This window comes from Pseudomonas sp. Pdm06 (assembly GCF_014851795.1).
In the GTDB taxonomy this organism is placed as follows: Bacteria; Pseudomonadota; Gammaproteobacteria; order Pseudomonadales; family Pseudomonadaceae; genus Aquipseudomonas; species Aquipseudomonas fluorescens_AA.
The window spans coordinates 341,671-456,373 of record NZ_JACVAH010000004.1 but is presented as its reverse complement, the minus strand read 5'-3'; the positions used below and the strand labels follow the sequence as shown (position 1 = coordinate 456,373).

Genomic DNA, 114,703 nt, shown 5'->3' with positions numbered 1-114,703 from the left:
CACCCGAGCAGCAGCGCTTGTTGCAGGTGCTGGTGGACAAGCTGACTCAGGCGCCCCATGCCGGTAGCTACCTGCCCTCCTCGGATGATCCACTGCTGGGCCCCGTATTGCGGGCCCTGGAGGCGAATCCCAGCGATCCGCGCTCCTTGCCGCAACTGGCCCGCGCCGCCAACACCACCGAACGCACGCTGATGCGCCGGGCCCAACGGGACCTGGGCATGTCTCTGGTGGAATGGCGCCAGCGCCTGAAAGTCATCGAGGCCCTGGCCCTGCTCGAACGTGGCCAGAGCGTGGAAACCATTGGCCTGGACCTGGGCTACAGCAGCGCCTCGGCGTTCATCAGCATGTTTCGCAAAATGATGGGCACCACGCCGGATGAATATCGACGCAGGCATATGGCTTGATGATGGGGGTGATGCTGAGATGGCTATCGCGAGCAAGCTCGCTCCCACAGGGTTTGTCGGTGGGTATCAACCTTGTGTTCGGCGCTGGCCCACTGTGGGAGAGAGCTTGTTCGCGATAGCGCCAGTGGGTTTGCCGTCGATTTCGACACTGACCCCAAACCGCCGCGCCAGCTCCCGGCGCCCACTGGCCGTCAACCCCAGGGCCCGGCTATCCAGGTCCTGGACCAGCCATTTGCGCTTGATCGCCAACTGCAGCAACGCCGCCCCCAGTGCACCGCCCAGGTGCGAACGGCGCATGCTCCAGTCCAGGCACGGGCAGGCGAATCGACGCCGTCGCGTGGCGAGTGATTGGACGTCTATGCCAAAGCCCACGAACAACGCCTCGCCGGACTCACTCAGCCGATAGTCCTGGCCTTGCACCACCTCCAACCATCCGGCCTCGATCAGGCGATCATGCAGCCGCACCGCCAGGGTGCCAGCCATGTGGTCGTAGCAGGTGCGAGCGAATTGCAGGCGATCCGGTGTGCGTGGCGTGAAGGTCGGCGCGGCGTTCTGGCCGATCACCATCAGTGCTTCGAGGGCCTGGGCGACGCGTGGGTCCGCCAGGCTGTAATAGCGATGCCGGCCCTGGACATGCAGGCGCACCAAGGCCAGGTCCTTGAGTTTCGCCAGGTGGGCGCTGGCGGTCGAGGCGCTGACCTCGGCAATGCTCGCCAATTCGGTGCTGGTGCGGGCATGGCCATCCATCAAGGCGCAGAGCATTCGGGTACGGGCCGGCTCGGCAATCGCTGCGGCCACTTGGGACACGCCTACGTCATGACGTTCTGCGTTCATACTTCACTCCTCAATGGAACAAGCGCACCGAGCGGTTTCTGCCCTCAATCGTCCCGGGTCAGCACTTCCAGCAACTCGATTTCAAAGATCAGGTTGGCGTTGGGCTTGATGTGTGCGCCCATGGACCGTTCACCGTAGGCCAGGTGGGCCGGCACCAGCAACTTGCGCTTGCCACCGACTTGCATGCCCATCAGGCCCAGGTCCCAGCCCTTGATGACACGACCGGTGCCGATCACGCATTGGAAGGGTTTGCCGCGACTGTAGGACGAATCGAATTCGGTGCCGTCTTCGAGGGTGCCGCGGTATTGGGTGGTGATCAGCGCACCTTTGACTACGCTTTTGCCGTCGCCCTGTTGCAGGTCGATGATTTGCAGTTCTTCATTCATGGCGTATCCCTCGTGTGATCCAGGCGCGAGGTTTTCGCAGAAATCAGGACGCATGGCAAACGTTGTCTGCCCTGCATCAGGGAACCGCAACGGCCTATTCGGTTCACATGGGTATCGACCCTGCATTTCAGATAAGGACTTTCTGATGATCGACTCTCGTCCGCTCCACGGCTTCATTCCGCCGTACATCCTCAACCGCATCATCGCCCACGGTTCCGAACAGCAACGTTCCAGCGCCCTCGGCACCTTGACCCACGTGCGCAACCTGCGGCACAACCCTGGCCCGCCCAGCACCCCGCCCGTCGCGGCGGCGCTGCCCAAGCCCGGCAAGGCCGGACACCCGCAACGCAGCGTGCACGACGCCCAGAACAGTATGGAACTGCCCGGCCAGCCGGTACGCCTGGAAGGCCAGCGGGCCAGTGGCGACCCGGCCGTGGACGAGGCCTACGATGCATTGGGCGCCACCTATGATTTTTTCTGGAAGGTCCTGGGGCGCGATTCCATCGACAACAAAGGCTTCGCCCTGGTGGGCAGCGTGCATTACGGCCAGGGCTATGAGAACGCCTTCTGGAACGGCGCACAGATGGTATTCGGCGACGGCGACGGCGAAATCTTCCAGCGCTTCACCCGCTCCCTGGACGTGGTGGCTCACGAACTGGCCCATGGCGTCACCGAAAGCGAAGCCGGGTTGATCTACGCCAACCAGTCCGGTGCGTTGAACGAGTCCATCTCCGACGTGTTCGGTGTGCTGGTCAAGCAGTTCGTGCTCGAACAGACCGCCGACCAGGCCGACTGGCTGATCGGCGCCGACCTGCTCACCGACAAGATCAACGGCGACGGCCTGCGCAGCATGTCCAACCCCGGCAGCGCCTACGATGACCCGCTGCTGGGCAAGGACCCGCAACCGGCGCACATGCGCGAATTCGTGATTACCCGTGAAGACAACGGTGGCGTGCACATCAATTCCGGCATTCCCAACCGGGCCTTTTATCTGGTGGCGACCACGCTGGGCGGATTTGCCTGGGAAAAGGCCGGCCGGATCTGGTATGAAACCTTGTGCGACCGAAGACTGGCCAATGACGCGTCCTTCAGCGCCTTCGCCCGCCTGACCGTCGAGCATGCCCGCCAGCGCTTCGGCACGCGGGAAGTGCAAGCGGTGCAGAACGGCTGGGCCCAGGTCGGCGTCGACCTGACACAGGAGAGCTGATGAAAACCCTTCCAGACCTCGACGACAAAGCCGTGGTACGGCTGTCGCGCCAGGGCGGCGTGGCCGCCATCCATGCGTTGACCCGACCACGGGAAATCGAGTTCGCCCAGTGCGACCTCGACCAGCGCACACGCATCTGTTCGGTCCTGGAGGGCTGCCTGCCGCTGACCTCCTCCACGCCCGGGCGCGGCGACCAGCGGTTTTTCCAGATCGAGGTGCGTTATCGCGCCAACGACCAGGACGACGAGATGGTGCTGCAGGTGCCCGAGGACCGGGCACCCGGCGAGCTGGTTCACCTATGGGACAAAGGCGAAGTGCTCTGAAGATTTAACGTGTGGCCGGCACGATCTTGACGATCGCGCCGGACACGGTTTCGATCAGCAGGTACTTGTCGTCGATCTGCACCCATTGCTGCTCGCTTGTCGGCTGTTCCAGCTTCTTCTGTTTCCAGTCTTTCATGCCCCTGTCCGCGCGCTGGTAGTCCGCCGGTACCCGGTCGTTCTCCACCAGCCTGCGGCCATTGCTCGGCGAATGCTCCAGGGCGTCTCCAGTTTTCTCGACCGCTTGCGCAACAGGCCCAAGGGCTCCAAGGCCGGCAATCAGGACCAGGCTGGCGATCAGGGTGGGTTTGCGCATAGAAAAAACTCCAGTTATTCGAGGGACTGAATCTGGGACTTCGCGGGCGGCAAATCATTCCTTTTACCGTAGAAGCTCGTAGGAATTCGCAGGAACTCGTAGGAGCTGTCGAGTGCAACGAGGCTGCGATCTTTCCCAAGACACTTGAATCCCAAGCGAAAGATCAAAAGATCGCAGCCTTCGGCAGCTCCTACAACGCAGCCGAGCGGGAGCAAGCTCCCTCGCCACGGGATATAGTGACAAGCCCTGCACGACGGACCCTGCCATGACGACCCCGACCACTGCCTCCCCTGCCCTCAAGGAAATCTTCAACAACGCCCGCCTGGAACACATCGCCAGCGAAATGCGCGCGGTGTATCCGACCTTCGACGCCAAGGCATTCTTGCGCATGGCCAACGACGGGCTGGCCGAGTTATCGGTGATGCAGCGCATGGCCCGGGTCAGCGAGTGCCTGCACGCGGTGCTGCCTCTCGATTATGAAGCGTCGCTGGAGGTGCTGCGCGCCCTGGCCCCGCGCCTGAACAGCATGTTTGTCAGCATGTTCCTGCCGCACTACGTGGCGTCTTACGGCCGCAATCACTTCGACGTGTCGTTGGACGCGCTGCAGTATTTCACTCGGTTCGGCTCGTCGGAATTCGCCGTGCGGCACTTCTTGCGGGACGACCTGGAACGCACCCTCAAGGTCATGCACGGCTGGGCACTGGACGCCAACGAACACGTGCGCCGCCTGGCCAGCGAAGGCAGCCGGCCAAGCCTGCCGTGGTCGTTTCACCTGGAGCCGATCCAGGCCAACCCCGACCTGGCCGCCGCGATCCTCGACACGCTCAAGGCCGACGACAGCCTTTATGTGCGCAAATCCGTGGCCAACCACCTCAACGACGTCACCAAGCAGCATCCCGACTGGGTGCTGGACCAGATCGAAGGCTGGCCCTTGCAAGACCGCCACACCGCGTGGATTGCCCGGCATGCGCTGCGTAGCTTGATCAAACAAGGCAACCCCAGGGCGCTGGGGGTCATCGGCGCCGGCGGCAAGGCGCAGGTCCAAGTGCTGGATTTGCAGGTGACGCCGGCGGTGATTCGCTTGGGCGAACAGGTCACGCTGTCCTTCACGGTGCAATCAACCCTCGGGCAGAGCCAGCGTCTGGTGATCGACTACGCCGTCGACTACGTGAAAGCCTCGGGCGGCACCTCGGCCAAGGTCTTCAAACTCAAGACCTTCGATTTGCCCGCCCAGGGGCGCGTCAACCTCAGCCGTTCGCAATATATTCGCGAGCTGACCACCCGCAAACACTACGCGGGCCGGCATGCCGTGCACCTGCTGGTCAACGGCGAGCGGCTGGGCAGCACGGCGTTCGAGATCGTCTGAGGGGCGTCAGGCTATCGCCACGGTTTTCGCCTGGCGGATTTCCTGCAGGAAACGCTCGGCCGGCAGCGGATGGCCCAACAGATAGCCCTGCAGCGAATCGCAGCCCAACTGGGTCAGGAAGTCTTGTTGCACATCGGTCTCCACGCCTTCGGCGACGATCCGCAGGCCCAGGGCCTGGCCGAGGGCGACGATGGCCGAGACGATGGCCGCGTCATCGCTGTCGTGCTCCAGGTCCCGCACGAAGCCGCGATCGATCTTCAGCTCGTTGGCCGGCAGGCGCTTGAGGTACATCAGGCTCGAATAGCCAGTGCCGAAGTCGTCGATGGACAAATCCACGCCCATGTCCGAGAGCAGTTGCAACACCGTCATGCTTGCGTCCGCATCGCTCATGGCGGTGGTTTCGGTGATTTCCAGGGTCAGGCTGTTGGCCGGCAACTTATGCGTTTCCAACGCCTTGGCCACGCTCTGCACCAGACCGGTGTGGCAGAACTGCAAGGCCGAGAGGTTCACCGCGATGCGCCAGTCGGTATAACCGAGCACGTACCATTCGCGCATCTGCCGGCAGGCTTCGTTCAACACCCATTCGCCGATGGGGATGATCAACCCGGTCTTTTCCGCCAGGTCGATGAACGTGTCGGGCATCAACAGGCCTTGGGTCGGGTGGGTCCAGCGCAACAAGGCTTCGGCCCCGACCGGACGGCCATTGGCCGCATCGAACTTGGGCTGGTAATGCAGGCTGAACTGCCGCTGTTCGACGGCCATGCGCAAGTCTTGCAACAGCTGCAATTGCTTGCGGGCGTTGCTGTTCATCGAGGCGTCGAAAAAACTGTAGCCGTTTTTGCCGGCGCCCTTGGCGTGGTACATCGCCGCGTCGGCGTTCATCAGCAGCTCTTCAGCGCTTTGGCCGTTGCCGGGGTAAAGGGCGATGCCAACGCTGGCGGAGATCTGCAAGTCATGTTCAGACACCCGGAACGTGCGCCCGATCAAGCCGACCTGGCGTGCCGCCAGTCGCAGGGCATCGTCGGGTTCGGCCAGTTGCACCAGCAGCACGAACTCATCACCGCCGATCCGCGCCAGGGTGTCCTGGCTGCGCAGGTCTTCGCGCAAGCGCAGGGCCACGTCCCGTAGCAACAAATCGCCCATGTGGTGACCAAAGGCATCGTTGACCGGCTTGAAACCATCGAGGTCGATGAACATCAAGGCGAAGCAGCCGCCCTGCTCCTGCACCCGATGCATGGCCTGGTCGATCCGATCGGCCAGCAACACACGGTTGGGCAGTTCGGTGAGGGGGTCGTGCAGGGCCAACTGAGTCAGTTCCCGGTTGGCCCGGGTCAGGGACTGGGCCAGCTCGGCGGTGCGGGCTTCCAGGCGCGCATCGAGAATCGATGTCAGCAAGGCAATGGCCAACACCGCCAGGGTGGTGATCAACACCAGATTGTCCAGGCCCTTGCCGCTCAAGCCGTCCAGGGAACCACAAAAGCTGCCCTCGCTGAACCGCGCCCCGGCCATGCCGGTGTAGTGCATGCCGACAATGGCGATGCCCATGACCACCGCGGCGCCCGCGCGAGCCAGACGCACGTGAGGGGTGTTCTGGCGCAGGCGGAAGGCAATCCACAGCGCCGCCGCCGACGCGCCGACAGCAATCACCAGCGAAGCCCCGAACAGCGTCGGATCGTAATCGATGCCCGGCTGCATCCGCAGCGCGGCCATGCCGGTGTAATGCATGGCGCTGATCCCGGCGCCCATGATCAGCGCACCGAAGGCCAACTGCCAAGCCGGCAATCGCGGCTGGCTAACCAGCCACAGGGCAAAACCGCTGGAAAGAATGGCGGTCAGCAGTGACAGCGCGGTGATCGAAATATCGTAGCCAAGCTCAACCGGCAAGGTGAACGCCAGCATGCCGATGAAGTGCATGGACCAGATACCCACCCCCATCGCCAGCGCGCCCCCAGTCATCCACCAATGCGCGGCGCGCCCCTGGGCGGTCGCGATACGCCCGGCCAGATCCAGCGCGGTGTAGGAAGCCAGCACGGCAACAAACAAGGAGATCGAAACGAGGGCGGGGGAATAACTGCCGATGAGCATGGTTTTTTCTCGTAACTGGAGAACCGGACTGCTTCCATGCCCGGTTGGAGGCCGGCGATTGTACTGAATCGTGACAGGGACGCACGAACCAAATGTCAAAAAGCCATCAAACCTGGAATATTTTCGACGAAAGACACGACCCCGCGCAGGGAGATTTTTTCTGCAAGCCATCCATCATGCGTTCACCGCAGTTCCATTGTGGGATTTGGGCCGGGCACAGGTTTTGGATTCACTGGAGATCCAGTGTGGGAGCGAGCTTGCTCGCGATAGCTGTGGATCAGTCTGCACACCGGCCCCCGGGGCGTTCAGCTACTCTCGAAGAACCACTTCAAGGAGGATTCCACTCATGAGCGTTCCAGCCAACCGAGCCTTGACCACTGCACTCGTGGTGATCGATGTACAGAACGACTTCATCCCCGGCGGCCAACTGGCCGTGCCAGGAGGTGATGAGATCGTGCCGTTGATCAACCAGCTCGGCCAATCATTCAGGCACGTCGTCCTCGCGCAAGACTGGCACCCGGCCGGGCACGCCTCGTTTGCCTCCAGTCACCCGGGCAAGCAACCTTTCGACACCGTCCAATTGCCCTACGGCGAGCAGACACTCTGGCCCGACCACTGCCTACAGGGCAGCCACGGTGCCGCGCTGCACCCGGCACTCAGGCTTAACCATGCCAAGCTGATCATTCGCAAAGGCTGCAACCCGGACATCGACAGCTACTCGGCCTTCATGGAAGCGGACCACCAGACCCCGACCGGTTTGACCGGCTACCTCAAGGAACGCGGCATCGACACCGTCTACCTGGTGGGCCTGGCCCTGGATTTCTGCGTGATGTTTTCGGCACTGGATGCCCGGCTGGCCGGGTTCAACGCGTTTGTGGTGCTGGACGCCTGCCGGGGCATCGACAGGGAGGGCTCGATGGAGGCGGCGATCCGGCGGATGCAGGAAGCGGGCGTGCAATTGATCGAATCCAGCGCGATAGACGGTCGCCCCTTCGCTTGATGGCCCATACTAGGCGCCTCTTTTCCGGACAGTGAGCCTCCATGCCCTTCCTCGCCCGCACTCACCCGCGCCTTTCCAGCGCCACGGTCCTTGGCCTGGCGGTGGGTATCCTGGCTCCCGTGGACTCGATCATCAGCAAGATCCTGATCGGCTGGAATGCCGGGGTCTGGACCTACCTGGTGCTGATGTTCTGGCTGACCGTGCGGGCCAAGGCGCCCGATGTGAAACGCATCGCCGAAATCGAAGATGAAAATGCCGGGCTGGTGCTGCTGACGGTCTGCGTCGCGGCCTTGGCCAGCCTGGCGACCATCACCTTCGAGCTGGCCGGCAGCCGCGACCTGCAGGCCGCTGGCAAGCTGTTGCACTACGGCTTCACGGCAATGACCGTGATCGGCTCATGGTTGCTGATCGGGGTGATTTTCAGCGTTCACTACGCACGGCTGTATTACACCTGGGAGGGCAAGGAGCCGGCACTGCGCTTTGCCGAAGGGCTGACCACGCCCAACTATTGGGATTTCCTGTATTTCTCTTTCACCATCGGCGTAGCGGTGCAGACGTCCGACGTGGGGGTCGCCACCCGGCAACTGCGCAAGATCGTATTGGCGCAGTCGTTGATCGGGTTTGTGTTCAACACGGCGATCCTGGGGTTTTCGATCAATATTGCGGCGGGGTTGTTTGGGTAAGGGGCCATTGGGACCGCTTCGCGCTCCAGCGGGAGCAAGCTCCCTCGCCACAGGATTCAGGGCGGTGTTGGCAGCCACAGCCTGAAACGTGCCCCACCCAAAGGCGAGGCCTCGACGGTGAGTGTGCCGCCCTGGGCCTCCAGGGCCCGGCGGCTGATGGCCAGGCCGAGACCGAAGCCGCCCGTGGCGCGATCGCGGCTGCGGTCCAGGCGGTAGAACGGCTCGAACACCCGCTCGCGTTCGCCGTCGGGAATGCCGATGCCGTCGTCGTCGACCCAGATCTCACAGCCTTGATCACCCACCAGCACGCCGATCTGGATGTGCTTTTCGCAATAACGCATGGCATTGCGCAGCAGATTCTGCAACGCCCGTGCGGTCAGCCGTGGGTCCAGCACAAAACGCTCCAGCGTCCCATGCAACAACACGTCGATCACCACGTCCGGCGCCGCCAGGTCCTCGTCGACGCTGCCCAGGATGCTGTCGATGAACTCGTCCAGCGCCACTTCGACCCGTTCGGGCAAGTGTTGCGGGTTTTGCAACCGGCTGTAGGACAGCAGCTCCAGCACCAACTCATCCAGCTCGCGAATGTGCGCCACCAGCCCTTGCAGACGCTCACGACTGGGTGCCGGCAGGTCATCGGACAGCGCCAGGGCCAGGCCGAAGTCGAGCCGCGTCAGGGGCGTGCGCAGTTCGTGGGACACGGCGTTGAGCAGATCCCGCTGTTGGTTGAGCAGGTTCTCGATGTCCCCCGCCATCGTGTCGAACACATGGGCCAGGCTGCCGATGTTCGAACTGGAGGCGATGTGCGTACGCTCCCCCAGATGACCTTTGCCGAAACGCTCGGCGGTGCGCCGCAGGCGTTCCAGGTCGCGCCAGTGAGGCCGCAACCAGAGCAACAGGCAAGCCAGCATCGTCGCGCCGATCAACACGTTGATGCTCCAGTACAACCAGCTGACATCGGCCGGGTCCGGCGGCACGACCATCTTCACCGCCATGCGCTCATCCAGCGGTGCCGCCGCCAGGGTTCGCCAGGCCCAGTCGCCAAGGCGCACCACATTCTCGCCACGCTTGAGACGCGCCTGTTCCTCGGCGCTGAAACCGTTGTCATCGATGGCGGCCAGTTGAATGCGCAGCGGGTCGAATTCCTTGTCCATTTGCGCCGCCAGCGTCGGCCACTGTTCGCTGGGCACAGCGCGGAACTGCTTGACCAACAAGGTTTGCAGGCCCCGGGAATAATCGAGGTTGTAGGTCAGGAAACGCTCATGGAACAGGCGCACCACCAGTTCCGGCATCAGGTAGATCGCCGCGCTGTAGGACACGATGGTGACCAGATAGAGGCGAATCAGCAGCTTCCACATCGGCTCAGCATTCCCACTCGGAACGGCTGAACAGGTAGCCCTTGCCCCACACAGTCTTGATCTTGCGGGCTTCGTCGGCGTTGTCGTCGAACTTGCGCCGCAACTTGGAAATCGCCACGTCCACCGAACGGTCGGTGCCGTTGAATTCGATACCCCGCAGGCGTTGCAGAATCTGGTCGCGGCTCAGCACTTCGCCGGAATGCCGGGCCAGCACCACCAGCAGATTGTATTCGCCGCTGGACAATTCCACCGCCTGCCCGCGCCAGGTCACCGTGCGCTCGGACAAGTCGATGCACAGGTTGCCCACCAGGATGCGGTCGTTGGCCGTCTGCGGCTCGATGAGGCTGCTGCGCCGTAACAAGGTGCGCACCCGCGCCAGCAACACCCGAGGCTCACACGGTTTGGTGACGTAGTCGTCAGCGCCCATCTCCAGGCCCAGGACCTGGTCGTGGCTGTCATCCCGGGCGGTGAGCATCAGGATCGGCAAGGTCGCCGAATCGGCCCGCAGCAAGCGGCAGACCTGCAAGCCGTCCAGCCCCGGCAACATCAGGTCGAGGATCACCAGGTCCGGCGGATCGACCCGCGCCCGCTCACGCACATGATCGCCACGGCTGAGGACGCTGACCTGATAGCCGTTGCGCTCCAGGTAACTGGCGATCAGTTCAGAAAGTGCGGTGTCGTCTTCCACCAGGAGGATGTTGGGCATGGTGTTTCCAGAAAGTGCTGTGGCGCGGCCATGCCGCTATCGCGAGCAAGCTCGCTCCCACAAGGGTCTTGGGGACGACAAAAAACCACTGTGGGAGCGAGCTTGCTCGCGATGAGGGCCTGCCAGACGCAGAGAATCTCAAGCGACCAAGGATATACGCCCTCACCCACCCAGAGCCAAACCCCTTACACAATTTCACACACTGTCTACAAAGCTTTACCGGATTACCCCCTGAGAGATACTGAAATCGATAGCCCGCCAGAGAGCACCGCTCGCGCACGGTGTTCTCCAGAGGGGCTATGGTCCATGGGGTGTATCGGCTAGGTGGATCAACGTTGGTCAGTGTCCGGTTGCGAGTCTGGAATACTCGCCAGCACCTGGCCCGCGTTGTAGGGGATCCGACAGTAGGCGCCCAGATAATCCTGAATCGCCTGCGTTCCGATCTCCCCCGTGTAGGGGTTCGCCCAGAGTGGCCACAGGGGATTGCCATTCTCGAACGCGCCGGTCCAGTGCCTGTAGTTGAACCCCGTGGGCACCACGTAATAAGTACGAATGGCTTCCATGGTGCCGCCGTCCGGACGTGGGGGCTGGGCAAATGAGTTCGCGGCCCCTTGGGAGTTTGCCCAGTTGGCCGCCTCCCCCCCTGTGATGGTGCTGATCATTGTCATCTGCCAGGCGTTCGAGCGGATCACCGAATAAGACGCTGTTTGCCCCGAAGCATCGGCTACCGTGATCGTCGCCTGTCCGTTGGCCCACCCTTCGACCGTACCGTAGCCATCCACGCGGGCGACATTACCGTTCGACGTGTAGTAAGCGTATCCAGGGTTCCCCGATAGAGGGGTACGATTGAATGTTGTGCCGGCTGGCATGGGGGTGCCGTTTCGCGGCTGTCCGATGTACAGGAAAAACCCGCTGAGGTACACGGGGCCGGTATCGACCACCAACTGCTTGGCTACATTGAATCCCCGATAATCAGACTCTGGTTGATTGCTGTACAGCGCCTTGGCGTTGACGATATGGGGCCCCTCGGCGAGCCCGCTCAGCGGCAGGCTCCAGTCACCATAACCGTCGACATCGGCGATGCCCTTCAGGTCGGCACCCTCAAAGATCTGTACTTGCATACCCAGGGAGGCCCGACCGTGCAAAGTGACGCTGGTGGAGAGGGTATAACCGCCGTTGGGAATGTCAGCATTGTTGGGATCCTTGATCGCTGTAATCGTCGGCTGCGCGACGGCAACCACATTAATCCCCCAGGCATCGGATATTGGATTGTTACCGTAGAGCGCCTTCGCGGTGAAGATATGAGGCGCCACGCTGAGCCCGCTGACTGTCAGGCTCCAGACGCCATCGCCGTTGACGTCGGCGGTGCCCTTCAAGTCGTCGCCTTCGTGAACCTCCACCTTCTGGCCCTTCGTCGCCCTGCCGCCCAGGGTGACGCTGGTTTCGACGGTATACCCACCGTTGGTGATTGGCGCCTGATGCGGGTCCTTGGCGGAGTCGATGGTCGGCCTGATCAGTTCAAGGGTTTTGACCGTATAGGTGCGCAACGGAAAGGTCAGCGCCTCACTCTGGTTACTGCTTCGGTTGAAGGTTACCTCCAGCACAACCTTGAGCTCGGAACCATCGCGCAGTTTCTCAAGCTCGACCCGCTGGATCGCCTTCGACAGCCCGGGACCCACTTCGGTCGAGATCACCTCTGAGCCGGTGTAAAGCGTAATCGTGTGATTCGAGCCATCGCTGGCAGTGCCCTCGCAGCGCAACCAGACCCGCTGGCCGGCGGCGATCAGTGGCCAGGGCGCTGCCGTGACACGGGCATCACCAGTAAAGCTGCCCAGATTCAGTTCGCTGCCAATGCCGCCCTGTGCCGCTTCGCGAATCAGCGGCATTGCCAGGCTGGACTCGGGCATTGCCTGCACCGCCAGCGTCAGGGGCGCTGACGGCGGCTCTTCGCGGCCGTCACGGGTCACCGTGTAGGTCACCGTCACCGATCGCGCCAGGTTATAGGCGAGCACGCTGACCGGAAGATCAATCTCTCGGCTGGCAGGCAAATCGCCTGCCGGCTTGGTGTAAGAACCCCCTCCTGCAGTGCCGGCCCAGGTGACACTGACCTTATCTCCAGGCTGGACACCGTAATCAGGAATCACCACGGTCAACGCATCCTTGGCCGCGACAGGATTCAGTTGCTGGGTCGGTGAATTGCCGGTGGCCTGCTTGATGCTGGGGGCGGTCAACTCCATCCCGGCACCAATCCTCATCTGCAAGATTTCTGATGGACTTGTCCCCCCTCCAACCCGCCGGACCCAATACAACGCCCGTACCGTGCCGTCCCGGTTGCCCTCGATCAACGGGGCACCGATGGTGAACGGGATGTTTTGGGTCTCGGTGATTTCAGTGACCTTGATCGAGTCTCGATACCGACCGGTGTTCGACCCCCACCACAGGATGTGCACCCGGTCGCCAGCCTTTTGCCCACCATATTGGCGAACGATCAGGCGAGTGCCGTCCGGTTTATCCGCCGGGTCCAGCACGCCGTCGCTCTCGCCCTCCACCACCGGCACGGGTAATTCGGCCAGGGGAGTGCCGATACTGAGCGGGTCGGCGTGCAGCGATTCATCTTCGATGACTTCCCGGCTCACAGCATCGCGCAGCAGCTTGTAGTACAGATCGAGCGTGCCCCCATTAATGGCAGTGAGGTGCTCGCCGGCCACGACGATTTCGATCGGGACAGTGCCCTCCGCTTCATTCTGGCTGAGGGGATGCAGGGGCAAGTCAGGCGTATAAGGGCTGCCGGTTTCGGTGATGCCGTTCCAGATCAAGGCAATGGCGTTGCCCTCTTCCATGGCCGGGTCCAGAGGGATCTCGATGGTGGTACTGGGCAGTTGGGGATCGAGGGTGCCGGCGATTTCGTCCAGCGGGATCGGTGCCGCCAGGGGATTGGCCCGGCCCACGATCCGTGGGGAGAGTATCTTGGAGGTCAAGTCATCACTGCCATCGGCCTTGATCAGCCGATAGAAAAACGCCGCATGGGGACCGCCGGCCAGCTGTCGCACCTCGGCGCTGGGGCGTTTGAACTCGAGGATACTCGGGACACTGAGGAGTTTTTCCGACGCGAAGATGACTTCGTCGATCTTTTCCCCCTCCGCCGTGGTACCCGTCAAATGCATCTCGACCTCATCGCCCACCTTGAAGTTGGCACCCATCGCGACTATCTGAAAGGTCAGGTCCGCTTCGCCGAGTTGATCCACGTCCAGCACCAGATTGACGAGTTCCTTGATCAGCGGCGCCTCCAGACGCGAGTTGCCGGTGTCTACGATCACCCGTACTTCGGCACTCCAGTCTTCGGATTTGTTGTCCACCACGTCGTAGACTTCAAAAACCACCGCCAGTCCATTGGTATCGGTGTCCCCGGCCTTGAGAATGGTGGCTTCATCGACGGTAATGATCAGCGGCGTACTCTGCGGCGGCAGATGCTCGCTCTCTACCGTTTTCCAAATGATTTCACCGCCCCAGGACAGCTTGATCCGGTCCCCTTCGACCATGATTGGGTAAGGCTCGATAGTCACCTCGACACCTTGCTCGGCGGCTTCCTGGTCCACGAAACCGGGTGGCAGGAACTCGGTGGGGATCGTCAGTCTCAGTTCGGAGTGACCGGGCGTGTCACCATCCTGATCCTTGCCACCGGGCGGAGCGTTGGTGATCTTGACGTGGATCTTCGTCACCGCTGAAGGCCTGTAGTCGGGTTCTCCCAGTATCTTCACGTCGTAGTTCAGGTTGAAGTCCCCATCGTTCAGCCCGCCTACCGGGATATACCGCTCGACCCACTGACCCACCTCGGTCTCTTCATTGATAGAGCCCGTCAACACGGGGATATTGTTCAAGTTGATCCTGTAGGCATCCCCCCGCCCCATGCTGTCCCCCCAGGGCGGTATACACAACTTTAATCCTTTGTGGGGAAAGACCAGCATGGCAGCGGCGATGTTGATCCCTATGCTGCCGGCTGGAGCCGGCGGATGCGCCGGGTTGCCGTCGGGAATCTTCAGCTCGTCATATTCCAGGGGGGTGTTGTCGGCAGTGTCCATGGCAGGGTCCCAGTCGGATGAGGTCTGGGTTTATTCAATGCCTGGAATCGATGCGCGGCTACTGTCAGAGTTGACAGTAGCCGCACCTTTCTACCACTTGTTCATTCGGCGCGAGATCATCTCAACGTAAAATTATCGAAATGGGCTTCACCGCGTCCATGCATTAAATCAATGCGTTTGAAGGGCCTTGGTGCCGTGTATTCAACCCAACGTTTTCCACCCGTTTCAAGTGGATCAGGGACCAAGAAGCTAACGATCTGCACATCCTGCTCATCGTACAACCAGACCACAGACTGAAGCGCATAGTGATAGTGGCCGACACGGAAAAAGCTCGCAGCCCTCTCCAAATCGATTCGGACCTTTCCCCCTTCGCCGCCAATGTGGAGGGCGTGATTTACGATCTCGGGCGCTTGAGTAAAGTTTCTGATTTCCACAGGCCCCGGGTACCCCTCTTTTATAGCAGTGATCGTGGCGCGCCCTGGCAACTCTAGCGATGAACCCACCGGGATGACGCCTAGTGGAACGTCCTCGAAGTCGATAAAGACTTCGCGAATAATCGTAAAGCTGCGTGCCCATGACACCGGCTCAGGTCCATAGATGCCCTTGGCGGTAAAGCTGTGGAAACCCTCTGCCATCCCGTTCTGGTGCTGGCTCCAGTCACCATCGCGGTTGACGTCGGCAAGCCCTTTTGAGGTACCGCTGTCGAAGATTTCAATCTTCTGGTTGACCGAGGCCTTGCCGAACAGCGTGACATTGACCTGGTCAGTTACGCTGCCGTCAGGCACTTCCGTGCCCGTAGCTGTTTTCACATTCGTGATCGTTGGCGTCACGATGGCGGTCACCGTCAGGGTACGTGCGGCCGAGACAGGTTCGGTACCATAGAGACCTTTTGCGGTGAAGCTGTGGCCGCCGATGGCAAGTCCGCTGATCTCCTTGTCCCAATCGCCGCTGGCGTTGGACGACGTGGTGCCCTTCGAGGTGGTGCCGTTGTCGAAAATCTCGACCTCCTGGTTGTTCGACGCCTTGCCACTGAGGAGGATGGTCGTCGCGGTGGTCGTGGTGCCGTTGGGAATCTCGTTCTGCGGATCCTTCACCGAGGCGATGGTTGGCGTCATGGCCACTCCCACCGTGAATAACCGTACATTCGAATAAGGTGTCCCTGCGGTGTTGTAAAGCGCCTTGGCATAAAAACGATGCCCTCCTTCAGCAACCGCGATGTTCGCGAGCGACCAGATCCCCGTCACGGAGTCGGCTGTTGCGGTGCCTTTCAATACGGCACCTGAACCGCTGCCATCGTAGATCTCGACATCACGCCCTTTGCTGGCCGTTCCGTTCACTGAAACGGTCGTCGTGACCGTTTCAGTGCCCTCCGGAATTTCGGCGCCGTTGGCGTCCTTGACGTTATCGAGAGTCGGTATTGCCTGCACGCCGATGGTGATGTGCAAGGTCTCTGATGCAGAAGTCCCACCTCCGATCCGCCGAACCCAGTACATCGCCCGCACCGTGCCATCCCGATTGCCCTCGATCAACGGAGCGCCGATGGTGAACGGGATGTTTTGATTCTCGGTAATTTCAGTGACCCGAATCGAGTCCCGATACCGCCCGGTGTTCGTCCCCCACCACAGGATATGTACCCGGTCACCAGCCTTTTGCCCACCGTATTGGCGAACGATCAGGCGCGTGCCGTCCGGTTTATCCGCCGGGTCCAGCACGCCGTCGCTCTCGCCCTCCACCACCGGCACAGGTAATTCGGCCACGGGAGTGCCGATACTGAGCGGGTCGGCGTGCAGCGATTCCTCCTCAAGCACTTCCCGGCTCACCACATCGCGCAGCAGCTTGTAGTACAGGTCGAGCGTGCCCCCATTAATGGCAGTGAGGTGCTCGCCGGCCACGACGATTTCAATCGGCACGCTGCCGTCCGCTTCGTTCTGGCTGAGGGGATGCAGGGGCAAGTCCGGTGTATAAGAGCTGCCGGTCTCGGTGACACCGTTCCAGATCAAGGCAATGGCATTGCCCTCTTCCATGGCCGGGTCCAGCGGGATCTCGATGGTGGTGCTGGGCAGTTGTGGATCGAGGGTGCCAGCGATTTCGTCCAGCGGGATCGGTGCCGCCAGGGGGTTGGCCCGGCCCACGATCCGCGGGGAAAAGATCTTGGAGACCAGGTCATCACTGCCATCGGCCTTGATCAGCCGATAAAAAAAAGCCGCATGGGGACCGCCGGCCAGCTGCCGTACCTCGGCGCTGGGGCGTTTGAATTCGAGGATACTCGGGACACTGAGAATTTTTTCCGACGCGAAGATGACTTCTTCGATCTTCTCCCCCTCCGCCGTGGTGCCCGTCAAATGCATCTCGACTTCATCGTCCACCTTGAAGGAGTCGCCCACCGCGATGATCTGAAAGGTCAGGTCCGCCTCGCCGAGCTGGTCCACGTCCAGCACCAGATTGATCGTTTCCTTGATCAGCGGCGCCTCCAGGCGCGAGTTACCGGTGTCCACGATCACCCGTACTTCGGCACTCCAGTCTTCGGATTTGTTGTCCACCACGTCGTAGACTTCAAAGACCACCGCCAGCCCATTGGTATCGGTGTCCCCGGCCTTGAGAATGGTGGCTTCATCGACGGTAATGATCAACGGCGTACTCTGCGGCGGCAGGTGCTCGCTCTCTACCGTTTTCCAAATGATTTCACCGCCCCAGGACAGCTTGATCCGGTCCCCTTCGAACATGATCGGGTAAGGCTCAATGGTCACCTGCACACCTTGCTCGGCGGCTTCCTGATCCACGAAGCCGGGTGGCAGGAACTCGGTGGGGATCGTCAGTCTCAGTTCGGAGTGACCGGGCGTTGCACCGTCCAGATCCTGGCCACCGGGCGGGGCAAAATCGATCTTGACGTGGATCTTCGTCACCGCTGAGGACGTGTAGCCGGGCTCCCCGAGTATTCGCACGTCGTAGTTCAGGTTGAAGTCGCCATCGACCAGCCCGCCGACTGGGATATACCGCTCAACCCACTGGCCCACTTCAGTCTCTTCGTCGATAGAGCCCGTCACCACGGGGATATTGTTCAACTTGATCCGGAAGGCATCCCCCCGCCCCATGCGGTCCCCCCAGGGCGGTAGACGCAACCGTAACCCGTCGTGGGGGAAGACAAGCCTGGCAGCGGCGATGTTGATGCCGACGCTGTCGGCTGGAGCCGGCGGATGCGCCGGGCCGCCGTCGGGAATCTCCAGCGCGTCATATTCCAGGGGGGTGTTGTCGGCAGTGTCCATGGCAAGGTCCCAGTCGAATGAGGTCTGGGTTTATTCAATGCCTGAAAGGGGAAAGTGCCTACTGTCAGAGTTGACAGTAGGCGCACCTCGGGACCGTTCTTGAACCTTATCCCGATCTCCTCCAACCGATGCTGTTGATCGCAGACGCGAGGCCGATCCCCGCTTCACCACCATCTCCGAGGTTCCGGTACCACCACTTGCCGCTGCTATGTATTTCCTCTTCCCAGAACCAGCACGTTGCATGCGAAGGACCGTAATTGGTGATACCGACCACGTCACATACATTCGTGCCATATATTTTGAACGCATTATAGAAATTCCCCAGTTGGGGTCGGCTTGGTAACGTGAGACCTTTATTGCGCACGTGTTGGTCTGCCTGAACTTTCGTTACGCTCCAGGCTGCCTGCTCCCACTGCGTGACCCATGTAACCGAAACCTGGATGTCTGCCCAGTTTCCTCCTGAGTCGCTTACCCTGACTGTCGCAGTGCCTGCGCTGCGCCCCGGATAGACTTGCCCGTAAACGTTTACGTTGACCACCCTCACCGGATTGGATGCAACGACCTGGAAGAAATAGGGTGGCGTTCCTCCCGTTACGGGGATCGTGTAAATGTGATGGGGTAGAAGTTGGCCGACGTGCTCCCATTCAGGATGAAGGAACACGTGATAGTCCCCGTTGCCGTTAATTGGCACGTGCCCTGGACCGACAGCGAATGGCCCGGCTACGCGCAGGGTCCGTACGTTCGAGTAGGTGGTAGAGCTGTGATAGAGCGACTGGGCATACAGACGGCGATCACCTGGATCGACCGTGATCGGACGTGTCCAGGTGCCTGTCGTGGCATCCGCGGTTGCTTCTCCCTTGGACTGCGCGCCGCCCCCACTTCCCTCGAAAATCTCGACGGTCTGGTCTTTACTGGCTTGACCCGACAGTACCAATGAGGTGCTGGTGGTGGTGGTTCCGTCCGGGATTTCCCCGCCGCTGCTGTCTTTGACGCTGGCGAGGGTCGGTACAATAAGTGCCGTCACGGTGAAGGCTTTTACAGCCGAGTCGGGCACACCTGTGCCATAGAGGGCTCGGGCCTTGAGGCTGTAATTCTTGGCGGTCAGACCTGTAAGCCTGGTGCTCCAGTTCGTGCTGTTGGCGGGAACGCTGACCGGGCTACCAATGTTGCTGGAGCCGTCCATGAGTTGGATCTGTCGCCCGCTGCTGCCGGTGCCGGTGACGGTGACGCTGGTTTCGACGGTTATCCTGCCAACGACAGTGCCTTTGGAGTCTCGGATGTCAGTGAGGGTCGGTGCATCCAGGGCAACTGCTCTGACGGTATAGGTGCGCAACGGAAAGGCCAGCGCATTGGCCTCGTTGGTGGTCTGACTCAAGTCCGCCTTGAACTCCATCGTCAGGGTGCTGCCGTCCTTCAGCTCCTTCAGGTAGCTATACTCGACCGGGACGTCATAAAGCCCTTGGGAGATCCAGACTGGACTGGTCCTTGGACCACGTGGCGGCGGCGCCCAGATATTCAGGTCATAGGGAACGGTCCCGTCGGCCTTGGTGCCTTTGAGGCGCAGCCACACATCCTGATCCGGGGCAATCAACGGCCAGACAATGATCCGGCAAGTGGCATCGGCACTGATGGAATTCAGATCCAGCTCAGGGCCAATGCCGCCCTGTGCCGCCTCGCGAATCAGTGGCATTGCCAGACTGGACTCGGGCATTGCCTGCACCGCCAGCGTCAGCGGCGCTGACGGCGGCTCTTCGCGGCCGTCACGGGTCACCGTGTAGGTCACCGTCACCGATCGCGCCAGGTTATAGGCGAGCACGCTGACCGGAAGATCGATCTCCCGGCTGGCAGGCAAATCGCCTACCGGCGTGGTGTAAGAACCCGCGCCTGCAGTGCCGGCCCAGGTGACGCTGACCTTATCGCCCGGCTGAACGCCGTAATCAGGAATCACCACGGTCAAGGCATCCTTGGCCGCCACCGGGTTCAGTTGCTGGGTCGGTGAGCTGCCGGTGGCCTGCTTGACGCTGGGCGCAGTCAACTCCATCCCGGCACCGATCCTCATCTGCAAGATTTCTGACGGACTGGTCCTGCCGTCATGGCGTCGAACCCAATACATCGCCCGCACCGTGCCATCCCGGTTGCCCTCGATCAACGGAGCGCCGATGGTGAACGGGATGTTTTGAGTCTCGGTGATCTCAGTGACCCGAATCGAGTCCCGATACCGACCGGTGTTCGACCCCCACCACAAGATATGCACCCGGTCGCCGGCCTTTTGCCCGCTGTATTGGCGGACGATCAGGCGCGTGCCGTCCGGTTTATCCGCCGGGTCCAGCACGCCATCGCTCTCGCCCTCGACCACCGGCACAGGTAATTCGGCCACGGGAGTGCCGATACTGAGCGGGTCGGCGTGCAGCGATTCATCTTCGATGACTTCCCGGCTCACCGCATCGCGCAGCAGCTTGTAGTACAGATCCAGTGTCCCTTCCTCAATGGCGGTGAGGTGCTCGCCGGCCACGACGATTTCGATCGGGACAGTGCCCTCCGCTTCGTTCTGGCTGAGGGGATGCAGGGGCAAGTCCGGTGTATAAGCGCTGCCGGTTTCGGTGATGCCGTTCCAGACCAAGGCAATGACGTTGCCCTCTTCCATGGCCGGGTCCAGCGGGATCTCGATGGTGGTACTGGGCAGTTGGGGATCGAGGGTGCCGGCGATCTCGTCCAGGGGGATCGGCGCTGCCAGGGGATTGGCCCGGCCCACGATCCGTGGGGAGAGTATCTTGGAGGTCAAGTCATCACTGCCATCGGCCTTGATCAGCCGATAGAAAAACGCCGCATGGGGACCGCCGGCCAGCTGTCGCACCTCGGCGCTGGGGCGTTTGAACTCGAGGATACTCGGGACACTGAGGAGTTTTTCCGACGCGAAGATGACTTCGTCGATCTTTTCCCCCTCCGCCGTGGTACCCGTCAAATGCATCTCGACCTCATCGCCCACCTTGAAGTTGGCACCCATCGCGACTATCTGAAAGGTCAGGTCCGCCTCGCCGAGCTGGTCCACGTCCAGCACCAGATTGACGAGTTCCTTGATCAGCGGCGCCTCCAGACGCGAGTTACCGGTGTCCACAATCACCCGTACTTCGGCACTCCAGTCTTCGGATTTGTTGTCCACCACGTCGTAGACTTCAAAGACCACCGCCAGTCCATTGGTATCGGTGTCCCCGGCCTTGAGAATGGTGGCTTCATCGACGGTAATGATCAGCGGCGCACTCTGCGGCGGCAGATGCTCGCTCTCTACTGTTTTCCAAATGATTTCACCGCCCCAGGACAGCTTGATCCGGTCCCCTTCGACCATGATCGGGTAAGGCTCGATAGTCACCTCGACACCTTGCTCGGCGGCTTCCTGGTCCACGAAACCGGGTGGCAGGAACTCGGTGGGGATCGTCAGTCTCAGTTCGGAGTGACCGGGCGTGTCACCATCCTGATCCTTGCCACCGGGCGGAGCGTTGGTGATCTTGACGTGGATCTTCGTCACCGCTGAAGGTCTGTAGTCGGGTTCCCCCAGTATCTTCACGTCATAGTTCAGGTTGAAGTCGCCATCGATCAGCCCGCCGACCGGGATATACCGCTCGACCCACTGACCCACCTCGGTCTCTTCATTGATAGAGTCCGTCACCACGGGGATATCGTTCAACTTGATCCGGAAGGCATCCCCCCGACCCATGCTGTCCCCCCAGGGCGGTAGAAGCAGCCGTAACCCCTTGTGGGGAAAGACCAGCATGGCAGCGGCGATGTTGATGCCGACGCTACCGGCGGGAACCGGCGGATGCGCCGGGTTGCCGTCGGGAATCTCCAGCTCGTCATATACCAGGGGGGTGGTGTCGGCAGTGTCCATGGCAGGGTCCCAGTCGGATGAGGTCTGGGGTTATTCAATGCCTGGAATCGATGTGCGGCTACTGTCAGAGCTGACAGTAGCCGCAGGAGCGTGGCCGATGAACACGATCATAACCGACCAACGGCGACTCAACCTGTCAATCCTGACAGTTGGCAAACCCCCGACCGACCAGCAGATTAGGGTTCAGCCCCCCTCTCAATGGACACTCCTCATGACCCGGTTCATGCCCTGGCTGCTTCCTCCCCTGGACCCTTCCCAAGCACCGCTGGAACTCAGGGGATTGTTCATTGCAGGTTGGACCAGCCCGGTAAACGATGCTGACTTCGGGATCAACCGCAACATTGTCTTCGACCTCGCCATCCCGCCCCAGACCGAAGACCCACCCAAGGACGCACTCGGCGTCATCGACCCGTGGAACGATCAGAAGGAGGGCGACCATGTCGATGTCTACCTGAACGATGAAATCATCGCCCAGGAGACTGTCCCCGTCGGAGGGCTTAACAAGCGTCTGTTTTTGCCGCTGGCACACGAAAAAATCATCCCCACCTGGGGCGAGAACTTCCACTTCAAGCTGACCCGCGTAGGCGAAACCGCGCCCAGCGACGGCTCGACACCCTGGCGCTTGCGAATCAAGCTGGATCGACCGGGCGGCAGGGATAGAGAACCTCACAACCCCGGCCATTCGGAGCTAAAGGCTCCGCTGCCTCCGCAGGATGTGATCGATAACGGGGTGGACGCCGGCTCCGCAAAGGACGGTTTCGACCTTGAGATCATGCACTATCCCGGCCGTGCGGCCCACGACACCATTCAGTTGGCCTGGGGTAGTGCTTTTGTATATCGCGAGATAACCCCGCAAGAGGCGGCTACGACCGATTCGATCTTCATCAGGATCGACCAGCACACCATCCTGGCTGGCGGAGACAGCGCCCGACTGCTGGTGCACTACATGGTGTTCGATCTGGTTTGGAACTATGCCGAAAAATATTCCCTGCGCACTTATGTGTCAGTAGACGCCGGCGCCGCGCGACTGTCCGCGCCCATTATCAAGGAAGCTTCCAACGGCGTGATCGATTTGCCGACCCTGGGCAAACAGCCCGTGACGATCCAGATTTTCGCGTCCGCACCCGATTTTGCCCTAAACGACACATTGCACATGAACTGGATCGGTACGCCAGTGATCGGCCTGCCCTTGGAAAACCGTCAATCCAAAGTCATCAACAATCTACCCGCCGTCTATGAGTTCGAGATTCCCAACGCTGAAATCCGTGCCCTGGCGGGCGGATCTGGCGACGCCTTCTATACCCTGGAAAAAGCCAACGGTGATCCTCCCCTGTCGTCCAGACACGCCTTTGCCAGCGTCGAGGGGCAGCTATCCACCCTGCCCGCGCCGACACTTAGAGAACTGGTTGGGGACATACTCGAACCGGACCAGCCTTTCGCCACAGCGATCATCCATGCTTATCCGGGAATGAAGGATGGCGACCATCTCAAATTGGTCTGGTTGGGTGAAAAGGCCAACAACGCAGGCCCATACCTGCATGAAGACGAGCACATTGTCAGCAACAATGAAGTCGGCACGGACATTATGATGTTCGTCCCCGGTGAGCACATCGAGGTCCTGCGGGGAGGCAGCCTGAAACTGAGCTACTGGGTCTCCAACGACGACGCAATCGTGTACGACGTCAGGGAGTCCGACATCCTCGATGCCTTGGTCCAGGTCATCCGTGCCGAACTCCCTGCGCCCCGGGTCGTTGAAGCGCCTGATGACAAACTGGATCCAGACATTCATACCGGCAGCGTGACACTGCGTATCGGTTACCTCGGCACCGCCCAAGGCGACATTCTCACCTACTACTGGCATGGCAACCCGGGAGATGGCAGCACCAGCGACTGGGTACCGATATCCCAAGCCAGTGCCGGCAAGGAACTGGACTTTACGATCCTGCGCAAGTACATCGAACCGAACATCAGCGACATCGTCCGGATTCGTTATGTCGTCCTGGAAAAACTCACCGGCCGGTATCGCTACTCGGGCTTGCTTGAGCTGGTCATCGGCGACCTGCTGGGCGAACTGCCCGTGCCAGTGGTAATCGAAGCCTTGCCCGCAGATGAGCTCGATCCGATGAATGCACTCGCCGGCGCCACGGTAGAGGTGCGATACGCAAGCATGGATCAGCCGCACAGGGTTCATTTGAATTGGCTGGGTACCCCCGGAGCGGGTACATCCGATGATCTGGAGTTGCCCGGCAGTACCACCGGCCGCGTTCTTTTCAACGTCCCGGCCTCGGTGGTCGGAGCCAATATCAACCGTAACGTGATGCTCGGTTATGAGGTGACGCACAAAGGCTTCGTCTTTCCTTCCGACACCCTGGCGCTGAAAGTATTGGCCTTCCAGGATCCGGAACAGCAGTTGCCCAAGCCACGGATTACCCAGGCAAACGACACGACGTTGGTGCTGAACCTGGCAACCTTCAACGGAAACGCCAACGTCATCCTTGGAAAATGGCCATTCATCGCCGCCAAACAACGCATCTGGTTCCGGCTCGAGGGCAACACTGGGATGGGAATGCCCTATTCCATTGCATTGCTGGACAGCCATGAACTGAACGACAACCAGGTCGCCAATGGCCTGAGTGAAGTGGCGTTGCGAACCGAGCTGGAACGACTCGGCCACAACACACCGTTAACCGTGGTATGCAAGGTGGGCTTCAGCGCCGAAACAGAAGAGATCTATGCGCTTACCTTTCCCCTGACCCGCTACACCTTCAAGACGCATCATGACTGGGTCGTGCCAGAGATCACCAGCGTCAGGGACTCCTGGGGCGAAGTGGGTGAAGGAGAAAACACCCTCGACAACCGCGTGACATTGAGGGGCACGGCGACACCCGACTCCAGTATCCAGCTCTATGACCGCGACGCTCCAGGAGCGATCGTGCCGGTAGACATCGACGGGGCCTGGTCGCATATCATGACCTCGCTAAGCGTAAAATCTTACCGGCTCACCGCCCACGCCCTGGACGGCAGCGGCTTTGTTTCATCACCCCGGACTTTTTCCGTAGAAGCCGCCAACGCCCCTACCATTACCAGCATCAGTGACGTCTGGCGTGAGATTGCTCATGAAGGCTACACCGCTAATCGGCAAGTCACGGTGAAGGGCCAGGCCAATCCCAGACAAAATGTAAAAATCACGGGGGTTTCAACGCCGGCTCCAGAAGAGCCGACTGATGGAAACGGTGCTTGGAGCACCACCTTCAGCGCCTTGGCCCTGCAGCGTTATAGCGTGGTGGTCGAAGCGCTTTATGGCATAGGCGTCCCGCCCTCCGCACCGCGGTCATTCACGGTGACTGGTGTTGTCAATCCGATTATCAGCAGCGTTCGAGACTCCCGCGGCGAACTCAATAATGGCGCCACCACCACCGACAATCGGGTGGCCTTGAGCGGTAATGCCAGTGCCTATCAAGTCGTGCAGATACTGGGCACCACGACGACAGCCCCGGAAATCACAGCCGATGCCGGAGGTATCTGGCACCTGCCACAGTTGGCGGTGAGCCCTGGAAACTACAGCCTGACCGCCAAAGCCTTGTACGGCGAAAACGTGCCCATTTCACAACCGCGAACTTTTACCGTACGCGCACCAACACCACCATTGAACTTCAATCAAAGCCCCGTCACCTTGAGTGGAGCGGCCTACATGCTCGTCGGGAGTGCCGCGCTGCCCAACTTCGGCGCCGGCACGTCGGTACGCCATATTGCCAGCGGCGGCACACCACCCTATTGGTACAGTTCGAGCAACCAGGCAGCCGCAGTGGTCGATCAATCCGGGCTGGTAACCGTTCGCCGCAATGGCAGCACGACCATCACCGTGACCGATTCGTCCACCCCAGCGCAGGCAAAAAGCTACAGCGTTACGGTGACAGGCGTCTGGCTGTGTCACAACCTCGGAGGCGGGCATTACCAGACGATTCGCAACGTCGCCGCTTCACGGGGCTTGAGCGTTCCGGACCTCGGTACGTTGAATACAATCAGCGCCGCCTACCGGGGACGCTGGCCTTGGGGGGGCGCCTACACCTGGTCCAGCAGCGTCAAGTTTCCACTGCCGCCGGTGTATATGTATGCGCTGACCATGTCCAACGGTGCGACATGGGGGTTATGGGACCTGAACCCGATCGGCACGGGCCTGGGCATCGGGCGGTAAGGTGAGCGGCTTCAAACGCAAAGAACCCTGCACTGCGGCAGGGTTCTTTGGGTGGTTTCCAGTCGGGTCCAGGGTTTACCAGCTGTAACGCAGCCCCACATTCGCGCCGAACGGCATTTCGATATGCTTGCCATTGGCATAATCGAAATCGGCATGCAGTTGCAGACGCTCGCTGAGCTGCGCAGCTACACCCGCGCCGAGCTCACCGCGCGACCCCGAAAGATCGTTATTGAATACGTTGTTATTGACTTGCACTTCGTTGTTCTTGGCAAACTCATGGGCCATCGCCAGCCGGACATAGGGCTGCAGCACCGTGCCGTCGTCCAGCGTAAAATTACGCCCGCCGGTCATGCCGACCTTGCCGAGGAAAGAATGGGTGCGGTCGCCTTCGGCCTGCATACCATTATCCAAACCGTAATCCTGGCCCTGGATCACCACCGCGGAGAACTGGGTATAGGGTTCGATGAAATAGTCGTTGTCCAGCTTGATATGCCGTCCGAACTCCACCGAGCCGCCCAGGCCCGTGGTGTTGTAGGAGCCCTTGGCACGGCTGCTGTCACTCATCGAGACTTTCGCTTCATTATGAAAGCTGTTCAGCTTGAGCACACCGTCGAAGTAGTAGCCGGTGTCCGCGTCCAACCACGTCGTATAAGCCCCCACGTAGTAACTTTTCACAGTGCCTGAACTGCCGCGGCTCAAATCCAGGTCAGAGTTGCTGTGGCCCGCCATCGCGCCGACGAGCCATTGTCCATCGCCCACGGGCAGCGGTGCGTCGGCCCCCAGGGAGAAGCCTTGCTGAGTCTGCTTGTAACCGGTACCGGACGCCGCATCCACATTGTACTTGTTGCCATAGGTACGGCCCCACGCCCCCGCTTTGCCTCCATTGAAACGCAACTCACCCATGCGGCTGCGCAGGCTGGTCAGCTCACCCAGCCAGACTGTCGGAGCGGTATTGAACAGGGCCATGACCGTACGGGTACCGGGGCTGACCGTCGCCGTCTCAGGATCGAGGAACCAATCGGTCCCCCCTGAACCATTCGCCGCGGAAACCAATTTATACGAGTAGGTCCCGACATCCACCTGATCGCCGGCCAAGCCAAAGGTAGCGTCGCCCGCCGCCGTCTGCACCAGGGTCAGCGCCTGTGCAGACGTGGGATCGACGCCGGAACCGTTCACCAGCAACGCGTGATTCCCGCTGGCAACGCCGGTGACATTGAGCACATCGTGTTGATTGGTGGCCCAGTCGACATCCATCTTGAAGGTTCCCTCGCCCGTCAGGGTGCCCACATTCAACCGATAGAACTCATCAGCACCGCCAAAGACCACCCTTCCCCCGCTCATGGCCAAGGCGCCAACCGTATTGTCGCCCGCCATTTCCCAGTCAGAACCGCTGTTGATGGTTACGCCGGAAACGTTGGTCAGATTGCCCTTGAAGGACGAGGCGTTGGCGAGCCTCAGGGTGCCGGTACTTCCGGACTCGACAATGAAATCCCCTTCCATGCGGCCCTGATCGAACCCCAGATTGACGGTGCTGTTTCCGGAGACATCGACATTGCCTTTGAGCACGACAGCGCCGCTATTGCTCACATTCATGTTCGCCGTGACACCGTCGACAGCCTCAAGCAAATTGCCATTGCCCGCGATGAGATTCGAGCCATTGGTCAGATTGATGTTGATCGCCGTGGAGGCGGCACCGGCAGGCACGACACGGATGGCTGCACCGTTTTTTCCTTCGACGGTCGTGCCATCGAGCAATACATTGCTTTCACGGGGAAGTGGCCGATTGCCCCGCAGATCGAGTCCATTCAAGCCACCGATAATCGTGCTGTTGGTAAATGTCGCATCGGCACTGAACAACCTGACGCCGTAGCTATCGGCGCCAGTACCTTCGATATGCGAGTTGCGGATATCCAGCGTGCTCAACGCCGAAGCAAAGGCTCCGCCTTCCGATCCTCTGATAACGCTGTCGGAGACCGTCGCCGACGATCCCACACCGAGGCTTTGCAACAAATGCAGGCCAATCCCGTTGGCATTGGTCACGGTGCTGTTGCTGATCGTTCCTTGACTGGCTTCCAGTCGCACGCCAGCGATGCTTCCGGTACCCGTGGCAGTCACCGTGGCCCCCTCAAGCGTCACTCGCGAACCGTTACTGGCCCATATCTGCTGGGTCGTACTCCCTGGGCGGACATTGATGGTGGAGTTATTTGAAATGACATCCAATATGCTCGCGCCGTTCACATTGAGCGTGGAATCTTGGATGACGCTGTAGCGATCACTCGGGGTGCCAGGGGCAACGTCCCTGACTTCGCCATTTTCTACCAGGTCGGCCTGCACCGACGTACTTACCAACATCGACAAGATAAAGGAACAAGACACCGGTGCTATACCGGACAACAGCAATCGTGTGGAATTCGAGGAATACATAGTGATGGACCTGAAGTAAGAGTGAACGTGCACTTCTTCAAGACTCAGCGGCAATCAAAGTGCAAGGCGGCCGCAGGATACTCAAATAACCACCTACGGCATGTAGGAAAAATCCCAAATACAAACAGGAAAAATCCCATAAACGTACATCAACAGGAACTTCTCGATCGCTTGAATAAATAAACGGAAAGAAAAAAGCCGGCTTTTTCCTTTCCGCTTCCTCATCTTTTAGACTCAGGGAATGTCAAGGGTTTACCGGACACAAACCTGCCGCATCCTTCGAAGCGGCACGTATCTCAAGCGAGCCGGATAATGGCGACGTGCCGACCATCACCGTATAGTCGACCTTCAACGCTCCCCGGCGGCCTAGCAAATCGCCAAAATGAGTGGCCCTGGGCCCAACCGACTCTTCAAAGCCGTCGTCCACTTGTGATTGGCTCAGTGAAGGAATCGTTTTTTCCCAGCGCGTTCCCACTTCCGTGACAGGTGGAAAATCGGAATATCCCTGTACGGTGATGTCCATTCGCAGACCTTCAGACAGCATTGGATTCGGTGGAATTTTCAACCGCAAATCAGCATTTGGACCGATCCAGGACGAACAATTGATCCACCAAAGGCTCCCTACCAGTCTCGCATCAAGAAACACCGGCTCTTCCAGCCTGATAGGCACGGCCTCCTCTACATTCACTTCCGTAGGATCAGAAGGGCTAGGGTTGTTATCACCGGCTTTGCCGACCTCATACCACACATCGATAACAATACCCGGTACCTGCGCAATCTCAGTCCAAGGCACATCGAATTCAACCTCATCGTCCTCAGCTGGCACGGGCGTTACTTCATCCACATAATTGGGTCGGTCGCCCCAGTACAGTCTCGCCCAGTCAACACCGGTCAGGCCTTGAGGAACCGTGAAGGTGGCCTTTGCATTTACTCCAATGTCAGTCACCAATAACTTGTTATCTTGAGGATTTGTTCCACCTCCTCGGACAAGCACCTTCGGCAGAATGCTAGGGTCGACAACTTGGGATAAATCGACGTTGATGTTCAACGGACTTTCAGCAGGATACACGTCGAAGCCTCGTATCATCTCGTAGGTCACTGTCGTCGGTTTTTCGCCATCAGCCGCACCATAATCCGGTATGATCAAGTCAGTATCGCTTACATCAATGATGATCGGGTCTGATGGATTAGCTCCGACTCTGTGGGGATTCTGGGCCCTCTGCGTGCCCCACGTCAGGTAAATACGATCGTTCTTTCCGGGGTTCGTGTAGAGCGGCACCAATGCCCGGACACCCGTTCGTACGTCAGCCAAATCAATCAAAGTTTTAGCGTCTTCGGCCAGTGGAACTCTCAGGCGACGGTACGGACCGACAGGATCGGGATCAAGTAGCAAATGAGTTTCGAGAGGGGTCGACTCTGGACCGACATTACCCACGATATCTTTCAGCTTGAACTTGAAAGCCAGTAAACCATCGTCTTTACTCGTAAGAGTTAAAACCGGAATCCATACTATCCGATCAAGAGGAATCTCTTCGTCATATACCAATTTCGGAACAATATCCTCTTCTACTAGAACGTAAACCTCGATGGCGTCATGGGTACGTGTATCTGAGTAAGAAGGTACGATCAGAGGTACTCCTGTCGGACGAACACTATCCAGGTAGGCCTTTGTTAACCCGCGATCTTTAGCGATCTGATCCCTGAATTCCAAACGGCCGGCGGATTGATTGCCATTGGGCGGGGTCTTATCGATAACGAATTCCGCTATTTCAGAGTCCGTAGTGTCCCCAGAGGGGATCTCTACACTGTACTTCAACTCGTAAGTCCCTTCCGCTGCAAAAGCGGAAGCAGTTACTGTAGTCGGATAGGGGAAGTCATCAGGTTCAAATGGCCCGTCAATCTCATGCTTATCTGTAGGCTCTCCCCAATCGTTGCTGCCTTTGCGCCTGACATAGATCCTGAGAATATCTGTCTCGCCTGCTTCGGCTGGCTCAGGCCATCGCTCAACTTCTAGTTCAAGATCGGTTTCCTGCAGCGCCCGAGGTACATAATTTTCGTATTCCTCATACGGGAAATAGACCGGAATAATTATCGGCGCCAAGGGATCCGCCGGTTCTTCAGCCCTCTCATTCAAATACCAAGTATTGTAGGCTTGACGAGCCTCCGCAGCGGTCAACGTGTTTTTTGTCTGGTCATTCATTTTTTTCAGCTCCGGCAAATATCAGTTAGATATATCCATGAATAGCTAAAATACTGACTACCCATTTCGTTTCAACGAGCCGACATCAAACGCTCGTAGATCTTTCAATCATCACGCCTTGAAGCAGCACACAGTTCTTCCGTAACGGTTTCAACAATCTTCAAATTTTCGGGTGCCGGAGACCTGCCAAACTGTCCATCCGTTTTGGTCAGTGTGTAATAGGCACCCCACGATCCTCGCGACACCGGTTTTATGTAAGGATCGAAGGGCAGGATCCAGACATCGACAAAACCGTCACGTATATGCTCAGGTTTTATCTCTTGCGGAAACTCGCCGTAGGTTTCTGCAATGGGGTCGGTGGAATTGAATGCTCGATAGCCTTGCCAGAACACCAGGATCTGGTCGCCTGTTGCAAAATGACCGCTGTCGAATTTGATGCGGACCCTAATTCCCTCCCACGGTTTATCTTCGCAACCGATATAACCAAAGCCATCGGCATCTTCAAAAACCGGGGCAGGTAAATCATCGATAGTGGTGACCTGAACCCGCACATACGTATTTTCCGATTGCTGTTCATTCACCCCGTTACTGGTTGTGTAATAAACCGGCAACCTCGCGTTATTGGGTTCCGTATCAATCACGTCCCAAGGTACAGCGGAGAACGAAACTTCCACGCCTTCGACATCCCCTGTCTGCACGGTATAAGTGGCGACGGCGCCGCTGTATTGCCCCCAGTAGAGTTCAAGCACCTCCCCCGGATTCGGCGCCTCATACAGTTTCAGCTTCGGGATGACCGGATAGGCCCGGTCACTGGGCAACAGCACATTGGGCACGCCCGAACCGCCGACAATATCGATGAGTGGTAAAAGCGGGTTGAGCAATGCCGGTGCATTGGGATGGTCTTGCCCCGCGACCGTGAAATCGATGTTGATGTCGGCCTCTTCCGAGCGACGCGAACCACCACTACTGCGAATGAAGTTGTACCCCACCTTGACGACCGCGGGGCCTGGCCCATTGGCGATCAATGCAGTCCATGGCACCGGTATGTTCAACGGAAGCACAGCGTCACGCGGGGGCAGTGAAACCCCACCCCACACCAGTTCAATCTGGTCACCGGGTTGCAAGGGAGGGGGAATATTATTAACGATCGCCTCCACCTGCGCCCGCGCATCGGCCCGGTGCACGAGGTTATCATCGTCGTGCAGCGGCACGGTGGGCGGCGGGAGCCGGCTGGGCCAAGGTATGAGTGAAACGGTCCCGGTGGCGGGCTTGGAATAGGTCAGCGTTTCGTTTCCGGCGCGATCCCGAACTTTGTAAAACGCATGGAACGTGCCGTTCTGGTTCGGCGCACGAATGTCATCGCCCTTTAAATCCACACGAATGTCGCCGGCATCGATCTCTGTCTGAAGAACCGTTTTTGTCGTGACAAAAGTTTCTGTGGGTGGGTTCGTTGGCGACCAGAACAGCTCGATCACATCACGATCCGCCGCGCCGGTGTAAATGGGCGACGGAAGGCGAAATTCGACCTTGTCATTGTTGTTCTGAAGATACTCTTCGGTAATGACGTTCCCCGGTAAATTACTGGGAAACAGTAATGCTTCAAGTTGCTTGTCGTAACTGGGCGGCTGGCTATCAATCGTCACGAATCGATGTTCAGAAGGCGCCCCCGAACCGGCAGGAATGACAATTTCATACCAAATTTCGAAACGACCATCGGGTTGGAGATTATTTTTTGGTACTTCAAGTGGATAGGGAAACATGTCCTCTGTAATGGGGCCGGGAACTCTCTCTGTGTGCACCGGCACACCAGTCCTGTTGTTAGGACGCTCCCAGTACAATTCGATAATGTCTTCTTCACCCTCAATCGCATAGTTCTCCCATCGCTCAGGCACCCAGACAGGCAGCGATTGATTCTGCGACCCTGTGGGAAGCAACCCTTCTGGGTCACTGTCCTCAATAATCGAAGGAATCGACAGCTTCTTCAGGACAGCCAATATCGGGCTTCTTTTCCTTATGAGAGGCCTTTCTCTTTCACCCGAGTCCTTGCCCTCTTTCGATTCGCTCACTTGCCACTCCAAACTCGCGATGATTGAGACTGTCTGCGCCGCACTGAAGGATGTGTAATTCATCTCGGGTCTACACAGCAGAACCCAAGTGAAATCTATTCGACTCTCTATCCAATCGATTGAATACTGTCAGAGTTGACAGGTGCGGATACCGTTCGTCGCCTTGAACAAGCACCGAACGGCAATATCTCAGTTCTGTAAATGAAAGCGCCTTGCACGCGAACATCGCCCTTTCTGGACCAGGGACTCTTTTTGATTACGCTAAGAATGCGTGTGTTGAGCGCTGTGAAACTTCAGCGCATTTGCAAAGACTGACCGGCACACGAGGCAATCCGCCTACACGCCTCCGCCAGTTTCACCTGATCGACCACCAACCCGATCCGAATATGCCCCGCCGCACTCGGTCCGAACGCCTCGCCGGCCAGCACCGACACCCCATACCCGTCCAGCAGCCGCTCGGCAAATGCCTGGGCACCGAGGCCCGTCTGGCGCACATCGACCATCACGAACATGCCGCCGTCAGGTCGCACCGGCTTGAGGCCCGGGCAGTCATCGAGCATGGCGCAGACCAGGTCGCGGCGCTGGCGATATTCCTCGTGCATCTGCGCCACCTCAGGCAGAGCCTGCTCCAGCGCGACTTGGGCGGCGCGTTGCACGAAATCCGGCAAGCCAAACAGCATGCACAGCGACAGGTTCGCCAAGTGCCCGGCCAACGCCTGCGGCCCGATGACCCAACCGATGCGCCAGCCGGTCATGGCGTGGGATTTGGACAGGCTGTTGATCGTCGCGGTGCGCTCGGCCATGCCCGGCAGGCTGGCCGGGCTGATGTGTTCGCCTTCGTAGATCAGGTCGCTGTAGACCTCGTCACTGATCAGCCACAGGTCATGTTCGATGCACAACCGCGCCAAGGCTTGCCAGGTGGACATCGGCAGGCTGGCGCCGGACGGGTTGTTCGGGCTGTTGAGCAGCATCGCCCGGGTACGCGGGGTAATCAGGCGGGCAACGTCAGCCGGATCGACCCGAAAACCGTTCTCCGGGCGGACCGCCACCGGCACCACTTTCGCCCCGCAGGCACCGAACACCGCTTCGTAGGTGACATACATCGGCTCTGCGACGATGACTTCGTCGCCTGCGTTGAGCAGGCATTGCGCGACCGCGTACACCGCGCATTGCGCCCCCGGCAGCACAACCACATGTTCGGCGCCTACGCCTTGGCCGCAGCGCAGGCGGTGACGCCGGGCAATGCTGGAACGCAGGGTGTGCAGGCCGCGGATGTCCGAATAATGAGTGTCGCCAGCCCGCAGGCTGCCCACCGCCGCATCGACGATGGCCCGTGGCGTGTCAAAGTCCGGGTCGCCCACCGACAACAGCAACACATCCATGCCCTGTTCGCGCATGGCCAGCGCCCGGTCGTGAATATCCCAGGCAGCGGCACCGTCGCCGGTGATGCGTTGGGTCAAGGCTGAAAAGCGCATGTACGTCTCCTGGTTGCGCGATGTCCAGCCTCAACCCTATCTCAAATCACAAACCGCGCCACCATCGCATTCAAACCCACCGCCAGGCGCGACAGTTCATGGGTGGCGTCGCTGGTCTGTCTAGCACCGCTGGCCGATTGCGTAGCCAGGTCGCGGATGTTCACCAGGTTGCGGTCCACTTCGCGGGAGACCTGGGCCTGTTCTTCCGAGGCGCTGGCAATGACCAGGTTGCGTTCGTTGATCTGGTGGATCGACTGGGTGATCTGCTCCAGGGCCACGCCAGCGGCCCGGGCCATCTCCAGAGTGCTTTGGGTGCGCTGGTTGCTCTGCTGCATCGATTGCACGGCCTGGCCGGTACCGTTCTGAATGCCGGCGACCATTTTTTCGATTTCCTGGGTCGATTGGGCAGTACGATGGGCCAGGGCCCGGACTTCATCGGCCACCACCGCGAAACCACGTCCCGCCTCCCCGGCACGGGCGGCTTCGATGGCCGCGTTCAGCGCCAGCAGGTTGGTCTGTTCGGCGATGGCGCGGATCACGTCCAGCACCTTGCCAATGTCCCGGCCCTGGACCGCCAGGCCTTCGATCATCGAAGCGGTGGCTTGCACGTCGTGGGTCATGGTCTGGATCGCATCGACGGTTTCCACCACCCGCGAGCGCCCCTCCTGGGCTGCCTGGGTCGACTGGTTCGAAGCTTCGGAAGTGGACACCGCGTTGCGGGCGACCTCCTCGACGGCGGCGGTCATCTCATTGACGGCGGTGGCGGCCTGTTCGATTTCATTGTGCTGCTGTTGCAGGCCGCGGGAGGATTCCTGGGTGACCGCGCTCAGCTCTTCGGCCGCCGCTCCCAATTGGCTGGCGGAGCCGGCGATCTGCTCGATGGTCTGGCGCAGGCTGCCCTGCATCGCGGCCAAGGCCTGGAGCAAGCGACCGGGTTCATCCTTGCCATCAACCGCTATGACCTGGACCAGGTTGCCACTGGCAATGATCCGGGCGGCCTCCAAGGCCCGGTTGAGTGGCGCGACGATGCTGCGGGTCAGCAGCAAGGCCAACACGACCGTGGCCAGCGCGGCAATGAGCGAGACGACGATGATGCCGGTGATGGCGCTGTTGTAATGCTCGCCGGCCAGGGCCGATGCCTCACCGGCACTGGCTATGTTGAGGGCAATGAGCTTATTGAGCTGCTCGCCCATCAGATCGGTGCCTTCCTTGATCCGCGTATTGATGTGGGTACGCAGTTCGTCAGCCTTGTTCTGGCGCGACAACTCGAGCATTTCTTTCTGGGCTTGCAGATATTTGTCGAGGGTCGCCGAAAAGACTTTGTACAGCTCAGCCTCTTGCGGCGAGGCCGGCAACGCGGCGTAGCTGCTATTGGCCTTGTTCAGTTTTTCCACCAGCACACCGATGCGGCCCTCGGCCTCTGCCAGACTGGCCGGGTCGCGGTTGACCAGGATCCGGAACGAAAGAATGCGCATGCGCAACACGCTTTCCAAGACATTGGCCAGGTAGCCGACGCTGGGCACTTGGGTCTGCTCCATGTCCAGCGAAGCCTGGCGGATGACTGACATGCGATTGGCGGCGAATACGCCGAGGACAACGACGAGCAACGCGATGACGGTGAAGCCCAGAAAAGCCCGGGGAGCGATATTCAAGCTGCGTAGAGACATGGGAAGACCTCGCTGTGATGGGGTCGAGCATCCATGCCGCCAGCGTACGGGTTGGAATAATTGTGGGTACGCCTGAGGTCGTTATCGGCCAGGCTCCAGGCTTCTTGCAGGGGGATGTAAAAAAATATTTCACGAGACTTATGTGGCGAAGGAACTTGCTCCGTCGCCGTGGGTGTAATGCGCGACCGCTTTATCGGCGCGCCACCCGCCACAGCCGGGCGATGTCCTGGGCGCGCTCGCTCAGCAGGCGCGGGGCGTCGACGCAGGCTTCTTGCAGGGTCATCGGCCCGCTGGCCAGGGCGAAGGCGGCGTCGATACCGTGTTCGTACAGCGCCTGGTAGCCCTCCCCCAGCGTACCGGCGATGACCAGCACCGGCACGCCATGCTGGCGGGCGATGCGGGCCACGCCGAAGGGGGTCTTGCCGCGCAGGGTCTGGGCGTCGAAACGGCCTTCGCCGGTGATCACCAGGTCAGCGCCCTCGATCGCATCGGCCAGCCCGGTCAATTGGGCGACGACGTCCACGCCGGTCCGGAACTGCGCCCCCAGGAATGCCTTGGCCGCGAAACCCAGGCCACCGGCGGCACCGCTGCCCGGCTCGTCGCGCACATCCTTGTTCAATGCCTGGGCACACTGTTCGGCGAAATGCCCCAGGGCCCGGTCCAGTGCCTGCACTTGAGAGGCCGAGGCGCCCTTCTGCGGACCGAAGACGGCGGATGCGCCATGGGGTCCGCACAGCGGGTTATCGACGTCGGCGGCGATCTCGAAACTGACGTGGGCCAGGCGGGGGTCGAGTTCGCTCAGGTCGAGGCGCGCCAGGTTCGCCAAAGCCAGTCCGCCGGGAGGAAGGGGTTGGCCCTGGTCATCCAGTAATGCCACGCCCAAGGCCCGCAGCGCACCGGCGCCGGCGTCGTTGGTGGCACTGCCGCCAATCGCCAGGATCACCCGTTCGACGCCTTCATCGAGGGCCGCGCGAATCAGCTCGCCGGTGCCGTAGGTGCTGCTGGCACAGGCATCGCGCTGCCCCGGCGCTACCAATTGCAAGCCACTGGCCTCGGCCATCTCGATGATCGCGGTGCGGCTCTCGGCCAACCAGCCCCAGCGTGCCTCGACGGGAGTGCCCAAGGGACCACGAACCCGGGTGTGGCGCCACTGACCGTTGCAGGCTGCCAGCACCGACTCCACCGTCCCCTCCCCGCCGTCGGCCATCGGGCACTTGACCAACTGCGCATCCGGCCAGACCTGGACCAGCCCCTGGGCGATGGCATCGGCGACGCCCTGGGCACTGAGGCTGTCCTTGAACGAGTCGGGGGCGATGATTATTTTCATATTATTCTCCGGTTCCGATGCACAGCATGCTGCCAGTTGACCGCAGCCGTGACGCCGGTCCACCGCACAAAAGACACCGGGCATTATTGTTCAATTTCACAAATACCGGTTTTCCAGGAAGATTCAGGTTGAAGCTGCCGGCCTCATCGCGAGCAAGCTCGCTCCCACAGAAGTAGGGCCGCAGATCAAACTGTGGGAGCGAGCTTGCTCGCGATAGCGGTGTGTCAGCTTGCATAGGTATTGGATGTGCCACCGTCATCGCGAGCAATCTCGCTCCCACAGGTTATGGAGTGATCTCGGCGGCCTGCGGCAACAGTTGCACCCCCAGGTACAATGCCAGCATCCCGTCCAGGCGCAACGGATCCACGCCGCTGAGTTCGGCGATGCGTTCCATGCGGTAGCGCAGGCTGTTGCGGTGGATGCCCAGGGCTTCGGCGCAGGCTTGGCTCTGGCCGTCGTGCTCGCACCAACTGCGCAAGGTGGCGAGCAATTGGCCGTTGCTGTCCTTGGCGATGACCTTGCGCAGCGGGGTCAGCAATTCATCCAGGGCGTCGTCGCTGCGATGACGCCAGAGCATCACCGGCAAGCGATAACGGTTGAGGGTCAGCATTCGCGACTGCGGCAACACATCGCGCCCGTAGGCCAGCAGATCCCCGACTCGCCGGTAACAACGACGCAGGCCCGCGAGCCCTTCGGCCTGGCCGCCCACCGCCACGCGCAGAATGCTCCAGCCCAACCCGTCGAGCTTTGCCAGCAGCCGTTCGTTCTCCACCGAGGCGGTCACCGGCCGGCACCAGAGCAAGGAAGACTTGGACGACGTCAGGCACCAACTGTCCGGGTAGCGCGACATCAGCCGGGCGCTCAATGTCTCGACGGTCTGGCCCGGTCCATGCTCCAGGCCCAGCTCGAACAGGTACGGCACCCGCGACAATTGTGGCTTGAGCCCCATTTGCCGGGCTTCGTCCAGCAAGCGTGGCGAATCCCCGGCGTCCCCCAGCAGCAACGCCAACAAGTCATCGCAACGCTGGCGGCGCCATTGCTGCTCGGCCTGTTGGTTGCGCTGGCCCACCAGCATTTCAGCGGTCATGCGCACCAGTTCGGCATAGGTACGCAGTTGCGCAGGCTCGCCGGTGATGCCCAGGACGCCGATCAGCCGTTGATCGAGCATCAGCGGCAAGTTGATCCCCGGCTGCACGCCCTTGAGGTGCATCGCGGTGTGCTCGTCGATTTCCACCACCCGGCCATTGGCCAGGACCAGTTGCGCGCCCTCATGGCGCGTATTGACCCGCTCGCGCTCGCCACTGCCGAGGATCAGGCCCTGATTGTCCATGACATTGACGTTGTACGGCAGGATCGCCATCGCCCGGTCGACGATGTCCTGTGCCAGGTCGTGATCGAGTTCGAACATGGGCAGTGTTCCTTGCAGAGGGCATGAATTGTTGTTTCAGGCATGGGTTTGGTCAGGCGCACAGAGCCTGCATTCAAACCCTGTGCTCAAGCACAAAGACACGGGACCTTGGGCTGGCCGAGACTCAAGGGGCGGTCAACGTTACCCCCTGGCTCGCAAAAATCATAATAAAGAGAGACCTCGCCATGTCCCAGAGCGCAGCAGCCCTCCTGGCTACCCCCGACGAAAAAAATACCGTCTACAAGCGCATCACCCTGCGCTTGATCCCGTTCATTTTCATCTGCTACCTGTTCAACTACCTGGACCGGGTCAACGTTGGCTTCGCCAAGTTGCAGATGCTCGACGCCTTGAAATTCAGCGAAACCGTGTACGGCCTCGGTGCCGGGATCTTCTTCATCGGCTACGTACTGTGTGGCGTGCCAAGCAACCTGGCCCTGACCCGGTTCGGTCCCCGGCGCTGGATCGCCTTGATGATGATCACGTGGGGCACGCTGTCGACCTGCCTGCTGTTCGTCACCACCCCCACCGAGTTCTATACCTTGCGACTGTTTACCGGCGCCGCTGAAGCCGGGTTCTTTCCTGGCGTGGTGCTGTACCTCTCGCAATGGTTCCCGACGTTCCGCCGCGGTCGGATCATGGCCTTGTTCATGTCGGCCATTCCGGTGTCCGGCCTGCTGGGCAGCCCGTTTTCCGGGTGGATCCTCAACCACTTCGCCGCGGGCCAGGGCGGCCTGGCGGGTTGGCAGTGGATGTTCCTGCTGCAAGGCATCCCGACGGTGATCCTCGGCGCTCTGGCGTTCTTCCTGCTCAGCGACACCTTCGCCAACGCCAAATGGCTGACCGCCCAGGAACGCGCCGTGCTCACCGCCGACCATGCCGAAGACCTGGCCAACAAGCCAAAAAGCACCACCGACTCGTTGCTCGCGGTGTTCAAGAACCCGGCGATCTGGGCCTTCGGCCTGGTGTACTTCTGCATCCAGAGCGGCGTTTATGCGATCAACTTCTGGCTGCCGTCGATCATCAAGAACCTGGGTTTCAGCGATAACCTGGTGATTGGCTGGCTGAGTGCGATCCCTTACCTGCTGGCAGCGGTGTTCATGTTGCTGGTGGGCCGCTCGGCGGACTTGCACAAGGAGCGTCGCTGGCACTTGGTGGTGCCGATGCTGATGGGCGCCGTCGGGCTGCTGATCGCCGTCAACTTCGCCACCACCCCGGCCATCGCCATCATCGGCCTGTCCATCGCCACCATGGGTGCCCTCACCGGCCTGCCGATGTTCTGGCCGGTGCCCACCGCCCTGCTCAGCGCCGGAGCCGCCGCCGGTGGCTTGGCCTTGATCAACTCCATGGGCCAGATGGCCGGTTTCCTCAGCCCGTACCTGGTGGGTTGGGTCAAGGACGCCACCGGCTCGACCGACGCGGCGCTGTACCTGCTCGCCGGGGTGATCGTGTGTGGCAGCCTGCTGGCGCTGCGCATGACCCGCACCTTGCGCACCTGAGGCGAGCTTGTGGGAGCAAGGCTTGCCCGCGATGCAGGCACCTGGGTCTACCGTGATACCGAGGCGTCTGTATCGCGGGCAAGCCTTGCTCCCACAGAAGCTCATTCCCACAGGATTGGCAGTGTTTGAGAATTCTGTTTGATCCGTGCGGTGGTTCTGGGGTTTGATTGAGCCTTTCCCATGGATGAAAGGATCTTGTCATGAGCTACCGCACGCTAGGCCATTCCGGGTTGCAAGTCTCGACGTTGACCCTGGGCACGATGATGTTCGGCGAACAGACCAGCACCGAGGATTCGCTGCGGATCATCGACAAGGCCTGGGACCAGGGCATCAATTTCATCGACACTGCGGACGTCTATACCAACGGTCGCTCCGAGGAAATCGTCGGCGAGGCGATCGCCCGTCACCGCCATGAATGGGTGCTGGCCACCAAGGTCGGCTTCGGCCCCCCGGACGGCGTGCCCAACCGCAGCGGCCTGAGCCGCAAGCACCTGTTCAATGGCATCGAGGCCAGCCTGACGCGCCTGGGCACCGATTACCTGGACATCTATTACCTGCACCGCGAAGACCACAACACCCCGCTGCACGTCACCGTGTCGGCCATCGGCGACTTGATTCGCCAGGGCAAGATCCGCTATTGGGGCCTGTCGAACTACCGTGGCTGGCGCATCGCCGAAGTGATCCGGATCGCCGACAGCCTGGGCATCGACCGCCCAGTGATCAGCCAACCGCTGTACAACATCGTCAACCGCCAGGCGGAAACCGAGCAGATCACCGCCGCGCAGAACTACGGCCTCGGCGTGGTGCCGTTCAGCCCGCTGGCCCGCGGCGTACTCAGCGGCAAGTACGCGCCGGATGTGGCACCGGACGCCAACAGCCGTGCCGGACGCCAGGACAAACGCATCCTGGAAACCGAATGGCGGGTCGAGTCCCTGCGCATTGCCCAGCAGATCCTGCAATACACTCAGGGCCGGGGCGTGGGTATCGTCGAGTTCGCCATCGCCTGGGTGCTGAACAACAGCGCCGTGACTTCGGCCATCGTCGGGCCGCGCACCGAGGAGCAGTGGGATTCGTACATCAAGGCGCAGGCGGTGAAGATCAGCACGGAAGATGAAGCCTTCATCGATTCGCTGGTGACGCCGGGGCATGCGTCGACGCCGGGGTTCAATGATGTGAGTCATTTCGTGCCGGGGCGAGTGCCCGTGGGAGCAAGGCTTGCCCGCGATGAACGATAACGCGGTTCAACCGTTCAACCGCAGCGCGGCCATCGCGGGCAAGCCTTGCTCCCACACACTTGCTCCCCTGGATAACCTTGCCAGCCAACAGTTTGGGTTGATTGATCGCCCTCAAGAGAATCACCGTGTCCAAAGGCATCGCTCTATCGGTCTCGGCCTCTGCGCTGTTCGCCGTCATGTACTACTACACCTCATTGCTCTCACCCCTGAGCGGCGTGGAGATCTTCGGTTGGCGCATGCTGCTGACGATGCCATGCATGACCGCCTTCCTGCTGGTGACGCGGGACTGGCACCTGGTCACCGCGCTGATCCAACGCCTGGTTGCCACGCCACGGCTATTGATCGCGGCAATCGTCTCTTCGGTGCTGATGGGTGCGCAGCTGTGGCTGTTCATGTGGGCGCCGCTCAATGGCTACAGCCTGGACGTGTCGCTGGGGTACTTCCTGTTGCCGCTGTCGATGGTCCTGACCGGGCGCATCGTCTATGGCGAGCGCCTGTCCTACCTGCAGAAAGTTGCCGTGTTCTTCGCCACCCTTGGCGTGTTCAACGAGTTGTACCGGGTGGGCGGTTTTTCGTGGGCAACCTTGCTGGTGGTGATCGGCTACCCGATCTATTTCATCCTGCGCAAACGCATCAAGACCGACAACCTCGGCGGGCTCTGGCTGGACATGACCCTGATGCTGCCCGTGGCGCTGTGGTTCGTGCAAAGCGGTGAACAGGGTTTCAACGTGTTCGATCAATACCCACGGCTGTCACTGCTGATCCCGTTGCTCGGGGTGATCAGCGTCAGCGCGCTGGTATCTTATATCGTCGCCAGCCGGCTGCTGCCGTTCAGCCTGTTCGGCTTGTTGAGTTACGTCGAACCGGTCTTGCTGCTGGGCGTTGCACTGCTGTTGGGCGAAAGCATCAAGGCCGGTGAATGGCTGACCTACATCCCCATCTGGATGGCCGTGGCGGTGTTGGTGTTCGAAGGCTTCAAGCATCTGGTACGGCAACGGCGCAGGGCTTGAGGCCAACATCAGCCCCTGTGGGAGCGAGCTTGCTCGCGATGGCGTCGGATCAGCCAATATTGATACAAGCTGACCCACCGCTATCGCGAGCAAGCTCGCTCCCACAGGGGTCTGCGTCATTCAATAAAAAGCCCGCCTGGCATCACTGCCAGGCGGGCTTTTTTTTGCACTCAGGTGTTACTCGGTCGCCAGCACACCACGACGCACCTGGTCACGCTCGATGGACTCGAACAGCGCCTTGAAGTTGCCTTCGCCAAAGCCGTCGTCGCCCTTGCGCTGGATGAATTCGAAGAACACCGGCCCCATCAGGGTTTCCGAGAAGATCTGCAGCAGCAGGCGCTTATCACCCTGCTCGGAAGCACCATCGAGCAAAATGCCGCGCGATTGCAGTTCATCCACCGGTTCGCCGTGGTTCGGCAGGCGGCCTTCGAGCATTTCGTAGTAGGTGTCCGGCGGCGCGGTCATGAAGCGCATGCCGATGCTTTTCAAGTGGTCCCAGGTCTTGATCAGGTCATCGGTGAGGAAGGCCACGTGCTGGATGCCTTCGCCGTTGAACTGCATCAGGAACTCTTCGATTTGCCCGGCGCCCTTGGACGACTCTTCGTTCAACGGGATGCGGATCATGCCATCCGGGGCGGTCATGGCCTTGGAGGTCAGGCCGGTGTATTCGCCCTTGATGTCGAAGTAACGGATCTCGCGGAAGTTGAACAACTTCTCGTAGAAGCCGGCCCAGTAGGCCATGCGCCCGCGGTAGACGTTGTGGGTCAGGTGATCGATGATTTTCAGGCCCGCGCCCACCGGGTTGCGGTCCACGCCCTCGAGGAACACGAAATCGATGTCATAGATCGAGCTGCCTTCGCCAAAACGGTCGATCAGGTACAGCGGCGCGCCGCCGATGCCCTTGATGGCCGGCAGGTTCAGCTCCATCGGGCCGGTCTCGATGTGGATCGGCTGGGCGCCGAGTTCCAGGGCGCGCTTGTAGGCCAGTTGCGAATCCTTGACCCGGAACGCCATGCCGCACACCGACGGGCCGTGCTCGGCGGCAAAGTACGAGGCCACGCTGTGGGGTTCGTTGTTGAGGATCAGGTTGATCGCGCCCTGGCGATACAGGTGCACATCCTTGGAGCGATGGGTGGCCACTTTGGTGAAGCCCATGATCTCGAAGATCGGCTCCAGGGTGTTGGGGGTCGGGGATGCGAATTCAATGAATTCGAAGCCCATCAGGCCCATGGGGTTTTCGTATAGATCTGCCATGTCGGCGCCTCATCATTCTGGTCAATTAACAAAAAACGTTAGTTGCAGGCAATGCTGGAGACACGGGGCGGCGCGCAGGAAATGCCACGAACGCTGCGGGCGAGGAAATCGCCGTAGATCAGTTGAAACCCAAGTATCTTCATTGTCGACCCAAGGCTCTTGCGGGCGAGGCTTCTGCTGCCAGAAGACGTTATTCTTATATGCGTAAATCGATTCTACACAGCGTAACCTGATTTGTCCGCCTTCTGTATCAAATCGCCTTTTCCTTCGACCGCGCAAGGGGTTTGTTGCACAGGAAAATACCCACCAGGATCACGCCCCCGCCGACGCACATCAAGGCCGTGAGCCGTTCGTCCAGCAGCAGCGCCCCCAGCAGCACCGCCGTCAGGGGGTTGAGCGCGATGAATACGCCAGAGCGGGTCGCGCCGATCCGGCGAATGCCGTCATACCAGGCGATATAGGCCAGGGCCGAGCCCAGCACGCCGAGGTACAACAGGCTCAGCCATTGCTCCATGTCCAGCGCGCGCAGGGCATCGAGCCGAACCTCGCCCGCCGCCGCGCAGGTCAGCCACAACATCAGCGTGCCCAGCAGAATCGACCAGGTCACGGTCTGCAAGGGGCCGAGGCTGTCATTGAGTTTTTTCGAAAACAGCGAATAGATGCCCCAGCCCAGCACGCAGCCAAAAATCAACAGGTCGCCGATCCAGCCTTGCGCCGCGCCTTGTAGCAAGGACGGATCACGACTGACAATCACCAACCCCGCCCCGCCGATGCACAGCACGATGCCCGCCACTTTCAGGCGGCTCAGCCGCTCCTTGAATAGCCACCAGGACGCCAGCCCGATCACCGCCGGGTTCAAGGCCACGATCAGCGAAGCCCGCGACGCATTGATGTACTGCAAGCCATAGAAGAAGCACAGGTTGTAGAAAAAGATGCCGAAGAACCCCAGCGCCGCCAATTGCAGCCCCTGCTTCACAGTGGGCCTGGCCAGCGGGATCCCGGCCAGGGCGAGAAACGCCAGCAGCGCGAGACTCGCCAGCAGGAACCGCAGGCTCGCGGCAAACATCGGCGCCAGGGCATCGGCAAGGATCCGGCCGGCCACGAAGGTCCCGCCCCAGATCATGGTGACCATGGCAAGCTTCAGGTAGACGGGCAGGTCCGACGGGATCGGGACGGTTTGTTCGAGGGTTTTCATGGTTTCACCACCGCACGCTAATGAGAACAACGCAAAACCTGTGGCGGGGGGGATTAATTGTGGGAGCAAAGCTTGCTCGCGATGAAGACGGCGCGACTCAGCAGGCAAACCGAGTCATCGTTTATCGCGAGCAAGCTTTGCTCCCACAGGTTGCGACCTCGCTACAGGTGTTGTGCCGCTTCCTGATTCAAGTCAGATACCTCATTATCTGGCTCATGCTTTGTCATCGTAAAATGAGCGATCACTCATGACCCTCACCCAACTCGAAATCTTCTCCCTGGTCGCCGAGCTGCGGGGTTTCACCGCCGCGGCCACGCGCCTGGGCATTGGCCAGTCCGCGGTGTCCCACGCCATCAAATCCCTGGAACAAGAGTTGGGCGTGGAGTTGCTCAGGCGCCATCAGTCGGTGGTGGAGCTCAGCGACATTGGCCAGCAGCTACTGCTGCGGGCACGGGCCATGCTCGGGCTGGCCAACACCTTGCGTCAGGAAGCCGCCGATGCCCGGGGCATGCGCCGAGGCACCTTGCGCATCGGCTCGTTCGGGCCGACGTCATCAATGAAACTGCTGCCTGGGATCCTGCGGCGCTATCGAGCCTTGCATCCCGGGATCGAAGTGCACATCGACGAAGGGCCCGACAGGCAGGTCATCCAATGGCTGGACGAACGGCGGATCGACGTCGGCTTCGTGGTGCTGCCCGAGGAGCGTTTCGATACGTTCGCGTTGCTGGAAGATCAGATGGTCGCCCTGCTGCCCGCCTCACATCCCCTCGCCGCCCAGGCCAGCCTGAGCCTCAAGGACCTGTGCAACGACCCCTTCGTGCACACCGAGGCGGGATCGTCGGAGCTGGTCACGCGCCTGTTCAATGCCGCCCGGCTGACACCGAACGTGCGCTTTCGTTGTTCGCAGTTGCTCAGCACCCTGGATGTCGTCAGGCGTGGCGAGGCAGTGAGCGTGGTGTCCGAAGGGTCGTTGCCGGACGATGGAAATCCCGGTTACGTCGCCCGGCCCTTGTCGCCGCGGGTCCCGCGCCAGATCGGCCTGGCGGTATTGGACAGCCGCCAGGCCTCGCCCGCCACCCTGGCGTTCATCGAACTGGCCCGACAGTCATGAGCCCGGCATCAAACCTGGGGGGAGCCTGGCATTGAACCTGTGGGAGCAAAGCTTGCTCGCGATGAAGACACCTCGGTTCTCCAGACCGCATGATCGTTCATCGCGGGCAAGCCTTGCTCCCACAGACTTCGCTCCCACAGTCACGCTGCGGTCAGCAAGCTCTCGGCAAGCCATCTATCATGGTCGGCATCCGACGCTCCCCTCATCCCCCTTTTCCTCAGGTTGTGCCGATGCCCTTGACCGCCACCCGCTCGCACACCCGGCCCCGTCGCTATTTGATCACCCTGCTTTGCGGCCTGGTGCCGATCCTTTCAGGGCTGGTCATTTTGTACATGCAAGCCGAACGGACGCTGGCGCAACACACCCGGCAGACCGCCGAGGAGTCGGTCAGGCAGATCGAACTGATGCTCGACAACACCGCGTTGGCGGCCCGTGAACTATTGCCCCTGGCCGGCCAGCCCTGCGAAGCGGTAAAGCTGGCCTTGCGCGAGCAAGTGACGCGCCGGCCCTTTGTCCGCTCGACCAACCTGATCTGGGACAACAACCTCTATTGCAGCTCGCTGTTCGGGGCATTCGAGGAACGCGTCAACCCGAGCGACTATCACCAGGGCACGCTGTGGCTCCTGGACGGCAACCCGGTGACGCCGGACACCGCGTTGCTGATCTACCGACTCAATGAGGGTCGGCAAGGCGCCTTGGCCACCCTTGACGGGTATCACCTGGCCAACGTCCTGCGCTTGATCGGCCGCCAGACCCGGCTGCGGTTGCAAGTCGGGCCGAATTGGCTGGCGGCGGACGGCAAGGTCCAGCCAGCCCCCTTGCCCGGGTCGCCGGTGGCCCAGACCGAACTGAGTTCAGCGCGCTACGCCTTCAATGTAGAAGCCGGATTCGACGAGGGTGAAACCTGGCGCTACATGGCCAGGGAATATCCGCCGCTGTTCAGCCTGCTGATCTTCTTCGGCGTTGTGGCCGGGACGCTCGGACACTGGCTGCAACAGCGCGCCTCGTCTCCCAGCCGTGAATTGCAACGGGCGCTGGAAGCCGGTGAGTTCGTGCCCTACCTGCAACCGGTCGTGCACAGCGACAGCAAACGCTGGGCCGGCGTCGAGGTGCTGATGCGCTGGAACCATCCCAAGGAAGGCCTGGTCCGCCCGGATCTGTTCATTCCCTTCGCCGAACACAGTGGCGTGATCGTGCCTATGACCCGTGCGTTGATGCAGCAAACCATGCGTTTGCTGGTGCCGATTGCGCCTCGACTCGAAGCGCCGTTTCATGTCGGCATCAACATCACCGCGCGCCACTGCCAGGATCTGGCGCTGGTGGACGATTGCCGCGAGTTTCTCAATGCCTTCGCGCCGGGTGCGATGACCCTGGTGTTGGAGTTGACCGAGCGCGAGCTGATCGAACCGACACCCGTGACCCGCCAACTGTTCGACCAACTGAGGGATTTGGGCGTCAAGATCGCCCTCGACGATTTCGGCACCGGTCATTCCAGCCTGGCGTACTTGCGCCAGTTCAATGTGGACTTCCTGAAGATCGACCAGAGTTTTGTCGCGATGATCGGTGCCGACGCCCTGTCGCGCCACCTCCTCGATAGCATCATCGAACTGTCGGGCAAGTTGGGCCTGGATATGGTTGCCGAGGGCGTCGAAACCGTCGAACAAAGCGACTACCTGAGCGCCCACGGGGTGAACTTTCTACAAGGCTATCTATTTGGCCGACCGATGAGCGGGCAGGCCTTCGTCGAGACCTTGACCGGAACTAATGGCAGTTAACCGCCGTCGATCTATTGACGATGTCCTGTCAATTGATAAAAGCGTTTACTGTTGTTACATAACGAAAAAGTTACGATTTACACTTTCCGGATTAACTACTACAATTTTTCTACCTGTGCCACATAACAGGAGAGAGTCATTAACACCGAGTCGCTTCAAGGCGCTTGGCTTATAGCTTTGTTTGCGGTTGGTATCAGCCAAATATTTTGATTGGAGTAATCATTTTGTCCAGACTCGCTGAATTTCGTGCAGCCGAAAAGGCCCTTCAAGAACAGCTCAAGCAGCTGGAATCGCTGAAGAACGATGCCGGGCTCAAGAAGGAAATCGAATTCGAGGAAAAGCTCCAGGGACTGATGAAAACCTACGGCAAGAGCCTGCGCGATATCGTCGCGATCCTCGATCCGAACCCGTCCAAGGCGAGCCTGCAATCGACCAAGCCCACCAAGACACGCCGTGCGCGAGTGGTGAAGGTTTACCAGAACCCGCACACCGGCGAGTTGATCGAGACCAAGGGCGGTAATCACCGCGGCCTGAAAGCCTGGAAAGAACAGTACGGTGCGGCGACCGTCGATTCTTGGCTGCGTGGTTGACAGTGCGTGGTTGACAACCCCCAAGACGCAAAAAAGCCCTGAATACTCAGGGCTTTTTTATGGACTGGACTTTAGGATTAAACCCATTGGCGTATTACGCTAAAGGCGTCATAGTTTCAAACTGTTTCGCACCGACTGTATTTCATCCTGGCTTTCAACAAACACCTGCGCCTGCCCTGCATAGGACAGCACATAAGCCTTGCCCTCATTTAGTGCCGCGACGAGTGCCTGAGACAATACATGTCGTCCGTTTTGCGTGATCGTGCAAGTGGTTTCCAATGCAGTTACGCCGCCCAACATTGAGGCATGGACCTTAGTGCATACACTTTGGTAACCACCTTGGAAAAAATCCTTCTGGATTGACTTGCGCATTTCCAGCAATACGCCTTGCAAGTTGACCTGATGATCGGGCTCGACGGGGGTGGTGGTCAGTTCCATGACCATCACGGCGTTGCCTGCCGGATCACTTTTGGTTGCCCGTTGGCGCAGGGTTCCGGGGGGCGCCGAGGCCGACGCGTCTGCCGGCAGCGGTTCGACAACCCAGCCCTGGGGCCACAGGATCTGCGGTTCGGCGGCCTGGACACCACCGACACTCGCAACACTGGCAAACAGCAGGACAAACAGCGAAAGGAACGGTCGAATCATTGCGAGGCCACTCAAGGACGAATCGTAAAGTCTGAAGCCCGGGGCAGCACCAGGCAATAGCCACGTGTGGTTTGGCGATGCCGCGCCCCTTGCGTATCATGGGCGCACCTGCAAGGAAGCCGTCTGACGCAAGCCCAGGAACCGTCGCGACCACGCTTGCGACGCCGTTTGCCCCACTTATTTTCCGGAGGGCCCATGAGCCTGCACGAACTCAATACTTTCCCTGGCGTTACCGCACAACCTGACGCCGCCACGGCCAGATTCGTCTTCAACCACACCATGCTGCGGGTCAAGGACATCACCAAGTCCCTGGATTTCTACACCCGCGTGCTGGGTTTCTCGCTGGTGGAAAAACGCGACTTCCCGGAAGCCGAATTCAGCCTGTATTTCCTGGCGCTGGTGGACAAGAACCAGATCCCGGCGGACGCGGCGGCGCGTACCGAATGGATGAAATCGATCCCTGGCATCCTGGAACTGACCCACAACCACGGCACCGAAAGCGACCCGGCGTTCGCCTACCATAACGGCAACACCGACCCACGCGGTTTCGGCCACATCTGCATCTCGGTACCGGACGTCGTCGCAGCCTGCGAGCGCTTCGAAGCACTGGGCTGTGACTTCCAGAAGCGCCTGACCGATGGCCGCATGAAAAGCCTGGCCTTCATCAAGGACCCGGATGGCTACTGGGTCGAAATCATCCAGCCGGCGCCGCTGTAAGCTGTACTGATGCCCATTGTGGGAGCGAGCTTGCTCGCGATGAGGCAGCACATTCAGCATTGATGCAAGCTGATCCACCGCCATCGCGAGCAAGCTCGCTCCCACAGAATGATGGTCGATAAAAAACCCCATGAGCCATGGCTCATGGGGTTTTGTCTTGCCGCTTTGGGCTGTTTATGCCGGCGCGGAAGTGCGGATCAGGTGGTCGAAGGCGCTCAGCGAAGCCTTGGCGCCCTCACCCACGGCGATCACGATCTGCTTGTACGGCACAGTGGTCACGTCACCGGCGGCGAACACGCCTGGGATCGAGGTCTCACCACGGGCATCGACGATAATCTCCCCCCTCGGCGACAGCTCGACGGTGCCTTTGAGCCAATCGGTGTTAGGCAACAGGCCGATCTGCACAAAGATCCCTTCCAGCTCCACGTCCCGCACTTCACCGCTCGGACGGTCCTTGTAGCGCAAGCCATTGACCTTCTGGCCGTCCCCCGTCACTTCGGTGGTCTGGGCGTTGGTCACCACTGTCACGTTCGGCAGGCTGTGCAGCTTGCGCTGCAACACCGCGTCGGCACGCAACTGCACATCGAACTCCAGCAAGGTGACGTGGGCCACGATACCGGCCAGGTCGATCGCCGCCTCGACGCCGGAGTTACCACCGCCGATCACCGCCACGCGCTTGCCTTTGAACAGCGGGCCGTCGCAGTGCGGGCAGTACGCCACGCCCTTGTTGCGATATTGCTGCTCGCCCGGCACGTTCATTTCGCGCCAGCGGGCACCGGTCGCCAGGATCACGGTCTTGGCCTTGAGGCTCGCACCACTGGCGAACTTGATTTCATGCAGGCCGCCGTCCTTGCCCGGCAGCAAGGCGTCGGCACGCTGCAGGTTCATGATGTCCACGTCGTACTGCTTGACGTGCTCTTCCAGGGCAACAGCCAGTTTCGGCCCTTCGGTTTCCTGGACCGAGATGAAGTTTTCGATGGCCATGGTGTCGAGCACCTGGCCGCCGAAACGTTCGGCCGCCACACCGGTGCGGATGCCTTTACGGGCCGCGTAGATCGCCGCCGAAGCGCCAGCCGGGCCGCCGCCGACCACCAGCACATCGAAAGCATCCTTGGCGCTGATTTTCTCAGCCTGGCGTTCGATGCCGCTGGTGTCGATCTTGGCGAGAATCTCTTCCAGGCCCATGCGGCCCTGGCCGAAGTTCACGCCGTTCAGGTAAATGCTGGGCACGGCCATGATCTGGCGTTCATCGACTTCGGCCTGGAACAGCGCGCCGTCGATGGCGACGTGGCGAATGTTCGGGTTCAGCACCGCCATCAGGTTCAGCGCCTGGACCACGTCCGGGCAGTTCTGGCACGACAGCGAGAAATACGTCTCGAAGTTGAACTCGCCTTCAAGGGCGCGAATCTGTTCGATGACCTCGACACTGGCCTTCGATGGGTGGCCGCCGACTTGCAACAGGGCCAACACCAGCGAAGTGAATTCGTGGCCCATGGGAATGCCGGCAAAACGCAGGCTGATATCGGCTCCCGGGCGGTTCAACGAAAACGACGGCTTGCGCCCATCGGTACCGTTGTCGAGCAAGGTAATCTGGTGGGAAAGACTGGCAACTTCTTGGAGTAACGCGAGCATTTCCTGGGATTTCGCACCGTCGTCGAGGGAGGCGACGATCTCGATCGGCTGGGTGACCCGTTCCAGGTATGACTTCAACTGAGCTTTAAGATTGGCGTCCAACATACGGGCGATTTCCATTTTGTGAATTCAGAAAAAAACAACGCCCGAGCGAATCTCGCCCGGGCGTTTTTTGGGGCGAAGCGGCTTACTTGATTAAGAGCGGATCGCCCTCGGATGACTCACAGACTTAGATCTTGCCGACCAGGTCCAGGGACGGAGCCAGGGTAGCCTCGCCTTCTTTCCACTTGGCTGGGCAGACTTCGCCCGGGTGAGCGGCAACGTACTGAGCGGCCTTGACCTTGCGCAGCAGCTCGGAAGCGTCGCGGCCTACACCACCGTCGTTGATCTCGACGATCTTGATCTGGCCTTCAGGGTTGATCACGAAAGTACCGCGGTCAGCCAGGCCGACTTCTTCGATCAGCACGTCGAAGTTGCGGGAGATGACGTGAGTCGGGTCACCGATCATGGTGTACTGGATCTTGCCGATGGCTGGCGAAGTGTTGTGCCAGGCGGCGTGGGCGAAGTGAGTGTCGGTGGAGACGCTGTAGATCTCGACGCCCAGTTTCTTGAATTCGGCGTAGTTGTCGGCCAGGTCTTCCAGCTCGGTTGGGCAAACGAAGGTGAAGTCGGCTGGGTAGAAGAACACGACAGACCATTTGCCTTTCAGGTCGGCGTCCGACACTTGGACGAATTCGCCGTTTTTGAAGGCGGTAGCGTTGAACGGTTTAACTTGGCTGTTGATGATAGGCATCGATGTTTCTCCATCAGGGTTGAGAAGTTGATGGAGGGAATCTTAACCACTCATCCCCCGGCTGGCTCATTGGCAAACCTGATGTGAATGATTGGTTTTGGCTATCAGGAATCTATATAGATAGAAAAAATCTGTGGGCGCTGGTGGAGGCTGCGATCTTCCGTTTGGGACTCAAGTGTCTGGGGAAAGATCGCAGCCTCGTTTCACTCGTCAGCTCCTACGTTTCTACGCTACGGCTAAGGGCCGCGTCAGGCGACGGGCGTACGCATCGTCACGAACTCTTCGGCGGCGGTCGGGTGCACGCCGATGGTCTCGTCGAAGTCGCGCTTGGTGGCACCGGCCTTGAGGGCGATGGCCAAGCCTTGGACGATTTCACCGGCATCCGGGCCGACCATGTGGCAACCCAGGACCTTGTCGGTCCGGGCATCCACCACCAGCTTCATCAGGGTGCGCTCCTGGCAGTCGGTCAAGCTCAGCTTCATCGGCCGGAAACGGCTTTCGAATATCTCGACCTCATGCCCCTCTTCCCTGGCCTGTTCCTCGGTCAGGCCCACCGTGCCGATGTTCGGCAGGCTGAACACGGCGGTGGGGATCATCCGGTAATCCACCAGTCGATACTGCTCGGGCTTGAACAGACGCCGCGCCACCGCCATGCCTTCGGCCAGGGCCACAGGGGTGAGCTGGACGCGACCGATCACGTCGCCAATGGCCAGGATCGACGGTTCGGTGGTCTCGTATTTTTCGTTGACCTTGACAAAACCCTTCTCGTCCACCGCGACGGCGGTGTTCTCCAGGCCGAGATTGTCGAGCATCGGCCGCCGGCCGGTGGCGTAGAACACACAATCGGTGATCAACGTTTTGCCATCCTTGAGCTCGACCCTCAGGCTGCCGTCGTCCAGTTTTTCGATGGACTTGATGTCGGCGTTGAATTGCAGGTCCAGGCCACGACGGGTCAGTTCTTCCGCCAGGTGCTTGCGCACCGCACCGTCGAAACCGCGCAGGAACAGTTCGCCGCGATACAGCAACGACGTCTGCGCGCCCATGCCGTGGAAGATCCCGGCGAACTCCACCGCAATGTAGCCACCGCCCACCACGATGACGCGCTTGGGCAGTTCCTTGAGAAAGAACGCCTCGTTGGAGCTGATGGCGTGCTCGCGCCCCGGAATGTCCGGGATCACCGGCCAGCCGCCGGTGGCGATCAGGATATGCCTGGCGGTGTGGCGCTGACCGTTGATCTCGACCTCATGGGGCCCGGTCAGCCTGGCGTGACCTTCGTGCAGCACGACGCCGCTGTTGACCAGCAGGTTGCGGTAGATGCCGTTGAGGCGGTTGATCTCCTGATCCTTGTTGGCGATCAGCGTGGCCCAGTCGAAACTGGCCTCGCCCGCCGTCCAGCCATAGGCCGACGCTTGCTCGAAGTCCTCGGCGTAATGCGCACCATAGACCAGCAGTTTTTTCGGCACGCAGCCCACGTTGACGCAGGTCCCGCCCAGGTAGCGGCTTTCCGCCACGGCCACCTTTGCCCCAAAACCGGCGGCGAACCGCGCAGCCCGCACACCACCGGAACCGGCGCCAATCACATACAAGTCAAAATCGTAGGCCATTTTCTATCTCCTTCGGCAGGTCATCAGCATACCTGCTGTTTTCACCTGAGGCAGCGTTGCGGTTGGTTATGGGGGCGGAAAACGAAAAAGCCAGCCGGACTGGATTGAGCGCAACTCCTGTGGGAGCGAGCTTGCTCGCGATGGCGGCGGATCAGCAGCATTGGTATTGACTGGCCCACCGCTATCGCGAGCAAGCTCGCTCCCACAGGGGGGTTGCTTGTGTGATTGGTGATTGGCGAGAGACTTTTCCCCGCGCAAAAAAACGCCCCGAACCAGTCGGGGCGTTTTTCAAGGCGCGGCGGCTATCAGTAAGCCTTGCCGGTCTTGTAGAAGTTCTCGAAGCAGAAGTTGGTCGCGTCGATGTAGCCTTCGGCGCCACCGCAGTCGAAACGCTTGCCCTTGAACTTGTAGGCCATGACGCAGCCGTTCTGGGCCTGTTTCATCAGGGCGTCGGTGATCTGGATTTCGCCGCCCTTGCCTGGCTCGGTCTGTTCGATCAGGTCGAAGATGTCCGGGGTCAGAATGTAGCGACCGATGATCGCCAGGTTCGACGGTGCGTCTTCAGGCTTTGGTTTTTCAACCATGCTGTGAACACGGTAGATGTCGTCGCGGATCATTTCGCCGGCAATCACGCCGTACTTGTTGGTTTCCTGCGGATCGACTTCCTGGATCGCCACGATGGAGCAGCGGAACTGCTTGTACAGCTTGACCATCTGGGTCAGGACACCGTCGCCTTCGAGGTTGACGCACAGGTCATCCGCCAGGACCACGGCGAACGGTTCGTCGCCGATCAATGGGCGACCGGTCAGGATCGCGTGGCCCAGGCCTTTCATTTCGGTCTGGCGGGTGTAGGAGAACGAGCACTCATCCAGCAGTTTGCGGATGCCGACCAGGTATTTTTCCTTGTCGGTGCCTTTGATCTGGTTTTCCAGCTCGTAGCTGATGTCAAAATGGTCTTCCAGCGCGCGTTTACCACGGCCAGTCACGATGGAAATTTCAGTCAGGCCCGCATCGAGGGCTTCTTCGACGCCGTACTGGATCAGTGGCTTGTTCACCACCGGCAGCATTTCTTTGGGCATGGCTTTAGTCGCTGGCAGGAAGCGAGTACCGTAACCGGCTGCTGGGAACAAGCATTTCTTGATCATATAAGTCCTTGAAAAGGCGGTGTGTACGAGTTTCGGCGCAGTCTAATCAGGCGACGGGCACCTTACAATGCCCGCACTGGCCAACCGATGCCATCATAGAGAAATAAAAAACGGCGGATAGTTCAATCGCCTTTCGTTTCGATGGCTGCAGCGGTCCACTGTACGCCAGTGAGCACTGTTTGCGAGCATTTGACGTATCATGGCGTCCTTGATCACGCCAATTGAGGCAGTTAGATGTCGGCAAGAAACGCAAACGGTTATTCGGTCAGCCAGGGCAAGGACGGCCAGTGGTGGATTATCAACTACCACGGCGAGCAGGTCGCCGGTCCCTTGCCTAGCAAGGCCATGGCAGTGGAAGTGGCTGCGGTATTCCAGGACGAACGCGCTGCCCCAGCGACGAATGAACGCGAAAGCGCCCCCGCACGCAGCCCCCGCCGCAAGAAATAACCAGACCGGCCTCTAGTAGATGCCACCCGGGCATCGAACGAGGCGGGTTTAGCTGTACCGCAATGGCCATTCGCTATAATCTCGCCGTTGCCCTTTCCTCCTCGATGACGATCCCATGAAGACACTTCTGGCGCTGTTTACAGTCCTGGCCCTGACGGGCTGTGCCTCGGCCGAAAAAACCTATCTCGATAATGGCGAACTGGGCTTGGCCATCGACTGCTCGGGCGAGGCCAACTCCTGGGCGACTTGCTATGAAAAGGCCGATGCGTCCTGTGCCGGCACCGGCTACCGGATCGTCGGCACCAACGGCACCCCCCAGGCCAAGGAAAGCGAGAAGACCCTGGGCGTCGACGTCGGCAACTTCAGCAGCCGCAGTGTCGTGGTGGTCTGTAAATAAGCGAGTGTCCTGTATTGGCGATACAGGACACTAGATGTGAATTTCGGCGGTCTTGATGCCCAGCCCGCGTATGGTCTCGATCAGGTCATCGAGTTGGCTGAAGGACTCGACTTCGTCTTGCTCATCCACCAGGAAAAAACTGCGCCCTGCGCTTTTCTTGAAGAACACGACCCATTCGCCCGGGCTCGCCGGGTTCTGAATCACGTGGGTGGCATAAATAAGGCCTTCTGCATGGCGCTCGCGCACCTGCTCGCGTTTCATCGACTGACTCCATGAATGACAATGCCGCCAACGTTGACCGTGGCGGCATTTTTTGTCGAGGGCCCCAGTCTATCCGATGGCCGGCCCGCTCGTCAGGCGCTGACGGTGTTCAACCGGAAATACAGGCGTTGGCCGCATCCTGCACATCGCCCGGACGCACCGGCACGTTGGACATGCTTTCGTGCAGCTTGATGCTGCTGCCACTGGAACGCTCGTCAATGTCGAACACCGCCGCCGGCAGGGTCGACAGTTTGCCCGGGACGATCAGCCGCACGCCGTTCTTGTGCGGCTCCATTTGCAGCGAGCCACGGCTGCTGGCGAGCTTGTCGGCAACGCATTTGGCATATTCGTGTGGTTTCTTTCCAGAGATGACGCTCATGGTGGGAGGCGTCTGGTTGATGTCCGATACCGATGCACATCCACTCATGGCCAATGCCAACACCCACACGCTGCGCTTCATATGTTTCCTCCAATAAAGATCCTCCGACAGTGCAGACGCCGTTTTGCTCCGGTGTCGCACCGCTTTTTTTTGCCCGCCACCTGCGATAAATGAACAAAGCCTGGAGCGCGGGCCGGATATTAACACTCGGGGCTGATAAACTGCGCCTCATTGCCCCTTGCTATCGTTTTGATTTTGTAGAAAAAGCCCTTCTGGAGGCGCCCATGAAATTCATTCACCAGCGCGAGCACCTGAACGAAGACGACATTGTCGTCATCGAATGCTCCCAAATGTGCAACATCCGTTTGATGAACGATGCCAACTTCCGCAGTTTCAAGAACGGCGGCCGGCACACCTATCACGGCGGCGCGTTCGACACTTTCCCGGCCAGGATCACAGCGCCGAGCACCGGTTTCTGGAACATCACCATCGACACCGTCAACCGCCGTGCAATCAGCGTCACGCGCAAGCCGACCCTGACCCACAAGATCAAAATCATCCGGCGTTCCAGCTCGAAACTGAGCTGAGCATCGCCCTTTCAAGAAAGGCAAAACCGTGGCCCAGACGACCAAATACGTCATCAAGTACAAGCTCAATGGCGAACGCCGCTTCGAATTCGCGCAACTCGTGGACGGCACCGAAGAAGAAGCCTTGGCAGCCCTGCAAGCGTTGCACGGAGATACCCAGGATGTGATCAGCGACGTCAGTGTCAGTAAAGCGCTGTAAAGACTCACCCTGATAAATTTTTGTGGCACCAGGGTGGGCACGATGCGGGAGCAAGCTCCCTCGCCACAGGGGATTTGTCGTGCCTGCTGACGGGAGCGACTCAGGACATTGATGCACCGCAAGAACCGGAGTGCAGACCAACGAAGCACTCCCCAGACTGGCCAATCCTTTGCACCAAGGATTGTCATCATGCCCACTCCCCCGCATCTGCCCTCACTGACCCAACGAATAAATCACCTGGATTGGCCGGCCCTGGAACACAGTCTCGAGCAGGACGGCAGCGCGCTCATCCGCAACCTGCTGCCCGCCACGCAATGTCGAATGCTCAGCGGTCTATACGCAGAGAGCGGGCTTTTTCGTTCCCGGGTGGTCATGGCCCGTCATGGGTTCGGGCGTGGCGAGTATCAGTATTTTCGCTACCCACTACCGGACCTCATCCAACAGCTGCGTCAGGCGTTGTACCCAATGCTGGTGCCGCTGGCGAACCGCTGGAATGAATGCATGAGCCTTGAAGGGCGATATCCCGACCAGCACGCCGACTTCATCCAGCGCTGTCACGCTGCCGGGCAATCGCGTCCGACGCCCTTGTTGTTGCAATACGGTCCGCAGGACTACAACTGCCTGCACCAGGATCTGTATGGCGAGCAGGTGTTCCCCTTGCAGGTCGCGATCCTGTTGTCGGAACCGGGCCAGGACTTTACCGGCGGCGAGTTTGTCCTCACTGAACAGCGCCCGCGCATGCAGTCGCGACCCCAGATCATCGATCTGAAACAGGGCGACGCCGTGGTATTTGCCGTGCACCAGCGGCCGGTCGAAGGCGTTCGCGGTTATTATCGGGTGAACATGCGCCATGGCGTCAGCCGCGTGCACAGCGGCAGGCGGCACACCTTGGGAATCATTTTTCATGATGCGCAGTAACGACACACCGATCACATTGGACCTGTTCGCCGACCAGGCGCCCACCACGTCCGGCCAGATCGAACAGATTGGCCAACAATCCTTCGTACTGCGTGGGTTCGCCTTGCCCTGGCTCGACCGTTTGCTGCCGGCGCTGGAAAGCGTCCTGCAGGCTGCGCCGTTCCGGCAGATGGTCACGCCCGGTGGCCTTACCATGTCGGTGGCCTTGAGCAGTTGCGGCGCGCTGGGCTGGACCACCGACCGCAGCGGCTATCGCTACACCGCCCATGACCCACAGACCGGCCACCCCTGGCCCGACATGCCGGCGGTGTTTCGCGAACTGGCCCAGGCCGCCGCCCGGCAGGCGCAGTTCGAGCATTTCGAACCCGACAGCTGCCTGATCAACCGCTACGTGCCCGGCGCCCGGATGTCGCTGCACCAGGACAAGAACGAACGCTCCCTCGCCGCGCCCATCGTCTCGATCTCCCTGGGCTTGCCAGCGGTGTTCCAGTTCGGCGGCTTCGAGCGCAGCGACAAGAGCCTGCGCATCCCGTTGCTCCATGGTGACATCGTGGTCTGGGGTGGCGTGGACCGGTTGCGCTACCACGGCGTGCTGGCGCTCAAGGAAGGACAACACCCGCACCTGGGCACCCAGCGGATCAACCTGACGTTTCGCACCGCCGGATGAAGGTGCAGAATTCAACCGCAAGACCCGGAGTGTCGTCACTTGGATGGCTCGCTACTGTAGGCAAAACGGGCCAATGGAATAACGACCATGAACAGCACTTCGAACAATCTTGCCCCTGAACTGGATCCCCGCTGGGCCGCCGTGCTCGCCCGGGACCCGCGCGCCGATGGGCAATTCGTCTATGGCGTGAAAACCACTGGCATCTATTGCCACCCCAGCAGCCTGTCGCGCCTGCCCAACCCGCGCAACGTCGAATTTTTCGACACGCCGGAACAGGCCCAGGCCGCCGGCTACCGGCCCAGCAAGCGCGTGGCCCGGGACCAGACCCAGATCGCCGCCCAACAAGCGGCCCGAGTCGCGGCGGCCTGTCGGCAGATCGAGGCGGCCGAGGAACTGCCAGGCCTGAATGAACTGGCAGCAAGCGCCGGCTTGAGCCCCTTCCATTTTCATCGGGTCTTCAAGGCTGTCACCGGCCTGACGCCCAAGGGTTACGCCGCCGCCCATCGTTCACGCAAGGTGCGCGAACGCCTGGCCGATGGCGGCACGATCACCGAGGCGCTGTACGACGCCGGTTTCAATTCCAACAGCCGCTTCTATGAAGCGGCCGACAAAGTGTTGGGCATGAAACCCGCCGACTACCGCGCCGCCGGGCAGAACACCGACATCCGTTTCGCCGTCGGCCAATGCTCCCTCGGGGCGATCCTGGTGGCGCAAAGCGAGCGTGGCGTGTGCGCGATCCTGCTGGGAGACGATCCGGACGCGCTGGTGCGGGACCTGCAGGACAAATTCCGCCGGGCCAACCTCATCGGTGCCGACCGCGAGTTCGAGCAATTGATCGCCCAGGTGGTGGGCTTCATCGAAGCGCCGGCCCTGGGCCTGGACCTGCCCCTGGACCTGCGCGGCACCGCCTTTCAGGAACGGGTCTGGCAAGCGTTGCGGGACATTCCCGCGGGCAGCACCGCCAGCTACGCCGAGATCGCCCAGCGCATCGGCATGCCCAAGGCCGTGCGCGCCGTGGCCCAGGCCTGCGGAGCCAACAGCCTGGCGGTGGCGATCCCTTGCCACCGGGTGGTGCGCAGCGACGGCAACCTGTCGGGCTATCGCTGGGGCGTGGAGCGCAAGCGTCAGTTGCTGGCGCTGGAGCGCTCGGCCGGGGACTGAACGCCGATGTAGATCGCCACCGAGTCGGGGCTGCCGTAGACCTCGAAATCGGTGGTGAAGCGGCGCAGCGTCTGTGGGTTATCCGCGAAGTAGGCCCAGATCAGGCCCCAGGTCTGGATCACGCAATCGGGCATCGGCCCCTTGGCCGAAAACACCAGGTAATCCCCGCCCTCGATGTCCACGGCGGGGTAGCCTGCGCTGGTCGCATCCACCTGCACACCGGCCGTTACGTCGAAGTGGCCGGTGGCGTCGGACTCGTAATTGGAATACACCCCGTAGACGAACGACTCCGACTGCCTGGCCGGGATCGTGTCGAACAGCCCTTCGGTGAAGAACCGTTGCCACATCGGGCCGATCCTGGCCGTGTCGGGCTGTTGCTCGTCGGTGTTGCGGGTGCGCACCTGCAAACCGGCCACGGTGAAGGGTTCGACGGTCTTGAGTTTCACGTCCATGGGTCAGGCTCCTTGATAACTGAAGCCCGCATGGTAACCCTCCCGCCGTCGGGATCAAGTTGCGGCGCACGATTGAAAAACTCGACTGGCCCTCGCCGGCCCACACCTGCTAAAAACACTGTTTCCTTCTGCCGTCGGAGACCCCACACATGAGCCAGTGGCCAGACACTCGCCTTCTTGACCTGCTCGGTATCGAGCTGCCCATCATCCAGGGGCCGCTGGCCGGGGTGACCGGGCCGGCCATGGTGGTCGCGACCTGCAATGCCGGCGGCCTGGGTTCGATGCCGGCGGCGATGCTCGATGTCGAGCAGTTGCGCCAGGCACTGACGACCATCAGCGAACAGACCGACAAGCCGTTCAACGTGAATTTTTTCTGTCATCAGCCACCGGCCTTCGACGAGCAGCGGGCCGAGACCTGGAAACAACGGCTCAAGCCGTACTATCAGGAACTGGGCGTCGACTTCGACGCACCGACCCCAGTGTCCAACCGTACGCCCTTCGATGATGCCGCCTGCCGGGTGTTGGAGGAGATGCGTCCCAAGGTGGTCAGTTTCCACTTTGGCCTGCCGGAAAAATCCCTGCTGGACCGGGTAAAGGCCACCGGGGCGAAAATCCTTTCGTCGGCCACCACCGTCGAGGAAGCCATCTGGCTCGAACAGCACGGTTGCGACGCGATCATCGCCATGGGCTATGAAGCCGGCGGACATCGCGGGATGTTCCTCAGCGACGACCTCAACACCCAGGTCGGTCTGTTTGCCTTGCTGCCGCAGGTGGTGGATGCGGTGAAGGTACCGGTGATCGCCGCCGGCGGCATTGGCGATGCCCGCGGGATTGTCGCGGCATTCGCCCTGGGCGCCTCGGCGGTGCAACTGGGCAGCGCCTACCTGTTCACCCCCGAGGCGAAAATCAGCGCGTCCCATCACCGGGCGTTGCGCACGGCCAAGGAAAGCCAGACCGCCGTCACCAACCTGTTCACCGGCCGTCCGGCCCGGGGCATCGTCAACCGGATAATGCGCGAAGTGGGGCCGATGAGCCCACTTGCGCCGGCATTCCCCTTGGCGGGCGGCGCCTTGATGCCGTTGCGCGCCAAGGGCGAAGCGGACTTCAGCAACCTCTGGGCCGGCCAGGCGTTTCCCCTGGGCCGCGAGCTGTCGAGCGCCGAACTGACCCGGCGGTTGGCTGAAGAGGCATTGGCCCGATTCAACAACTGTGGGCAGTCCTGACGGTCGTCATCGCCTGTCAGGCCGCCATCGCGAGCAAGCTCGCTCCCACAAGGGATAGGGGCAACCGGCAAATCCGGACACACCACCGGACCTGTGGGAGCGAGCTTGCTCACGATGGGGCCAGCCCTCGCCCACTTGTTGCCCAGGCAAAATGCCACGTTCCGTTTGTCGGTCATTCGCTATATATTCCGGTATATAGCGAAACCACCCTCGGAGCCTCACCTATGCGCCTCACCCGCTTCGCGCCGTTGCTGTTGATCCCGTTCCTGACTATTGGCGCCGCCCAGGCTGCCGAGGTGCAGGTGGCGGTCGCCGCCAATTTCACTGCGCCGATCCAGGCCATTGCCGCCGATTTCGAAAAAGACACCGGGCATAAACTGGTGGCGGCGTACGGCGCGACCGGGCAGTTCTACACCCAGATCAAGAACGGCGCGCCATTCGAGGTTTTCCTCGCCGCCGACGACACCACCCCGGCCAGGCTCGAAAGCGAAGGCGACACCGTCAAGGGCTCGCGCTTCACCTACGCTGTCGGCACCCTGGCGCTGTGGTCGGCCAAGGACGGTTATGTCGATAACCAGGGCCAGGTCCTCAAGCGCAACGACTTCCAACACCTGTCCATCGCCAACCCGAAAGCCGCGCCCTATGGCCTGGCCGCGACCCAGGTGCTGGACAAGCTGGGGTTGACTGACCAGGTCAAAAGCAAGCTCGTCGAAGGCCAGAACATCACCCAGGCCTACCAGTTCGTCTCCACCGGTAACGCTGAATTGGGCTTCGTCGCCTTGTCCCAGGTGTACAAGGACGGCAAAGTGACGGGCGGCTCGGCGTGGATCGTCCCGGCTGAACTGCACGACCCGATCAAACAGGACGCGGTGATCCTCACCAAAGGCCGGGACAACCCCGCCGCCGTGGCCCTGGTGGATTACCTCAAGGGCCCGAAAGCCGCCGCCATCATCCAAGCCTACGGTTACCAACGCTAAATGCCCCTGACCAGCGCCGACTATGCCGCCATCTGGCTGACCCTGAAACTGGCGTCCTTGACCACGGTGATCCTGCTGCTCATCGGCACGCCCATCGCGTTGTGGCTGTCACGCACCCGCTCCTGGTTGCGCGGGCCGGTGGGGGCGGTGGTGGCGTTGCCGCTGGTGCTGCCGCCAACGGTGATTGGCTTTTACCTGCTGCTGGCATTGGGGCCGAACGGCTGGATCGGCCAGCTCACCCAAGCCCTCGGGTTGGGCACCCTCACCTTCAGCTTTACCGGGCTGGTGATCGGCTCGGTGATCTATTCCATGCCGTTTGTGGTGCAGCCGTTGCAAAACGCTTTCGCTGCCATCGGCAGTCGCCCCCTGGAAGTCGCCGCCACCCTGCGAGCCGGGCCCTGGGATACGTTTTTCAGCGTCATCCTGCCCCTGGCCCGTCCCGGTTTCATCACCGCGGCGATTCTGGGGTTCGCCCACACCGTCGGCGAATTCGGCGTGGTGCTGATGATCGGCGGCAACATCCCGGAGAAAACCCGGGTGGTGTCGGTGCAGATCTACGACCATGTCGAGGCCCTGGAGTATGCCCAGGCCCACTGGCTGGCGGCGGCGATGCTGGTGTTTTCATTCCTGGTGCTGCTGGCGCTGTACTCCAGCCGCCGAACCCGTGCCGGGTGGAGCTGATCGATGATCAACACGCGTTTGCAACTCGACCACGGGGCTTTTTCCCTGGACCTGGATGTGCAACTGCCGGGCCGTGGCGTGACGGCCCTGTATGGGCCTTCCGGCTCCGGCAAGACCACTTGCCTGCGCTGCATTGCCGGGTTGGAGCGACCGGCCCGGGGCTTTATCGAGGTCAACGGCCAAGTGTGGCAGGACAGCGAGCACGGCGTGTTCGTGCCGCCCCACAAGCGGCCGGTGGGGTATGTGTTCCAGGAGGCGAGCCTGTTCGCCCATCTGTCGGTGCGGGCCAACCTGGCGTTCGGCCTCAAGCGCATCGCGCCGGCACAACGGCGGGTGGACATGGACCAGGCCACCGATCTGCTGGGCATCGGGCACTTGCTCGATCGCCAGCCACACAACCTCTCCGGCGGCGAGCGCCAACGGGTGGGCATCGCCCGTGCCCTGCTCACCAGCCCGCGGCTGCTGCTGATGGATGAGCCGCTGGCGGCCCTCGATACCCGGCGCAAAAACGAAATCCTGCCTTACCTGCAACGCCTCCACGATGAGCTGGACATCCCGGTGCTGTATGTCAGCCATTCCCAGGACGAAGTGGCACGCCTGGCCGATCACATCGTGCTGCTCGACGCTGGCCGCGCGCAGGCCAGCGGCCCCATCGGCGAAACCCTGGCCCGGCTCGACCTGCCATTGGCCCTGGGGGATGACGCCGGGGTGGTGATCAAGGGCAAGGTCAGCGGCTATGACCCGGCGTACCAATTGCTGACCCTGAACCTGCCCGACAGTCAACTGAACGTACGCGTCGCCCACACGTCCCTGGCCCTCGGCCAGCCGCTGCGCTTCAAGGTCCAGGCCCGGGACGTCAGCCTCAGCCTGGCGAACGATGCCCAGACCAGCATCCTCAACCGCCTGCCGGTGACCGTGGTCAGCGAACAGGCCGCCGACAACGCCGCCCATGTGCTGGTCCGCCTGGAAGCCGCCGGCACTCCGCTGCTGGCGCGCATCACCCGCTATTCCCGCGACCAGTTGAAACTGCGGCCGGGACTGGTGTTATGGGCGCAGATCAAGGCAGTGGCGGTGTTGGCGTAAAATTTTGAATGTTCAAATTACAATCCTGTGGGAGCGGGCTTGCTCGCGAAAGCGTCGGCAAATTCAACATTGATGAGGCTGATCCACCGCATTCGCGAGCAAGCCCGCTCCCACAGGTCCGCCGGTCGACTTTGGACAGTAGGAAGGCTGCAATGCCGCAACCGCAGAATCTTGGCACGACCGCAACGGGCTGCGGTCAATCGATCACAGGCCACCGGATTCGCTGCCAAGGACTTTCTTCATGCCCGACACCCTGCCGCCGGATGCACTGCCGGCCGACCTGCATTATGTCGACGACACCGCCCCCGGCATTACCCGCAAGAAATTGCGTGGCAAGTTCTGTTATTTCGACCCGCAGGGCCAGCGCATCACCGACGCAGCCGAGATCCAGCGTATCAATGCCCTGGCGGTGCCGCCGGCCTATACCGATGTCTGGATCTGCACCGACCCCCGCGGTCATCTCCAGGCCACCGGGCGCGATGCCCGCGGGCGCAAACAGTACCGCTACCACGCGCGCTGGCGTGAGGTGCGCGATGCGGACAAGTATTCGCGGATGCTGGAGTTCGGACGGGCCTTGCCGCGCTTGCGCAAACGCCTGGAGGACATCCTGGCCAAACCCGGGTTCAGCCGCGACAAGGTCATGGCCACTGTTATCACCCTGCTCGACCTCACCCTGATCCGAGTCGGCAACACCCAATACGCTCGCGACAATCGCTCCTATGGCTTGACGACCCTGCGCAACAAGCATGTCGAAGTCAACGGCAGCGCCATCGCCTTCCAGTTCCGCGGCAAAAGCGGCATCGAGCACCAGATCACCGTGAAAGACCGACGCCTGGCGCGGATCATCAAGCGCTGCCAGGAGATCCCCGGACAAAACCTCTTCCAGTACCTGGACGAGAACGGTGAGCGTCACTCCGTCAGTTCTTCGGACATCAACGCCTACCTCAAATCCCTCACCGGTGCCGATTTCACTGCCAAGGATTACCGTACCTGGGCCGGCAGCGCGGCAGCGCTGGCCGGGCTGCGGATGCTGTCCTGGGAAACCGAGAGCGAGGCGAAAAAGCACGTCGTCGAGATGGTCAGGCAGGTTGCCAGGCAACTGGGCAACACGCCGACCGTCTGTCGCAAGTGCTACATTCATCCTGCAGTGGTGGAGGCTTTTTTGCTCGGCGCCCTGAGGCAATTGCCCAAGCCGCGGCTGCGCAAAGGCCTCAGCGAAGAGGACGCCGCACTGGCGATATTTTTGCAGCGCATGGCCGACGCTGCCCAAGCGTGCTGAACAGAAAAGGGACGTGATGGGGCCGCCCGCGCCCAACCGGAGATGAGGAACATCCGAAGGCCTGCGAACTCCCAACTGTACGGCACAGCCGATCCGCAGGTACGTCAAAGGGTGAAATCGACAGGAGTTGCAGATGTCCGAACACATTGTCCATTTCCATTGCCAGATCGATCAGGGCACCACGGAACGCTTTCGCGACAACTGCCTGGAGGCCATCGAGAAAGGCGCCGACTCGCTGATGCTCAACCTCTCCACCGTCGGCGGCAGCACCAACTTCGGTTTTACGCTCTATACCTTCATCAAGTCCCTTCCAGTGCCGGTGCGTGCGGTCAATGCCGGCAACATCGAGTCGATGGGCATCATCATGTTCCTGGCCGCCAGCGACCGCACCACCACACCCCACTCGCGCTTTCTGATCCACCCGATGAACTGGTACTTCGGTCAGAAATCCGTGGACCACTCACGCCTGCGTGAGTACCTGTCCAGCCTGGACAACGACGTGGCGCGGTACGTGGAGATCTACGTCAAGGAAACCGCCGGCGCCGCGACTCAACTGGATATCTTCAAGTGCCTGTGTGCCGAGGAACGGGTGATCCCAGCGGAAAACTCCCTGGCCTTTGGTATTGCGCACCGGGTCGAACAGGTGGTTTTTCCAACGGACGCCAAGCATTGGAAAGTCAGCGGCGGCGAGGACTGAAAGGAAGCCAACCGGCGGCTGACCATTCGTCGCCAGCAAGCGGTTTTTTTAAACTTCACCCGGCCATTTTCTTTCACAAATAATGCGAGGCACGTTGCTCGCTCAATCACTGAGGATTATCGAAATGGCCAGTAGCGGAAACAAAAACCCAGGCAACTTCGCCAATGATCGTGAAAAAGCATCTGAAGCCGGCAAGAAAGGCGGACAAGCGTCGGGCGGCAACGTTGCCAACGACCGGCAAAAAGGCATGGGAGCCGGTAACAAAGGTAGCGAACGCAGCCAAGGAGGCGGCAGAAAATCGTAACGTCCAAGACCGTTGGGGCGCAGACATGCTGCGCCCTGGCGCTTGCCCCTCCCTTTATCGCCAACGCCAACCGCCCCCACGGTAGCAACGACGTCCTCAAACGAGAGGACCTGCCTCCCTCCGCAGCAAATATGAAATTTCATATATTCGACTATCCACATATACTCCGGCGCAGCCCACCCCGCGCCTATCGGAACCGAATCGATGAAAGTCCTCTTCATGTGCACCGCCAACAGCTGCCGCAGCATTCTCAGCGAAGCGATGTTCAACCATCTGGCCCCGGCCGGGTTCGAAGCCGTCAGCGCCGGCAGCTTTCCCAAGGGCCAAGTGCTGCCGCGCAGCCTGAGCACCTTGCAGGAGGCCGGTATCTGTATCAAAGGCTTGTGCAGCAAGGGCAACGACGCTTTCGAAAGCAGCCCGCCGGACGTCGTGATCACGGTGTGCGACAACGCCGCCAACGAGGCCTGCCCGGTGTATTTCGGCCCGGCGCTCAAGAGCCACTGGGGCCTGGCGGACCCGTCGGAGGTCAAAGGCAACGATGATCAGGTCGGCCAGGCGTTCCACAGCACGCTGGACCGCATCGAAACCCGCTGCCGGGCCTTCTTCGCCCTGCCCTTCGACCAACTGGATGCCCAGGCCCTGAAAGCCGAGCTGGACCGCATCGGCACCCTCTAACCGCTCAACCGGCGTTGTACGCCTGCTTCACCGTCTCGATCCAGCTTGGGTCCAGGCGCGACTGTTCGGTGTCCAGGCCCAGCGCCTGCATGTTCGCCAGGTGCGCGTCGGCTTCACGCGCCAGGGAGCCCTGGGCGCTGGAGTTGGCGTCCAGCTGATGCATCTGGGCCAGCCCCAGGTGATAGAAGCGCAGCAGCTTCATGGCGGTGGGGTCCTGGGCCTGCACACCGGCCTTCACCTGGTGCATCACGTTGGTGATTTTCATCAGGCTGCGCTTGAGCTGCCAGCCGTATACCGCGGCGGCCATCCACGGCTGCGACCAGAAATACTGGCGCATCAGCACAGCCATCGCCAACACCGCGACAATCACCCCGCCGAGGTTGAAGCGAAAGTTATCACCTCCCGGCGTACCCAACAGCATCACGGCCAGGCTGGACAGCAGCATCGCCAGGGCCAGGAACACCACCGCGATGATCAGGGTGCTGCGGCGGGTCTGCCTGCGGTAGGTGTCGCCATCCCACGGTTTGATCTCGAACATCGCGGCGCAATTTCCTTGTACGGCATCAAAAGAGTCACGCATTATCGCCTGCCCGGTCGATTTAGCTATGCTGGGGCTCATTTTGTATGGCCGCCGACTCGCCGGGCCCGGATCGAAGTCCATGGCGATAGCGCAAGGATCGTGCGATCTTTCTGCGTGGACGTTTTTTTCAAGATGCCGTCGTTGTGTGCATGGCATCGTTTTCAAGGAAAGCTGAATGAATCAAAGACATGTAATCAACGCCTCGGTAAGCCCCAAGGGCAGCCTGGAGACCTTGTCCCAGCGCGAAGTCCAGCAACTGAGCGAAGCCGGCTCCGGCAGTATCTACACCCTCTTTCGCCAGTGCGCCCTGGCCATCCTCAATACCGGCGCCCATGTCGATAACGCCAAGACCATCCTGGAGGCCTACAAGGACTTCGAGATCCGCATTCACCAGCAGGACCGGGGCGTACGCCTGGAGCTGCTGAACGCGCCAGCCGATGCGTTCGTCGACGGCGAAATGATCGCCAGCACCCGGGAAATGCTCTTCAGTGCCCTGCGCGACATCGTCTACACCGAGAACGAACTGGACAGCCAGCGCATCGACCTCAGCTCGTCCCAGGGCATCAGCGACTACGTGTTCCACCTGCTGCGCAACGCCCGCACCCTGCGCCCTGGCGTGGAGCCGAAAATCGTCGTGTGCTGGGGCGGTCACTCGATCAACACCGAAGAATACAAATACACCAAGAAGGTCGGCCACGAACTGGGCCTGCGCAGCCTGGACATCTGCACCGGCTGCGGCCCGGGCGTGATGAAAGGCCCGATGAAAGGCGCCACCATCGCCCACGCCAAGCAGCGCATCCATGGCGGTCGCTACCTGGGCCTGACGGAGCCGGGGATCATCGCCGCCGAGGCGCCGAACCCGATCGTCAATGAGCTGGTGATCCTGCCGGACATCGAGAAGCGCCTGGAAGCCTTCGTGCGCGTCGGCCATGGCATCATCATCTTCCCGGGCGGTGCCGGTACGGCGGAAGAGTTCCTGTACCTGCTGGGCATCCTGATGCACCCGGCCAACCAGGACCTGCCCTTCCCCGTCGTGCTCACCGGGCCGAAAAGCGCCGCGCCGTACCTCGACCAGTTGCATGCGTTTGTCGGTGCAACCTTGGGCGAGGCCGCGCAGAAGCACTACCAGATCATCATTGACGACCCGGCCGAAGTGGCACGTCAGATGACCCAGGGGCTCAAGGAGGTCAAGCAGTTCCGCCGCGAGCGCAACGACGCTTTCCACTTCAATTGGCTGCTGAAGATCGACGAGGGCTTCCAGCGCCCGTTCGACCCGACTCACGCCAACATGGCCAGCCTGGGCCTGAGCCGCGACCTGCCCGCCCACGAACTGGCCGCCAACCTGCGCCGGGCGTTCTCGGGGATCGTGGCCGGTAACGTCAAGGACAAGGGCATCCGCCTGATCGAAGAGCACGGCCCTTACGAGATCCACGGCGACGCCGCCATCATGGAACCCCTCGACCGCCTGCTCCAGGCCTTCGTCGCCCAACACCGCATGAAACTGCCGGGCGGCGCGGCGTACGTGCCGTGCTATCGCGTGGTGACCTGACCACAACGCCCCAGAGCCGGTGTGGGAGCGGGCTTGCTCGCGAAGGCGTCAGATCAGTGGATATTGATGTTGGCTGATACACCGCATTCGCGAGCAAGCCCGCTCCCACAGGGGTTTTGCTGTGGTCACAAAATCGGAGTCAACCGCATCAACCCGCCCGCACCCACCTCGACACCCAGGCTGCGGTAATCCTTGATCTGCGGATGAAGGGTGACCACGGGGTGCGTGTGCGTTGCCGTCACCACCATCACATCCGCACCCGCCGCCTCGCCTGCCCGAATACCGGCCTCGGCGTCTTCAAACACCAGACACTCCCGGGGCGTCACCTGCAGGCGTTCGGCCGCCAGGCGATAGCAGGTGGGGTTGGGCTTGCCGTCACTCACGTCCTCGGCGGTGACCATCACTGCCGGGCGCGGGATTCCCGCGGCGTCCATACGCCGCAAGGCCAATGCCATGGGCGCTGAGGTGACGATTGCCCATCGCTCTGGCGGCAGGCTATGCAGAAACGCAGCCGCCCCCTTCACTGGCTCCACGCCTTCCACGTCTTCGATTTCCTCGCGGGTGATCCGCTCGGCCTCGGCCTGGGCATCCACCCCTGGCAGATGCTGGCGAGCGATGGTGTCGATGGCACGCATGCCGTGGATCGTCGGCAGGAACGTCGCCACATCCACACCGTGGCGCAGGGCCCAGCGGGTCCAGATCCGCTCGGCGGCGGCGATGGAGGTGAGCAAGGTGCCGTCCATGTCGAACAGGAAGGCGCGGTAGGCGATGTGGGTGGCAAGACTGGCAGGCATCGGATCCTCGGTGGCGGCGTGGCGGATGACGGCCACTGTAACATCGCTAGGCACCGAACCCTTGTGGGAGCGAGCTTGCTCGCGATGACGGCGACACATCCAACATTGATGCAAGCTGATTCACCGCTATCGCGAGCAAGCTCGCTCCCACAGGGTCCGGTGGTGGGTTGATTACACCAACCGCTCGATCGGCTGATGCTGCCAGACCAGCTTGTAGTACAGCGTCTGCAACAACAGCATGCTCAAGTAAGCCACCGGGAACGCCATCCACACCCCTTGCAACCCGAAGTGTGCGTCCAGCAGATACGCGGCCGGCACTTGCACACCGACGATGCAGAAAATCGAAATCGCCACCGGTACCAGCACCGTGCCGCTGGCGCGCATGATGCCGCCGACGATCGCCTGGAAGCCGAATACCAGCAAGCTCCAGAGCATGATATGCAGCAAGTGTTCGGCCTGGACCCGCGCCGCCGGATCCGTGATGAACAGCCCCAGCAGCCAGTGGGACAACAGATAGCCCAGGAGCACCAGCCCACCGGTGAGCCAGAGGTTGAATGCAAGCCCCGTGCGCAGGATCGGCCCCAGGCGCTCCAGGCGGCCGGCACCGATGGCCTGGGCGCCGAGGATCGAGGCGGTGATGGCAATCGACAGCGCCGGAAACTGCACGTAGTTGACGATCTGCGTCACCGCGCCGTAGGCCGCCGTGGCCTGGGAGCCGTGGCGATTGACCAGCGCCAGGATCACCAACTCCGACAACGAGATCACCACCATCTGCAACCCCGTGGGCAGGCCGATGCGCAGCACCTTACCGAGGATGTCTCGGTCCAGGCGCATCGCCGCGAACAACGCACGGTCCGGCGCCAGGGCATGCTCGCGGCGACTCAGGCGCCACGCCAGCATCAGCATCGCCGACGTCGTCCCCGCCAGCCCCGCCCATGCCGCGCTCTGGATGCCCATCTGCGGCAACCCCAGCCAGCCGCGAATCAACGCTGGCGTGAGCAGCAGCCCGACACTGGTGGACACCAGCAGCGCCAACATCGGTGACACCGTATCGCTCACCCCGCGCAGCAGTTGGGTGAACAGCACGAATACCAGCAACATCGGCAGGATCCACAGCATGACCCGGGCATAGGAAACGGCGTCCTCCAACACATCGGCCGGCGTGCCGAGCCCTTGCAACGCCTGACGCGCAAAGACACTGCCAAGCACCGCCGCCGCCAGGCCAATGATCGCCCCCAGCAACAAGGTCGAACCGGCAATCGCCTTCACCGTGCCGGTTTCACCGGCGCCGTAGGCCTGCCCGATCAACACCCCCGCCCCCGCGCCCAGGCCGATCACCAAAGCGATAAAGAAAAACACGATGGGAAACATGCCCGACACCGACGCCAATGCCTGAGTGCCGAGCATTTGGCCGATGTAGATGCTGTTGAACGTGCCGGACATGGACTGCAGGAAGTTGGACAGGACCATGGGGATCAGGAACAGGAGATAGGTTTTCCAGAGGGGCTGGGTCGGCATGGGGACTCTGATGGCAGGTTCGAAAATCCGATGCGGGGTAATTTAGCTCAATCCATGGATTCTGTTTCAGAAGATGTCCGTTTTCGTGGCGAGGGCGCTTGACTGCGCTGTGGGAGCTGCCGAAGGCTGCGATCTTTTGATCTTCCACTGGATACTCAACGAGCCTTGGAAAGATCGCAGCCTCGCTTCGCTCGGCGGCTCCTACAACGCAGTCCGGCGGAAGCAAGCGCCCTAATCAGGGGATTTCCACAGGTCAGGCGATCTCGACAATCTCCCAATCTCGTCTATTCTTAGATATCACCGTGCCATCATTTTTGTCGAAACCGGACGACTGGTCCTCAAGACCGTACCGGCTTTGCAGATAACCAGTTATTCGCAAATAACCTGTTAGCAACACTGTTCAAGGACCGAACCATGACGTCGTATTCTCACGGTCATTCCCTTTCCCAATCACAACCACGCATCCTCTGGAGTGCCGTGCTGGTGGCCATTGCCGCGAGCATTGGCGTGCTGGCGCTCAATGGCACGAGTGGGCAAAACATCGGTTTGAGTGTGGCGATCGTCGTCTTGGGCGTCGGTGCTGGTGCATGGGGTGCGCGTTCGCAACGCCAGCAGTTCGACAACGCCCTCGCCGCCGCCATGGCCCGCCACGACCAGCAAGGCAGCGAGCACCTGGCCCATAAAACCCACGCACAACTCAACGACGTCATCCTCGGTGCCATGCCGATCTGGGCCAAGCAGGTCGAAAGCTCCCGGCAGCAGACCGAGACCGCGATCGTCTCCCTGACCAGCCGCTTCACCGGCATTTCGTCACGCCTGGAAGACACCGTGCAAGCCTCGCAATTGGCCGCCGGTGAACTGGCCGGCAGCAGCAGTGGCGGCGCCATGCAGGTGCTGGCCCAAAGCGAAGGTGAACTGGTCAAGGTCATCGACTCCCTGAAGGCCACCCAGGCCAGCCGCGACGAAACCCTGGCCCAGGTGCGCAACCTGACGGCCTATACCGGCGAGCTGCGGACGATGGCCGCCGACGTCGCGGCGATTGCCGCGCAGACCAACCTGCTGGCCCTCAACGCTGCCATCGAAGCCGCCCGTGCCGGCGAGGCCGGGCGTGGGTTTGCGGTGGTGGCCGACGCCGTGCGCAGCCTCTCGAGCAAGTCCAGCGAGACCGGCCAGCAGATGTCGGCCAAGGTCGACATCATCAACACCGCCATCACCCAACTGGTGCATGCCGCCTCCAGCGGCGCGGACCAGGACAGCCATTCGGTCAGTGCCTCCGAGCAAAGCATCCAGCAGGTGCTGGAGCGCTTCAAGAGTGTCACCGGCCGACTGGCCGACTCGGCCGACATGCTGCAACGGGAAAGCTTCGGCATCCGCGATGAACTCACCGAGGTGCTGGTCAGCTTGCAATTCCAGGATCGGGTCAGCCAGATCCTCAGCCACGTGCGCGACAACATAGAGGACCTGCATGTGCATCTGCAGCAGGCCAGCCAGTCGCCCGACCAGGCCGTCTCCATCGATGCCCGCCAATGGCTGGCGCGCATGGAAACCACTTACGCCACCGACGAGCAGCGCCGCAATCACCACGGCGACTCGAGCGCGCAACAGACCTCACAGGAAATTACCTTCTTTTAGGAGAGCCGCTCATGGCTAAAAGTGTATTGGTTGTCGACGACTCCGCGAGCGTTCGGCAGGTGGTCGGCATCGCGTTGAAAAGTGCCGGCTATGACGTGATCGAAGCCAGCGATGGCAAGGACGCGCTGGGCAAGCTCAACGGCCAGAAAGTGCACCTGATCATCAGTGACGTGAACATGCCCAACATGGACGGCATCACCTTCGTCAAGGAGGTCAAGAAGCTGGCCAGCTACAAGTTCACGCCGATCATCATGCTCACCACCGAATCCCAGGAATCGAAGAAACAGGAAGGCCAGGCCGCCGGGGCCAAGGCCTGGGTGGTCAAGCCGTTCCAGCCGGCGCAGATGCTGGCGGCGGTATCCAAGCTGATTCTTCCTTGATAGTCGGAGGCTCCAATGCCGCTGCACTACGAAGCACAGGATGACACCGCCCAGGTGCACATCGACGGTGAACTGACGATCTACACCGCGGCCGAGCTGGCCGCGCAGTGGCTGCCGCACCTGGGGGCAACGCCACGAATGGCCCTTGATCTGTCGCAGATCACCGAGATGGACGGCGCTGGCCTGCAACTGCTGCTGATGGTGCAGCGCGAGGCCTCCCGGGCCGGGACCCAACTGACACTTACCGGCCAAAGCCAGGCCGTCACGGAGACACTTGCCCTGTGCAACCTGGTTGCCTAGGACGTCGGACACGACAAAGGAAATGAGCGTGAGCATCAATCTCGATCAGGCACAACAGACCTTCATCGTCGAGGCACGGGAACAGTTGCAGGCGATGGAAGAGTCGCTGCTGCAACTGGAAACCGACCCCGGCGACGATGACGCCATCGGCGCGATCTTCCGGGCGGCCCACACGATCAAGGGCTCGGCCGGGCTGTTCGGCCTGGAACCGATCGTCAGCTTCACCCACATCGTCGAAGACGTGCTCGACCGCCTGCGCAACGGCAGCGTCGAGGTGGACGCCGGCCTGATTGCGGTGTTGCTCAAGTCCAGCGACCACATGCTGGAACTGATCAACGTGGCCGCCAACCAGGGCGGAGCGCTGCCGCCGCCGGCCCTGCAACGGGAAGTGGAGCTGTGCCAGATCCTGCAGGAATACCAGGCGCCCTCGCCGGCCACGGCCCCAACGCCGGCGCAGGAAACCGAAACCCGTGAACCCGGCGAAACGCGCCTCTGGCACCTTTCCCTGCGCTTCGGCCAGGACGTGTTCCGCAATGGCATGGACCCGCTGTCGTTCCTGCGCTACCTGCAAACCCTGGGTGAAATCGTCGACCTCACCACCTTGACCGACGCCTTGCCCGCCGCCGATGCCTGGGACGCCGAATCCTGCTACCTGGGTTTCGACATCGCGTTTCGCTCGGCTGCCAGCCACGGGGCGATCAACGAAGTGTTCGATTTCGTCCGGGAAGACTGCGAGATCGAGATCGTTGCCCAGGATGACGACATCGCGCCACCGGCCAACACCGGCCTGGTGACCACATCACCGGAACCAGCCGAAGAAACCACCGCGTTGGTCGCCACCGGCGAGTTGCTGTCCGACCAGCGCAAGACGCCGCGCATGCCCGCCCAGATCGCCACCGACAAACAAGCGGTGACCAGCGACAGCAAGGCCAAGGACGGCACCTACGTACGGGTCAACGCCGACAAGCTCGACGAGTTGATCAACCTGGTGGGCGAACTGGTCATTGCCAGCGCCGGCGCCAGCCTGCTGGCCCGCACCTGCCACAACGACCCGTTGCAGGAAGCCACCTCGTCGGTCTCCGGGCTGGTGGAGGAAATCCTCGACGGCGCCCTGCGCCTGCGCATGATCCCCATTGGCGAAACCTTCAACCGCTTCCGTCGGGTGGTGCGCGATGTCAGCCAGGAACTGGGCAAGGACATCGACCTGATCATCAGCGGCGCGGAGACCGAGCTGGACAAGACCGTGGTGGAAAAAATCGGCGACCCGCTCATGCACCTGCTGCGCAACGCCATGGACCACGGCATTGAAACCGCCGAAGCCCGGCTGGCGGCCGGCAAACCGGTCAAGGGGCACTTGCACCTCAACGCGTATCACGACTCCGGCAGCATCGTGCTGGAAATCGCCGACGACGGCGCCGGCCTGAACCGTGACCGGATCCTGGAAAAAGCCCAGGAACGCGGTCTGGTGCAGCCAGGTGCCAGCCCCACCGACCAGGAAATCTACAACCTGATTTTCGAACCCGGCTTTTCCACCGCCCAGGCCGTGACCAACCTTTCGGGGCGGGGCGTGGGCATGGACGTGGTCAAGCGCAACATCACCCTGCTGCGCGGCACCGTCGACCTGGACAGCCAGCCCGGCAAGGGCACCGTGGTGCGCATCCGCCTGCCGCTGACCCTGGCGATCATCAATGGCTTCCTGGTGGGCATCGGTCAGTCGACCTATGTGATTCCGCTGGACATGGTCCAGGAATGCATCGAGCTGAGCGAAGACGATGGGCTCGCCAGCCGCGAGCAAGGCTACCTCGACCTGCGCGGCGAGGTGCTGCCCCTGGTCTACCTGCGCGATCACTTCAGCCACGAAGGCCCGGCCGCGCGTCGGCAGAACGTGGTGGTGGTGCGCTACGCCGAACTCAAGGCCGGGCTGGTGGTGGATGACTTGCTGGGTGAATTCCAGACCGTGATCAAACCGCTGGGCAAGCTGTTTGGCGCCCTTCGCGGCATCAGTGGCTCGACCATCCTGGGCAGTGGCGCCGTGGCGTTGATTCTCGACGTACCGGCACTGCTCACCGAGATCGCCCAGAAAGAAAACCGCTACACCCCGACTCAATTACAACAAGCCAACGCTCGCTGACGCTTTAGCAATTCCATGGAGAGGTACTTCCCAATGAAATGGTTCTACGATCTTAGAATCGCCACCAAACTGATCACTTCATTTCTTGTGGTGCTGGCCCTGACAGCCGTCATGGGGGTGTTCGCGATCATCCAACTGGGCGAGGTGAACAGCACCACCGTCGAGATCCGGGAAAACTGGATGCCGTCCATGCGTGCGGCCTCGGGCATGCGTTTCTACGGGGCAAACTATCGCCTCAAGGAAAACCGCCACATTACCGCCGATTCCGAACAGGAACGCCTCACCGTCGAACAAGAAGCGGAAGAAGCCAAAAAGGGGTTTGAAACCCGCATGGCGACCTATGAAAAACTGCTCTCCAGCGCGGAAGATCGCCAGCTGTTCGAAACCACCCGCAATGACTGGGTCGCTTACCTCGCCGTCAGCAAGGACCTGCTTGCGCTGTCTCGGCAAAACCTGACCGAGCAAGCCCATGCACTGCTCAAGGGCGAATCCAAGCGTCAATTCGATCTAGTGGTCAACGACCTGCAAAAACTGGTGGAACTCAATGACGTCGGCGCTGGCGCCGCCAGCGAGCGTGGCGCAGCGCTGTTTGAAAAATCGCGCCTATCGATCATCGTCGCGCTGATTGCCGCCCTGCTGGTGGGCCTGGGCCTGGCGCTGTTCATTTCGCGCATCATCTCCCGCCCCCTGAAACAGGCCGCCGCCGTCGCCGAACAACTGGCCGAAGGCAACCTGAACGCGAAAATCGAAAGCGGCTCCAAAGACGAAACCGGCATGGTGCTCAACGCCATGCAGAACATGATCGGCAAGCTCTCGCACATCATTGGCGAAGTGCGTAACGCTGCGGACAACTTGGCCAGTGCCTCCGAAGAAGTCAGCGCCACCGCGCAATCGATGAGCCAGGCCACCAGCGAGCAGGCGGCCAGTGTCGAGGAAACCAGTGCGTCCATCGAGCAGATGAGCGCCAGCATCAACCAGAACACCGAGAACGCCAAGGTCACCGATGGCATGGCCAGCAAAGCCGCCAAGGAAGCCACCGACGGCGGCGAATCGGTGCAACAGACCGTGGTGGCGATGAAGAAAATCGCCCAGCGCATCAGCATCATCGACGACATCGCCTACCAGACCAACCTGCTGGCGCTCAACGCTGCCATCGAGGCAGCCCGCGCCGGTGAACACGGCAAAGGCTTCGCCGTGGTTGCCGCCGAAGTGCGCAAGCTGGCCGAGCGCAGCCAGGTGGCCGCCCAGGAAATCGGCGAGCTGTCCTCCAGCAGCGTCGATATGGCGGAAAAGGCTGGGAACCTGCTCAACGAGATGGTCCCCTCGATCAACAAGACCTCGGACCTGGTGCAGGAAATCAGCGCAGCCTCCGAAGAACAGGCCGCCGGTGTGGCGCAGATCAACACCGCCATGACCCAGCTCAACCAGGTGACCCAACAGAACGCCTCCAGCAGCGAAGAGCTGGCCGCCACCGCCGAGGAGATGAGCAGCCAGGCCGAACAGCTGCAACAGGCCATGAGTTTCTTCACCCTGGACACGCCGCCCAAGTCTGCTGTGCAAATTGCCAGGGTCGACAACACCCCAGGTTCCTCCGGCCGCAAACCGACGCGGGCACCGGCACCGATCATGCCCAAGGCGTTTGCCTACAACATGGCCAGCGCCCCGGACGAATCGGAATTCACCCGGTTCTGATGGCCCGGTTCCACAGGCTTGCTTAAAGGAGAAAAAGCAATGGGCGCCATCGCGACCACACGTCAAACCGCCCTCGCGGTCGAGGAAGAAGCGCAATACCTGACGTTTATGCTCGGCACGGAGATGTTTGCCATCGGCATCCTGTGCATCAAGGAAATCATCGAATACGGCAACCTGACCGTGGTACCGATGATGCCGACCTTCGTGCGCGGGGTGATCAACCTGCGGGGCGCGGTCGTACCGGTCGTCGACCTGTCGGCCCGTTTCGGTCGGCCGAACTCGGCGATCAGCCGGCGCTCGTGCGTGGTGATCATCGAGGCGTCCAGCGCCGACGGCCAGGCCCAGGACATTGGCCTGCTGGTGGACACGGTGTCGGCGGTGCTGGAAATCCCGGCCTCGCAGATCGAGCCGCCACCGAGCTTCGGCGCGAAGATCCGGGCCGATTTCATCAGTGGCATGGCCAAGGTCGATGGCAAGTTCGTCATCGTCCTGGAGGTGGACCGCGTGCTGTCCATCGACGAAATGTCCCAACTCGCCGAAGCCAGCCCGAACGCGCTGGAAGTGGATGCCCCGTGAACGCCGATACCTGCAAGGAACGCACCGGGAACGCGCTGGCGCTCAGTGACCGAGAGTTCGGCCAGTTCCAGTCCTGGCTGTACCAGGCCGCCGGCATCAGCCTGTCCGAGGCCAAGAAAGCCCTGGTGGCCGGGCGTCTGTTCAAGCGCCTCAAGCACTATGGGCTGGACAGCTACGGCGAGTATTTCAAGCTGATCATGAACGGCCAGCGCACCGATGAATTACAAGTGGCGCTGGACCTGCTGACGACCAACGAGACCTACTTTTTCCGCGAGCCCAAGCATTTCGATTTCCTGCGCCAACACGTTCTGCCCCACGCAACGCCGAGCAAGACCTTCCGCCTGTGGAGCGCGGCCAGCTCTTCCGGGGAAGAACCCTATAGCCTGGCCATGACCCTGGCCGAAGGGTTGGGCACCACGCCCTGGGAAGTGATCGGTTCGGACATCAGCAGCCAGGTGCTGGCCAAGGCGCGCTCCGGGCATTACCCGATGGAACGCGCCCGCACCCTGCCCCAGCCGCTGCTGGTGAAATATTGCCTCAAGGGCACCGGCAGCCAGCAAGGCACGTTCCTCATCGACCGGGCGTTGCGCAACCGGGTCAACTTCATCCAGGTCAATCTCAACGACACCTTGCCGGAGCTGGGGGAGTTCGATGTGATCTTCCTGCGCAACGTCATGATCTATTTCGACCAACCGACCAAAAGCAAAGTGGTCGCCCGCTTGATCCCCCGGCTCAAGCCCGGCGGGTATTTCATCGTCAGCCACTCGGAGAGTCTCAACGGTGTGTCCGATGCGTTGAAACTGGTGGCGCCCTCGATTTACCGCAAACCATGAACGCCGCCATCAGAGCAGTGGCCGAGGAGTACCTGGCGCCAGGGGAGTTTCGCTTCGCCACCTGCCCGACTCGCCTGCGCACGATTCTCGGCTCTTGCGTGGCGATCACGCTGTGGCACCCCGAACGCAGGATCGGCGCCATGTGCCACTTCATGCTGCCCAGTCGAGTGCGCTGCTCCACCGCACTGAACGGCCTCTACGCCGACGAAGCCATCGAACTGTTCATCCGTCAGGCCCGGGCGCACCGCACCGACCCCGAGGACTATCAACTCAAGCTGTTCGGCGGCGGGGAGATGTTCCCCGAGCTGCAACGCCATGTGCCCTACGGTGATGTGGCGCGACTGAACGTCAACGCCGCGCTGGAAATGGCCGCCCTCTATCGCCTCGACCTGATCGCCCAGGACATGGGCAGCACCGGCCACCGCAGCATCATCTTCGACCTGCGCAGCGGCGATGTGTGGGTCAGGCACCAACCCATAAGGACCCGGCACTGACCATGGCAAAAAAGATCAATGTACTGCTGGTGGATGACTCTGCCGTGGTTCGCCAGGTGTTATTGGCGATTCTCAGCGAGACACCGGACATCCACGTCATGGGCGCGGCGTCCGACCCGATTTTCGCCATGGATAAACTGGCCAAGGAATGGCCCGATGTGATCGTGCTGGACGTGGAAATGCCGCGCATGGACGGTATCACCTTCCTGAAGAAAATCATGAGCGAACGCCCCACCCCGGTGGTGATCTGTTCGTCCCTGACGCCCCGGGGCGCGGAAACGACGTTGCAGGCGATGGCCGCCGGCGCGGTGGAAATCATCACCAAGCCCACCACCGGGCTGAAGAATTTTCTGTTGGAGTCGGCGCCCGAACTGGTGTCGGCGATCCGTGCCGCCGCCCAGGTCAACGTGCGCAACCTCGGCAAGCGCCCCGCCCCGACGGCACTGGCGCCGGCGACCAAACTCACCGCCGACGCCATGCTGCCGGCCGCCAACGGCCATGCCATGGCGCAGACCACCGAACGCATCGTCGCCCTGGGCACCTCCACCGGCGGCACCCAGGCCCTGGAAGCGGTGCTCACCGCCCTGCCACGGGTCAGCCCAGGCATCGTCATCGTCCAGCACATGCCGGAGAAATTCACCGCCTCGTTCGCCGCCCGGCTCAACAGCCTGTGCCAGATCGAAGTGCGCGAAGCCCGTAACAACGACCGCATACACCCGGGCCTGGCGCTCATCGCCCCGGGCGGTAAACACATGATGGTGACCCGCAGCGGCGCGTTCTATCACGTGCAAGTGGTGGACGGCCCGCTGGTCAACCGCCACCGCCCTTCGGTGGATGTATTGTTTCGCTCAGTCGCCAAATTCGCCGGCCGCAACGCCACCGGCATCATCATGACCGGCATGGGCGACGACGGCGCCCGCGGCCTGAAGGAAATGCTCGACGCCGGGGCCAGCACCGTGGCCCAGGACGAAGCCAGCTGCGTGGTCTTCGGCATGCCCAAGGAAGCGATCAAACTCAATGCGGCGCAACGGGTGATGGGGCTGCAGGAAATCGCGCAGGTGATCTTGCATCGGTAACAGCATTAAAAAGGCAATCAAAACCTGTGGGAGCGAGCTTGCTCGCGATGGCGGCAGCCCATTCAACATGGATGCAAGCTGAACCACCGCTATCGCGAGCAAGCTCGCTCCCACAGTGGAGTTGTGGCGAGGTGCAATCACCCACCTAGAAAAATCGCCATCTTCGCCATGAGTACTCCTGGACCAGAAAATTGCAACAGGAGCCGCCCTGTGGCGAGGGAGCTTGCTCCCGCTGGGCTGCGCAGCAGCCCCAAAATGCTAGACCGAGGTGCGGGCGTTAGGGCCGCTGCGCGCCTCAGCGGGAGCAAGCTCCCTCGCCACAAAGGCAATCAAAACCACAGTGGAGTTGTGGCGAGGAGCAATCCCTCGTCACAGAAGCTTCAACAGCCTGTGCCTATACGGGCGAAATCGTCGCCAGCACGCCGATCAGAAGAGTCAGTGCCAAAAACCCACCTAGAAAAATCGCCATCTTCGCCATGAGTACTCCTGGACCAAAAAATTGCAACAGGAGCCGCCCTGTGGCGAGGGAGCTTGCTCCCGCTGGGCTGCGCAGCAGCCCCAAAATGCTCAAAATGCTAGACCGAGGTGCGGGCGTTAGGGCCGCTGCGCGCCCCAGCGGGAGCAAGCTCCCTCGCCACAAAGGCAATCAAAACCACAGTGGAGTTGTGGCGAGGAGCAATCCCTCGTCACAGAAGCTTCAACAGCCTGTGCCTATACGGGCGAAATCGTCGCCAGCACGCCGATCAGAAGAGTCAGTGCCAAAAACCCACCTAGAAAAATCGCCATCTTCGCCATGAGTACTCCTGGACCAAAAAATTGCAGTACACGGGCAGCTCACTAGGCTAACCGCGTGGTTATTCTGGGGCCGGGCCCGGGTTCATTACAGAGGCACCTGGCGCAGAAAAATACGGATCAGACGCACGCCCTTCTACCCTCCTCGCGCAACTTTAGTGAGCAACAAAAGATAAAGCCCTACCGCATAGTTCTCCCACCAAAGGGAACGGATATACCAACGTATATTTTCATGTCCCAAGTCAGCGTGGTCATCGACCCGGGCAACACTTAATCTTGCCGGGCACTTAACGCCCCCGTTCAAGTGCGCTTCAACTTCATGACTTCCAATGATCGCAAGTGTGGTCGCAGCCCTGGTTTTCAAAGCGTAATAGAGGTGATCCATGCGCCCTTCATTCCTTGCACCTGCATTGACGCCCTTCAAAAACAGAGAACAACTCCCTGCCCATTCCTGGCGCGCCGACATAACGTCATTGGGCCTCCTGGTGCTCTTGGCTGCCTTTGTATTCCATGGCCTGGATCAGATGAACCAGCCCCTCGGCGTGCTGGACGCTTCGCCACTGTCCCTGGACCTGGTGCACCTGCCGGAATATGCCTTGCGCACCACGTTGCGCATGTTCATCGCCTTGTTTGTTTCATTGGTTTTTTCCTTGGTCATTGCCACCTTGGCAGCCAAAAGCCGCAAGGCGGCAATGGTGATCCTGCCGGCGTTGGATATTCTCCAATCCGTGCCAGTCCTGGGCTTTCTCACTTTTACCGTTGTGTTCTTCATGGGACTGTTCCCGGGCAAGGAAACCGGCGTGGAGTGCGCGGCCATCTTCGCCATCTTCACCAGCCAAGTCTGGAACATGACCTTCAGTTTCTATCAATCGCTGAGAACCGTGCCCAACGATCTCTACGACGTCAGCCGACAGTTCTCGTTTTCGCCATGGCAACGTTTCGTCAGGCTGGAGTTGCCCTTCGCCACGCCAGGCCTGGTGTGGAACATGATGATGTCGATGTCCGGCGGCTGGTTTTTCGTCGTCGCGTCCGAAGCCATTACCGTCGGCGACACCACCGTCAGCCTGCCGGGCATCGGTTCATGGCTGGCACTGGCGATCGAGCAGCAAAATATCGCCGCGATCGCTTGGGCGGTGCTGGCCATGGTTGGGGTGATCATTGCCTATGACCTGCTGTTTTTCCGGCCGATTGTCGCCTGGGCGGACAAATTCCGCTTTGAACAGACCGCCTCCCAGAAACGCCCACGGTCCAGGGTCTATGACCTGCTGCGCTCGACTCGCCTGGTGCCCTTGGTGCTGCTGGCGCTGGGCAGCCTCAAGGCGTCGTTGTTTCTGGAAAAGATCCCTCGGCTGCCGTCCATCCGCTTCAAGACCAGCGCCCGCGTCAGCCGCGCCGGCGACCTGGCCTGGCTCGTCCTGGTTGCCGCGGCCTGCATCGCCGGCATCCTGCACTTGTCGCGCTTCATTGGCAGCACGTTGGGCTGGGACGACGTCGCCAGTACCTTCGGCCTGGGCCTGGCCACCCTGTTGCGAGTCAGCGTGCTCATCGTGCTGGCCAGCGTAGTGTGGGTGCCCATCGGCGTCTGGATCGGCTTGAACCCGCGCTGGGCCGAACGCCTGCAACCCGTCGCGCAATTGCTGGCGGCCTTCCCCGCCAACGTGCTGTTTCCGTTTGCGGTGATCGCCATCGTCGCCCTGAAACTCAACCCCGATGTCTGGCTCTCGCCGCTGATGATCCTGGGCACCCAGTGGTACATCCTGTTCAACGTGATTGCCGGTGCCAGCGCCCTGCCGACGGATTTACGCGAGGCGTCGCGCAGCTTCCACGTGCGCGGCTGGCAGTGGTGGCGCCAGGTCGCGCTGCCGGGCGTCTTCCCTTACTACATCACCGGTGCCCTCACGGCAGCGGGTGGCTCATGGAACGCCAGCATCGTCGCCGAGGCGGTGTCCTGGGGCGACCAGCATCTGTATGCGTCCGGCTTGGGGGCCTTTATCGCCCAGGCCACCACGGCCGGGGATCTGCATCGGGTGGCCCTGGGCGTCGTGGTCATGTCGATTTTCGTGGTGGGTTTCAACCGGTTGCTGTGGCGCCCGTTGTACGGTTTCGCCGAACGTCGGCTTCGAATTGATTGAGGGCAATCCCATGCAAGTAATAGACAAACGCTGCCTGGTGGATGTGCAGCAAATCGGCCATGTCTACGGCACGGCCGGCGGTGCCGAGCGCCGGGTCCTGGACAATGTCTGCATGCGCCTGGACGAGGGCGAAATCGTCGGCCTGCTGGGGCGTTCGGGCTCCGGCAAATCGACCTTGCTGCGCTCCATCGCCGGCCTGATTTCGCCCACCACGGGGGTGGTGGATTTTCCGCCCAATGCCCACGGGCTGGCGAGTTCGGTGCGCATGGTGTTCCAGAGCTTCGCCCTGTTCCCCTGGCTGACGGTGCTGCAAAACGTCGAAGTCGGCCTCGAAGCCTTAGGCGTGGCGGCGCCTGAGCGACGTCGGCGGGCGCTGGCCACCATCGATATGATCGGCCTCGACGGCTTCGAAAGCGCCTTCCCCAAGGAGCTGTCGGGCGGCATGCGCCAGCGCGTCGGCCTGGCCCGCGCACTGGTGGTCAATCCGGATGTGTTGTTGATGGACGAGCCGTTTTCCGCCCTGGACGTATTGACCGCCGAAACGCTGCGCACCGATCTGCTGGAGTTGTGGCGTGAGGGGCGCATGCCGATCAGGTCGATCCTGATGGTCACCCATAACATCGAAGAAGCCGTGCTGATGTGTGACCGGATACTGATTTTTTCCTCCAATCCGGGGCGAGTCATGAGTGAGATCGTCGTGGACCTCAGCCAGCCGCGCAATCGCGCCGACCCGGCGTTCCAAGCCTTGGTCGAACACATTTACGTGCAGATGGCCGGCGGCGCGAATATCGGCTCCGCACGCCAGGAGACCTTTGCAGGCAGCGGCGTAGGCATGGTCCTGCCGTCGATTTCCAGCAATGCCCTGGCCGGGCTGATCGAAGCGGTGCAGGATCAGCCGTTTGCCGGCCAAGCGGATCTGCGCGAGCTCGCCGACGCATTGCGCTACACCGCCAGTGATCTTTTGCCGGTCGCCGAGGTGTTGCAGCTCCTGCGCCTGGCCGACCTGCAGGACGGCCACATCACTCTCCTGCCGGCCGGGCTGCGCTACGCCGAGTCAGCGGTGGATGAGCGCAAGCACCTGTTTGCCCGGCACCTGCTTAAGTATGTGCCGTTGGTGGGGCATGTGCGCCGGGTGCTGGACGACCGCCCCACCCGCACCGCACCGGCCAGGCGTTTCCGAGACCAACTGGAAGATTTCATGTCCGAGCACGATGCCGCTATTACGCTGGACTGTGTCACGCAATGGGGGCGCTACGCCGAGTTGTTCGCCTATGACGAAGTGGCCGATCAGTTCAGCCTGGACAATCCATCCTGAGGTGCTGCGGTATAAACTGCGTGGATCGGTCATTGGAGCAATGCGCGATGGACATTCAATGAGAAGGACCCAGTTGACCCTGCGCCTGCTGCTCCTGCTGGGGTTGGCGCTCGGCATCGCGGCGATCGATACGGTCACCGACCTGGAAATCGCCGTCGGGGTCTTCCAGATCGTGGTGGTGCTGATCGCGGTGAGAATCCTGCCGGCACGCGCCGTGGCAGGGGTCGCGATCCTCTGCATGGTCCTGACGATCCTGAGCTATCGGCTGACGCGTTTTGGCAACACGGAGGCCGGGCTGATCAACGTGCTGATCAGCCTCGCGGCCATCGCCGGCACCACGTACCTGGCGCTGCGGCTCTCGGCCGCCGTGCGCACGGTGCACCAGACCCGTGCCCACCTGGCACACATCGCCCGCATCAACATGCTCGGCGAACTCGCCGCCTCGATCGCCCACGAAGTCAACCAGCCGCTGGCTGCCGTGGCCGCCAGCGGCGGTGCCTGCCTGCGCTGGATGGCGACCGAGCCGCCCAACCTGCCCAAGGCTCGCCAGGCAGTGGAGCGGATCATCGCCGACACCCACCGGGCCAGCGACATCATCGCTCGGTTGCGCGGCATGGCCCGGCATCAAGCACCGACGAAGCAGTGGCTGAACGTGGCCGACACGGTCCATGCCGCGTTGCGCCTGATGACGGGCGAGCTGAACGAGCAGAACATCACTTTGCAGGTGCAGGTCCAGGAGGGACTGCCGCCGATGCTGGCGGACGAAGTGCAGATCCAGCAAGTGATCCTGAACCTGGCGATGAACGCGCTCGACGCCATGCGTCAGGTTGACGTCGACCAGCGGATTCTGCAGTTTCAGGTGACGCTCGAATCGCCAGGGCAGCTGCTCTTTTCAGTATCCGACCAAGGCAATGGCTTGCCGGCCAGCGACCGCGAACGGGTGTTCGACGCCTTCTACAGCACCAAGCAAGACGGCATGGGGATGGGGTTGGCCATCAGCCGCTCGATCATCGAGGCCCATGACGGACGGCTCTGGGCCACCAGCCATTCGCCGTCAGGTTCGACCTTTCACTTCACCCTGCCCGCCGTCACAAGGGAATCCGATGAGCCAGACTGACATGCATGACCAGGCCGACTCGAGGGTCTTCATCGTCGACGACGACCCTTCGGTGCGGGCCTCACTGCAAGACCTGCTGGCCTCCGTGGGCCTGGCCAGCACGGCCTACGGCTCGGCCCGTGAATTCATGGACGCCGAACGGCCGGACGTCCCGGCGTGCCTGATCCTCGACGTGCGCATGCCGGGCCTGAGCGGGCTGGATTTCCAGCAGGAAATGGCGCGTTTGAATATCCAGGTCCCGGTGGTGTTCATCACCGCCCATGGCGACATTCCCATGTCCGTCAAAGCCATGAAGGCCGGGGCGCTGGAGTTCCTGACCAAGCCGTTCCGCGAACAGGACCTGCTCGATGCAATCACCCTGGGCCTGAACCGCGACCAGGAACGGCGCAAGGCCGCGGCGAGTGTCGACGCGCTGAAACGTCGGCATGACGCGTTGACTGACGGCGAGCGCGAGGTGATGGACCTGGTCGTGTCAGGGCTGTTGAACAAGCAGGTGGCCGCCCGACTGGGCTTGAGCGAGGTGACCGTGAAAGTGCGCCGCGGGTCGCTGATGCGCAAGATGAATGCGGACTCGTTGGCAACGCTGGTGAAGATGTCGGAAAAACTCAAGGAAGCAGATCGCTAGCGGCCCATGATCACGGCTATCATTGCCGTTCGCCCTGTTGACGGGCGATGTCGCTGCCCCCCTCAAGGACTCAGGTATGAACCTTCTGCCGTCACGCTCCACCCTCTTCGTCTCCAGCCTTTTGCTCAGCTCGCTGTGCTTCGCCGAAGGCGAGCCAACCGACGGCAGCCTCATCAAGGACTCGACCAAGGCAGCCGTCTCAAGCTTCATTACCGCGGGCAAGAACCTGTTGGGCGGCGTCAGCGAAGGCGTGCTCGATGGCCGCGAATCGGCCCAGGGCGCCGATGGCGCCGCGATCATTTCTTCCAATGAACAACTGAAAGACCGCGTCACCATCGAAGTCCTGAAGCTGGAGCCCGTTGACGACACCTTCAGCGTCACCCTCGGCTTCAAGAACAGCACCGACACGCAACTGCGCCTGATCAACCTTGGCCAGACGGGCGCCCTGCTCGCCATCGACCAGGCCGGTTACGCCAACAAGCTCGCAGGGTTTGAAAACCCGGATGAAGTCACCATTCCGCCGAAGACGGCCGTGCGGCAGAAGTTTGTGTTTGAAGGGTTGAACGAGAAAATCAACACCGTGCGCGTGTGGGGCCAGGATTATCAGGTTAAAAAATAAGGTGGCGGTGCGTTGATTGTCCCTGGTGGCATTCCCACGCACGGGAGCGATCGAAAGTTGTTGGCTCGAAACACAACCGTGGCGAGGGAGCTTGCTCCCGCTGGGCTGCGCAGCAGCAGCCCTAAACAGGACAGCATCGAACATCATTGCCCACATCCACTACAGAATCAGCCGGCTTTCGCCACACTCACCGGCCCGACATTCAACGCAAGCACACTCGCCAACACGATAACCGCCCCAACCATCACCATCGCCGCTGGGCGTTCAGCCAGGACTAGACAAGCCATCAACATCGCCGTGGGCGGTATCAGGTAAAGCGCCGTGGAAGCGCGGCTCACGTCGCTGTGCGCCAGCACGTAAGCCCAAGCAAGGTACGCCAGCGCGCTGGGAAAAATACCGAGAACCAACACCGCCAGGTTCACCGAAGCCGCAGCCTGTCGCACCGCGCTCAACATGCCCGGCGCGAAAATGAACAACAGGAGCGTGCCCGACCAGACGGTGTAGCAGACCAGGGTCAAGCCGTCGTAGCGATGGGTATGGTGCTTCTGCAAAGCGAAATACACACTCCAGGATAGCGCCGCCAGGAGGATCAATAGCCCACGGGCGTCCATGTCACCCAAGCCTCGATCCCCCGTGACGACCACGGCAGCGCCAAGCAAGCCGCACAGTACACAGCCCCATTGCCAAGCGCCGACTCTGTCCTTGAAGACAAAATGCGCCAGCAACGTGCTGAACAAAGGCGTGGACTGGGCCAGGACGCTGGCCGCCCCTGCGCTGACGCCCCGCTGACCGTAATTGAGAGCGATGTGGTGCAGACTCACGGCAAAGAAACCCAATACCGCCAGCAACGGCAAATCCCCGAGACGTGGCCGGGAAATACCCTTCACCATCGCGACGACAACCATGAACACCGAGGCGATGAGAAACCGCATCAACGCCAGCTGACCCGGTTCGTAAGCCTGCAAGCCGATGCGAATACCAATCGGCGAATAGGCCCAGCAAAGAATCACGAACATCGTCGCCAGAATCACTTTCACGCGGGGTCTGCTGGGGTTCTTCAAGCCGTCAAACGGCACACAACGGGTTTCCATTCAGAGTTCCTGCGCACTGAGCGTCTGGTCTATTTACGCCGCAGTATCAAAACCACCCACCCTCAATACAAGTGACTTAAACTCAGCCAATCATTCACTTTTGGTGAGCTATGGAACTGTCCCAACTGCGCATGCTCAAGACCGTCTGCGACACCGGCAGCATCGCCCGTGCCGCCGAAGTGCTGCACTGCGTACCGTCCAACATCACGGCACGGCTCAAATCCCTGGAGCGGGAGTTGGGTACACCGTTGTTTTTTCGTGAAGGTCGCGGCTTGCGGGTCAGCCCGGCGGGCGAGGTGTTCCTGGGGTACGCGACAAAAATCCTCAGCCTGACGGAAGAAGCCCGCCGCGCAGTAAACCCCAACCACACGCCAAGCGGACCGTTGCGCATAGGCGCCATCGAATCCAGCGCCACCGGGCGCCTGCCGCAGTTGTTGGCCAAATACCACGCGCAGTATCCTCAGGTGTCGCTGGAACTGAGCACGGGGACTTGGGCGCAGTTGCTGGACGATACCCAGCACCACCGGCTCGACGGTGTGATCGTGGCGGTAGACGTGGAACGGCCCGGACTCAAGCGCGCGGTGATGTACCGCGAAGACCTGATGCTCATCGCCTCCGAATCCCACGGCCCCTTGCGCAACGCCGCAGACCTGCAAGGCAAGGCCATTTTCATGTGGCCCCCGGGCTGCCCGTACCGCTTCGCCCTGGAGCAGTGGTTGCTGCGCCATGACCAAGTGCAACCGATCATCAGCATCGCCAGCTATGGCGCCATCGTCGGCTGCGTCAGTGCCGGTGCCGGCGTCTCGCTGGTGCCTCGGGGGATCTACGAGCAATACCGTCAGGGGGCTGGCTGGATAGGGTATGAATTCCCTGAGCTGACGGGCATCGATAACCTGTTCTACTGGCATGAAAACGCTGGCCGGCATCCTGCCAGGGAAGCGTTTTTGACGATGTTGAAGACGGAGTTCGAAGGGTAGTCGCAATACCCTCCCCACAAAAGCCATCGGACTGCGCTGAGCGGCATCCCGCTGACCCTTCTTGTGGCGAGGGGATTTATCCCCGTTGGGGCGCGAAGCGGCCCTAAAAGCCGACAACTCGGTCCACCGACCAACACAACCCCCGTGGCGAGGGAGCTTGCTCCCGCTGGACTGCGAAGCAGTCCCGAAACCTGCCAACACGGTGTATCCAGTCAACTCCCATGGCTTGTTCGAAGGCCGCTTCGCGGCCAGCGGGAGCAAGCTCCCTCGCCACAGGTTTTCATCAACTCACCTGTCAGCGCACGGCTGAAAAATGTTACATAGTTGAGGGATCGGTCCTAACCGCACTACGACAGGAGTCTGCTTTGGAATTAGCACTGCTCAACGGCTCATGGTTGAATGAACCGAAGATCTACACGCCCACAGAAACCACGCTGGAACTGCTAACAGACAAAGAAACGGACTTCTGGCGCGAGACCTACTACGGCTTCACCCACGACAGCGGTCACTTCCTGGGCCTTGAAGCCCCCTCCCGCTTCACCTGCCAATTCCGTATCCGCGGCACCTTCGAGGCGCTGTACGACCAAGCCGGCATCATGGTCCGGATCAACGAGCGGCAATGGGTCAAGGCAGGTATCGAGCTGAGCGACGGACACGCCATGCTCAGCAGCGTGCTCACGGATGGAAAGTCCGACTGGGTGACCAGCCCTTATACCGCAGACCCCACCGACTTCTGGATGCGCGCCACGGTGGCCGACGGCGTGCTTCGGCTGCAGGTTTCGTCCGACGGCAGCCACTGGCCGTTGGTGCGGTTATGCCCCTTCCCTGTCGCACCGAATTACCGGGTCGGCCCGATGGCTTGCAGCCCCAAGCGAGGTGGATTGAAAGTGCTGTTTTCGGACTGGACGCTTGGGCCAGCGCTTGGCAAGGATCTGCACGATTTGTCTTGAGTGCTTCGAGAGAGACATCTGCAGAAGCCGGTGAGGTTCGACTGTTCCTGACGAATCCACCCGCTACGCACCTATGAAGACTTCGTGCGCGAGGCCGTGGCCGGGGCTTGAGCAGCCACGGCGTCGCGTCACGCCGAACGTTTTTCTATCCAGCGCCGGTACTGGCGAGTGCGGCATGCCATGCCGAGTTGCTGCAAGATCAGCGCGCGTAACGGCGATACATCAGGATCGGTCTTTCCCTGTCGACTGAGCTTGCGCAGCTGGAACTTTACGACAGCCATGCTGGCCAAGGACGCGACGGCTTTGTTCTTCCAAGTGATCGGCGGCAACTGAGGGGCATTGTCCTTGCCTTGGAGCCAATCGCGAGGCAAGTGCGGATCGATGGCCAAGGCCGTTCCGATGCCCACCATGTCCACCCCACTCTGGACGACACTTTCGGCCACCGGACGTCGACGTATGCCACCGGTGACCATGATGGGTATCTTGGTGACAGCCTGGATATCACGGGCAAACTCAACGAAATAGGCCTCGCGCGCCAAGGTGCGACCATCGCGGGCCTCACCCTGCATGGCGGGTGCTTCGTAGCTGCCGCCGGATAATTCCACCAGATCCACACCCAGGTCATTGAGCCTTTCGACCACCCCCTTGGCGTCGTCGGCCGTGAATCCTCCCCGTTGGAAATCAGCGGAATTCAGTTTGACCGCCACTGCAAAGTCCGCAGAAACCATTGCCCTCACCGCCTTGACGATCTCAAGCAACAGACGCGCCCGATTCTCCAGGGAACCGCCCCACTGGTCCGTCCTGCGATTGCTCAGCGGCGAAAGAAACTGGCTCAACAGATAGCCATGGGCGGCATGGATTTCCACGCCGTTGAAACCGGCCTGTTCACCCAGGCGTGCGGTGCGCGCAAAGCGCTGGATAACCTCTTCGATCACCTCTTGAGTCATCGCGTGCGGCGTGGCGAAATGCTTGGACAATGTGCCCAATTCCAGCGGTATGGCTGACGGTGCCCAGGCCTTCTGCCCAAGGTTTGCCTGCATCTGACGACCGGGGTGATTGATCTGCAGCCAGAACTGAGCACCTGCGGATCGACCAATACGCGCCCAGCGCTTGAACTTGTCCAATTGCTGGTCATCCTGCAGCACCACGCCGCCCGGACCGGTCATGGCACGGCCATCGACCATCACGTTGCCCGTGATGATCAGGCCGGCCCCACCGTCGGCCCAGGCCTGGTAGAGACGCATCAGTTCTTCGGAGGGTGCCTGCTCGGCATCCGCCATGTTTTCCTCCATGGCGGCCTTGGCGATTCGGTTCTTGAGAGTGGAACCATTGGGAAGCATCAGGGCATCGAACACATTCATGGGGCGGTCCTCATTTGACGTAGGGCCACCTTAAGCTTGAAGTGAACTTTAAGGTCAACCCCCTTTTTTCAGCTCCCGCAACGAGGCCTGGTGATTTCTGGGGTTGTGTTCTGAAGCCTGGCGAGCCGCTTTTTTCTTGGCAGGCGCCACACTCTCTTCGCGCAATCGGTGCAACAACAGCTGCGTGTTGTCCGCGCACCCCAAGCCTTCGGGCTTACCCTCGATACCATCAATGACCAACAAAAGCTGAGCTTTATTCTGGGCCAGTCGTTGCTGGAGGATTTCGATCTCCGCAACTTTGCGCCTGAGCCCACTGAGCAACTCTTGATGCTGCCAGCCGCTGGCATCGACCGGCAGCAATTGCCGGATTTCTTCCAATGAAAACCCCGCTGCCTGTGCGCCGGTGATGATTTCCAGGACCCACTCTGTCTCGGGGGCATAGTCCCGATAACCATTGGCCTTGCGTTCGACAGACTTGATCAGGCCGCTCGCTTCGTAAAAACGGATGCGCGAAGGCGCCAACCCGCTGATTTTCGCCAGTTCGCCTATCCTCATGCCCCACCCCAGGAAATCATCGCGTTTGTTAACCTCAAATCTAACGTGGTTTAACGGCCAGCTGTCCTATCCCGCAGTCACTCCCAATTACATACACAGCTGTACGCGTTCGGCGCTACCACCGATAAACGCTCGGCCATGAATAGGTCACATGAACATCAAAACATCATTCGTCGCTCTACTTGGAATCCTGTCATGCATGCAAGCGTCAACGTCCTTCGCGGACAACGCCAATGGGAAAACGCTCTATCTTCAGCGATGCGCCGTGTGCCATGGCGCGGACATCAAGGGAACAGGGCCGTTGGCCAGGAAAAGCAACCCTCCAACTCCCGACCTTACGACACCCGCCTTCAAGAAACGACTGACCGATTACCCGGGTGTGATTGTCTCTTCGATCATACTTCGCCCCAATGGAAACCTGATTCCAAGGACCTTGAAAGAGAATGGCGTGAAGATCCCGCCGCACCCTTGGAGCGTCAACGACCTGCGCGATCTGCATCAATACATGAGTGAGGTCATTTCAAACAAATGATCTTACGGGGAACTGCCACCTCGGCTTATCGATAACAACAGGCAATACCCAGGGTTTCTCGGGCCTGGGTATTGAAGTGTTTTATAAAACCGTCAGTAAAGCGTATTGGCAACACGCTCCGGCAGCGCCTTGTCATAAGCGTCGCCATCGACCTGCGATGGGCAGATGCGTTTGAACACCTCGCCTGCCGTGGGCAATGCACTGCGCTCGATCTGCCGTTTCACGTCCCACAACCCCGCCCTGACCACCGCCCTGCTGCATTGGAAATAAACATTGGTTACGGTGACTTCCAGAACGGTTCGAGGGAGTTGCCCTTTCACTGCGAAGCGGGACAACAGGGCTGGCTCGATGGATATCCTGGCCGTGCCATTCACGCGCAAGGTTTCCCCCACGCCGGGCACGAGGAAAAGCAGCGCGACCCGGGGATCCTCGACGATATTTCGCAGTGAATCGATACGGTTGTTGCCGCGGCGGTCGGGCAAATACAGCGTCTTGCTGTCGTGGACATGAACGAACCCCGGCGCGTCTCCCCTCGGAGACGCATCCAAGCCTCCGGGGCCTGAGGAAGCAAGGATCACAAAGGATGCAGCCTCGATGAAGGGCTGGTAAACCGGATGGATATGGTCGACTTCCTTGAGCATCGAGGGCGCCGCGACGGGGCCGTAGAGGCTTTCCAGCGCCTGGGTGGTGGTGATGTAGGCGCTGCTGTCGTTGTGGCGTTCCATGCTCATCTCCTCTGTAGCTGTTTAAAAATCGCATTCAGTTGAGCCGCGCCCTCTCAACCTTCCGACCCAACGACGACCGAATCGACCGCTCTCAGGTCTTGGAGCTCATGCGCCCCTGGATCGCCACGCGCAGACAACCCCAGGCAATAAAGCCGACGATCACGCCCTCGGCCACACCCACCAGCAAGTTGAAGGAAAAGCTCAGCGGCTGCTCGGCCCAATAGAACGTCGTCGAACCCGTTCGAAAGCCACTGACGCGCAGCCGTCCGGTAAAAATGGCCGGCACCAAGCTCATGACGTTAGTCAGTTCCAGCACCGCAAAGAAGGCGCCCAATAGCGTGAGCAAGGCACGTGCGGGCACGCCCAGTTTCTCGGTCGGCTCAGGCGCAGGAGCGTCACCCTGTTCCCGGCGCTGACGGGCTGCCCTTACTGCCTTGCCGCTGCTAGGGGCCGGAGTTGGCCTATAGGGTACCTTCACAACCGGCGCCGCCCCCTCGACGACCTCAGTGGGCAACGCCACGCCCAGGTAATCGGCCAGCTCCCGCAGCCATAGGTCCGTGCGTTGACTGCCCGGCACCACCGGAACGTTGTCGGTGGTCAGGCGCTGCGCAGTGCCATCGCGCAGTATCAGCCACAGCTGGGGGCGGGCTCGCCCAGCCTGCGGGAGGCGGCGCAGTTCGAGGGATTTGGCAGCCTCGATCCGGAAGACCGATTGCACACGCTCGCGGCGCCCGAAAAAGTTACGGGTCAGGCGCTTGCCTTCGCCGTCGACCCGCGACAACACCAACGTCTCGTGGACGCCGGTGTACACCACCAGCAGCAGACCAAGGGCAGGAATCAGCAGCCACAGCAGCACCATCAATAGAGCGGACAGTGGATCCACCTCCGCCATCAACGAGGCCCCATCAACCATCACGAACACGGCGAACGCCATTGGCAAGACAAAGGCCACCGCCCCTATCACCAACACAACCAGGCTCTGCACCACGTTGCGCGAATGGATGTACAGGTCACCCTGCGCGGTGCGCTCGAACCGATGTCCTATCAACATGCATGCCTCCTGTTGCGTTGCTTTGCAGACTGTTCGAGGGGCCGGGATGACGATTGGAACGCCTCGGGCCGGGATGGTGTTTCAGAGGCGCAGGATACCGGATGTCGCGGTCTCGGGGTTGGGGTGGGGGTTTCTCCGGTGTGAGTAATTGCTCCTACAGAAATGGATAAAGTCGGTTCGTTTCCTCGGAGAACTCTCATCATTCCTACGAAGGCCTCGGAATCTCTCACCTTGTTCGTCTTGGGTGCGCAAATCTATAGTTCTTTCCGTCGCCAACCATGGTGATCAGGTTTGGCGACCTGCGTATCGGATAAGCCCTCTAACCAAATGGAGCAATCCCATGCAGAGATACATCCCCATCACCGGCATCGACTGCACACCTGCCGCCCTGCTTATCGACACCCAGGCGCCGCTTGACGTCCTGCACGCAACTGCCGATTACCGCATTCGCACGGTGACCCAAGTATTGGAAAACATCGCGTTTCGCTCCGAGATTGCCAGCGATACGGTGGTGCTTTCGGATTTCGCGCAGCTTTTGGTGATTCCGTTGCGGGATGGGTGTGATCTGCTGGAGGTGATTGGTCGGCGGCTTCAGGCACAGGTTGAACATTAAGGGATTACGGGCGCTTAAGGCGCCCGTTTTGATGCTGGCATTTACAGGTTGTGGCTGATGGGTAGTAATTGTGCAGGCATTCGGCAAAGGCTGCTTTCGGCCAAGACCAGACGTTTGGGAAGCGAGATTATGACGAACAGCAATAAGCCGGAATACTGCACGATTTGCAGACGCGTACTCGACGACCCAGCAGATCCGCTATCAGGCAATTGCGGCGGAGATTGCTGGGGATGCATAGGCGCTATCGAGGCGGAAATGGGATGCGCAGAGTCACTCGCCTACGTACGCAAAGAATACGAGGCAGGACTTCGGCCTGGCTGGATTGATCCATTCACGCCCTGATTTGGAAGCTGCGTTATGACCGCTTCGGGTCGTTTACCGCCTTTCGCGACAGGCAGTAATCGGCCAGAAGCGGGCATTGGGTCGCACATGGCGATATATTCCGGGCATAGCAATCCACCTTCATTCACGATACTCGCTAAAGACAATGGTCAGGAAAGACATGAGCTTCACCGACGAATTAGTGGCCGCCTTCCCGGCAAGCAATCCGGTACCTCCAGTATTACGACAGACCATGGAATTCCTGGAAGCACTAGGCTGCGTCCGGCACTATAGGACCGGGGGCCGCTACATGACTTTGCATCCCGAACCTGAATACAACAACGGCGCTATCACCGCCTTTCACGTTCCTGACTCCGCCGATACTGCTCGATGGACGGCCTGCGAAGATCCCAGAGTAAACGAGCGGCTATCAATATTCCTCAGGACTGGTGGCGATGGATCGTGGGCAGGGTTGTGGCTGGACGACCACGATCAGCAGCGAATCGTCCATCTTGGCTCGGGCTCGGGATCAGACATGCTCTGCGTCTTGACCAATAGTACGCAAGACCTGATTCGCTTACTGGCCATCGGTTACAACGAGCACTGCTGGCCAGAGGAGTTTACGAGAACACCGGCCGAACTGCGGGAGCAGCAATACGCAGATGATGACTACCCAGCCCCACCTAGGGCATTGCGGGCGTACGTGGAATGCACGCTTGGCCTCAGCGTCCCGGCGCGCGCATCAGATCTCATCTCAAGCACAACAAGCATGGACGCGCATGAATCCAGTGATCCTTTCTGGAACTGGCTCAAACAGGTAAGAAATGATTGAAAGGTCCCGTCACGATCTCGACCACCAGAAGGTCAGAGAATCGCAGATTTTTCATCAAGCCTTGGATTAATTGGCCGCTCGCAACGGGCGTAGACCAGCAAAAAATCGACGTTAGACACGTAATCGCGAGCTGCCTAATCCAAGCTTCGAAGCCACGACAGGGGAAAGATATGGCAGGAGGGAACATCATCTGTGGCACCTTCCAAAGTGCTGACAAATCCGGATCAGCCTTGGAGGCTGTGTTAGAGGCACTCCCGTTGCAGGCTCACGAACTGGTCGAAAATGTTAAACAGCAACTCGATACAGCAGAATTTGTCCTCATAGAGGTTGAACAAGCGAAAAGCTTGCTTCCATTCTTACAGGTCTACCAGGCTCAATTGATCGCTGAGATCGGGCACGATGATTGGGCTCGCGCAACGCAGGAGGAAGAGTCTTCGCTTGAACCTGTCGCGGCAAAGTGGGGATCAGGTAAGGGATGGAGGCTTTACTGTGTGCGAGATCTCGTAGGGGCCTGTGAAAATTCGTTGGTAGAGATGGAACCAGTCTGCATCACGTTTAGTTAACTGCTTCCAGCTCGTGTTCACACAACCTGGGTCGATAGCAGCCCTTTGCCAAAGGCAGCCATCGACCAACAGCCCCCCTGGGCTCCTGCGTTGCGGGTTCAACAAAGGCGAAACCGCTCCGCGAAGACACCCAGGGGTAAAGCATGGCCCTTCGGCCGATGCTTACAGACCGACCGCTATCGGCCCAGAGTGTGTAAAAACGCTTCGCCAAGATTGAAGTGCGCGCGTCTACGTTAAATCTGAAATTTATCGGCACGTGAGCAGATGTGGATTTCGCGTAGAAGCGCGATTTTAAGTCCGGTTTTGAGTACCTGTCGCGCTCAAAAATGTTTTTACACAGCCTCGGCCAGAAGCAGACGGTCACCTAAGATAAGTTTCCACCTCAAACGGCCCCCAATGCTTGACATGGGGCCTCCGTAGCGGCGGGCGAAGCATGTGAACGTACCTGTTAGGACGTTGTACATTGACCTCTTTGAAGGAAATCTTTTAGCGCGGCCTTATAGAGCGTTAATGGTTGATTTTCCGCATTGAACAGGGCGAAGGGAATCATCGTGAGATGTGAGAAGGACGTGGAACTTATTGAATAAGTTCTTTGCCTGCAAAAGCTGTGGTCTTTATTCAGTATGAAATTAAACTTGAAAAGGTTTGGCCTTGAACACCAACTAGGAATTAAACCAAGACTCAAGCCCGTTAAATATTCTTGTGCGCAAGCGCCGCCAGATGAAAATTCCGAGATTTTTATTTCTAAGGTAGGAAGGGGCAAAGCTGTAAGGTTTGAGCTAGTATTTTGCGCGCCTGGAATAAATTTTAGTGTCGCTGCGTATGCGTCCCTGGCAAAGCGACTATCTTTCCATGGAGAGTTTATTTCGTAACTGAAGCTGAAGACATTTTCTTTTTCTTCGGGTTCAACGTGTTCGTTGATTGTCGGCTGGGACGAATAGGATGTGCAGCCAGAACATAATATCGCAATACTGATGAAGACAAGTCCATTTGCTATTAAGCGGTGCATACTCAGCTTCCCCAACTATTAATTAGCCGACATATCTGCCGTTTGATAACTGTATTGAATGCAACATCGCGTCTCATCCACACGCATGATTTTTGAATCAGAATAACAGAGGAGACTGTGCGCGGGACATCTGAAGGAAGAAAGATGACAACGTTTCACGCACATTCCCGGTACATTCGCTGCTTCCCCACGACCGGCTTTCGACCACAAACAGCCACATGTTCTAAATCGATAGCCAATTGGATCGGCCGCTGCTTTGTCAATGTAGGTGAAAGCCTGCTTCTGGACGATTGCTGGCCTTCCTGAAGGGCAGCTTCTGGCCGGAAGCTGACCTGTCATCTACGCCGGCCCATGGCCGCTAGCGGTCGCTCATGAGCAGCTGCTATTGGCGATTAGCAGTCCTTCGGATTCAAAATACATCTAAAAAAGGTTATCAGGCGGCAGAGCGAGCACTCCGTCTCCAGGCCAGAGGCGTCATACCTTCATTCCTTGAGAAAACTCTGCAAAAGTGTGCTTGGTCGCAGAATCCGCATGCCATAGCGATCCGGGTTAGCGTCATTACTGAGGACTCAAGCAGCTGTTTGCATTCTGTAGGGGACAAACGTGTGCTTACTTTGAATTTTCGGGTGAAATGACTGCGCGAGAGTGCACAGGCCTGCGCAAGCGTCGACACGGTAACTCCGGTCTCTAGGCTTTCCAGCATCAATTGTTTTGCAACTGTCTCCTGCCACAGTTTGAGTTTTCCCGTGGGCAGAAATACGACATTGATAAGCGCAGTGCTTTCGACACCTTTCATGGTGATTCCTTTTTTCAACATGAACGACCGGAAGACTCGGTAAAGTTCGGCGCGGGACATCGCCCAGGGACAGTAGGCGGATCGGATTGCGTGACGTCGCAGGCGTACGGACGACGCTGACATAGCCTCTGTCGCCGTTCCGGTTCAAATGGATAGCAATGGGGACTGGCCCCCACTTAATGAGGGCCAGTGAGTCTCAGATAGAGGCGGCCACAGGTGCCAAGGTCGGGCCGTGGTCTACACGCTCGGGAGCCTTGTGCACCATGGTGTAGGCATAGTCGACGCCCATGCCGTAAGCACCGGAGTGCTCCTTCACCAGATTCATGACGGCGTCGTAGGTGTCGCGGTTGTTCCAGTCACGCTGCCACTCCAGCAGCACCTGCTGCCAAGTGACCGGCACCACGCCGGCCTGAATCATGCGCTGCATGGCGTAATCGTGAGCCTCCTTCGTTGTGCCCCCGGAAGCATCGGCGACCATGTAGATCTCGTAGCCGGCATCGTGCATGGCGGAAAGTGCAAATGTGGTATTACACACTTCCGTCCAAAGGCCAGATACGATGATTTTGTTACGGCCATTGGTTTTCAGCGCGTCACGGACTTTCTGATCGTCCCACGAGTTCATCGAGGTGCGCTCCAGCAGAGGAGCGTCAGGAAACACAGCGAGTAATTCGGGGTATGTGTGGCCGGAGAAGCTATTGGTTTCGACCGTGGTGATAGTGGTTGGCACGTTGAAAATTTTTGCGGCCTTTGCCAGAGCGACCGTGTTGTTCTTCAGCGTCTGGCGGTCGATGCTTTGCACGCCAAAGGCCATCTGGGGCTGCTGATCAATGAAAATCAGTTGGCTGTTTTGAGGGGTCAGTACTTCGGTTTTTGGATTGTTCATGGTGGTTCCCTTTAGTGAAATGATGGTCTTCAAATCTCTTTGCGGGCCGGGCCAATCTTCTGTCTGCTGAAAATCGCGGAAGGTTGTTGGCGGTAGCTGCGGCGCCGAATTCGAGTTCAAGGTAACCGATCATTCGCAATTTTAGGGGCGCATTAATGCGTCTCCAAAGGCGCATTAATGCGCCCTTGAAAAATCATTTGCGGTGCTAGTCTCTGGCTTCCCACAACTCGGACTGCCGCGATGCGAGCAGTCTTTTCTACGCCAGGAGGATGCAATGTCAGCTTCGCAACCGTTCGGAAAAAAAACCGCTTACTGGGGTGTCGCATGGGAAGAAAGCTACGGCTACCCGCAGGCCAGACAAGTCGGAAACGAGATCTATATCTCCGGCCAATTCAACCATGATGAAGACGGCAACCTGGTAGCTCCTGCCCCACTCAATAGCGAAGGCAAGCCCAGTGATTTCTCTTCAATGGGAGAGCAAATGCGCGCTTCCTACGACAACATCTCCAAGTTGCTTGCCCTGTATGGCGCAACACTTGAAGACGTGGTTGAAGAGACGCTTTATGTGCTGGACATGGACGCGGCGTTTGCGGTGGTAGGCAATGTTCGCAAGGCTGCGTTTGGCACCGAGCGGCCCCAGTGCGCGAGCAACATCATCGGCGTATCGAGGCTCGCGCAGCGATCGCAGTTGATCGAAATTGTCTGCAAGGCAGTCATTGGCTCCGGCACCCGCTAAGACATGCTCCCGGTTTCCTCTAGGAAACCGGGAGAGCTCGCTGACCTTCGACCAATGGCTTGAGTTCGGCAACCGCCGCTGCGCAAAACGTCATGAACGCCTTGACTCGCCATGACTTTCGAATGTCCTGGTGAGTCAGCAGCCATAGCCCATCCTGAAGTTCAGGCACAACCGGGCCGACACGCACCAATCCCGGCGTGATGTCACCCAGCATGCAGGGAAGGAACCCAAAACCAAGACCCGCCACAATCGCAGCGCTTGCAGCGGCGACGGAGTCGGTACGATACGAAATGCAATCTGGGCGAACTCTGCTATCAACGTAGCTCGTTGCTTTGAGGCCGCATAAAGCTGCCGAGTAAGACACCCACGCTTGGCCTTCTGCGAAAGGTGTCGAGGTCGGTGCGTTTTTAACACTGCCGTATGGTGCCCAGGCAATTGTCGCGAGTTTGCGCCCAACCAGGCTTTCAGCTGGTTTATTGGTCGCCCTCACCGCAATATCCGACTCATCGCGGGCAAGACTCAATGTCTGATTGCCTACCAGTACTTCAATCGCTATCCCTTCATTCAGAGCTTTGAATTCCGCAATGATAGGTGTGAGGAAGTACAGCAGCAGCGAATCGCTCGTTGTGATGCGGAGTTTTCCGAGTGGCCCCTGACCCGTCCGTGAAACGCGCCGTGCAACACTAACGATATCCAGTTCGACACGCTCGGCGAGCTCTCGCAGCTCTACGCCTTCCGCTGTGAGCATGTATCCCGAGCGGCGGTGATCGAAGAGTGCAACTCCAAGTGTTTTCTCAAGCTGGGCCACTCGGCGCGATACCGTGGATATGTTGATCCCTAGTTTTTTGGCGGCATCAGTGCGATTTGCACATTCACTGAGCGCTTTGATAATGCGCAAGTCGTCCCATGAGAGCTGGGCTACAGCATCACTGAAATCCGATCTGTCCCCCTTTTGCACTGCTTGGCGTGATGAACCGATGTTAGGTGGCGTATTCACGCGAGATATTCCAAATAGCATGTACGCTCATCATACGAAAAGGCTAACGGGGAACAAAGTAATGGGTGCCGGATTCGTTTGGATCGTTCGCAAGCCGTAGCGCGCGACCAGCACGCTTCGAAATAACCTGGCAATGACCACCTGTTTTCGGTCGTTCAATAGTGTCCGCTTTTGGCCGATTTCTACCGTTCGTGACAAGCAGCAATCTGCCAAAAGCAGCCTCTTTGGCGCGCCCGAGCGCGGCTGAAAACAGTCATTTCAATCAAAAATGGGACGAAGGAAACTGCGCTCGTAGCTCAAGATGAATTTTTGCTCGGTAGCCTGCGTCACTAATTGAACGCACTCAGGATCTACTCCGGCCTCCCTACGGTACTGCTCATAATCTGCCAGGCTGGAGAAGCTGAATAGACAGTAAGCGATGTTGTTGGCGCCTTCAGCTGGCAGAAAGTAGCCGTGGTGGCTCCCTCCCATACGGTTCACCACACGAATCCAATGGCGAGAATAGCTTTCGAAAGCCGGGATCTGGTAGGGATCGATTACATACCTGACGTGGCAAGTGATCACTGGATCATTCCTTTGAATATGGGGGAAACCGCTATTCTACACATGCCATAAGCTGAGTCCTCGATGGCAGCTTTGGGTCGATAGGGCTCGTTCATGAATGGCGACTTTTGGCTGCCACTCAGCCAAGAACGAAAGGATCGAGGCTAAAGCCTTTCCCACAAGACATTTGGTTTTCAGTAGAAGCGATTCCAGCCACGAATTTTAGTGTCGCGATTCAATAGCCTTACGCCGGCTCAACCGGCGCGAACGCTTTGGCAGCGGCCACGGTATCCATGGATTCGCGCAGCAGCTGAATTTTGCCGTCTTTGGCCACTAGGCGGCCTGCGTACATCTGCCGGTAGATGCGGCCTGTGGCAGGCACCAGCGCCTCTACGCTGTATTCGGCAAACACTTGATCGGGGGTGTCGATCAAAAAGCGCACATTGTGGAATTTGAAATCCGGCACTTTACCGAGCAATGAGCCAATAAACCCTCGATCGCTGCAGGCCCCTTCACGCTGTGTGGAATGCCGAGCGACTCCAGGTAGGGCAGCTCCAGCACGCCGTCCTCGGCGAACAGGGCCGCTGCCAAGTAAGGCGTCTGGATGGCATCCAAGTACTGTTGAAGTAATTCCACGGCATTTTTCATGACGACTTTCTCCCGAAACGAATAATTGGATGGCACGCTGTGTTGTGCCGACCAAACCACGTTAAGGTATCCACCAGGTTTCAAAAATAGCAGTTAATGAAAGTCATCATTTCATAATTGAAAGAGCTGCCCGCATCGTCTCATAACGGCCATCGCCATACGGGCTCGCTTAAATGCTCGGCGAAGAAGTCCGACAGCACTTTGATTTTTACCGGCCGTGTACGGGCCGAGGGGGTGACGAAGTACAGGCCACCACGGGTCATGCTCCATTCCGGTAGCACCACGACCAAGCGTCCATCTGCCAAGTATTCGCTGGCAATAAACTCCGGCAGTTCGGCGATGGCCAGGCCTTCAAGCAACACCGGCAATAACGCATCCGAGTTGGTCACTCTTAACGGGCCGCTGGGCACCACGTCTTCTTCGGTGCCGTCCTTATGGGTGAACCGCCATACTTGGCTGCGGGCTCGGTGGGCATAACTCAGGCACGTGCGGGCCGCCAGTTCGCGGGGATGGCCAGGGTGGCCATGGGCATCCAGATAAGCCGGTGAGGCGACCAGGTATTGGGTGACAGCGCAGAGACGCCGCGCAACCAGCGAGGAGTCCGGCAATACGGCAATGCGTAACGCCGCATCAAAGCCCTCGGCGATCAGGTCTACCGAGGCGTCCGAAAGGTGCAGGTCTATCGACAGTTCGGGATACTGCCGGATCAACTGCGGCATCAGCGGTGCCACCCAACGCAGGCCAAACGACATGGGGATAGCGAGGCGTACTTGGCCGCGGGGCTGGACCGATAACTCTTGAGCCTCGCTTTCCACCTCTTCAGCCTGCCGATAAATCTCTCCCGCCTTGGCCGCCATGCTCGCGCCGAATTCGGTGAGTGCCAGTTGCCGCGAAGTGCGGTTGAACAAGCGCCCGCCCAGGCGTTCCTCCAGGCGCGCGACCGCCCGCGATACCGTTGGCACCGACACGCTCATGACGCGCGCCGCGCCGGCGAACGACCCTTCTTCGGCCACCTTGGCAAACATCGCCAACCCTTCGAAATCTGGAAGCTTGCTCATTTCATTTCTGCAACGATAGGTTTCAGACAATTCTATTTTGAAAGTTTTGCCCCGTCGATAAGCTTCTCCCACACCGCAACTTACTCAATCGAAATACGGGAGAAACACCATGACTAACAAACTCGAAGGCAAAATTGCATTGGTGACCGGCGGCAGTACAGGCATCGGTCTGGCCACTGCCAAACGCTTCGCTCAGGAAGGCGCCCACGTCTATATCACGGGCCGCCGCCAAGCCGAACTGGACGCCGCTGTCGCCGCTGTTGGCAACGCCACCGGCGTGCGGGTGGACTCAGCCGACCTCGATCAGTTGGACGCGTTGTATCGCCAGATTGGCGCCGCCCACGGCCGAATCGATGTGCTGTTCGCCAATGCGGGTGGCGGCTCCATGCTGCCACTTGGTGACATCACAGAACAGCAGTACGACGACACCTTCAATCGCAACGTAAAAGGCGTGCTGTTCACTGTGCAAAAGGCGCTGCCACTGCTGGCCCAAAAAGCCTCGGTGATTCTCACCGGCTCCACGGCGGGCAGCTCGGGCACCGCCGCCTTTAGTGTGTACGCCGCGTCCAAGGCCGCCGTGCGCTCATTTGCACGCAACTGGATTCTGGATTTGAAAGACCGCCAGGTGCGCATCAACACCATTAGCCCTGGCGCCACCCGCACTCCTGGCCTGGTTGAATTGGCCGGCCCCGATGCCGCTCAGCAGCAGGGCTTGCTCGACTACATGGCGTCGCTGATCCCCATGGGGCGTGTCGGTGAAGCTGACGAAATTGCCAGCGCCGCGTTGTTCCTGGCCTCGGATGACGCCAGCTTCGTCAACGGTATCGAGCTGTTTGTTGACGGCGGCCAGGCGCAAATCTGACCACCCAGCGGGCGACTGCCACGGTCGCCCGCCAACCCATCTCAAGAGGAACAGGTTGTGACCCCATTGCAATCGATATTGCTGGCCGCCAGCGTGACCCTGACTGCCGCTACTCAGGCGGCGACTACGCCCCCCAAAGCCACCCCGGTATGAACTCAGCCGCACCGCTTCAGGTTTCAGCCATCGACCATGTCGGCATCAATGTGCCGGATATCGACACCGCTACCCGGTTTTTCTCCGCGCTGATGGGCGCACGGGTGATCTCGGATATCAGCCCTGGCAAGATCCCGGATCAGTGGAAAAGCCAATTCCGCTGGCATGGCTCCAGCGAGCTGCAACGCTTTGTGATGCTGCAAATGGACGGCGGCGCGAAGCTGGAGTTGTTCCAATACCAAGGCTCTGAGGTCAATCAGGTCCAACCCCATGGCGACGACGCCGGAGCCAGCCATGTGGCCTTGCGCACCGCCGATATTGACGGCAGCCTAGCGACCCTCAAGCGCCTGAATGTGACCATTCTCAACGACCCCATCACCAACACGGACGGCGTTCGTTGGTTCTATTTTCAAGCACCGTGGGGTACGCAGATTGAGCTGGTTTCGCTGCCGCACAGCGTTGGTGGCTAACCCCGCCGCTTGCGCCGGGCTGGTGCTAATTAGCAGCCCGACTGCCACGACAAACGCCAGGCCCAAAGCAGTAGCCCAAAAAGGGGCAGATTTACTATCAGAAAAATATATCTGTCCGCTTTTCCGTTGCTGCCTCTCGTGAAGGGCTGCAATTGGCCGATTTCCGCATGTTAGAAAGGGTAGAAGTCGACCCATTGCGATGAGAGAGATCACCGCTGCCCGTCGCTGCTAGACATCGGAAAGTCAATCAATCTGTTTTAACGACTTTGCATGAGCAGCTTTGGCTCTCAACTTACTTCCTCCCCAGATAGCGAATGCAGCTAACAAAAGGGTGACTAATCCCATTGCGAAATGCTTACCGGGGCCGGGCATTGCTCCCATAGCTGCGGCGATAACTCTCATGATTCCCGAGAAGGCCCATACGCAGCCAAGTATTGTCAGTATCCATCCAATGATACGCATAGCTGTCTCTTCCTGAATGATTTTGGAGGATCGGTGGACTGTAACATTGAATCACACCTATTTTTGTCGAAGCTGAATGACAGCTCTTGGCCGATTGCAGCCATTCACGACAGGCTGCAATCCGCCAATAGCTGCTACACAATACACCTAAACCGGAGAGGGCTCATTCTCGGCTGAAGTTCTGCTAGTATCAGGTATATGGAGCCTGGTAAGGGTACCTGCCGTAATAGGATGTTTTATTAGCCCCTCCGGTGGCCCATCAGAAGTGAACAGATTCGATAGTACGGTAAGCAGAGCCCCTAGTATCACGTAACCAAATAGGACATGCGTTATGACTAGCGCTTGGGATAGCCAGCTTGACTTGTTGGCAGCAATGTCTCCATAACCAAGAGTTGTCATGGTGACGACGGAAAAATACAAGCTCTGCACTATACTTAAATCGCCTCCTTCATTTCCTGATGTTGATCCGGGTATTAACCAGTAAAGGAGTGAGTAGGACAAGCATACGATCAAAAATGATATTGCGACTTGCCGAGGAGATCTCCCATAATCCGACGCCATCCAGAATAATTTAGCTAGGAAGCTTTTTGTTTTTCCGGCTTTCTCATACCATGCAATCCAGTTATGCCTGCGATTACAGTACTGAAGAGTTTGGCGAAGCCCAGCAGAGTAACAGGCGTTCTCAAACGTTACTGTTCTAAAATCTGTTTCCCTCGAAACATTCGCAAGATGGAAGTAAGTCCTAGCTGTAAACTTCGCATCTGCAAAAATTGCCCCACACAAATTGAATCTCGACTCTCCGTTTAGGAATGGATTTCTACCGCCGCCTTGAAACTGTGCGTCCGAGAGGTCTGCTTTGTAGAAGCTACACTCGTAAAAATTTGAGCTAAAAAATCTCACCGAAATCAAATTGCTTTGTTGAAAGCTTGCCTCATTGAAATGGCACAGTGCAAAAAAGGCGTTAGAAATTTGTGCCCTGTCAAATTTAGAGCCTTGAAATATAGATCCGGCCGCCTCAATACCGGTCATGTCGGCATTTAAGAATAGGCAGTCGGACATATCTACGCCTTCTAATTTTGCACTTTTTAGATTGGCATCACAAAAATTCGCTCCCTTGCCATTGGAGTTTATGAATTTTGCGTCAACAATCTTTATACCTTCCAGATTTGCATCTCGAAAGTCTATAATGTCTTGGGTTTGCGAGACGTAATCATTCCACTCTGAGAAATCTTCTCTCTGGGAACATTTAATTAATAGCCCATATTGTTCTGCATTGAAGCATTTCTTCATGGTGTATATGTACTTCCGTGTTGATTATGTATTTGCTGATACCGTGATGACGGCGTATTCCTAGAACATACGTCAATTGAGAGCATCCGTCACAGCTTCCGCTTCTCACAAATTGTTCGCAGCCCTCACTGAAGGACTGCTATGGGTCGATAGCGGTCACTCGCGAACGGCTGCTATCGACCCATTGCTGACGGTCGGCTTGGCTCAGATTCACATTGAACAAGCCGGTCGCTCACCCAACCGCTCTACCAACCTTACGAGATAACCGTCGGGATCCTGAACGATGAATTCGCGTTGGCCTACTTCTATGTCGTCAGCCCGATACCAGGTGTCTTTGCATTCTCGATAGAGTGGACATCCAGCCTGAACAAGTTTTTGGATGATGGGTGCGACAGCCTCTACATCAATCTGTAGGTTGATGCCTCTTCCAAACGGTTTGGTCAACGACGCAGTCAGCCATTGACCCGCGTCTGGATCAACCTGCTCGAGCATTACTTGAGCACCATTCAAATCAAGGTACGCAAATCCATCATCCGGACGTTGATAAGCTACTTTGAACCCCAGATGAGAAACCCAAAAAGCTAGGCTGCTATCCAGGTGGGTGACCATTAACTCCGGAACCAGTTTGTTACGTACGAACATGAGATGACTTCCATTTCAAAAGGCTTGTTTTTGCGGGCGGGCAGGTACTGCACCTACGGCCTCGCTGCCAAGACGGGATCGTGGGGAGCATGATGATGCACGGTCGGGTGGGAATTATCGAGTCGCTTTGAGTGGCAGCTTCTGGCCGGCTCCTGCCTAGCGAAAAGCGCCAATCGACCCAATCACAACAATAACAACAGAGGCCACAAATGCAGCCTCTCAGAGCATCTGACAAAACCACCTTTAGCGTAATCACACAACTTGCAACGGCGCCTCTTTAATCGCCAACAACCTCAGAAATCAACAGTAGCCGACACTTTCAGCGTACGCGGTGCCCCTTGGGTCAGATAACCACCGTTGGCCGAGGCCCAGTAGTTCTCATCGGCGACGTTCTCCAGCATCGCGTTGAACGTCACCCTGCGGCCATCCATTTTCGTCCGATAGCGCGCGCCCAGGTCGACGCGGGTCCAGGCGGGGATGCTGTATTCGTTGGCGCTGTCAACGAACTGGCCGCCGGTGCGCAGTAGCAGGCCGTTCAGGCTCGCCCCGGGCAAGCCAGGCACATCCCAATCGGCGCCCAGATTGAACTGGAATTTCGGCACGCCCACCGCCTGGTTGCCATCGTCGCGCCCGCCGGCGGTGCCGCGCAGTTCGGCTTTGGTCCAGGTGGCGCCGCTCAGCAGGCGCAGGCCGTCCAGCGGTTCGCCGAACAGGCTCAGTTCCACGCCGCGATTGCGCTGCTCGGCATCCACTCGGTAGTAGCCGTCGCCGCCGAGCACGCCCTGGGGCTGCTCGATGCGGAACAGGCTGAGGCTGCCGCCGAAGGTGCCCCAATCGAGCTTGGCGCCCACCTCGGTCTGCTTGGAGCGATAGGGGGCGAACATCTCGCCGTTGTTGAGTGCGGCGGCCGGCGCGGTCGGGCCCTGTTGCAGAGACTCGACGCGGTTGGCATAGAGCGACAGGTACTCGGTGGGCTTGATCACCAGGCCATAGGCCGGCGTGGTGATGCTTTCCTGATAGCTGGAGGTGCGGGCACCGCTGGCCGCGCTCCAGGCGTCGGCGCCGATGGACTGGCGGCGCACGCCCAGGGTCAGCAGCACGCGGTCGTCGAGCAAGCCCAGGGTGTCGGAGACCGCCAGGCTACGGTTCTGCACCTTGGCGGTGGTGTCCGGGTCGTGGATATCGCCGGAGACGCTGGTGGCCGGTGGCTCGGCGACGGGCTGGCCCTGATACAGATTGCCGAAGCCACGACTGCCCGCCGCGGTGGACTCGAACGCGTTGCGCTTTTCCTGCCAGATGCCGTTGGCGGCCAGGTTGATGCTGTGGCTGACCGACCCGGTCGCGAGCTCGCCGCGCAGCCCGGTGACGGCGCTCAGGGTTTCCTGGTCCAGCGGCGAATAGAGACGGCCGATACGCGCGTCGCCATTTGCGCCGTAGACGTAGTTGGAGGCGTAGACACCGTTCTCCCGCGTGTATTTGCCGCCTGCGCTCAGGTAGGCGGTCCACGTGGGCGACAGGTCGTACTCGGCGCTGAACATGCCATAGGTGTCTTCGAGCTGCGACCAGCTCCAGGGTTGCGCGTAGTTGTGGTCGGAGTCCGGTGCCGACGGCGTCTTGCCGTTGAGTGTGCTGGTAGGTCCCGTCGTGGTGAGGTAGACCACCGAGCGCCCCTCATTGACCCGTTGCTTCTGGTAACCGAGATCCGCGGACAGGCGCAGACGGTCACCGCGGTAGTCCAGGCCGAGGGTGGCCAGGCTGAAGCGCGAGTGCTCATCGTCCACCGCGGTCTCGCCCTCGCGCTGGGCCAGGTTCACCCGCACGCCGAAGCGGTTGTCCTCGCCGAAGCGCTGGCCCAGGTCGAGGTGCCCACCCACTCGGCTGTCGCTGGCATAGTCCAGAGTGGCGCTGCGCGTGGGGGTGTCTTCGGCACGCTTGGAGACCACGTTGATCGCCCCGCCGACACCGCTGCCCGACGGCGACACGCCATTCACGAAGGCGTTGGCCCCCTTGAACACCTCGACCCGCTCGACCGACTCGGTGGAGATGATCTGTCGCGGCAGAATGCCGTACAGCCCGTTGAAGGCAATATCGTCGCTGAACAGCTGGAACCCGCGCACGACGAACACCTGGGAGAAGTTGCCGAAGCCGAACGACTGACGCACGCCCGGATCGCTGGCCAGCACATCGGCCAAGGTCTGCGCCTGGCGCTTCTCGATCAGCTCGGAGGTATAGCTGGAGAAGGCGAAGGGCACATCTTGCATGTCCTGGTTGCCCAGCACGCCGATGCGGGCACCCCGCGCCGCCTCCCCGCCGGCGTACTCGGCCGGCAGGTCGACACGGCCTTCGGCGAGCCCGCTGATGGTGGTCGGGCCCAGCTCCAGCACGCCCTGCTCGGGCAGCGGCACCAGGGTGATGGTGCCGTCGTTGCCGGTCTGGAAGGTCAGGCCGCTGCCCTCCAGCAACCGCTGCAGGCCGTCGACCACCGAATAGTCGCCCTTGAGTGCCGGCACCATGGCGCTGCCACGGGTCAGGCCGGCGTCATAGAGCAGCCGCACGTCGGCCTGCTCGGCGAAATCGGTGAGCGCCGCGTCGAGCCGCTGGGCAGGCACGTCGAGTTCGACGGCTTGCGCCTGGGCGGCGGCAATGGCCAGGGGAAGAACGGCTAGCGCCGCAAGGAAGGGGGTCGACCGCATGCTGATGTCCTTGGCTATCAATACGAAGAAGTCGCATTTGCAGGAACGGAAGACGAAGGCGGCGATGATTTCTGAACCATCGCCGCCTAAATATTTTCTTTTTTTGAAGGGACAGGCGCGTGCCTCAGCGGCGGGACGTGACCAGGATCAACCCCGGCAGGCGCACCAGACGCACAGGCAAGGTGGTTTCCACAGCGCTCAACACCGCCTGTGGATCATCAAGGGCGAACACGCCGGTCACCTGTAGCCGGCGAGCGGCTTCGTCGACAAACAGCACCCGCGCAGACTGGCTGCGCTCAAGCTCGGCGAACACTTGCTCCAGCGGCTGGTCGCGGAACACCAGCTTGCCGCGCTGCCAGCTCAAACGCTGGCGCGCATCCAGTGCTTGCGGCGCCTGCAGCGCCCCGCCGCGCCACTGCACCTGCTGCCCGCCCACCACCGGCAGCGGCTCGCGCCCCTCGCTGGAAGCCAACACGCGGCCCTCGCTTACCGCAAGGTCGACACCGCCCTCCTCCAGACGCACATCAAAGCGCGTGCCGGTGACGCGAATGCGCGCCTCGCCGGCCCTGACAATGAACGGCCGGGCCGGGTCATGGGCGACCTGGAAATCCGCCTCGCCGCGGTACAGCCTGACCTCACGGCGACCGTCGACAAACTGCCAGTCCAGCGCCGAATCGCCGTTGAGGGTCAACAGCGAACCATCAGCCAGACGCACCTCGCGCACCTCCCCCGGCTGGGTGCTGATATCGGCATACAGGCCAATCCAGGTGCCGCGCGGTAGCCATAGGGCGAGCAACAGCATCGCGGCGCAGGCCAGTGGAGCCGCCCACAGTCGATGGCGACGTATTACGCGCACCTGAGGCTGCTCGGCCGGACGTTCTATCTGACCGAGCAACGACCACAGCCCTTCCACCTCACGCAACGCCTGCTCATGTTCGGGGGCCGCCTGACGCCAGGCCTGCGCGGCAGCGCGATCGGCAGCGGTGGCGCGGCCAGAATGTAGCAGCACCTGCCATTGCCGGGCCTGATCGAGAAGCGAAGGATGATTCACGGCTGCGGGTCCATCTGCTGCTGGCAGTGTTCGAGGGCCTTCAGGATATAGCGTCCGGCCATGCTTTCCGAGACCCCCAGGCGCTCGCCGATCTCACGCTGGGTCAGCCCGTCCAGGCGATTCCACAACAACGCCTGGCGCAGGTGCGGTGGCAAATCCTGGACCACGCGCTGCAGTCGCTCCAGGCGCTGGGCGTCGCTTGCCGCTCGCTCCGGACCCGGCTGGGCACTGACCAATTCGATGGATATCTCCTCCTCGACGGGGCGGGATTTTTGCTGACGGCGGTAGTCGATGATCAGGTTGCGCGCGATGCGATAGAGGAACGCACGAAGATTGCCGATCTCTTGCTCGGACTCGCGCCGGCGAAAGCGCAACCAAGTTTCCTGGCGCAGGTCGGCCGCCAGTTCTGCGCACTTCACCTGCCGTGTGAGGAAGCGCAGCAGTTCACTCGAATGGCTCTCGAACTGGCCGTCGGTGGAATGAGGATCGGATGGCCTGGACACGCAAGCGACTCAAGCGAGGAGGAGTCGCGAGAATATATCAAATGATAATGACTTTCAATTACTGAGAGCTTGCGGCATTTCGTACCCTTTAATGGGGGTAAAAACGCCAGCCTGGTCATTCCCGGGATCCGTTCGGTACATTCCGCTCTAAGCTACTTTTTCATCGTAGAAGGCGATGCGAAGTCCGGGCCTGTCCTTGGAGACAAGGATATTGATGCGATAGCTTCGCCAACGGCCCTGTGCGTCGCGCAACGTAATGTCCGTATCGCCGATGGGGAGGATTTCGGGATCATCCCACCATTCCATCGTTTGTGGGACGGCTTGAAGAACCTCGTTGAGGATGGACTTTAGAATCGGGCTCTTCCCTCCCGTCAGATAGTCATGGCGCGCCATACTGGATGTCCTGGAGACGACGATCGGAGATAACGAGTTCCTGGCAGGAGACAGGCCTTCGATCGTGGATTGCACGGTATTTTCAATTTTTCAAACATGCCGGGAGAGATTCGACCACCCCTTCGGCTCCGCTCATCCACGCCTTGACGCCTGGTACAAGAAGTTTCGCCAGCGGCCGAGCGCCGACTACTGAGAGGTCAGTGATTTGAACACGTCCAAGGCCATGAACTGCGATGCAAAGAGACTGAAGGCAAGCGACGGCCCTGCCTTCGCTCCGATCAGCCCCTCCAGAATCAGAATGGTAATCGTCATGACCGTATTCGTTCACCCCATCGTGACACTCCTGCTCTACGCATTGAGTCCGCTGGCCGAAGACTGGGCCGTGTGGCATCGAACACTGGTTCTAACGCTGATCACCGTCAGCCTCATTGTCTTTATTGTGAGCCCGTTGGTAACAAAACACTTTGACTGGTTCCTGCGTCCTCGCTCAGCACCGGGATGCATCGTAATGTCTCGGCCGAAACAACCGCCTAGGCCGTCGGCACCGTTCCGCCGTCGATCACAAACTCACTTCCCGTGATAGATGAAGCTCGCGGCGAAGCCAGAAAGCCAATCAGGTCGGCCACCTCTGACGGGGTCGAGGGGCGCCCGAGCGGGATGCCTCCCAGGGCTTGCATGATGATCTGCTTGCCGCCTTGATAGTCAGTACCGGCTTCCTGCGCGAGTCGCTCGGCCAAGGCGACCGAGGCTTCGGTTTCCACCCAGCCCGGCGAAACCCGGACAACACGGACGCCCTTGGGCGAAACCTCTTTCGATAGGCTCTTGCTGTAAGTCGAAAGCGCAGCCTTGGCCGCTGCGTAGGCTGTCGTAGCTTCCGGCAGCGGCAGCCGACTCTGGATGGAGGTCACGTGGAGGATGACCCCTTCCTTTCGCTCCAGCATATCCGGTAGCAAGGCGCGATCCAGGCGCACGGCCGGAAACAGATTCAGATTGAGCTCACGTTGCCACTGCTCTTCGTCCAGTGCCGCGAAGCCGCCGCCGGGTGCCGAGGAACCACCCAGGACGTGGACGATGATGTCCACACTGCCCAATCGCTGCCTGGTCGCGGCGACGACCGCATCACAGCCTTCCCGGGTCGAAAGATCGGCCTGGACCAAGAGGTTATCCGGCAGCGTACCGCTTGCCTTCCGAGCGGAGGTAAGCACCTGCGCGCCCTCCGCCAGCAACAGCTCGACTACAGCCTTCCCGATGCCTTTGGTGCCTCCGGTGACGAGGACTCGCTTACCACTCAAGCCAAGGTTCAGCATGGCGTGATCTCCAGAGCACCTATTCGATCGCCCTCCAGCGTGAAGACGTGATTCAGATGAACCGGGCTACCAGGAAAATCGCCAGTAAGCCGTGCGATGACAGTCAACTTGCCCTCCCCCTGCTGCGCCTGCAAAGGTTGAACGTCAAAGGAGAACGCCCGCCGGACCTCCTGTTGCCAAGCTTCGATGGCCTGAATGCCCTCATGCGTCTGGTTTTCATCGAACACCGTGGCCTGTGGGCAGAAGCAGCTCGCAAGCTGTGATACGTCGCCGCCATTGCTGATATTGAAGTACGTCTCAACGACGTCGGGAAGCTGAAGGCTCATTGGCCGGTCTCCTGGATGGATTGCTGGGAGCGATCTTGCTACCTGACCGATAGTTTGCTCAACTGGGATAAACTTTATGGCCTATCCCAAAATCCAGGACAATTCATGTCAGATACTCGTCTAGGCCTGAGCGAGCTGGACGCTGTCCTAGCGGTTGCCCGCAGGGCTTCGTTCCGACAAGCCGCCATCGATCTCAATGTCTCGACCACCGCGTTAAGCAGCACCATCGCCAAGCTGGAAGCGAGCCTCGAAACGCGGTTGTTCAATCGTACGACGCGTAGCGTGGCCGTCACCGAAGCGGGCAGGATCTTTCTGCAGCAGGTGGGGCCGGCCCTGCAGGATTTGCGGACTGCGCTCGACTCGGTGCGATCTCACAATGCCGGTCCTTCGGGCACGCTGCGCATCAATGCGTTCGCCAGCGCTGCTCGAGCAGCACTGCTGCCGTTGATGATGGAATTGCTGCGGCATCATCCGAAGGTACACATCGACCTTGTCACCGAAGGCCGCCTGGTGGATATCGTCGCTGACGGCTTCGATTTCGGCGTCCGTTCCGCGAGCCTCGTACCGAGCGATATGATCGTGATCCCCCTCGGCCTGCCGCAACGGTATGCCGTGGTCGGTACACCGGCGTACTTCGAGCAATACGGTAGGCCACGGACGCCGCCTGATCTGCTCAACCATCGGTGCCTGCGTGTTCGTTTGCCGAATGGGGCGATTTTTCCTTGGCATTTCGAGCGCGATGGGGAAGTGACCAGGCTCGATGTGAGCGGCCCGCTCACGCTCGATGAACCGAGCGTCGTCAAGGCAGTGGTGCAGGAAAGCATGGGGCTCGGCTTTTTCATGGAGCAGGACGTTCAGGATGAAATCGAGGCCGGCCAGTTCGAGCGAGTGTTGGAAGATTGGACACCGCCCAG

At 60.2% G+C, this 114,703-nt stretch carries 105 protein-coding genes and 2 pseudogenes (2 of these 107 running past the window's edge); 55 read left to right on the top strand and 52 right to left on the bottom strand.

Features of this window, described 5'->3' with window-relative positions; genetic code table 11:
- A protein-coding gene (locus IB266_RS09790; RefSeq protein ID WP_060741698.1) for an AraC family transcriptional regulator crosses the window boundary here: on the top strand, window positions 1-404 show its 3' portion. The gene continues 388 nt to the left of window position 1, outside the view; only the last 404 of its 792 coding nucleotides appear in the window; its start codon lies beyond the left edge, outside the window; its stop codon occupies window positions 402-404.
- A gap of 66 nt (window positions 405-470) precedes the next feature.
- Here IB266_RS09790 and IB266_RS09785 read toward each other — a convergent pair whose 3' ends face one another.
- Both IB266_RS09785 and IB266_RS09780 read right to left on the bottom strand, forming a co-directional pair.
- The gene (locus IB266_RS09785) at window positions 471-1,238 is read right to left on the bottom strand and encodes an ArsR/SmtB family transcription factor (protein ID WP_192261064.1); all 768 of its coding nucleotides are present in this window, start codon (window positions 1,236-1,238) and stop codon (window positions 471-473) included.
- A 44-nt stretch (window positions 1,239-1,282) separates the two neighbouring features.
- The gene (locus tag IB266_RS09780; RefSeq protein ID WP_092254046.1) at window positions 1,283-1,624 is read right to left on the bottom strand and encodes an FKBP-type peptidyl-prolyl cis-trans isomerase; all 342 of its coding nucleotides are present in this window, start codon (window positions 1,622-1,624) and stop codon (window positions 1,283-1,285) included.
- A gap of 145 nt (window positions 1,625-1,769) precedes the next feature.
- Between IB266_RS09780 and IB266_RS09775 the strand changes: the two genes are divergently transcribed.
- Together IB266_RS09775 and IB266_RS09770 are read left to right on the top strand one after the other, a co-directional pair.
- Window positions 1,770-2,831 carry a M4 family metallopeptidase gene (locus IB266_RS09775; protein ID WP_192261063.1) on the top strand — a complete coding sequence of 354 codons (1,062 nt, stop codon included), beginning with the start codon at window positions 1,770-1,772 and terminating at the stop codon, window positions 2,829-2,831.
- On the top strand, window positions 2,831-3,154 hold the full coding sequence (locus IB266_RS09770; RefSeq protein WP_053122893.1) for a protealysin inhibitor emfourin: 324 nt from the start codon (window positions 2,831-2,833) through the stop codon (window positions 3,152-3,154). Before IB266_RS09775 ends, IB266_RS09770 begins: the two co-directional genes overlap by 1 nt.
- Before the next feature lie 4 nt (window positions 3,155-3,158).
- Here IB266_RS09770 and IB266_RS09765 read toward each other — a convergent pair whose 3' ends face one another.
- Window positions 3,159-3,467, bottom strand: coding sequence for an RcnB family protein (locus tag IB266_RS09765; RefSeq protein ID WP_192261062.1), 309 nt, complete (start codon window positions 3,465-3,467; stop codon window positions 3,159-3,161).
- Window positions 3,468-3,732: 265 nt separating this feature from the next.
- Between IB266_RS09765 and IB266_RS09760 the strand changes: the two genes are divergently transcribed.
- A complete protein-coding gene (locus IB266_RS09760; protein ID WP_192261061.1) occupies window positions 3,733-4,833 on the top strand; it encodes a DNA alkylation repair protein in 1,101 nt (366 codons plus the stop codon).
- A gap of 6 nt (window positions 4,834-4,839) precedes the next feature.
- Here the strand turns inward: IB266_RS09760 and IB266_RS09755 are convergent, their stop codons facing one another.
- Entirely contained in the window at window positions 4,840-6,918 is a 2,079-nt protein-coding gene (locus IB266_RS09755) for a putative bifunctional diguanylate cyclase/phosphodiesterase (protein ID WP_192261060.1), read from the bottom strand.
- A 346-nt stretch (window positions 6,919-7,264) separates the two neighbouring features.
- Here IB266_RS09755 and pncA point away from each other — a divergent pair, with 346 nt between their 5' ends.
- The gene (gene pncA, locus IB266_RS09750; protein ID WP_192261059.1) at window positions 7,265-7,918 is read left to right on the top strand and encodes a bifunctional nicotinamidase/pyrazinamidase; all 654 of its coding nucleotides are present in this window, start codon (window positions 7,265-7,267) and stop codon (window positions 7,916-7,918) included.
- Between the two features lie 41 nt (window positions 7,919-7,959).
- On the top strand, window positions 7,960-8,601 hold the full coding sequence (locus IB266_RS09745) for a DUF1345 domain-containing protein (RefSeq protein WP_060741690.1): 642 nt from the start codon (window positions 7,960-7,962) through the stop codon (window positions 8,599-8,601).
- A gap of 56 nt (window positions 8,602-8,657) precedes the next feature.
- Here the strand turns inward: IB266_RS09745 and IB266_RS09740 are convergent, their stop codons facing one another.
- From IB266_RS09740 to IB266_RS09720, 5 genes are all read right to left on the bottom strand, one after another.
- Window positions 8,658-9,959: an ATP-binding protein gene (locus IB266_RS09740; RefSeq protein WP_192261058.1), complete on the bottom strand. Its 1,302-nt coding sequence runs from the start codon at window positions 9,957-9,959 to the stop codon at window positions 8,658-8,660.
- Window positions 9,960-9,963: 4 nt separating this feature from the next.
- Window positions 9,964-10,665 (bottom strand): response regulator transcription factor, encoded by a 702-nt coding sequence (locus IB266_RS09735; protein ID WP_060741688.1) that lies wholly within the window; start codon window positions 10,663-10,665, stop codon window positions 9,964-9,966.
- 329 nt (window positions 10,666-10,994) lie between these two features.
- A complete protein-coding gene (locus IB266_RS09730) occupies window positions 10,995-14,744 on the bottom strand; it encodes an Ig-like domain-containing protein (RefSeq protein ID WP_192261057.1) in 3,750 nt (1,249 codons plus the stop codon).
- A 116-nt stretch (window positions 14,745-14,860) separates the two neighbouring features.
- Window positions 14,861-18,007: a hypothetical protein gene (locus IB266_RS09725; protein ID WP_192261056.1), complete on the bottom strand. Its 3,147-nt coding sequence runs from the start codon at window positions 18,005-18,007 to the stop codon at window positions 14,861-14,863.
- A 106-nt stretch (window positions 18,008-18,113) separates the two neighbouring features.
- A complete protein-coding gene (locus tag IB266_RS09720; protein ID WP_192261055.1) occupies window positions 18,114-21,890 on the bottom strand; it encodes a hypothetical protein in 3,777 nt (1,258 codons plus the stop codon).
- Between the two features lie 97 nt (window positions 21,891-21,987).
- On the opposite strand from IB266_RS09720, the gene IB266_RS09715 reads away from it, so the two are divergent.
- On the top strand, window positions 21,988-26,085 hold the full coding sequence (locus tag IB266_RS09715; protein WP_192261054.1) for an Ig-like domain-containing protein: 4,098 nt from the start codon (window positions 21,988-21,990) through the stop codon (window positions 26,083-26,085).
- Window positions 26,086-26,160: 75 nt separating this feature from the next.
- Here the strand turns inward: IB266_RS09715 and IB266_RS09710 are convergent, their stop codons facing one another.
- The 8 genes and pseudogenes from IB266_RS09710 to IB266_RS09680 form a co-directional block, all read right to left on the bottom strand.
- Entirely contained in the window at window positions 26,161-28,509 is a 2,349-nt protein-coding gene (locus IB266_RS09710; protein ID WP_192261053.1) for an autotransporter outer membrane beta-barrel domain-containing protein, read from the bottom strand.
- A 244-nt stretch (window positions 28,510-28,753) separates the two neighbouring features.
- Window positions 28,754-30,709: a hypothetical protein gene (locus IB266_RS09705; protein WP_192261052.1), complete on the bottom strand. Its 1,956-nt coding sequence runs from the start codon at window positions 30,707-30,709 to the stop codon at window positions 28,754-28,756.
- A 104-nt stretch (window positions 30,710-30,813) separates the two neighbouring features.
- Window positions 30,814-32,775 (bottom strand): hypothetical protein, encoded by a 1,962-nt coding sequence (locus IB266_RS09700; protein ID WP_192261051.1) that lies wholly within the window; start codon window positions 32,773-32,775, stop codon window positions 30,814-30,816.
- A 293-nt stretch (window positions 32,776-33,068) separates the two neighbouring features.
- Entirely contained in the window at window positions 33,069-34,250 is a 1,182-nt protein-coding gene (locus IB266_RS09695) for a pyridoxal phosphate-dependent aminotransferase (RefSeq protein ID WP_192261050.1), read from the bottom strand.
- Between the two features lie 41 nt (window positions 34,251-34,291).
- Window positions 34,292-35,155 (bottom strand): methyl-accepting chemotaxis protein, encoded by an 864-nt coding sequence (locus IB266_RS31140; protein ID WP_412548303.1) that lies wholly within the window; start codon window positions 35,153-35,155, stop codon window positions 34,292-34,294.
- Window positions 35,147-35,917: pseudogene (locus IB266_RS31135) on the bottom strand (MCP four helix bundle domain-containing protein); the annotation flags it as partial. The gene IB266_RS31140 and the pseudogene IB266_RS31135, both read right to left, overlap by 9 nt.
- A 190-nt stretch (window positions 35,918-36,107) precedes the next feature.
- Window positions 36,108-37,244: a glycerate kinase gene (locus IB266_RS09685; protein WP_192261048.1), complete on the bottom strand. Its 1,137-nt coding sequence runs from the start codon at window positions 37,242-37,244 to the stop codon at window positions 36,108-36,110.
- 283 nt (window positions 37,245-37,527) lie between these two features.
- On the bottom strand, window positions 37,528-38,652 hold the full coding sequence (locus IB266_RS09680) for a sugar diacid recognition domain-containing protein (protein WP_192261047.1): 1,125 nt from the start codon (window positions 38,650-38,652) through the stop codon (window positions 37,528-37,530).
- A gap of 185 nt (window positions 38,653-38,837) precedes the next feature.
- On the opposite strand from IB266_RS09680, the gene IB266_RS09675 reads away from it, so the two are divergent.
- The 3 genes from IB266_RS09675 to rarD all read left to right on the top strand — a co-directional run bounded on the left by IB266_RS09675 (window position 38,838) and on the right by rarD (window position 42,393).
- A complete protein-coding gene (locus IB266_RS09675; protein ID WP_192261046.1) occupies window positions 38,838-40,148 on the top strand; it encodes an MFS transporter in 1,311 nt (436 codons plus the stop codon).
- Between the two features lie 200 nt (window positions 40,149-40,348).
- The gene (locus IB266_RS09670; RefSeq protein ID WP_192261045.1) at window positions 40,349-41,383 is read left to right on the top strand and encodes an aldo/keto reductase; all 1,035 of its coding nucleotides are present in this window, start codon (window positions 40,349-40,351) and stop codon (window positions 41,381-41,383) included.
- 125 nt (window positions 41,384-41,508) lie between these two features.
- Window positions 41,509-42,393: an EamA family transporter RarD gene (rarD, locus tag IB266_RS09665; protein WP_060743174.1), complete on the top strand. Its 885-nt coding sequence runs from the start codon at window positions 41,509-41,511 to the stop codon at window positions 42,391-42,393.
- Between the two features lie 177 nt (window positions 42,394-42,570).
- On the opposite strand, the gene hppD is transcribed toward rarD, so the two are convergent.
- Both hppD and IB266_RS09655 read right to left on the bottom strand, forming a co-directional pair.
- Window positions 42,571-43,647 (bottom strand): 4-hydroxyphenylpyruvate dioxygenase, encoded by a 1,077-nt coding sequence (gene hppD, locus IB266_RS09660; protein WP_072411540.1) that lies wholly within the window; start codon window positions 43,645-43,647, stop codon window positions 42,571-42,573.
- Between the two features lie 250 nt (window positions 43,648-43,897).
- Window positions 43,898-44,842 (bottom strand): DMT family transporter, encoded by a 945-nt coding sequence (locus tag IB266_RS09655; RefSeq protein WP_192261044.1) that lies wholly within the window; start codon window positions 44,840-44,842, stop codon window positions 43,898-43,900.
- A gap of 247 nt (window positions 44,843-45,089) precedes the next feature.
- Here IB266_RS09655 and IB266_RS09650 point away from each other — a divergent pair, with 247 nt between their 5' ends.
- The 3 genes from IB266_RS09650 (at window position 45,090) to IB266_RS09640 (ending at window position 48,318) form a co-directional block, all read left to right on the top strand.
- On the top strand, window positions 45,090-45,953 hold the full coding sequence (locus tag IB266_RS09650; protein ID WP_192261043.1) for a LysR family transcriptional regulator: 864 nt from the start codon (window positions 45,090-45,092) through the stop codon (window positions 45,951-45,953).
- A 230-nt stretch (window positions 45,954-46,183) separates the two neighbouring features.
- Entirely contained in the window at window positions 46,184-47,728 is a 1,545-nt protein-coding gene (locus IB266_RS09645) for an EAL domain-containing protein (RefSeq protein WP_192261042.1), read from the top strand.
- A gap of 224 nt (window positions 47,729-47,952) precedes the next feature.
- Window positions 47,953-48,318 (top strand): histone-like nucleoid-structuring protein, MvaT/MvaU family, encoded by a 366-nt coding sequence (locus IB266_RS09640; RefSeq protein WP_058544518.1) that lies wholly within the window; start codon window positions 47,953-47,955, stop codon window positions 48,316-48,318.
- A gap of 108 nt (window positions 48,319-48,426) precedes the next feature.
- Here IB266_RS09640 and IB266_RS09635 read toward each other — a convergent pair whose 3' ends face one another.
- A complete protein-coding gene (locus IB266_RS09635) occupies window positions 48,427-48,963 on the bottom strand; it encodes a DUF4946 domain-containing protein (RefSeq protein ID WP_192261041.1) in 537 nt (178 codons plus the stop codon).
- Window positions 48,964-49,158: 195 nt separating this feature from the next.
- On the opposite strand from IB266_RS09635, the gene gloA reads away from it, so the two are divergent.
- A complete protein-coding gene (gene gloA, locus IB266_RS09630) occupies window positions 49,159-49,680 on the top strand; it encodes a lactoylglutathione lyase (protein WP_192261040.1) in 522 nt (173 codons plus the stop codon).
- A gap of 174 nt (window positions 49,681-49,854) precedes the next feature.
- Here gloA and ahpF read toward each other — a convergent pair whose 3' ends face one another.
- The 4 genes from ahpF to galU all read right to left on the bottom strand — a co-directional run bounded on the left by ahpF (window position 49,855) and on the right by galU (window position 54,854).
- Window positions 49,855-51,417 (bottom strand): alkyl hydroperoxide reductase subunit F, encoded by a 1,563-nt coding sequence (ahpF, locus tag IB266_RS09625; protein ID WP_192261039.1) that lies wholly within the window; start codon window positions 51,415-51,417, stop codon window positions 49,855-49,857.
- Between the two features lie 124 nt (window positions 51,418-51,541).
- On the bottom strand, window positions 51,542-52,105 hold the full coding sequence (gene ahpC / locus IB266_RS09620; protein ID WP_047227636.1) for an alkyl hydroperoxide reductase subunit C: 564 nt from the start codon (window positions 52,103-52,105) through the stop codon (window positions 51,542-51,544).
- A gap of 248 nt (window positions 52,106-52,353) precedes the next feature.
- Window positions 52,354-53,709, bottom strand: coding sequence for a glutathione-disulfide reductase (gene gorA, locus IB266_RS09615; protein WP_192261038.1), 1,356 nt, complete (start codon window positions 53,707-53,709; stop codon window positions 52,354-52,356).
- A 305-nt stretch (window positions 53,710-54,014) separates the two neighbouring features.
- Window positions 54,015-54,854, bottom strand: coding sequence for a UTP--glucose-1-phosphate uridylyltransferase GalU (gene galU, locus IB266_RS09610; RefSeq protein WP_003182953.1), 840 nt, complete (start codon window positions 54,852-54,854; stop codon window positions 54,015-54,017).
- Window positions 54,855-55,088: 234 nt separating this feature from the next.
- Here galU and IB266_RS09605 point away from each other — a divergent pair, with 234 nt between their 5' ends.
- Together IB266_RS09605 and IB266_RS09600 are read left to right on the top strand one after the other, a co-directional pair.
- The gene (locus IB266_RS09605) at window positions 55,089-55,301 is read left to right on the top strand and encodes a hypothetical protein (protein WP_072411522.1); all 213 of its coding nucleotides are present in this window, start codon (window positions 55,089-55,091) and stop codon (window positions 55,299-55,301) included.
- Between the two features lie 115 nt (window positions 55,302-55,416).
- Complete coding sequence (locus IB266_RS09600) at window positions 55,417-55,698, top strand: hypothetical protein (protein WP_192261037.1); 282 nt, start codon at window positions 55,417-55,419, stop codon at window positions 55,696-55,698.
- A 30-nt stretch (window positions 55,699-55,728) separates the two neighbouring features.
- On the opposite strand, the gene IB266_RS09595 is transcribed toward IB266_RS09600, so the two are convergent.
- Complete coding sequence (locus tag IB266_RS09595; RefSeq protein WP_060741667.1) at window positions 55,729-55,959, bottom strand: hypothetical protein; 231 nt, start codon at window positions 55,957-55,959, stop codon at window positions 55,729-55,731.
- Window positions 55,960-56,068: 109 nt separating this feature from the next.
- Window positions 56,069-56,419: a hypothetical protein gene (locus IB266_RS09590; protein ID WP_053122953.1), complete on the bottom strand. Its 351-nt coding sequence runs from the start codon at window positions 56,417-56,419 to the stop codon at window positions 56,069-56,071.
- Window positions 56,420-56,622: 203 nt separating this feature from the next.
- Between IB266_RS09590 and IB266_RS09585 the strand changes: the two genes are divergently transcribed.
- From IB266_RS09585 to ada, 5 genes are all read left to right on the top strand, one after another.
- Window positions 56,623-56,925 carry a DUF1883 domain-containing protein gene (locus tag IB266_RS09585; protein ID WP_003182962.1) on the top strand — a complete coding sequence of 101 codons (303 nt, stop codon included), beginning with the start codon at window positions 56,623-56,625 and terminating at the stop codon, window positions 56,923-56,925.
- A gap of 28 nt (window positions 56,926-56,953) precedes the next feature.
- On the top strand, window positions 56,954-57,124 hold the full coding sequence (locus IB266_RS09580) for a hypothetical protein (RefSeq protein ID WP_177431748.1): 171 nt from the start codon (window positions 56,954-56,956) through the stop codon (window positions 57,122-57,124).
- Between the two features lie 189 nt (window positions 57,125-57,313).
- A complete protein-coding gene (locus IB266_RS09575; RefSeq protein ID WP_192261036.1) occupies window positions 57,314-58,042 on the top strand; it encodes a 2OG-Fe(II) oxygenase in 729 nt (242 codons plus the stop codon).
- Entirely contained in the window at window positions 58,029-58,709 is a 681-nt protein-coding gene (gene alkB, locus IB266_RS09570; RefSeq protein WP_192261035.1) for a DNA oxidative demethylase AlkB, read from the top strand. The genes IB266_RS09575 and alkB overlap by 14 nt, the downstream gene beginning before the upstream one ends.
- Window positions 58,710-58,796: 87 nt before the next feature.
- The gene (ada, locus tag IB266_RS09565; RefSeq protein ID WP_060741665.1) at window positions 58,797-59,870 is read left to right on the top strand and encodes a bifunctional DNA-binding transcriptional regulator/O6-methylguanine-DNA methyltransferase Ada; all 1,074 of its coding nucleotides are present in this window, start codon (window positions 58,797-58,799) and stop codon (window positions 59,868-59,870) included.
- Here the strand turns inward: ada and IB266_RS09560 are convergent.
- Window positions 59,834-60,322: a GyrI-like domain-containing protein gene (locus tag IB266_RS09560; RefSeq protein ID WP_192261034.1), complete on the bottom strand. Its 489-nt coding sequence runs from the start codon at window positions 60,320-60,322 to the stop codon at window positions 59,834-59,836. The two genes, ada and IB266_RS09560, sit on opposite strands and share 37 nt — an antisense overlap.
- A gap of 149 nt (window positions 60,323-60,471) precedes the next feature.
- Between IB266_RS09560 and IB266_RS09555 the strand changes: the two genes are divergently transcribed.
- The 8 genes from IB266_RS09555 (at window position 60,472) to IB266_RS09520 (ending at window position 67,241) form a co-directional block, all read left to right on the top strand.
- A complete protein-coding gene (locus tag IB266_RS09555) occupies window positions 60,472-61,545 on the top strand; it encodes an NAD(P)H-dependent flavin oxidoreductase (protein ID WP_192261033.1) in 1,074 nt (357 codons plus the stop codon).
- Between the two features lie 224 nt (window positions 61,546-61,769).
- Complete coding sequence (gene modA / locus IB266_RS09550) at window positions 61,770-62,522, top strand: molybdate ABC transporter substrate-binding protein (protein ID WP_192261032.1); 753 nt, start codon at window positions 61,770-61,772, stop codon at window positions 62,520-62,522.
- Complete coding sequence (gene modB, locus IB266_RS09545) at window positions 62,523-63,203, top strand: molybdate ABC transporter permease subunit (RefSeq protein ID WP_003203023.1); 681 nt, start codon at window positions 62,523-62,525, stop codon at window positions 63,201-63,203.
- A 3-nt stretch (window positions 63,204-63,206) separates the two neighbouring features.
- The gene (modC, locus tag IB266_RS09540) at window positions 63,207-64,286 is read left to right on the top strand and encodes a molybdenum ABC transporter ATP-binding protein (protein ID WP_192261031.1); all 1,080 of its coding nucleotides are present in this window, start codon (window positions 63,207-63,209) and stop codon (window positions 64,284-64,286) included.
- Between the two features lie 241 nt (window positions 64,287-64,527).
- Window positions 64,528-65,565 carry a DNA topoisomerase IB gene (locus IB266_RS09535; RefSeq protein ID WP_192261030.1) on the top strand — a complete coding sequence of 346 codons (1,038 nt, stop codon included), beginning with the start codon at window positions 64,528-64,530 and terminating at the stop codon, window positions 65,563-65,565.
- Window positions 65,566-65,698: 133 nt separating this feature from the next.
- Entirely contained in the window at window positions 65,699-66,262 is a 564-nt protein-coding gene (locus IB266_RS09530) for an ATP-dependent Clp protease proteolytic subunit (protein WP_060741658.1), read from the top strand.
- A gap of 124 nt (window positions 66,263-66,386) precedes the next feature.
- Window positions 66,387-66,566, top strand: a complete 180-nt coding sequence (locus IB266_RS09525) for a general stress protein (protein WP_060741657.1) — start codon at window positions 66,387-66,389, stop codon at window positions 66,564-66,566.
- Window positions 66,567-66,770: 204 nt separating this feature from the next.
- A complete protein-coding gene (locus IB266_RS09520; RefSeq protein WP_192261029.1) occupies window positions 66,771-67,241 on the top strand; it encodes an arsenate reductase ArsC in 471 nt (156 codons plus the stop codon).
- Window positions 67,242-67,245: 4 nt separating this feature from the next.
- Here IB266_RS09520 and IB266_RS09515 read toward each other — a convergent pair whose 3' ends face one another.
- Complete coding sequence (locus tag IB266_RS09515) at window positions 67,246-67,779, bottom strand: DUF3087 family protein (RefSeq protein WP_103310604.1); 534 nt, start codon at window positions 67,777-67,779, stop codon at window positions 67,246-67,248.
- A gap of 217 nt (window positions 67,780-67,996) precedes the next feature.
- Here IB266_RS09515 and ppnN point away from each other — a divergent pair, with 217 nt between their 5' ends.
- A complete protein-coding gene (ppnN, locus tag IB266_RS09510) occupies window positions 67,997-69,370 on the top strand; it encodes a nucleotide 5'-monophosphate nucleosidase PpnN (RefSeq protein WP_063320605.1) in 1,374 nt (457 codons plus the stop codon).
- 125 nt (window positions 69,371-69,495) lie between these two features.
- Here the strand turns inward: ppnN and IB266_RS09505 are convergent, their stop codons facing one another.
- Window positions 69,496-70,164, bottom strand: a complete 669-nt coding sequence (locus tag IB266_RS09505) for an HAD-IA family hydrolase (RefSeq protein ID WP_192261028.1) — start codon at window positions 70,162-70,164, stop codon at window positions 69,496-69,498.
- 171 nt (window positions 70,165-70,335) lie between these two features.
- Window positions 70,336-71,682 (bottom strand): MATE family efflux transporter, encoded by a 1,347-nt coding sequence (locus IB266_RS09500; RefSeq protein WP_192261027.1) that lies wholly within the window; start codon window positions 71,680-71,682, stop codon window positions 70,336-70,338.
- A gap of 687 nt (window positions 71,683-72,369) precedes the next feature.
- Here IB266_RS09500 and IB266_RS09495 point away from each other — a divergent pair.
- From IB266_RS09495 to IB266_RS09430, 14 genes and pseudogenes are all read left to right on the top strand, one after another.
- Window positions 72,370-73,314: pseudogene (locus tag IB266_RS09495) on the top strand (methyl-accepting chemotaxis protein); the annotation flags it as partial.
- Between the two features lie 11 nt (window positions 73,315-73,325).
- Window positions 73,326-73,694 (top strand): response regulator, encoded by a 369-nt coding sequence (locus tag IB266_RS09490; RefSeq protein WP_003203044.1) that lies wholly within the window; start codon window positions 73,326-73,328, stop codon window positions 73,692-73,694.
- Between the two features lie 15 nt (window positions 73,695-73,709).
- Window positions 73,710-73,994 (top strand): lipid asymmetry maintenance protein MlaB, encoded by a 285-nt coding sequence (locus IB266_RS09485; RefSeq protein WP_060741653.1) that lies wholly within the window; start codon window positions 73,710-73,712, stop codon window positions 73,992-73,994.
- A gap of 28 nt (window positions 73,995-74,022) precedes the next feature.
- Complete coding sequence (locus IB266_RS09480; RefSeq protein ID WP_192261025.1) at window positions 74,023-76,125, top strand: chemotaxis protein CheA; 2,103 nt, start codon at window positions 74,023-74,025, stop codon at window positions 76,123-76,125.
- A gap of 33 nt (window positions 76,126-76,158) precedes the next feature.
- Window positions 76,159-77,817, top strand: a complete 1,659-nt coding sequence (locus IB266_RS09475; protein WP_192261024.1) for a methyl-accepting chemotaxis protein — start codon at window positions 76,159-76,161, stop codon at window positions 77,815-77,817.
- Between the two features lie 39 nt (window positions 77,818-77,856).
- Window positions 77,857-78,393, top strand: coding sequence for a chemotaxis protein CheW (locus IB266_RS09470; protein ID WP_060741651.1), 537 nt, complete (start codon window positions 77,857-77,859; stop codon window positions 78,391-78,393).
- Window positions 78,390-79,226, top strand: a complete 837-nt coding sequence (locus IB266_RS09465) for a CheR family methyltransferase (protein ID WP_192261023.1) — start codon at window positions 78,390-78,392, stop codon at window positions 79,224-79,226. The genes IB266_RS09470 and IB266_RS09465 overlap by 4 nt, the downstream gene beginning before the upstream one ends.
- Window positions 79,223-79,720, top strand: coding sequence for a chemoreceptor glutamine deamidase CheD (cheD, locus tag IB266_RS09460; protein ID WP_092167294.1), 498 nt, complete (start codon window positions 79,223-79,225; stop codon window positions 79,718-79,720). The genes IB266_RS09465 and cheD overlap by 4 nt, the downstream gene beginning before the upstream one ends.
- A 2-nt stretch (window positions 79,721-79,722) precedes the next feature.
- Entirely contained in the window at window positions 79,723-80,796 is a 1,074-nt protein-coding gene (locus IB266_RS09455; protein ID WP_192261022.1) for a protein-glutamate methylesterase/protein-glutamine glutaminase, read from the top strand.
- Between the two features lie 1,175 nt (window positions 80,797-81,971).
- A complete protein-coding gene (locus IB266_RS09450; RefSeq protein WP_192261021.1) occupies window positions 81,972-83,720 on the top strand; it encodes an ABC transporter permease in 1,749 nt (582 codons plus the stop codon).
- Between the two features lie 10 nt (window positions 83,721-83,730).
- A complete protein-coding gene (locus IB266_RS09445) occupies window positions 83,731-85,035 on the top strand; it encodes an AAA-associated domain-containing protein (protein ID WP_192261020.1) in 1,305 nt (434 codons plus the stop codon).
- A gap of 58 nt (window positions 85,036-85,093) precedes the next feature.
- Entirely contained in the window at window positions 85,094-86,152 is a 1,059-nt protein-coding gene (locus IB266_RS09440) for a sensor histidine kinase (RefSeq protein WP_192261019.1), read from the top strand.
- The gene (locus tag IB266_RS09435; RefSeq protein WP_192261018.1) at window positions 86,139-86,777 is read left to right on the top strand and encodes a response regulator transcription factor; all 639 of its coding nucleotides are present in this window, start codon (window positions 86,139-86,141) and stop codon (window positions 86,775-86,777) included. Before IB266_RS09440 ends, IB266_RS09435 begins: the two co-directional genes overlap by 14 nt.
- A gap of 76 nt (window positions 86,778-86,853) precedes the next feature.
- Window positions 86,854-87,396 (top strand): hypothetical protein, encoded by a 543-nt coding sequence (locus IB266_RS09430; RefSeq protein ID WP_103308642.1) that lies wholly within the window; start codon window positions 86,854-86,856, stop codon window positions 87,394-87,396.
- Between the two features lie 167 nt (window positions 87,397-87,563).
- Here IB266_RS09430 and IB266_RS09425 read toward each other — a convergent pair whose 3' ends face one another.
- Complete coding sequence (locus IB266_RS09425; protein WP_192261017.1) at window positions 87,564-88,487, bottom strand: DMT family transporter; 924 nt, start codon at window positions 88,485-88,487, stop codon at window positions 87,564-87,566.
- 110 nt (window positions 88,488-88,597) lie between these two features.
- On the opposite strand from IB266_RS09425, the gene IB266_RS09420 reads away from it, so the two are divergent.
- The gene (locus IB266_RS09420) at window positions 88,598-89,464 is read left to right on the top strand and encodes a LysR family transcriptional regulator (RefSeq protein ID WP_192261016.1); all 867 of its coding nucleotides are present in this window, start codon (window positions 88,598-88,600) and stop codon (window positions 89,462-89,464) included.
- Window positions 89,465-89,829: 365 nt separating this feature from the next.
- A complete protein-coding gene (locus IB266_RS09415; RefSeq protein ID WP_225613469.1) occupies window positions 89,830-90,414 on the top strand; it encodes a DUF1349 domain-containing protein in 585 nt (194 codons plus the stop codon).
- Between the two features lie 128 nt (window positions 90,415-90,542).
- On the opposite strand, the gene IB266_RS09410 is transcribed toward IB266_RS09415, so the two are convergent.
- Together IB266_RS09410 and IB266_RS09405 are read right to left on the bottom strand one after the other, a co-directional pair.
- On the bottom strand, window positions 90,543-91,775 hold the full coding sequence (locus IB266_RS09410) for an NADH:flavin oxidoreductase/NADH oxidase family protein (protein WP_192261014.1): 1,233 nt from the start codon (window positions 91,773-91,775) through the stop codon (window positions 90,543-90,545).
- Between the two features lie 54 nt (window positions 91,776-91,829).
- Entirely contained in the window at window positions 91,830-92,330 is a 501-nt protein-coding gene (locus tag IB266_RS09405) for a MerR family transcriptional regulator (protein WP_192261013.1), read from the bottom strand.
- A gap of 151 nt (window positions 92,331-92,481) precedes the next feature.
- Here IB266_RS09405 and IB266_RS09400 point away from each other — a divergent pair, with 151 nt between their 5' ends.
- On the top strand, window positions 92,482-92,862 hold the full coding sequence (locus IB266_RS09400) for a c-type cytochrome (RefSeq protein WP_192261012.1): 381 nt from the start codon (window positions 92,482-92,484) through the stop codon (window positions 92,860-92,862).
- 92 nt (window positions 92,863-92,954) lie between these two features.
- On the opposite strand, the gene IB266_RS09395 is transcribed toward IB266_RS09400, so the two are convergent.
- Together IB266_RS09395 and IB266_RS09390 are read right to left on the bottom strand one after the other, a co-directional pair.
- Window positions 92,955-93,587 (bottom strand): pyridoxamine 5'-phosphate oxidase family protein, encoded by a 633-nt coding sequence (locus IB266_RS09395; protein WP_192261011.1) that lies wholly within the window; start codon window positions 93,585-93,587, stop codon window positions 92,955-92,957.
- Window positions 93,588-93,678: 91 nt separating this feature from the next.
- Window positions 93,679-94,638 (bottom strand): hypothetical protein, encoded by a 960-nt coding sequence (locus tag IB266_RS09390; RefSeq protein ID WP_192261010.1) that lies wholly within the window; start codon window positions 94,636-94,638, stop codon window positions 93,679-93,681.
- A 340-nt stretch (window positions 94,639-94,978) separates the two neighbouring features.
- On the opposite strand from IB266_RS09390, the gene IB266_RS09385 reads away from it, so the two are divergent.
- From IB266_RS09385 to IB266_RS30700, 3 genes are all read left to right on the top strand, one after another.
- Window positions 94,979-95,251 carry a hypothetical protein gene (locus IB266_RS09385; RefSeq protein WP_192261009.1) on the top strand — a complete coding sequence of 91 codons (273 nt, stop codon included), beginning with the start codon at window positions 94,979-94,981 and terminating at the stop codon, window positions 95,249-95,251.
- 502 nt (window positions 95,252-95,753) lie between these two features.
- Entirely contained in the window at window positions 95,754-96,404 is a 651-nt protein-coding gene (locus tag IB266_RS09380) for a hypothetical protein (RefSeq protein ID WP_192261008.1), read from the top strand.
- 170 nt (window positions 96,405-96,574) lie between these two features.
- Window positions 96,575-96,967: a hypothetical protein gene (locus IB266_RS30700; RefSeq protein WP_103308656.1), complete on the top strand. Its 393-nt coding sequence runs from the start codon at window positions 96,575-96,577 to the stop codon at window positions 96,965-96,967.
- Between the two features lie 1,442 nt (window positions 96,968-98,409).
- On the opposite strand, the gene IB266_RS09375 is transcribed toward IB266_RS30700, so the two are convergent.
- Window positions 98,410-98,772: an AraC family transcriptional regulator gene (locus IB266_RS09375; RefSeq protein WP_192261007.1), complete on the bottom strand. Its 363-nt coding sequence runs from the start codon at window positions 98,770-98,772 to the stop codon at window positions 98,410-98,412.
- 196 nt (window positions 98,773-98,968) lie between these two features.
- Complete coding sequence (locus IB266_RS09370; protein WP_192261095.1) at window positions 98,969-99,655, bottom strand: hydrolase; 687 nt, start codon at window positions 99,653-99,655, stop codon at window positions 98,969-98,971.
- 274 nt (window positions 99,656-99,929) lie between these two features.
- On the opposite strand from IB266_RS09370, the gene IB266_RS09365 reads away from it, so the two are divergent.
- Window positions 99,930-100,391, top strand: coding sequence for a Rid family hydrolase (locus IB266_RS09365; RefSeq protein WP_192261006.1), 462 nt, complete (start codon window positions 99,930-99,932; stop codon window positions 100,389-100,391).
- 19 nt (window positions 100,392-100,410) lie between these two features.
- Here the strand turns inward: IB266_RS09365 and IB266_RS09360 are convergent, their stop codons facing one another.
- From IB266_RS09360 to IB266_RS09345, 5 genes are all read right to left on the bottom strand, one after another.
- Entirely contained in the window at window positions 100,411-101,370 is a 960-nt protein-coding gene (locus IB266_RS09360) for a LysR family transcriptional regulator (protein WP_412548302.1), read from the bottom strand.
- Between the two features lie 276 nt (window positions 101,371-101,646).
- Window positions 101,647-101,952: an NIPSNAP family protein gene (locus IB266_RS09355; RefSeq protein WP_192261004.1), complete on the bottom strand. Its 306-nt coding sequence runs from the start codon at window positions 101,950-101,952 to the stop codon at window positions 101,647-101,649.
- Window positions 101,953-102,175: 223 nt separating this feature from the next.
- Entirely contained in the window at window positions 102,176-102,364 is a 189-nt protein-coding gene (locus tag IB266_RS30695; RefSeq protein ID WP_225613468.1) for a nuclear transport factor 2 family protein, read from the bottom strand.
- Window positions 102,361-102,579: a hypothetical protein gene (locus IB266_RS30690; RefSeq protein WP_225613467.1), complete on the bottom strand. Its 219-nt coding sequence runs from the start codon at window positions 102,577-102,579 to the stop codon at window positions 102,361-102,363. The genes IB266_RS30695 and IB266_RS30690 overlap by 4 nt, the downstream gene beginning before the upstream one ends.
- Window positions 102,580-102,719: 140 nt before the next feature.
- A complete protein-coding gene (locus tag IB266_RS09345) occupies window positions 102,720-103,637 on the bottom strand; it encodes a LysR family transcriptional regulator (RefSeq protein WP_192261003.1) in 918 nt (305 codons plus the stop codon).
- Between the two features lie 109 nt (window positions 103,638-103,746).
- Here IB266_RS09345 and IB266_RS09340 point away from each other — a divergent pair, with 109 nt between their 5' ends.
- Together IB266_RS09340 and IB266_RS09335 are read left to right on the top strand one after the other, a co-directional pair.
- Window positions 103,747-104,499 (top strand): SDR family NAD(P)-dependent oxidoreductase, encoded by a 753-nt coding sequence (locus IB266_RS09340; RefSeq protein WP_192261002.1) that lies wholly within the window; start codon window positions 103,747-103,749, stop codon window positions 104,497-104,499.
- Between the two features lie 149 nt (window positions 104,500-104,648).
- On the top strand, window positions 104,649-105,122 hold the full coding sequence (locus IB266_RS09335) for a VOC family protein (RefSeq protein ID WP_192261001.1): 474 nt from the start codon (window positions 104,649-104,651) through the stop codon (window positions 105,120-105,122).
- Window positions 105,123-105,365: 243 nt separating this feature from the next.
- Here IB266_RS09335 and IB266_RS09330 read toward each other — a convergent pair whose 3' ends face one another.
- The 7 genes from IB266_RS09330 to IB266_RS09300 form a co-directional block, all read right to left on the bottom strand.
- On the bottom strand, window positions 105,366-105,584 hold the full coding sequence (locus IB266_RS09330) for a hypothetical protein (protein ID WP_060741627.1): 219 nt from the start codon (window positions 105,582-105,584) through the stop codon (window positions 105,366-105,368).
- A 147-nt stretch (window positions 105,585-105,731) separates the two neighbouring features.
- Complete coding sequence (locus IB266_RS09325; protein ID WP_192261000.1) at window positions 105,732-106,874, bottom strand: pentapeptide repeat-containing protein; 1,143 nt, start codon at window positions 106,872-106,874, stop codon at window positions 105,732-105,734.
- A gap of 210 nt (window positions 106,875-107,084) precedes the next feature.
- Window positions 107,085-107,516 (bottom strand): bleomycin resistance protein, encoded by a 432-nt coding sequence (locus IB266_RS09320; protein ID WP_192260999.1) that lies wholly within the window; start codon window positions 107,514-107,516, stop codon window positions 107,085-107,087.
- Between the two features lie 293 nt (window positions 107,517-107,809).
- The gene (locus IB266_RS09315) at window positions 107,810-110,209 is read right to left on the bottom strand and encodes a TonB-dependent receptor (RefSeq protein ID WP_192260998.1); all 2,400 of its coding nucleotides are present in this window, start codon (window positions 110,207-110,209) and stop codon (window positions 107,810-107,812) included.
- Window positions 110,210-110,333: 124 nt separating this feature from the next.
- Entirely contained in the window at window positions 110,334-111,260 is a 927-nt protein-coding gene (locus tag IB266_RS09310) for a FecR family protein (protein ID WP_192260997.1), read from the bottom strand.
- Window positions 111,257-111,763, bottom strand: a complete 507-nt coding sequence (locus tag IB266_RS09305) for an RNA polymerase sigma factor (protein WP_060741623.1) — start codon at window positions 111,761-111,763, stop codon at window positions 111,257-111,259. The genes IB266_RS09310 and IB266_RS09305 overlap by 4 nt, the downstream gene beginning before the upstream one ends.
- Window positions 111,764-111,910: 147 nt before the next feature.
- Window positions 111,911-112,156, bottom strand: coding sequence for a hypothetical protein (locus IB266_RS09300; protein ID WP_192260996.1), 246 nt, complete (start codon window positions 112,154-112,156; stop codon window positions 111,911-111,913).
- Here IB266_RS09300 and IB266_RS09295 point away from each other — a divergent pair.
- On the top strand, window positions 112,155-112,349 hold the full coding sequence (locus tag IB266_RS09295) for a glutathione S-transferase family protein (protein ID WP_192261094.1): 195 nt from the start codon (window positions 112,155-112,157) through the stop codon (window positions 112,347-112,349). The two genes, IB266_RS09300 and IB266_RS09295, sit on opposite strands and share 2 nt — an antisense overlap.
- Here the strand turns inward: IB266_RS09295 and IB266_RS30875 are convergent.
- The 3 genes from IB266_RS30875 to IB266_RS09285 all read right to left on the bottom strand — a co-directional run bounded on the left by IB266_RS30875 (window position 112,343) and on the right by IB266_RS09285 (window position 113,789).
- Entirely contained in the window at window positions 112,343-112,468 is a 126-nt protein-coding gene (locus IB266_RS30875) for a hypothetical protein (protein ID WP_263864929.1), read from the bottom strand. The genes IB266_RS09295 and IB266_RS30875 overlap by 7 nt on opposite strands.
- 218 nt (window positions 112,469-112,686) lie before the next feature.
- A complete protein-coding gene (locus tag IB266_RS09290) occupies window positions 112,687-113,463 on the bottom strand; it encodes an SDR family oxidoreductase (RefSeq protein WP_192260995.1) in 777 nt (258 codons plus the stop codon).
- Window positions 113,457-113,789, bottom strand: a complete 333-nt coding sequence (locus tag IB266_RS09285; RefSeq protein WP_192260994.1) for a nuclear transport factor 2 family protein — start codon at window positions 113,787-113,789, stop codon at window positions 113,457-113,459. Before IB266_RS09285 ends, IB266_RS09290 begins: the two co-directional genes overlap by 7 nt.
- 105 nt (window positions 113,790-113,894) lie before the next feature.
- Between IB266_RS09285 and IB266_RS09280 the strand changes: the two genes are divergently transcribed.
- Window positions 113,895-114,703 carry the 5' portion of a LysR family transcriptional regulator gene (locus tag IB266_RS09280; RefSeq protein WP_192261093.1) on the top strand. 100 nt of this gene lie beyond the right edge of the window, so only the first 809 of its 909 coding nucleotides appear in the window; its start codon is at window positions 113,895-113,897; the stop codon falls past the right edge of the window.

Excerpts from the sequence above, each read along its gene's own strand:
- gorA (WP_192261038.1), bottom strand. The coding sequence starts at position 53,709 with ATGGCCTACGATTTTGACTTGTATGTGATTGGCGCCGGTTCCGGTGGT.
- IB266_RS09755 (WP_192261060.1), bottom strand. The coding sequence starts at position 6,918 with ATGCTCATCGGCAGTTATTCCCCCGCCCTCGTTTCGATCTCCTTGTTT.
- ahpC (WP_047227636.1), bottom strand. The coding sequence starts at position 52,105 with ATGCCTATCATCAACAGCCAAGTTAAACCGTTCAACGCTACCGCCTTC.
- IB266_RS09315 (WP_192260998.1), bottom strand. The coding sequence starts at position 110,209 with ATGCGGTCGACCCCCTTCCTTGCGGCGCTAGCCGTTCTTCCCCTGGCC.
- IB266_RS09285 (WP_192260994.1), bottom strand. The coding sequence starts at position 113,789 with ATGAGCCTTCAGCTTCCCGACGTCGTTGAGACGTACTTCAATATCAGC.
- IB266_RS09320 (WP_192260999.1), bottom strand. The coding sequence starts at position 107,516 with ATGTTCGTACGTAACAAACTGGTTCCGGAGTTAATGGTCACCCACCTG.
- IB266_RS09535 (WP_192261030.1), top strand. The coding sequence starts at position 64,528 with ATGCCCGACACCCTGCCGCCGGATGCACTGCCGGCCGACCTGCATTAT.
- IB266_RS09430 (WP_103308642.1), top strand. The coding sequence starts at position 86,854 with ATGAACCTTCTGCCGTCACGCTCCACCCTCTTCGTCTCCAGCCTTTTG.
- IB266_RS09490 (WP_003203044.1), top strand. The coding sequence starts at position 73,326 with ATGGCTAAAAGTGTATTGGTTGTCGACGACTCCGCGAGCGTTCGGCAG.
- IB266_RS09605 (WP_072411522.1), top strand. The coding sequence starts at position 55,089 with ATGTCGGCAAGAAACGCAAACGGTTATTCGGTCAGCCAGGGCAAGGAC.
- IB266_RS09300 (WP_192260996.1), bottom strand. The coding sequence starts at position 112,156 with ATGGCGCGCCATGACTATCTGACGGGAGGGAAGAGCCCGATTCTAAAG.
- IB266_RS09705 (WP_192261052.1), bottom strand. The coding sequence starts at position 30,709 with ATGAATGACCAGACAAAAAACACGTTGACCGCTGCGGAGGCTCGTCAA.
- IB266_RS30700 (WP_103308656.1), top strand. The coding sequence starts at position 96,575 with ATGGCAGGAGGGAACATCATCTGTGGCACCTTCCAAAGTGCTGACAAA.
- IB266_RS09440 (WP_192261019.1), top strand. The coding sequence starts at position 85,094 with ATGAGAAGGACCCAGTTGACCCTGCGCCTGCTGCTCCTGCTGGGGTTG.
- modC (WP_192261031.1), top strand. The coding sequence starts at position 63,207 with ATGATCAACACGCGTTTGCAACTCGACCACGGGGCTTTTTCCCTGGAC.
- IB266_RS09760 (WP_192261061.1), top strand. The coding sequence starts at position 3,733 with ATGACGACCCCGACCACTGCCTCCCCTGCCCTCAAGGAAATCTTCAAC.
- IB266_RS09365 (WP_192261006.1), top strand. The coding sequence starts at position 99,930 with ATGTCAGCTTCGCAACCGTTCGGAAAAAAAACCGCTTACTGGGGTGTC.
- IB266_RS09710 (WP_192261053.1), bottom strand. The coding sequence starts at position 28,509 with ATGTATTCCTCGAATTCCACACGATTGCTGTTGTCCGGTATAGCACCG.
- IB266_RS09335 (WP_192261001.1), top strand. The coding sequence starts at position 104,649 with ATGAACTCAGCCGCACCGCTTCAGGTTTCAGCCATCGACCATGTCGGC.
- ppnN (WP_063320605.1), top strand. The coding sequence starts at position 67,997 with ATGAATCAAAGACATGTAATCAACGCCTCGGTAAGCCCCAAGGGCAGC.
- IB266_RS09720 (WP_192261055.1), bottom strand. The coding sequence starts at position 21,890 with ATGGACACTGCCGACACCACCCCCCTGGTATATGACGAGCTGGAGATT.
- IB266_RS09585 (WP_003182962.1), top strand. The coding sequence starts at position 56,623 with ATGAAATTCATTCACCAGCGCGAGCACCTGAACGAAGACGACATTGTC.
- IB266_RS09560 (WP_192261034.1), bottom strand. The coding sequence starts at position 60,322 with ATGGACGTGAAACTCAAGACCGTCGAACCCTTCACCGTGGCCGGTTTG.
- IB266_RS09715 (WP_192261054.1), top strand. The coding sequence starts at position 21,988 with ATGAACACGATCATAACCGACCAACGGCGACTCAACCTGTCAATCCTG.
- IB266_RS09555 (WP_192261033.1), top strand. The coding sequence starts at position 60,472 with ATGAGCCAGTGGCCAGACACTCGCCTTCTTGACCTGCTCGGTATCGAG.
- IB266_RS09485 (WP_060741653.1), top strand. The coding sequence starts at position 73,710 with ATGCCGCTGCACTACGAAGCACAGGATGACACCGCCCAGGTGCACATC.
- IB266_RS09400 (WP_192261012.1), top strand. The coding sequence starts at position 92,482 with ATGAACATCAAAACATCATTCGTCGCTCTACTTGGAATCCTGTCATGC.
- IB266_RS09785 (WP_192261064.1), bottom strand. The coding sequence starts at position 1,238 with ATGAACGCAGAACGTCATGACGTAGGCGTGTCCCAAGTGGCCGCAGCG.
- IB266_RS09770 (WP_053122893.1), top strand. The coding sequence starts at position 2,831 with ATGAAAACCCTTCCAGACCTCGACGACAAAGCCGTGGTACGGCTGTCG.
- IB266_RS09435 (WP_192261018.1), top strand. The coding sequence starts at position 86,139 with ATGAGCCAGACTGACATGCATGACCAGGCCGACTCGAGGGTCTTCATC.
- modB (WP_003203023.1), top strand. The coding sequence starts at position 62,523 with ATGCCCCTGACCAGCGCCGACTATGCCGCCATCTGGCTGACCCTGAAA.
- IB266_RS09450 (WP_192261021.1), top strand. The coding sequence starts at position 81,972 with ATGCGCCCTTCATTCCTTGCACCTGCATTGACGCCCTTCAAAAACAGA.
- IB266_RS09420 (WP_192261016.1), top strand. The coding sequence starts at position 88,598 with ATGGAACTGTCCCAACTGCGCATGCTCAAGACCGTCTGCGACACCGGC.
- hppD (WP_072411540.1), bottom strand. The coding sequence starts at position 43,647 with ATGGCAGATCTATACGAAAACCCCATGGGCCTGATGGGCTTCGAATTC.
- IB266_RS09520 (WP_192261029.1), top strand. The coding sequence starts at position 66,771 with ATGAAAGTCCTCTTCATGTGCACCGCCAACAGCTGCCGCAGCATTCTC.
- IB266_RS09500 (WP_192261027.1), bottom strand. The coding sequence starts at position 71,682 with ATGCCGACCCAGCCCCTCTGGAAAACCTATCTCCTGTTCCTGATCCCC.
- IB266_RS09330 (WP_060741627.1), bottom strand. The coding sequence starts at position 105,584 with ATGCGTATCATTGGATGGATACTGACAATACTTGGCTGCGTATGGGCC.
- IB266_RS09425 (WP_192261017.1), bottom strand. The coding sequence starts at position 88,487 with ATGGAAACCCGTTGTGTGCCGTTTGACGGCTTGAAGAACCCCAGCAGA.
- IB266_RS09735 (WP_060741688.1), bottom strand. The coding sequence starts at position 10,665 with ATGCCCAACATCCTCCTGGTGGAAGACGACACCGCACTTTCTGAACTG.
- IB266_RS09530 (WP_060741658.1), top strand. The coding sequence starts at position 65,699 with ATGTCCGAACACATTGTCCATTTCCATTGCCAGATCGATCAGGGCACC.
- IB266_RS09670 (WP_192261045.1), top strand. The coding sequence starts at position 40,349 with ATGAGCTACCGCACGCTAGGCCATTCCGGGTTGCAAGTCTCGACGTTG.
- IB266_RS09410 (WP_192261014.1), bottom strand. The coding sequence starts at position 91,775 with ATGAATGTGTTCGATGCCCTGATGCTTCCCAATGGTTCCACTCTCAAG.
- modA (WP_192261032.1), top strand. The coding sequence starts at position 61,770 with ATGCGCCTCACCCGCTTCGCGCCGTTGCTGTTGATCCCGTTCCTGACT.
- IB266_RS09675 (WP_192261046.1), top strand. The coding sequence starts at position 38,838 with ATGTCCCAGAGCGCAGCAGCCCTCCTGGCTACCCCCGACGAAAAAAAT.
- ada (WP_060741665.1), top strand. The coding sequence starts at position 58,797 with ATGAACAGCACTTCGAACAATCTTGCCCCTGAACTGGATCCCCGCTGG.
- IB266_RS09470 (WP_060741651.1), top strand. The coding sequence starts at position 77,857 with ATGGGCGCCATCGCGACCACACGTCAAACCGCCCTCGCGGTCGAGGAA.
- IB266_RS09780 (WP_092254046.1), bottom strand. The coding sequence starts at position 1,624 with ATGAATGAAGAACTGCAAATCATCGACCTGCAACAGGGCGACGGCAAA.
- IB266_RS09740 (WP_192261058.1), bottom strand. The coding sequence starts at position 9,959 with ATGTGGAAGCTGCTGATTCGCCTCTATCTGGTCACCATCGTGTCCTAC.
- ahpF (WP_192261039.1), bottom strand. The coding sequence starts at position 51,417 with ATGTTGGACGCCAATCTTAAAGCTCAGTTGAAGTCATACCTGGAACGG.
- IB266_RS09505 (WP_192261028.1), bottom strand. The coding sequence starts at position 70,164 with ATGCCTGCCAGTCTTGCCACCCACATCGCCTACCGCGCCTTCCTGTTC.
- IB266_RS09345 (WP_192261003.1), bottom strand. The coding sequence starts at position 103,637 with ATGAGCAAGCTTCCAGATTTCGAAGGGTTGGCGATGTTTGCCAAGGTG.
- IB266_RS09685 (WP_192261048.1), bottom strand. The coding sequence starts at position 37,244 with ATGAAAATAATCATCGCCCCCGACTCGTTCAAGGACAGCCTCAGTGCC.
- IB266_RS09290 (WP_192260995.1), bottom strand. The coding sequence starts at position 113,463 with ATGCTGAACCTTGGCTTGAGTGGTAAGCGAGTCCTCGTCACCGGAGGC.
- IB266_RS09745 (WP_060741690.1), top strand. The coding sequence starts at position 7,960 with ATGCCCTTCCTCGCCCGCACTCACCCGCGCCTTTCCAGCGCCACGGTC.
- IB266_RS09340 (WP_192261002.1), top strand. The coding sequence starts at position 103,747 with ATGACTAACAAACTCGAAGGCAAAATTGCATTGGTGACCGGCGGCAGT.
- IB266_RS09590 (WP_053122953.1), bottom strand. The coding sequence starts at position 56,419 with ATGAAGCGCAGCGTGTGGGTGTTGGCATTGGCCATGAGTGGATGTGCA.
- IB266_RS09390 (WP_192261010.1), bottom strand. The coding sequence starts at position 94,638 with ATGTTGATAGGACATCGGTTCGAGCGCACCGCGCAGGGTGACCTGTAC.
- cheD (WP_092167294.1), top strand. The coding sequence starts at position 79,223 with ATGAACGCCGCCATCAGAGCAGTGGCCGAGGAGTACCTGGCGCCAGGG.
- IB266_RS09445 (WP_192261020.1), top strand. The coding sequence starts at position 83,731 with ATGCAAGTAATAGACAAACGCTGCCTGGTGGATGTGCAGCAAATCGGC.
- IB266_RS09515 (WP_103310604.1), bottom strand. The coding sequence starts at position 67,779 with ATGTTCGAGATCAAACCGTGGGATGGCGACACCTACCGCAGGCAGACC.
- IB266_RS09775 (WP_192261063.1), top strand. The coding sequence starts at position 1,770 with ATGATCGACTCTCGTCCGCTCCACGGCTTCATTCCGCCGTACATCCTC.
- IB266_RS09765 (WP_192261062.1), bottom strand. The coding sequence starts at position 3,467 with ATGCGCAAACCCACCCTGATCGCCAGCCTGGTCCTGATTGCCGGCCTT.
- IB266_RS09455 (WP_192261022.1), top strand. The coding sequence starts at position 79,723 with ATGGCAAAAAAGATCAATGTACTGCTGGTGGATGACTCTGCCGTGGTT.
- IB266_RS30875 (WP_263864929.1), bottom strand. The coding sequence starts at position 112,468 with ATGACGATTACCATTCTGATTCTGGAGGGGCTGATCGGAGCGAAGGCA.
- IB266_RS09730 (WP_192261057.1), bottom strand. The coding sequence starts at position 14,744 with ATGGACACTGCCGACAACACCCCCCTGGAATATGACGAGCTGAAGATT.
- IB266_RS09475 (WP_192261024.1), top strand. The coding sequence starts at position 76,159 with ATGAAATGGTTCTACGATCTTAGAATCGCCACCAAACTGATCACTTCA.
- IB266_RS09645 (WP_192261042.1), top strand. The coding sequence starts at position 46,184 with ATGCCCTTGACCGCCACCCGCTCGCACACCCGGCCCCGTCGCTATTTG.
- IB266_RS09395 (WP_192261011.1), bottom strand. The coding sequence starts at position 93,587 with ATGGAACGCCACAACGACAGCAGCGCCTACATCACCACCACCCAGGCG.
- IB266_RS09635 (WP_192261041.1), bottom strand. The coding sequence starts at position 48,963 with ATGATTCGACCGTTCCTTTCGCTGTTTGTCCTGCTGTTTGCCAGTGTT.
- IB266_RS09575 (WP_192261036.1), top strand. The coding sequence starts at position 57,314 with ATGCCCACTCCCCCGCATCTGCCCTCACTGACCCAACGAATAAATCAC.
- alkB (WP_192261035.1), top strand. The coding sequence starts at position 58,029 with ATGATGCGCAGTAACGACACACCGATCACATTGGACCTGTTCGCCGAC.
- galU (WP_003182953.1), bottom strand. The coding sequence starts at position 54,854 with ATGATCAAGAAATGCTTGTTCCCAGCAGCCGGTTACGGTACTCGCTTC.
- IB266_RS09380 (WP_192261008.1), top strand. The coding sequence starts at position 95,754 with ATGAGCTTCACCGACGAATTAGTGGCCGCCTTCCCGGCAAGCAATCCG.
- IB266_RS09370 (WP_192261095.1), bottom strand. The coding sequence starts at position 99,655 with ATGAACAATCCAAAAACCGAAGTACTGACCCCTCAAAACAGCCAACTG.
- IB266_RS09405 (WP_192261013.1), bottom strand. The coding sequence starts at position 92,330 with ATGAGGATAGGCGAACTGGCGAAAATCAGCGGGTTGGCGCCTTCGCGC.
- IB266_RS09680 (WP_192261047.1), bottom strand. The coding sequence starts at position 38,652 with ATGTTCGAACTCGATCACGACCTGGCACAGGACATCGTCGACCGGGCG.
- IB266_RS09375 (WP_192261007.1), bottom strand. The coding sequence starts at position 98,772 with ATGAAAGGTGTCGAAAGCACTGCGCTTATCAATGTCGTATTTCTGCCC.
- IB266_RS09595 (WP_060741667.1), bottom strand. The coding sequence starts at position 55,959 with ATGAAACGCGAGCAGGTGCGCGAGCGCCATGCAGAAGGCCTTATTTAT.
- IB266_RS09385 (WP_192261009.1), top strand. The coding sequence starts at position 94,979 with ATGCAGAGATACATCCCCATCACCGGCATCGACTGCACACCTGCCGCC.
- IB266_RS09725 (WP_192261056.1), bottom strand. The coding sequence starts at position 18,007 with ATGGACACTGCCGACAACACCCCCCTGGAATATGACGCGCTGGAGATT.
- gloA (WP_192261040.1), top strand. The coding sequence starts at position 49,159 with ATGAGCCTGCACGAACTCAATACTTTCCCTGGCGTTACCGCACAACCT.
- IB266_RS09325 (WP_192261000.1), bottom strand. The coding sequence starts at position 106,874 with ATGAAGAAATGCTTCAATGCAGAACAATATGGGCTATTAATTAAATGT.
- IB266_RS30690 (WP_225613467.1), bottom strand. The coding sequence starts at position 102,579 with ATGAAAAATGCCGTGGAATTACTTCAACAGTACTTGGATGCCATCCAG.
- IB266_RS09525 (WP_060741657.1), top strand. The coding sequence starts at position 66,387 with ATGGCCAGTAGCGGAAACAAAAACCCAGGCAACTTCGCCAATGATCGT.
- IB266_RS09655 (WP_192261044.1), bottom strand. The coding sequence starts at position 44,842 with ATGAAAACCCTCGAACAAACCGTCCCGATCCCGTCGGACCTGCCCGTC.
- IB266_RS09695 (WP_192261050.1), bottom strand. The coding sequence starts at position 34,250 with ATGCGCTTTTCAGCCTTGACCCAACGCATCACCGGCGACGGTGCCGCT.
- pncA (WP_192261059.1), top strand. The coding sequence starts at position 7,265 with ATGAGCGTTCCAGCCAACCGAGCCTTGACCACTGCACTCGTGGTGATC.
- IB266_RS09650 (WP_192261043.1), top strand. The coding sequence starts at position 45,090 with ATGACCCTCACCCAACTCGAAATCTTCTCCCTGGTCGCCGAGCTGCGG.
- IB266_RS09600 (WP_192261037.1), top strand. The coding sequence starts at position 55,417 with ATGAAGACACTTCTGGCGCTGTTTACAGTCCTGGCCCTGACGGGCTGT.
- IB266_RS31140 (WP_412548303.1), bottom strand. The coding sequence starts at position 35,155 with ATGCAGGGCAGCCTGCGCCAGACCATCGAGCAGATCGCCGGCTCCGCC.